This window comes from Haemophilus parainfluenzae, assembly GCF_003252795.1.
Classification (GTDB): domain Bacteria; phylum Pseudomonadota; class Gammaproteobacteria; order Enterobacterales; family Pasteurellaceae; genus Haemophilus_D; species Haemophilus_D parainfluenzae_K.
In genome coordinates this window covers 1-99,837 of sequence record NZ_QEPQ01000006.1, presented here as the reverse complement: position 1 = coordinate 99,837, position 99,837 = coordinate 1, and the positions used below count along the sequence as shown (strand labels likewise).

General features: G+C 39.5%; 88 protein-coding genes, 2 tRNA genes, 2 rRNA genes and 3 pseudogenes. 60 read left to right on the top strand and 35 right to left on the bottom strand.

The annotated features are described in order from the left end of the window. The first annotated feature begins 8 nt into the window (after positions 1 to 8). The 5 genes from rrf (DPV81_RS09235) (at position 9) to mazG (ending at position 1,361) form a co-directional block, all read left to right on the top strand. Positions 9 to 124: ribosomal RNA gene (rrf, locus tag DPV81_RS09235) — 5S ribosomal RNA — on the top strand. Positions 125 to 174: 50 nt separating this feature from the next. Next, positions 175 to 290 (top strand): 5S ribosomal RNA (rrf, locus tag DPV81_RS09230). Between the two features lie 14 nt (positions 291 to 304). Next, positions 305 to 381 (top strand) — tRNA-Asp (locus tag DPV81_RS09225). Positions 382 to 396: 15 nt separating this feature from the next. Continuing rightward, a tRNA-Trp gene (locus DPV81_RS09220) sits at positions 397 to 472 on the top strand. Positions 473 to 572: 100 nt separating this feature from the next. Then, positions 573 to 1,361, top strand: coding sequence for a nucleoside triphosphate pyrophosphohydrolase (gene mazG, locus DPV81_RS09215; protein WP_070775990.1), 789 nt, complete (start codon positions 573 to 575; stop codon positions 1,359 to 1,361). 35 nt (positions 1,362 to 1,396) lie between these two features. Here the strand turns inward: mazG and DPV81_RS09210 are convergent, their stop codons facing one another. Further along, a complete protein-coding gene (locus DPV81_RS09210) occupies positions 1,397 to 2,191 on the bottom strand; it encodes a sulfite exporter TauE/SafE family protein (RefSeq protein ID WP_111388061.1) in 795 nt (264 codons plus the stop codon). Between the two features lie 213 nt (positions 2,192 to 2,404). On the opposite strand from DPV81_RS09210, the gene DPV81_RS09205 reads away from it, so the two are divergent. The 8 genes from DPV81_RS09205 (at position 2,405) to DPV81_RS09170 (ending at position 11,092) form a co-directional block, all read left to right on the top strand. Continuing rightward, positions 2,405 to 4,117, top strand: a complete 1,713-nt coding sequence (locus DPV81_RS09205) for a solute:sodium symporter family transporter (protein ID WP_111388059.1) — start codon at positions 2,405 to 2,407, stop codon at positions 4,115 to 4,117. A gap of 49 nt (positions 4,118 to 4,166) precedes the next feature. Beyond that, complete coding sequence (locus DPV81_RS09200; RefSeq protein ID WP_005697443.1) at positions 4,167 to 5,612, top strand: sulfatase family protein; 1,446 nt, start codon at positions 4,167 to 4,169, stop codon at positions 5,610 to 5,612. A gap of 38 nt (positions 5,613 to 5,650) precedes the next feature. Next, the gene (locus tag DPV81_RS09195) at positions 5,651 to 6,238 is read left to right on the top strand and encodes a Crp/Fnr family transcriptional regulator (protein ID WP_111388052.1); all 588 of its coding nucleotides are present in this window, start codon (positions 5,651 to 5,653) and stop codon (positions 6,236 to 6,238) included. Positions 6,239 to 6,259: 21 nt separating this feature from the next. Then, the gene (locus DPV81_RS09190; protein ID WP_111388050.1) at positions 6,260 to 7,405 is read left to right on the top strand and encodes an anaerobic sulfatase maturase; all 1,146 of its coding nucleotides are present in this window, start codon (positions 6,260 to 6,262) and stop codon (positions 7,403 to 7,405) included. Between the two features lie 38 nt (positions 7,406 to 7,443). After that, entirely contained in the window at positions 7,444 to 7,773 is a 330-nt protein-coding gene (locus tag DPV81_RS09185; RefSeq protein ID WP_111388048.1) for a DMT family transporter, read from the top strand. A 132-nt stretch (positions 7,774 to 7,905) separates the two neighbouring features. Beyond that, on the top strand, positions 7,906 to 9,570 hold the full coding sequence (locus DPV81_RS09180) for a bifunctional metallophosphatase/5'-nucleotidase (RefSeq protein WP_111388047.1): 1,665 nt from the start codon (positions 7,906 to 7,908) through the stop codon (positions 9,568 to 9,570). A 163-nt stretch (positions 9,571 to 9,733) separates the two neighbouring features. After that, on the top strand, positions 9,734 to 10,405 hold the full coding sequence (gene rpe, locus DPV81_RS09175; RefSeq protein ID WP_049357791.1) for a ribulose-phosphate 3-epimerase: 672 nt from the start codon (positions 9,734 to 9,736) through the stop codon (positions 10,403 to 10,405). A 12-nt stretch (positions 10,406 to 10,417) separates the two neighbouring features. Continuing rightward, entirely contained in the window at positions 10,418 to 11,092 is a 675-nt protein-coding gene (locus DPV81_RS09170) for a phosphoglycolate phosphatase (RefSeq protein WP_032822351.1), read from the top strand. Positions 11,093 to 11,138: 46 nt separating this feature from the next. On the opposite strand, the gene DPV81_RS09165 is transcribed toward DPV81_RS09170, so the two are convergent. Further along, positions 11,139 to 11,936: a class I SAM-dependent methyltransferase gene (locus DPV81_RS09165; protein ID WP_111388045.1), complete on the bottom strand. Its 798-nt coding sequence runs from the start codon at positions 11,934 to 11,936 to the stop codon at positions 11,139 to 11,141. Between the two features lie 175 nt (positions 11,937 to 12,111). On the opposite strand from DPV81_RS09165, the gene purL reads away from it, so the two are divergent. The 3 genes from purL (at position 12,112) to DPV81_RS09150 (ending at position 17,887) form a co-directional block, all read left to right on the top strand. Continuing rightward, positions 12,112 to 16,005, top strand: coding sequence for a phosphoribosylformylglycinamidine synthase (purL, locus tag DPV81_RS09160; protein WP_165818978.1), 3,894 nt, complete (start codon positions 12,112 to 12,114; stop codon positions 16,003 to 16,005). 203 nt (positions 16,006 to 16,208) lie between these two features. After that, complete coding sequence (locus tag DPV81_RS09155; protein WP_111388041.1) at positions 16,209 to 16,838, top strand: YkgB family protein; 630 nt, start codon at positions 16,209 to 16,211, stop codon at positions 16,836 to 16,838. A 194-nt stretch (positions 16,839 to 17,032) separates the two neighbouring features. Continuing rightward, positions 17,033 to 17,887 carry a hypothetical protein gene (locus DPV81_RS09150; RefSeq protein WP_111388039.1) on the top strand — a complete coding sequence of 285 codons (855 nt, stop codon included), beginning with the start codon at positions 17,033 to 17,035 and terminating at the stop codon, positions 17,885 to 17,887. A 134-nt stretch (positions 17,888 to 18,021) separates the two neighbouring features. Here the strand turns inward: DPV81_RS09150 and glpQ are convergent, their stop codons facing one another. From glpQ to glpT, 3 genes are all read right to left on the bottom strand, one after another. Beyond that, on the bottom strand, positions 18,022 to 19,107 hold the full coding sequence (gene glpQ / locus DPV81_RS09145) for a glycerophosphodiester phosphodiesterase (protein ID WP_111388037.1): 1,086 nt from the start codon (positions 19,105 to 19,107) through the stop codon (positions 18,022 to 18,024). A 17-nt stretch (positions 19,108 to 19,124) separates the two neighbouring features. Next, positions 19,125 to 20,036 (bottom strand): hypothetical protein, encoded by a 912-nt coding sequence (locus DPV81_RS09140; RefSeq protein WP_111388035.1) that lies wholly within the window; start codon positions 20,034 to 20,036, stop codon positions 19,125 to 19,127. Between the two features lie 94 nt (positions 20,037 to 20,130). Beyond that, entirely contained in the window at positions 20,131 to 21,570 is a 1,440-nt protein-coding gene (glpT, locus tag DPV81_RS09135; protein WP_111388033.1) for a glycerol-3-phosphate transporter, read from the bottom strand. 291 nt (positions 21,571 to 21,861) lie between these two features. Here glpT and glpA point away from each other — a divergent pair, with 291 nt between their 5' ends. The 4 genes and pseudogenes from glpA to DPV81_RS09115 form a co-directional block, all read left to right on the top strand. Further along, positions 21,862 to 23,553, top strand: a complete 1,692-nt coding sequence (glpA, locus tag DPV81_RS09130; protein WP_111388031.1) for an anaerobic glycerol-3-phosphate dehydrogenase subunit A — start codon at positions 21,862 to 21,864, stop codon at positions 23,551 to 23,553. After that, entirely contained in the window at positions 23,543 to 24,832 is a 1,290-nt protein-coding gene (gene glpB, locus DPV81_RS09125; RefSeq protein WP_111388029.1) for a glycerol-3-phosphate dehydrogenase subunit GlpB, read from the top strand. Before glpA ends, glpB begins: the two co-directional genes overlap by 11 nt. A 9-nt stretch (positions 24,833 to 24,841) precedes the next feature. Continuing rightward, positions 24,842 to 26,119 (top strand): anaerobic glycerol-3-phosphate dehydrogenase subunit GlpC, encoded by a 1,278-nt coding sequence (glpC, locus tag DPV81_RS09120; protein ID WP_111388027.1) that lies wholly within the window; start codon positions 24,842 to 24,844, stop codon positions 26,117 to 26,119. A gap of 104 nt (positions 26,120 to 26,223) precedes the next feature. Further along, positions 26,224 to 26,361: pseudogene (locus DPV81_RS09115) on the top strand (transporter); the annotation flags it as partial. Positions 26,362 to 26,424: 63 nt separating this feature from the next. On the opposite strand, the gene asnA reads toward DPV81_RS09115, so the two are convergent. Further along, positions 26,425 to 27,417 (bottom strand): aspartate--ammonia ligase, encoded by a 993-nt coding sequence (gene asnA / locus DPV81_RS09110; RefSeq protein WP_049365717.1) that lies wholly within the window; start codon positions 27,415 to 27,417, stop codon positions 26,425 to 26,427. Between the two features lie 157 nt (positions 27,418 to 27,574). On the opposite strand from asnA, the gene asnC reads away from it, so the two are divergent. Continuing rightward, on the top strand, positions 27,575 to 28,027 hold the full coding sequence (gene asnC / locus DPV81_RS09105) for a transcriptional regulator AsnC (RefSeq protein WP_005697406.1): 453 nt from the start codon (positions 27,575 to 27,577) through the stop codon (positions 28,025 to 28,027). Between the two features lie 52 nt (positions 28,028 to 28,079). Here asnC and DPV81_RS09100 read toward each other — a convergent pair whose 3' ends face one another. Next, the gene (locus DPV81_RS09100) at positions 28,080 to 29,375 is read right to left on the bottom strand and encodes an NAD(P)/FAD-dependent oxidoreductase (protein ID WP_111388025.1); all 1,296 of its coding nucleotides are present in this window, start codon (positions 29,373 to 29,375) and stop codon (positions 28,080 to 28,082) included. A gap of 158 nt (positions 29,376 to 29,533) precedes the next feature. Between DPV81_RS09100 and DPV81_RS09095 the strand changes: the two genes are divergently transcribed. Beyond that, on the top strand, positions 29,534 to 30,589 hold the full coding sequence (locus tag DPV81_RS09095; protein WP_111388023.1) for an extracellular solute-binding protein: 1,056 nt from the start codon (positions 29,534 to 29,536) through the stop codon (positions 30,587 to 30,589). A 61-nt stretch (positions 30,590 to 30,650) separates the two neighbouring features. After that, positions 30,651 to 31,064 (top strand): PACE efflux transporter, encoded by a 414-nt coding sequence (locus tag DPV81_RS09090; RefSeq protein ID WP_111315976.1) that lies wholly within the window; start codon positions 30,651 to 30,653, stop codon positions 31,062 to 31,064. Between the two features lie 102 nt (positions 31,065 to 31,166). Here the strand turns inward: DPV81_RS09090 and purB are convergent, their stop codons facing one another. After that, complete coding sequence (gene purB / locus DPV81_RS09085; protein ID WP_111388021.1) at positions 31,167 to 32,534, bottom strand: adenylosuccinate lyase; 1,368 nt, start codon at positions 32,532 to 32,534, stop codon at positions 31,167 to 31,169. A 16-nt stretch (positions 32,535 to 32,550) separates the two neighbouring features. After that, complete coding sequence (gene hflD, locus DPV81_RS09080; RefSeq protein ID WP_111388064.1) at positions 32,551 to 33,174, bottom strand: high frequency lysogenization protein HflD; 624 nt, start codon at positions 33,172 to 33,174, stop codon at positions 32,551 to 32,553. Between the two features lie 140 nt (positions 33,175 to 33,314). On the opposite strand from hflD, the gene trpS reads away from it, so the two are divergent. The 5 genes from trpS to deoD all read left to right on the top strand — a co-directional run bounded on the left by trpS (position 33,315) and on the right by deoD (position 37,685). Further along, positions 33,315 to 34,319 (top strand): tryptophan--tRNA ligase, encoded by a 1,005-nt coding sequence (gene trpS / locus DPV81_RS09075; protein ID WP_111388019.1) that lies wholly within the window; start codon positions 33,315 to 33,317, stop codon positions 34,317 to 34,319. Between the two features lie 55 nt (positions 34,320 to 34,374). After that, positions 34,375 to 34,665, top strand: coding sequence for a YfcZ/YiiS family protein (locus DPV81_RS09070; protein WP_005697358.1), 291 nt, complete (start codon positions 34,375 to 34,377; stop codon positions 34,663 to 34,665). 32 nt (positions 34,666 to 34,697) lie between these two features. After that, positions 34,698 to 35,486, top strand: a complete 789-nt coding sequence (locus DPV81_RS09065; RefSeq protein ID WP_111388017.1) for a 4Fe-4S cluster-binding domain-containing protein — start codon at positions 34,698 to 34,700, stop codon at positions 35,484 to 35,486. A gap of 106 nt (positions 35,487 to 35,592) precedes the next feature. Next, positions 35,593 to 36,840, top strand: coding sequence for a NupC/NupG family nucleoside CNT transporter (locus DPV81_RS09060; RefSeq protein ID WP_111388015.1), 1,248 nt, complete (start codon positions 35,593 to 35,595; stop codon positions 36,838 to 36,840). Positions 36,841 to 36,968: 128 nt separating this feature from the next. Next, complete coding sequence (deoD, locus tag DPV81_RS09055; protein ID WP_070776012.1) at positions 36,969 to 37,685, top strand: purine-nucleoside phosphorylase; 717 nt, start codon at positions 36,969 to 36,971, stop codon at positions 37,683 to 37,685. 64 nt (positions 37,686 to 37,749) lie between these two features. Here the strand turns inward: deoD and greB are convergent, their stop codons facing one another. Next, entirely contained in the window at positions 37,750 to 38,226 is a 477-nt protein-coding gene (gene greB / locus DPV81_RS09050) for a transcription elongation factor GreB (protein ID WP_005697419.1), read from the bottom strand. Between the two features lie 106 nt (positions 38,227 to 38,332). Here greB and DPV81_RS09045 point away from each other — a divergent pair, with 106 nt between their 5' ends. The 8 genes from DPV81_RS09045 to DPV81_RS09010 all read left to right on the top strand — a co-directional run bounded on the left by DPV81_RS09045 (position 38,333) and on the right by DPV81_RS09010 (position 45,258). Continuing rightward, complete coding sequence (locus DPV81_RS09045; protein ID WP_111388013.1) at positions 38,333 to 40,645, top strand: Tex family protein; 2,313 nt, start codon at positions 38,333 to 38,335, stop codon at positions 40,643 to 40,645. Between the two features lie 102 nt (positions 40,646 to 40,747). Beyond that, positions 40,748 to 41,131 carry a hypothetical protein gene (locus tag DPV81_RS09040; RefSeq protein ID WP_111388011.1) on the top strand — a complete coding sequence of 128 codons (384 nt, stop codon included), beginning with the start codon at positions 40,748 to 40,750 and terminating at the stop codon, positions 41,129 to 41,131. A gap of 141 nt (positions 41,132 to 41,272) precedes the next feature. Next, a complete protein-coding gene (locus tag DPV81_RS09035; RefSeq protein WP_111388009.1) occupies positions 41,273 to 41,833 on the top strand; it encodes an HNH endonuclease family protein in 561 nt (186 codons plus the stop codon). A 5-nt stretch (positions 41,834 to 41,838) separates the two neighbouring features. Continuing rightward, positions 41,839 to 42,690: a hypothetical protein gene (locus DPV81_RS09030; protein ID WP_243583402.1), complete on the top strand. Its 852-nt coding sequence runs from the start codon at positions 41,839 to 41,841 to the stop codon at positions 42,688 to 42,690. Positions 42,691 to 42,918: 228 nt separating this feature from the next. Continuing rightward, entirely contained in the window at positions 42,919 to 43,863 is a 945-nt protein-coding gene (locus DPV81_RS09025; RefSeq protein WP_111388007.1) for an Imm49 family immunity protein, read from the top strand. After that, complete coding sequence (locus DPV81_RS09440) at positions 43,781 to 44,287, top strand: hypothetical protein (RefSeq protein WP_207930111.1); 507 nt, start codon at positions 43,781 to 43,783, stop codon at positions 44,285 to 44,287. The genes DPV81_RS09025 and DPV81_RS09440 overlap by 83 nt, the downstream gene beginning before the upstream one ends. A gap of 170 nt (positions 44,288 to 44,457) precedes the next feature. Beyond that, entirely contained in the window at positions 44,458 to 44,988 is a 531-nt protein-coding gene (locus DPV81_RS09015) for an ankyrin repeat domain-containing protein (RefSeq protein WP_111388005.1), read from the top strand. A gap of 21 nt (positions 44,989 to 45,009) precedes the next feature. Beyond that, the gene (locus DPV81_RS09010) at positions 45,010 to 45,258 is read left to right on the top strand and encodes a DUF7683 domain-containing protein (protein ID WP_111388003.1); all 249 of its coding nucleotides are present in this window, start codon (positions 45,010 to 45,012) and stop codon (positions 45,256 to 45,258) included. Positions 45,259 to 45,335: 77 nt separating this feature from the next. Here DPV81_RS09010 and glpK read toward each other — a convergent pair whose 3' ends face one another. Then, positions 45,336 to 46,847 carry a glycerol kinase GlpK gene (gene glpK, locus DPV81_RS09005; RefSeq protein ID WP_005694750.1) on the bottom strand — a complete coding sequence of 504 codons (1,512 nt, stop codon included), beginning with the start codon at positions 46,845 to 46,847 and terminating at the stop codon, positions 45,336 to 45,338. Between the two features lie 372 nt (positions 46,848 to 47,219). Between glpK and DPV81_RS09000 the strand changes: the two genes are divergently transcribed. Continuing rightward, entirely contained in the window at positions 47,220 to 47,963 is a 744-nt protein-coding gene (locus DPV81_RS09000) for an MIP/aquaporin family protein (protein ID WP_005697447.1), read from the top strand. A gap of 72 nt (positions 47,964 to 48,035) precedes the next feature. Here the strand turns inward: DPV81_RS09000 and DPV81_RS08995 are convergent, their stop codons facing one another. The 5 genes from DPV81_RS08995 to cysZ form a co-directional block, all read right to left on the bottom strand. Then, the gene (locus DPV81_RS08995; protein ID WP_111388001.1) at positions 48,036 to 48,806 is read right to left on the bottom strand and encodes an amino acid ABC transporter ATP-binding protein; all 771 of its coding nucleotides are present in this window, start codon (positions 48,804 to 48,806) and stop codon (positions 48,036 to 48,038) included. A 9-nt stretch (positions 48,807 to 48,815) separates the two neighbouring features. Then, a complete protein-coding gene (locus DPV81_RS08990; protein WP_111387999.1) occupies positions 48,816 to 49,532 on the bottom strand; it encodes an amino acid ABC transporter permease in 717 nt (238 codons plus the stop codon). Continuing rightward, positions 49,516 to 50,289, bottom strand: a complete 774-nt coding sequence (locus DPV81_RS08985; RefSeq protein WP_054420342.1) for an amino acid ABC transporter substrate-binding protein — start codon at positions 50,287 to 50,289, stop codon at positions 49,516 to 49,518. The genes DPV81_RS08990 and DPV81_RS08985 overlap by 17 nt, the downstream gene beginning before the upstream one ends. A 182-nt stretch (positions 50,290 to 50,471) precedes the next feature. After that, positions 50,472 to 51,422 carry a cysteine synthase A gene (gene cysK / locus DPV81_RS08980; RefSeq protein ID WP_005694743.1) on the bottom strand — a complete coding sequence of 317 codons (951 nt, stop codon included), beginning with the start codon at positions 51,420 to 51,422 and terminating at the stop codon, positions 50,472 to 50,474. 100 nt (positions 51,423 to 51,522) lie between these two features. After that, positions 51,523 to 52,368: a sulfate transporter CysZ gene (cysZ, locus tag DPV81_RS08975; RefSeq protein WP_111387997.1), complete on the bottom strand. Its 846-nt coding sequence runs from the start codon at positions 52,366 to 52,368 to the stop codon at positions 51,523 to 51,525. A 170-nt stretch (positions 52,369 to 52,538) separates the two neighbouring features. On the opposite strand from cysZ, the gene zipA reads away from it, so the two are divergent. Together zipA and ligA are read left to right on the top strand one after the other, a co-directional pair. Further along, positions 52,539 to 53,579, top strand: a complete 1,041-nt coding sequence (gene zipA / locus DPV81_RS08970) for a cell division protein ZipA (RefSeq protein ID WP_111387995.1) — start codon at positions 52,539 to 52,541, stop codon at positions 53,577 to 53,579. A gap of 83 nt (positions 53,580 to 53,662) precedes the next feature. Next, positions 53,663 to 55,666 carry an NAD-dependent DNA ligase LigA gene (ligA, locus tag DPV81_RS08965; RefSeq protein ID WP_207930112.1) on the top strand — a complete coding sequence of 668 codons (2,004 nt, stop codon included), beginning with the start codon at positions 53,663 to 53,665 and terminating at the stop codon, positions 55,664 to 55,666. A 101-nt stretch (positions 55,667 to 55,767) separates the two neighbouring features. On the opposite strand, the gene DPV81_RS08960 is transcribed toward ligA, so the two are convergent. The 6 genes from DPV81_RS08960 to tsaD form a co-directional block, all read right to left on the bottom strand. Then, positions 55,768 to 56,331: a hypothetical protein gene (locus DPV81_RS08960; protein WP_111387993.1), complete on the bottom strand. Its 564-nt coding sequence runs from the start codon at positions 56,329 to 56,331 to the stop codon at positions 55,768 to 55,770. Between the two features lie 57 nt (positions 56,332 to 56,388). Then, complete coding sequence (locus tag DPV81_RS08955; RefSeq protein ID WP_005694737.1) at positions 56,389 to 56,775, bottom strand: YgiW/YdeI family stress tolerance OB fold protein; 387 nt, start codon at positions 56,773 to 56,775, stop codon at positions 56,389 to 56,391. A gap of 277 nt (positions 56,776 to 57,052) precedes the next feature. After that, positions 57,053 to 58,273, bottom strand: coding sequence for an aromatic amino acid transport family protein (locus tag DPV81_RS08950; RefSeq protein WP_111387991.1), 1,221 nt, complete (start codon positions 58,271 to 58,273; stop codon positions 57,053 to 57,055). A 35-nt stretch (positions 58,274 to 58,308) separates the two neighbouring features. Next, positions 58,309 to 58,890 carry a thymidine kinase gene (locus DPV81_RS08945; RefSeq protein ID WP_111387989.1) on the bottom strand — a complete coding sequence of 194 codons (582 nt, stop codon included), beginning with the start codon at positions 58,888 to 58,890 and terminating at the stop codon, positions 58,309 to 58,311. After that, the gene (locus tag DPV81_RS08940) at positions 58,890 to 59,126 is read right to left on the bottom strand and encodes a hypothetical protein (RefSeq protein WP_005694734.1); all 237 of its coding nucleotides are present in this window, start codon (positions 59,124 to 59,126) and stop codon (positions 58,890 to 58,892) included. Before DPV81_RS08940 ends, DPV81_RS08945 begins: the two co-directional genes overlap by 1 nt. Before the next feature lie 9 nt (positions 59,127 to 59,135). Beyond that, positions 59,136 to 60,164, bottom strand: a complete 1,029-nt coding sequence (gene tsaD, locus DPV81_RS08935) for a tRNA (adenosine(37)-N6)-threonylcarbamoyltransferase complex transferase subunit TsaD (RefSeq protein ID WP_111387987.1) — start codon at positions 60,162 to 60,164, stop codon at positions 59,136 to 59,138. 218 nt (positions 60,165 to 60,382) lie between these two features. On the opposite strand from tsaD, the gene rpsU reads away from it, so the two are divergent. The 4 genes from rpsU to psiE all read left to right on the top strand — a co-directional run bounded on the left by rpsU (position 60,383) and on the right by psiE (position 65,026). Beyond that, positions 60,383 to 60,598, top strand: a complete 216-nt coding sequence (rpsU, locus tag DPV81_RS08930; protein WP_005694732.1) for a 30S ribosomal protein S21 — start codon at positions 60,383 to 60,385, stop codon at positions 60,596 to 60,598. Between the two features lie 137 nt (positions 60,599 to 60,735). Then, positions 60,736 to 62,520, top strand: a complete 1,785-nt coding sequence (gene dnaG / locus DPV81_RS08925; RefSeq protein WP_111387985.1) for a DNA primase — start codon at positions 60,736 to 60,738, stop codon at positions 62,518 to 62,520. Between the two features lie 69 nt (positions 62,521 to 62,589). After that, positions 62,590 to 64,479, top strand: coding sequence for an RNA polymerase sigma factor RpoD (gene rpoD, locus DPV81_RS08920; protein WP_111387983.1), 1,890 nt, complete (start codon positions 62,590 to 62,592; stop codon positions 64,477 to 64,479). Positions 64,480 to 64,609: 130 nt separating this feature from the next. Then, entirely contained in the window at positions 64,610 to 65,026 is a 417-nt protein-coding gene (gene psiE, locus DPV81_RS08915; protein WP_111387981.1) for a phosphate-starvation-inducible protein PsiE, read from the top strand. A 35-nt stretch (positions 65,027 to 65,061) separates the two neighbouring features. On the opposite strand, the gene DPV81_RS08910 is transcribed toward psiE, so the two are convergent. From DPV81_RS08910 to DPV81_RS08905, 3 genes and pseudogenes are all read right to left on the bottom strand, one after another. Next, the gene (locus tag DPV81_RS08910) at positions 65,062 to 65,907 is read right to left on the bottom strand and encodes a 23S rRNA (adenine(2030)-N(6))-methyltransferase RlmJ (RefSeq protein ID WP_111387979.1); all 846 of its coding nucleotides are present in this window, start codon (positions 65,905 to 65,907) and stop codon (positions 65,062 to 65,064) included. A 66-nt stretch (positions 65,908 to 65,973) separates the two neighbouring features. Beyond that, positions 65,974 to 66,666: pseudogene (locus DPV81_RS09560) on the bottom strand (penicillin-binding protein 1A); the annotation flags it as partial. A 75-nt stretch (positions 66,667 to 66,741) separates the two neighbouring features. After that, a pseudogene (locus DPV81_RS08905) lies at positions 66,742 to 68,592 on the bottom strand (penicillin-binding protein 1A); the annotation flags it as partial. Between the two features lie 99 nt (positions 68,593 to 68,691). Between DPV81_RS08905 and DPV81_RS08900 the strand changes: the two are divergent. The 7 genes from DPV81_RS08900 to nfuA all read left to right on the top strand — a co-directional run bounded on the left by DPV81_RS08900 (position 68,692) and on the right by nfuA (position 73,754). Continuing rightward, on the top strand, positions 68,692 to 69,540 hold the full coding sequence (locus tag DPV81_RS08900) for a competence protein ComA (protein ID WP_111387975.1): 849 nt from the start codon (positions 68,692 to 68,694) through the stop codon (positions 69,538 to 69,540). Then, positions 69,524 to 70,039, top strand: a complete 516-nt coding sequence (locus DPV81_RS08895; protein ID WP_232088003.1) for a PilN domain-containing protein — start codon at positions 69,524 to 69,526, stop codon at positions 70,037 to 70,039. The genes DPV81_RS08900 and DPV81_RS08895 overlap by 17 nt, the downstream gene beginning before the upstream one ends. Next, entirely contained in the window at positions 70,036 to 70,578 is a 543-nt protein-coding gene (locus tag DPV81_RS08890; protein WP_111387971.1) for a competence protein ComC, read from the top strand. The genes DPV81_RS08895 and DPV81_RS08890 overlap by 4 nt, the downstream gene beginning before the upstream one ends. Further along, complete coding sequence (locus DPV81_RS08885) at positions 70,578 to 70,961, top strand: pilus assembly protein PilP (protein WP_111387969.1); 384 nt, start codon at positions 70,578 to 70,580, stop codon at positions 70,959 to 70,961. The genes DPV81_RS08890 and DPV81_RS08885 overlap by 1 nt, the downstream gene beginning before the upstream one ends. A gap of 1 nt (position 70,962) precedes the next feature. Continuing rightward, the gene (gene pilQ, locus DPV81_RS08880) at positions 70,963 to 72,345 is read left to right on the top strand and encodes a type IV pilus secretin PilQ (protein WP_111387967.1); all 1,383 of its coding nucleotides are present in this window, start codon (positions 70,963 to 70,965) and stop codon (positions 72,343 to 72,345) included. Between the two features lie 19 nt (positions 72,346 to 72,364). Beyond that, entirely contained in the window at positions 72,365 to 73,054 is a 690-nt protein-coding gene (locus tag DPV81_RS08875) for a ComF family protein (protein WP_111387965.1), read from the top strand. 115 nt (positions 73,055 to 73,169) lie between these two features. Next, positions 73,170 to 73,754: a Fe-S biogenesis protein NfuA gene (nfuA, locus tag DPV81_RS08870; protein ID WP_005694707.1), complete on the top strand. Its 585-nt coding sequence runs from the start codon at positions 73,170 to 73,172 to the stop codon at positions 73,752 to 73,754. 43 nt (positions 73,755 to 73,797) lie between these two features. Here the strand turns inward: nfuA and DPV81_RS08865 are convergent, their stop codons facing one another. Next, a complete protein-coding gene (locus DPV81_RS08865; protein ID WP_111387963.1) occupies positions 73,798 to 75,327 on the bottom strand; it encodes a YifB family Mg chelatase-like AAA ATPase in 1,530 nt (509 codons plus the stop codon). A 129-nt stretch (positions 75,328 to 75,456) separates the two neighbouring features. Continuing rightward, entirely contained in the window at positions 75,457 to 76,071 is a 615-nt protein-coding gene (yihA, locus tag DPV81_RS08860) for a ribosome biogenesis GTP-binding protein YihA/YsxC (protein ID WP_111387961.1), read from the bottom strand. Positions 76,072 to 76,173: 102 nt separating this feature from the next. Here yihA and DPV81_RS08855 point away from each other — a divergent pair, with 102 nt between their 5' ends. Continuing rightward, positions 76,174 to 77,043: a VirK/YbjX family protein gene (locus tag DPV81_RS08855; RefSeq protein WP_111387959.1), complete on the top strand. Its 870-nt coding sequence runs from the start codon at positions 76,174 to 76,176 to the stop codon at positions 77,041 to 77,043. A gap of 39 nt (positions 77,044 to 77,082) precedes the next feature. On the opposite strand, the gene oppF is transcribed toward DPV81_RS08855, so the two are convergent. The 5 genes from oppF to DPV81_RS08830 all read right to left on the bottom strand — a co-directional run bounded on the left by oppF (position 77,083) and on the right by DPV81_RS08830 (position 82,630). After that, positions 77,083 to 78,081: a murein tripeptide/oligopeptide ABC transporter ATP binding protein OppF gene (oppF, locus tag DPV81_RS08850; protein ID WP_005700062.1), complete on the bottom strand. Its 999-nt coding sequence runs from the start codon at positions 78,079 to 78,081 to the stop codon at positions 77,083 to 77,085. Then, positions 78,078 to 79,049: an ABC transporter ATP-binding protein gene (locus tag DPV81_RS08845; protein WP_070868468.1), complete on the bottom strand. Its 972-nt coding sequence runs from the start codon at positions 79,047 to 79,049 to the stop codon at positions 78,078 to 78,080. Before DPV81_RS08845 ends, oppF begins: the two co-directional genes overlap by 4 nt. 9 nt (positions 79,050 to 79,058) lie before the next feature. Continuing rightward, the gene (gene oppC / locus DPV81_RS08840; RefSeq protein WP_005700072.1) at positions 79,059 to 79,994 is read right to left on the bottom strand and encodes an oligopeptide ABC transporter permease OppC; all 936 of its coding nucleotides are present in this window, start codon (positions 79,992 to 79,994) and stop codon (positions 79,059 to 79,061) included. 9 nt (positions 79,995 to 80,003) lie between these two features. Then, positions 80,004 to 80,924 carry an oligopeptide ABC transporter permease OppB gene (gene oppB / locus DPV81_RS08835; RefSeq protein ID WP_005700169.1) on the bottom strand — a complete coding sequence of 307 codons (921 nt, stop codon included), beginning with the start codon at positions 80,922 to 80,924 and terminating at the stop codon, positions 80,004 to 80,006. 80 nt (positions 80,925 to 81,004) lie between these two features. After that, a complete protein-coding gene (locus DPV81_RS08830; RefSeq protein ID WP_111387957.1) occupies positions 81,005 to 82,630 on the bottom strand; it encodes an ABC transporter substrate-binding protein in 1,626 nt (541 codons plus the stop codon). Between the two features lie 291 nt (positions 82,631 to 82,921). On the opposite strand from DPV81_RS08830, the gene tal reads away from it, so the two are divergent. The 8 genes from tal to rpoC all read left to right on the top strand — a co-directional run bounded on the left by tal (position 82,922) and on the right by rpoC (position 96,041). Next, entirely contained in the window at positions 82,922 to 83,875 is a 954-nt protein-coding gene (gene tal / locus DPV81_RS08825) for a transaldolase (RefSeq protein WP_111387955.1), read from the top strand. Between the two features lie 197 nt (positions 83,876 to 84,072). Then, positions 84,073 to 84,696 carry a YagU family protein gene (locus DPV81_RS08820; RefSeq protein ID WP_005700166.1) on the top strand — a complete coding sequence of 208 codons (624 nt, stop codon included), beginning with the start codon at positions 84,073 to 84,075 and terminating at the stop codon, positions 84,694 to 84,696. 199 nt (positions 84,697 to 84,895) lie between these two features. Further along, positions 84,896 to 85,642, top strand: a complete 747-nt coding sequence (locus tag DPV81_RS08815) for an MlaA family lipoprotein (RefSeq protein ID WP_111387953.1) — start codon at positions 84,896 to 84,898, stop codon at positions 85,640 to 85,642. Between the two features lie 80 nt (positions 85,643 to 85,722). Further along, on the top strand, positions 85,723 to 86,112 hold the full coding sequence (locus DPV81_RS08810) for a RidA family protein (RefSeq protein WP_005694694.1): 390 nt from the start codon (positions 85,723 to 85,725) through the stop codon (positions 86,110 to 86,112). A 312-nt stretch (positions 86,113 to 86,424) separates the two neighbouring features. Continuing rightward, positions 86,425 to 86,916 (top strand): 50S ribosomal protein L10, encoded by a 492-nt coding sequence (rplJ, locus tag DPV81_RS08805; protein ID WP_005694693.1) that lies wholly within the window; start codon positions 86,425 to 86,427, stop codon positions 86,914 to 86,916. Positions 86,917 to 86,970: 54 nt separating this feature from the next. Continuing rightward, positions 86,971 to 87,342: a 50S ribosomal protein L7/L12 gene (gene rplL / locus DPV81_RS08800; RefSeq protein ID WP_005697375.1), complete on the top strand. Its 372-nt coding sequence runs from the start codon at positions 86,971 to 86,973 to the stop codon at positions 87,340 to 87,342. 296 nt (positions 87,343 to 87,638) lie between these two features. Further along, positions 87,639 to 91,667, top strand: a complete 4,029-nt coding sequence (rpoB, locus tag DPV81_RS08795; RefSeq protein ID WP_111387951.1) for a DNA-directed RNA polymerase subunit beta — start codon at positions 87,639 to 87,641, stop codon at positions 91,665 to 91,667. A 123-nt stretch (positions 91,668 to 91,790) separates the two neighbouring features. Next, the gene (rpoC, locus tag DPV81_RS08790) at positions 91,791 to 96,041 is read left to right on the top strand and encodes a DNA-directed RNA polymerase subunit beta' (protein WP_111387949.1); all 4,251 of its coding nucleotides are present in this window, start codon (positions 91,791 to 91,793) and stop codon (positions 96,039 to 96,041) included. Positions 96,042 to 96,228: 187 nt separating this feature from the next. Here rpoC and DPV81_RS08785 read toward each other — a convergent pair whose 3' ends face one another. From DPV81_RS08785 to metN, 3 genes are read right to left on the bottom strand one after another with little or no spacing between them, the layout of a single operon-like run. After that, the gene (locus tag DPV81_RS08785; RefSeq protein WP_005694684.1) at positions 96,229 to 97,059 is read right to left on the bottom strand and encodes a MetQ/NlpA family lipoprotein; all 831 of its coding nucleotides are present in this window, start codon (positions 97,057 to 97,059) and stop codon (positions 96,229 to 96,231) included. Positions 97,060 to 97,098: 39 nt separating this feature from the next. Beyond that, positions 97,099 to 97,791 carry a methionine ABC transporter permease gene (locus DPV81_RS08780; protein WP_049373857.1) on the bottom strand — a complete coding sequence of 231 codons (693 nt, stop codon included), beginning with the start codon at positions 97,789 to 97,791 and terminating at the stop codon, positions 97,099 to 97,101. Beyond that, complete coding sequence (metN, locus tag DPV81_RS08775; protein WP_005697436.1) at positions 97,781 to 98,818, bottom strand: methionine ABC transporter ATP-binding protein MetN; 1,038 nt, start codon at positions 98,816 to 98,818, stop codon at positions 97,781 to 97,783. Before metN ends, DPV81_RS08780 begins: the two co-directional genes overlap by 11 nt. 174 nt (positions 98,819 to 98,992) lie before the next feature. On the opposite strand from metN, the gene gmhB reads away from it, so the two are divergent. After that, the gene (gene gmhB, locus DPV81_RS08770) at positions 98,993 to 99,547 is read left to right on the top strand and encodes a D-glycero-beta-D-manno-heptose 1,7-bisphosphate 7-phosphatase (protein ID WP_005697434.1); all 555 of its coding nucleotides are present in this window, start codon (positions 98,993 to 98,995) and stop codon (positions 99,545 to 99,547) included. Positions 99,548 to 99,837 lie beyond the last annotated feature (290 nt).

Genomic DNA, 99,837 nt, shown 5'->3' with positions numbered 1-99,837 from the left:
GGAATAATCCTGGCGGCGATAGAGCGGTGGTCCCACCTGACCCCATACCGAACTCAGAAGTGAAACGCCGATGCGCCGATGGTAGTGTGGGGCTTCCCCATGTGAGAGTAGGACACCGCCAGGTACTTTTTATTTTGTTAGTTTATTTTAAGAGTAAATTAACAAAATAAAAATTTTGGCAGCAACAGTGCAATGGTCCCACCTGAATCCATATCGAACTCAGAAGTGAAACATTGTTACGCCGATGGTAGTGTGGGGCTTCCCCATGTGAGAGTAGGTCACTGCCAATCATACCTCATTTAGCGGAGTGGTAGTTCAGCTGGTTAGAATACCTGCCTGTCACGCAGGGGGTCGCGGGTTCGAGTCCCGTCCATTCCGCCAATTCTTAATACCAATAGGGGCGTAGTTCAATTGGTAGAGCACCGGTCTCCAAAACCGGGTGTTGGGAGTTCGAGCCTCTCCGCCCCTGCCATCCATTTCATATCAAATTATCTTTAATTTTTTTAAGAATATTGTCTATTTTACCATTCGTTTTATACTAATCGTACTTTTAGTATTTCAGAGATATTCTTATGCATTACTCCATTCAAGATTTTATTCAATTAATTGCACAATTACGTAACCCTAATGGCGGTTGTCCTTGGGATCTTAAACAAAATTATGACTCCATGATTCCTTGTTTAACCGAAGAAACTTATGAAGTCATTGATGCCATCCAAAAGAAAGATATTGCGAATTTAAGAGAAGAGCTTGGTGATCTTTTATTACAGGTAGTATTCTTCAGTCAGCTTGCTTCAGAGGATGGTTATTTCACATTTGATGATGTCCTTAATGATGTTTCTGAAAAGATTGTACGTCGCCATCCTCATGTATTTGGTGATGCAACAGCTGGAAATGAAGAAGAGGCGTTAGCCCGTTGGAACAGCATTAAAGCACAAGAAAAATCAGCTCAAAAACAACAGTCTATTTTAGATAATGTTCCGAATGCTTTTCCTGCATTGTTAAGAGCTCAGAAAATGCAAAAACAGTGTTCAAAGATTGGATTTGATTGGAATGAACTTGAGCCTGTATTTGCTAAAGTTGAAGAAGAATTGAAGGAGGTGCGAGATGAAGTCAATCAAACACCTTGCAATCAACAAAGAATAGAAGAGGAAATTGGGGATTTATTTTTTGCGACAGTCAATTTGTCTCGTCATCTTAAATGTAACGCAGAAGAGGCTTTACGTAAGGCGAATAATAAATTTGAACAACGTTTTCGCAAAGTCGAAGGAAAGGTATTAGAGCGAGGCGTATTACTTAAAGATCTTTCTTTAATCGAAATGGATATTCTGTGGGATGAAGTGAAAAAAGAAGAAAAATAACCGAAATGGCAGAGGAGGTTTTCCTCTGCCATTTTTTATTTTATGGAATGGATAAGTAACATATAAGCGCTGATTACTAATAAAATAATACCTAATAGTTTTTTGACTAAGTGCGGTGATAATTTACCTCGGATTTTCATTGAGAAAAATCCGGTTACAAAAGCACTTAGCACAACAATAATCACAATCGAAAAATTGACATAACCAATTTGCCAACCAAAGTGATAAGTCGAGCTTTTTGAAAGATAGCCATAAAGGCTACCTAACCCTCCAATAAACATCATCGCATTGGTATAAGGGGCAATTTGATGGGCTTTAACGGATTTTAATTGTCCAATTAAAGGCGCCATAATTGAGCCACCTCCAATGCCGGTCATGCCAGCAATAAATCCGCCTATAGTTGAAAGACCGATTCCTTTAATCGTGTCATCCGCTGTAGATTGCTGAATTATTGCAGTTTCTTTACTAAAAATAGTACGAATTGCTAATAGGGAAAGTGTGATAACAAACACACTGATGATGGCAATATCAGGTACATAAAAACTGGATTCGAATCCTAGCTGCACACCAATAATCATTCCCACAGACCAAATGAGCATCGCTTTGTAATTAATCGATACTTTTTGTTTGTAAAAATAAATTAAGTTAATAAAGGATGACCCCATGACAATCGTCAATGATGTTGCAGCAATCATTTGTAAAGGGAATTGTGGGAATAAGGTGTAGAGAATAGGTACCATCAATACGCCGCCACCAATGCCAAAAATAGCGGACATTATATTTGTCATCACACCACATAAAATTAAAATAAAAATTAACTGTAAACTCATTTCAAACTCCTTTTTTGTGGGAGTACGGCATTATTATTCTTTTGGATAAATAAATAATTTATGATCTTGCTCATAATTATCTATAAAAACAGACTTTATTTTAATTTTGTGATCCTTCTCACACAATCAGTATGACAATTATCATATGCTCTTTATACACCTAGCAGTAGTCTATAAATGGATATTAATAATGGCTTCTACAAGGAGGAGCGTATGCTATTAACGGTTTCGAGTTTCCTCATCGTAACAGTTTTGGTAGCCTATATTTCATGGCTACGGACGAAAAACGATGATTTAACCACCTCGAAAGGTTATTTCTTAGCGGGACGAGGATTAAGCGGTATTGTGATTGGTTGCTCAATGGTTTTAACTTCACTTTCTACTGAGCAATTGATTGGCGTGAATGCCGTTTCTTATCAAAACAACTTTTCTATTATTGCGTGGACTGTGCCAACGGTGATTCCGCTTTGTTTCTTGGCGCTTTATATGTTGCCGAAATATTTGCGTAACGGTTATACCACCATTCCTGAATTCTTTGAAAATCGCTTTGACCGTCAAACTCGTTTGATTATGTCAGGGTTATTCTTGGTCTTCTATCTTTTAATTGTTATTCCGACCGCACTTTATACTGGGGCAATTGCCTTTAACAAAATCTTCAATCTAGAAACAATCTTTGGATTAAGCTACGCTCAAGCAATTGTCTATACCGTAATTGCTATCGGTGTAGTGGGAGCGATTTATGCAATTTTTGGTGGCTTAAAAGCGGTGGCAGTTTCCGATACTATCAATGCCGTAATCTTAGTGATTGGTGCATTGCTTGTGCCTGTATTTGCATTGCTTTATTTAGGTAATGGTAGCATTTCTGAAGGCTTGAATATTATCACCACCACTCACGTTGAAAAATGGAACGCTATTGGTAGTTCAACCGACTCTACCCCTTGGCCAACAATCTTTACCGGTATTATGGTCGTTCACTTCTTCTATTGGACAACAAACCAAGCAATCGTACAACGTTGTTTAGGGGCGAAGGATTTAGCATCAGGTCAAAAAGGGATTTTAATTGCAGCGCTTTTCCTACTCACATTACCGATTATTCTTAATTTACCGGGTTTATTGAGTTTCCATATTTTAGGTGAAGGCTTAAATCCAATTGATACCTCTTATCCATTATTAGTCAATAAAGTGATGCCGACTGCATTACAAGGGTTCTTTATTGCCGCACTTTTCGGTGCAATTTTAAGTACCTTTAACTCATTCTTAAACTCTGCAGCGACCATTTATTGTAAAGACTTATTACCATCTATCAGTAAAAAACAACGTACTGATCAAGAGTTGATCGTCTATGCGAAAAAAGTCTCAACCATTATGGCGATTGTGACCATGATTATTGGCCCACTTTTGATGTTCGGTACAGATGGTATTTTCTTAATCACTAAACGCTTTGCCGGTTTTGTGAATATTCCAATCGTGGCGTTATTTGCTGTGGGTTTATTTAATAAAACTGTTTCTGGCTTGGCTGCACGTATTGCTTTACTTGTACACGTAGTACTTTATTTCAGTATTGTTTGGGTGTTCAATGTGAAAATCAATTTCGTGTATGTCATGGGCGGATTATTCGTATTTGATGTTGTTTTCATGTTGATTCTAGGTCAATTCTTAAAACGTGAACCTTATGTGGAAAATACCATTAATAAAGGCGATGTAGACTTAACCAATTGGAAATATATTAAAGTAACATCTGTTTCATTAATCCTTGGTTTAATTGCGCTTTATGCATTCCTATCACCAATTGGTATTGCTTCACCAGATGGCAATCCAATGTTAGTGTTGGAAGTGTATGCGGTATTACAACTCATCGTATTGATTGTCTTTAGACCAAAAAATGAAAAAACAGAGCATCAATTACATCTTTCTAACCAACATTAAGCAGTCGGGCGTACATCACGTACGCCCTTAAAATAGATAAGGATTGTGTATGAACATTATCTATATTTTACTCGACCAAGTGCGTAAAGATATGTTGGGGGCTTATGGTCATCAGATCGTTAAAACCCCGAATATTGACCGTCTAGCTAAAGATGGCGTACGTTTTAATAATGCTTTTACGCCCGCTTCCGTTTGTGGGCCCGCTCGGACTTCGCTCTTTACCGGTTTAATGCCATCTACACATGGCATCATTCGTAATGGTGAAAAAGGCGGTACCGGTGAAGTGAGCGAAGCCGCCCCCAATATCGGTAAACTAGACGGTTATAACACCTATGTTGTGGGGAAATGGCACGTGGGTACAAAATCTGTGCCGGAAGATTATGGCATTAAAGGGCATAACTTTGATGGCTATGGTTATCCGGGCAGTGGTGTGTATAAAAATTTAGTGTTCAACCAACCGCCGACACATTCCAATCGTTATAAAGAATGGTTAGATGAAAAAGGCTATGAAATTCCGGAAGTGAGTCGTGCTTATTTCGGGGATAACCCACATTTACGCGTGCAAGAGCTGTGCGGTTTGCTTTCCGGCACAAAAGAACAAACCATCCCGTATTTCATTATTGATGAAGCGAAAAGCTATATTAGTGAATCACTTGCTGAAAACAAACCGTTCTTCACATGGATTAATTTCTGGGGACCGCATACGCCTTGTATCGTGCCAGAACCGTATTATTCCATGTATCGCAAAGAAGATGTGGTGCTAGATGAAAGCTTCTTCAAGCCACTAGAAGGCAAACCAGGACACTATCGTACCATCTCTAAAATGTGGGGCATGTGGGAAGCGAGTGAAGATCATTGGAAAGAAGTGATCACAAAATTCTGGGGTTATATCACCTTGATTGATGATGCAATTGGTGAGCTATTTACCTTCTTAGAAAACAACGGTATTTATGACCGCACTTTTATTGTGGCAACCGCTGATCATGGTGATGCGATGGGCGCTCATCGAATGATTGAGAAAGGGGAGTTCATGTTCGATACCACCTACAACATTCCGATGATTATCAAAGACCCAAATTCAAATCGTGTTAATCAACAAGATGATAACCTTGTCTATCTTCATGATTTAACCTCGACAGTTTACGATCTCGCGAATCAACCTATTCCTCAAGCCTTTGAAGGGGAAAGTATTTTGCCGATCGTTCGTCAACATCAAGATAATCAACGTAAAGGGATATTGGCACAGTTAGCAGGGCATTTCGTTTACTTTGAACAACGCATGTGGCACCGTAAAGACTATAAATTAGTGTTTAATGCTTCGGACATTTGTGAGCTTTATGATGTGAAAAATGATCCGGCTGAAATGCATAATTTGTTCTACAAGCCAGAATATGAGGCGGTCAAAAAAGAGATGCTGGAAGAAATGCGTCAAGAAATGAAACGCTTAAATGATCCATTAGAAAACTGGGTATATCGGATTATAAACGAAGTGTAAAACCAATAAAAAATTGACCGCACTTTTAAGGGATGATTATGGAAAATTGCTCAATCAAGCCTACTGAATTGTCACATTGTCAGTTTACTGAGCTGCATCACTTACCGAAAGGATCCTTCTTGTATCAACAAGGTGAGTCAGCACATGAATTTTATTATGTGCAAGCAGGCTTGGTTGGCTTATTTCATACCCTTGAAAATGGCAAGGAAAGCTTAGTGCGATTATATTCCAAGGGTGATTATTTTGGTTTTCGAACTTTGTTTTCGATGGCGGATAAACATTATCATTGCAATGCAAAAGTCTTAATTGATGCGGAGATTACTCGCATCAAACCTAATGTAGTGAGTGAATTTTTCATGCATAATACGGTGATGAGCCAATGTTTATTACAGATTTTGGCAGATGAATTACGCGAAGCAGAGGAACGTTTGGCAAAAAGTGCCTATTTGCGTACTTTAGATCGCGTGATGGATAGTTTGTATTTTCTCAAACAACATTTTCCTGATTATAATTGGACATATCGCGAAATTGCAGAATATGCCGGCTGTGAAACTGAAACCGCGATTCGTATTGCAAAAGAACTCAAACAAAATGGCGCATTAGACCGAATATCAGGTCATAAATAATGTTGTAACAAAGGATGGTTGATGTCTGTTTTTCCACCACAAGCTCATTTTCACTTAATGGCGAAACCAAGCAGTTTTCACTGTAACATTCAGTGTGAATATTGCTTTTATTTGGAAAAATCAGAACAGTTGGGGCAACATGCGCCTTTTATGTCGAAAGACACCTTAAAACATTATGTCAAAAACTATATCCAATCTCATGCCGGTAATGTGGTTGAATTTGCTTGGCAAGGGGGGGAGCCCACTCTCTTGGGCTTAGATTTTTATAGACAAGCCGTTGAATATCAGCAGGAATTTGCCCAAGGCAAACAGATCACAAACGCCTTTCAAACCAATGGCATTGCTCTTAATCAGCAATGGGCCGCATTTTTCAAACAACATCATTTTCTCATTGGGCTTTCTATTGACGGTTTAAGCGCTGTGCATAACCGTTATCGTATTTCGGGTAATGGTAATCCCACTTTTGAAAAAGTCGTGAAAGCGTTAAATCTGCTACAAGAATATGGCGTGGAATTTAACACCTTAACCGTCATTAACGATCAAAACTGGCAAAAAGGAAGAGAAACCTATTTAGCACTCAAACAGATTGGTTCAACTTATATGCAGTTTATTCCTATCGTTGAACGTCATGCCCAAACACAATCAGTAGCCTATTTCTCAGTACCATCAGAAGGCTACGGGCAATTTCTCGTGGATGTCTTTCATGAATGGTATGCTCATGATGTGGGAAAAATTTATGTGTCGCAGTTTGATAATTTGCTAGGACAATGGCTCGGTTATCCTTCTACAACTTGTGTTCATCAACCCACTTGCGGTCAATCTCTTGTGGCGGAAGCCAATGGTGATGTATATGCTTGCGACCATTTTGTGTACCCCGAATATAAGGTCGGCAATTTAACTCAGCAACCTTTAACGGAGATTGTGCTTTCCAGCAGGCAGCAACAATTTGGTTTAGAAAAATCACAAAAATTGACTGCACTTTGTCGGCGTTGCGAGTTTCGTAAACTCTGTTATGGCGGCTGCACGAAACATCGTTTTATTTCTCTCGAAAATGAACCTAATCCACATAATTATTTATGTGCCTCTTACCGTTATTTCTTTGAGCAAACGGCACCTTATATGCAAGCCATGGCTCGTCAAATTCGGTTACATCCATCCGCTGCTTAAGGTAGAATGGTGTCTTTCTATTTTACTTTTTAATTGATATGAATCCTTGGATATTACTTGCTATCTCTATTTGCCTTGAAATCGTGGCAACGAATTTATTAAAAGTCAGTGATGGCTTTACCAAACTTTTACCCACCGTTGGCTCATTAACGCTATACGCTATTTCGTTTTATTTTGTCTCCATTGTTTTCCGAACACTTTCCGTGGGCTTGGTTTACGCCATTTGGTCGGGCGTTGGCATTGTTTTGACGGCCATTGTGGCGTATTTCGCTTTTGGTCAGAAAATTGATACCGCCGGGCTGATTGGTATGGCGTTGATTATCTGTGGCGTTTTAGTGATTAACTTGTTTTCTCAAACAGGGCATTAATCCTCCAAATGAAATGTGATCAAACTCACAAATTTTATTTTTCTTCAAAATAAAATTATGTAAGCAATCGATTCACCGCTATAATTCTCCGGCATTTTTAACCGCACTTTGTGCAACTTTAAAGGAAATTCTATGAAAAAATTACTTTGCTCATTATTTGCGCTTTCTGCTGTTAGCACAGCAATGGCACAAGAAGTGAATATTAAATTATTAGGAACCTCCGATGTTCACGGTCGTATCGTACCTTGGAGCTATGGTGCAGATGTAGAGGACAAATCAGGTTCTTATGCACAAATTGCAACTTATGTGAAAGATGTGCGTAAAAATAATAAAAACGTAGTGTTAGTGGAAGTTGGTGATGCGATCCAAGATAACCAAATCGATGTGTTCGCAAAAGATAAAAAATATTACAAAGATCACCCAATTCCAAAAGTATTAAACGAAATGAATTATGATATTTTCGTATTGGGTAACCACGAGTTTAACTTTGGGATGAAAGCATTAGATGAAATCCTAAAAGATATCAAAGCGAAAAAATTAACCGCAAACTTCTATCATAAGAAAAATGACAAACGTTATATCGATGCGACAACCATCATCGAAAAAGATGGCGTGAAGTTAGGGATTATTGGTTTAAGTACCCCAATGTCAGCAAAATTTGAAGAAGACACGGGCAACTTAAAAGACATGAAATTTACTTCTCCGACAGAAGAAGCACGTACACAAGTTGAGAAATTAAAAGCAAAAGGCGTGGATGCGATTATTGCGGTGACCCACATGGGTATCGATAATGAAAACAATATTCCTGATACTGGTATGCGTGATGTCATCAATGCAGTAGATGGTATTGATGTGGTTATTGCAGGCCACATGCACAAAGATGTACCAAGTGAAACCATTAAAAACACACTCATCACTGAACCACACCGTTACGGTACCGTGGTATCTGAAGTGGATTTAACTTTTGATATCAACGATAAAAAAGAAGTGAAATTAGTGAAGAAAGAATCTAAAACGGTTCCAGTTAAAGCACTTGAAGCAGACAAGAAAATTGTGGAAATCTACAAACCTTATCACGAGAAATTACGTGAATTAAACAACGTAGTAATCGGTCAAACAGCGAATGAAATGGTACCTCAAGAGACTAAACACGGTGTATCTGCTGCATTCTCAAAAGATACTGGTTTATCTTCATTTATTAATGATGTTGAACAACATTACAGTGGTGCAGATGTAGTCACTTTCTCTTTCGACCATCAAAAAGCACGTATGGATAAAGGCGATATCAAGAAAAAAGACATCATCTTTAACTATCGTTATGCAGGTGGCGATGTCACCGTTTATGAAATGACCGGTAAACAATTGAAAGAATATATGGAATGGTCTGCGAACTACTTCGATACCATCCAACCGGGCGATACCGAATACCGTTACAATGCGGAACGTAAAAAATCAAAATATGTGACTTACGACATTTTCGGTGGCGTAAATTACAAAATTGACTTACGTAATCCAAAAGGTAGCAAAATCGTTGATTTAACCCTTGCTGACGGCAAACCGGTCACTGATGATATGAAATTAAAAGTGGGTATGAACTCATATCGTTTCGCTCAATTAAACGGTAAAGGTGGTATTTGGGAAGGACAACAAATTCCGGTACTTTGGGAATCTAAAGTAGCAATGGGCCGCGAAAAAGGTACTATCCAAAATATGATGATCGATTACATTACCAACGTGAAGAAAGGCAAAATCGATGGTCAATCTCACAACCGTTGGGAAATCATTGGATTAAACTAATCGGTCTTTTAAAAATACGATAAAAACCAACCGCACTTTGAGGTAATTGAATCAAGTGCGGTTATTTTTTTCTTTGTTTTCAGCTAAAACTTGTAAATAATCAAGGTAAAACTAAGCCTAACGTAGTAAACTACAAGGAGTTTTATCCTTTAGGAGATGACAAATGAAACCTTATTTAATCGCCCCTTCTATCCTTTCTGCAGATCTTGCTCGTCTTGGTGATGATGTGCAAAACGTGTTGAATGCTGGTGCGGATGTGATTCATTTTGATGTAATGGATAATCACTATGTGCCGAATTTAACCTTCGGCCCAGCTGTGTGTAAAGCTTTGCGTGATTATGGCATTAAAGCCCCCATTGACGTGCATTTAATGGTGAAACCGGTTGATCGAATTATTCCTGATTTTGCCAAAGCGGGTGCGGATTACATTACGTTTCATCCTGAAGCCAGTGAACATATTGATCGCTCGTTACAGCTCATTCGTGATCATGGCTGTAAAGCGGGTTTAGTGTTTAATCCTGCCACACCATTAAGTTATTTGGATTATGTATTAGATAAGGTGGATGTAATTTTGTTAATGTCCGTGAATCCAGGATTTGGTGGACAATCCTTTTTACCTTCCACATTGAAAAAATTACAACAGGCACGTCGTCTGATTGATGAAAGCGGTTTAGATATTCGTTTAGAAGTTGATGGTGGAGTAAAAGTGGATAATATTGCAGAAATCGCCGCCGCCGGTGCAGATATGTTTGTGGCAGGCTCAGCGATTTTTGGTAAACCAGATTATAAACAAATCATTGATCAAATGCGTACGCAATTAGCGTCAGTAAAATAAAAGGTAGTAGTAATGAAGACTCAATTTAAAGTTATCGGTTTTGATTTAGATGGTACGCTCGTGAATAGCTTGCCGGATTTGGCGTTATCCGTGAATTCTGCATTGGCTGATTTTGGTTTTGCACCTGCATCAGAAGCACAGGTTTTAACTTGGATCGGTAATGGCGCACCTGTATTAATTGCGCGAGCTTTAAAATGGACTGAAGAGCAAACAGGTAAAACATTCTCTGAGGCTGAAATCGAGCAAGTGAAAGAGCGTTTTAATGTGCATTATGCTGAAAATCTTTGCAATGTGAGTCGTTTATATCCAAATGTAAAAGAAACATTGGAAACCTTAAAGGCTCGTGGTTATACCTTGGCCGTGGTAACAAATAAACCCACTCGTCACGTTCAGCCAGTATTGGCAGCATTTGGTATCGATCATTTATTCAGTGAAATGCTTGGTGGACAATCATTACCCGCGATTAAACCACATCCAGGTCCATTGTATTATTTATGCGGTAAATTTGGTGTAGAGCCTCGTCAAGTGTTGTTTGTAGGTGACTCTCGAAATGATATTCTCGCTGCGCATTCAGCTGGCTGCCCGGTTGTGGGATTAACTTACGGATACAACTATAATATCCCAATTGCTGAATCAAATCCTGATTGGGTGTTTGACGACTTTGCGAAGTTATTAGAGATTCTTTAATCTATCTTAAAGTGTAAAGTGCGGTTAAAAATGACCGCACTTTTTCTTAAACCTCCCACCAAATCAACGCCCATTTACGTTGTCCGTGTTTGATCGGTTCATTGTTTATTTGTTTTTGCTGATAGAATTGCGCTAAATTTTGTTTTTCTTTTTCGGTGAGAGCACCGAGAGAAAATTCCACGGAATTTAATAAATCCTCAAAGGTTTCACCTTGGAAATGACCGGATTCGGTTTCAATAAAACGCACATTCGCGTGAATACCTTTTTGGTAAAGGCGATTAACTAAATAAATATAAGTCGGAAAGCCCACGTCATCACGGCCAATGGCTTCAAATACGCCTTCATCGAGAAAATGGCGTTGGGTCACTGAGGTTAAAAAAACGCGTTTTTTAGCCTTGATTTGCAGCTTTTCAATCATATCATCCAAATCATCCACAAGCGTCGAGCGAGAGGCGAGTATTACATCGGCTTGAGGCACATCATCCCAGTTATCCGACCATGATTTATGCAGAAGGGTAATATTATTCAGTTGATGATTTTCTTTGTATTGTTGCACCATATCCAACATCCCTTGGCTGTAATCGAGAGCATACACAGCTTGGCATTGTTGGGCTAAAGGAATCACAAACGTGCCGGGGCCACAACCAATATCTAGCACCGTTTCATTGGGTTGTACATTCATGGCTTTAAGCAACGTCTCGTTATAACGGCTTGGTTTACCCACTAAATTCTCAGCCATTTTAGGGGCTTTTTTATCCCACTTTGTTGGTGGAAGATTATAGTGATTACAGGATTTTAGATGTTGTTGATAGAGATCGTTGAAATTGATGTCGTTGATGATCATAGTGACGCCCCAAAGTGCGGTTAGTTTTCAGATTGTTTTGAATTGCTTGCTGATTATATGCTTTCTCCTACTTAAAATCATTTGAAAATGATTGACGCAAACGTTTTCGTTTTGGCGTATTTTCCTTTATAATAGCTCGCGATTTTCATCTCAAACACAACTCAAAGGTACCCGTATGTTTCAAACTTTTCGTGGCTCACCCGCCCTTTCTGAATTCCGTATTCAAGGTTTAATGCAAAAATTCCAACAAAATCAATTACCGGTAAAATCGGTTTATGCGGAATATTTGCATTTTGTGGAATTAAATCGACCGCTTGTTAGCGAGCAGGAAGCAAAATTAAAAGCGTTGTTACATTACGGCCCAACTTTGGCAGAGCATGATGCCAAAGGCGAAACCTTTATCGTGATTCCTCGCGTTGGCACGATTTCTTCTTGGTCTTCTAAAGCGACGGATATTGCACATAACTGCGGTTTAAATGAAGTAGAGCGTATTGAGCGTGGTTTGGCGTATTATTTTGAGTTAAGCCAACCGCTTGATGAAAAAACAACAGAAAAATTGACCGCACTTTTACACGACCGAATGATGGAAACCGTGGTGCGCAATCCGCAAGATGCGGAGATCTTATTCCGCCATCAAGATCCGAAACCGTTCAAAACCGTGGATATTTTAAAAGGCGGACGCGAAGCCTTAGTCACTGCCAACGTAGAATTAGGCTTGGCACTGGCAGAGGATGAAATTGATTATTTGGTGGAAAATTTCACCCAATTAGGGCGAAATCCGCACGATATTGAACTCTATATGTTCGCGCAAGCCAACTCTGAGCACTGTCGTCATAAAATCTTTAATGCCGATTGGATTATCGATGGCAAAAAACAGGATAAATCCCTGTTTAAGATGATTAAAAATACCTTTGAGAAAACCCCTGATTTCGTGCTTTCAGCTTATAAAGATAATGCTGCAGTAATGGAAGGTTCAAAAGTCGGCCGTTTCTTTGCCGACCAAGATGGACAATATCGCTATCACAATGAAGATGCGCATATCTTAATGAAAGTGGAAACCCACAACCACCCAACCGCAATTTCGCCATTCCCAGGTGCTGCAACAGGTTCAGGCGGTGAGATTCGTGATGAAGGTGCAACGGGTCGAGGTGCCAAACCAAAAGCAGGTTTAACCGGTTTCTCCGTATCTAACCTTGTCATTCCAAACTTTGAACAACCTTGGGAAAATCCACTTTCTAAACCAAACCGTATTGCTTCAGCCTTAGATATTATGATTGAAGGCCCATTAGGTGGCGCAGCATTTAACAACGAATTTGGTCGTCCTGCGTTATTAGGTTATTTCCGTACCTATGAAGAGAAAGTCAACAGCTTCAACGGTGAAGAAGTGCGTGGTTATCACAAACCGATTATGTTAGCCGGCGGTATCGGTAATATTCGTGGCGAACACGTTCAAAAAGGTGAAATTCCAGTCGGTGCAAAATTGATCGTATTAGGTGGCCCAGCGATGAACATCGGTTTAGGCGGTGGTGCTGCTTCTTCGATGGACAGCGGTAAATCAAAAGAAGATTTAGATTTTGCTTCCGTTCAACGTGAAAACCCAGAAATGGAACGCCGTTGCCAAGAGGTGATTGACCGTTGCTGGCAATTAGGCGAAGAAAACCCAATTCTCTTTATTCACGATGTAGGCGCAGGTGGTTTATCAAACGCGATGCCTGAATTGGTGCACGATGGCGAACGTGGTGGTAAGTTTGATTTGCGTTCCATCCTTTGCGATGAAAAAGGGATGTCACCATTGGAAATTTGGTGTAATGAATCGCAAGAGCGTTATGTCTTAGCGGTTGCACCAGAAAAACTCGAATTATTTACCGCACTTTGTGAACGCGAGCGTGCGCCGTTTGCGGTCATTGGCGAGGCAACGGAAGAGAAACATTTAACCTTGCACGATAGTCATTTCGACAATAACCCAATTGATTTGCCAATGAATGTGTTATTAGGCAAAACCCCGAAAATGACGCGCGAGGTTTCGTCAAAAACTGTCGAAAATCGACCGCTTGCAACGGAAAATATTCAATTAAAAGAAGCCTTCCATCGCGTATTACGTTTACCGGTGGTGGCTGAAAAAACGTTCTTAATCACCATTGGTGACCGTTCGGTAACCGGTATGGTGGCACGCGATCAAATGGTCGGCCCATGGCAAATTCCGGTGTCTGATGTGGCTGTCACAACCGCTTCATTAGATAGCTATCACGGAGAAGCCATGGCAATGGGCGAGCGTGCACCAGTGGCATTATTAGACTTCGGGGCTTCTGCACGTTTAGCGGTGGCTGAGTCTATCACCAATATTGCAGGCACCAACATTGGCGATATTAAACGCATCAAACTTTCTGCAAACTGGATGTCTGCAGCAGGTCATGGGGGGGAAGACGCTGGCTTATATGAAGCAGTGAAAGCAGTGGGTGAAGAACTTTGCCCTGCGTTAGGTATTACCATTCCAGTGGGTAAAGACTCCATGTCGATGAAAACCACCTGGGAAGAAAATGGCGAGAAAAAATCAGTAACCGCTCCGCTTTCTTTAGTGATTTCATCTTTTGCGCGCGTGGAAGATGTCCGCAAAACCGTGACACCTCAATTACGCACAGACAAAGGCGCAAGCCGTTTATTGTTGATTGATTTAGGCGAAAGAAAAAATCGCTTAGGTGCGACCGCACTTGCGCAAGTGTATAAACAATTAGGTGACAAACCTGCCGATGTGGTAAATGTCGCCACATTGAAAAACTTCTTCGATGCAATGCAAGCATTAGTGGCAGAGCGTAAATTATTGGCTTACCACGACCGTTCAGATGGTGGTTTAATTACCACACTTGCAGAAATGGCATTTGCGGGTAACTGTGGCGTGGATGTGGATATTTCTGCATTAGGCGACAATGATTTAGCCGTGTTATTCAATGAAGAATTGGGCGCAGTGATTCAAGTCTCTGAAAACGAATTAAGCGCAGTGCGTGAGGTATTAAAAGCCCATGACTTGCTTGGCTTAACTTATGAATTAGGTTCTGTCACCACAGAAGATCGTTTTGAAATCACGCGCGGTAGCAAAAAACTATTAAGCGAAAAACGCTCTGAATTACGCGGTATTTGGGCAGAACTCACTCACCAAATGCAACGCTTACGCGATAACCCAGAATGTGCTGACCAAGAATTTGAAGCGAAAAAAGCAACAGATAATAAAGGTTTATCTGCTCACTTAACCTATGATGTGAATGAAGATATTGCTGCGCCTTACATCAGCAAAGGCGTGAAACCAAAAGTAGCCGTATTGCGTGAACAAGGCGTAAACAGCCACGTTGAAATGGCAGCGGCTTTTGACCGTGCAGGCTTTGCAGCGATTGATGTTCACATGAGTGATTTAATGGCAGGTCGTTACAACTTAAACGACTTTAATGCGATGGTGGCCTGTGGTGGCTTCTCTTACGGTGACGTATTAGGTGCAGCTGGTGGCTGGGCGAAATCCATTTTATTTAACCCACAATTACGCGATCAATTCAGCCAATTCTTCGCCAATGAAAACACCCTTTCATTAGGTGTATGTAACGGCTGTCAACTTATCTCCACCCTCGCGGAAATCATCCCAGGTGCAGAAAACTGGCCACGTTTCGTGCGTAATAAATCAGAACGTTTTGAAGCGCGTGCTGCGATGGTGAAAATCAACGACACCAACTCATTGTGGTTTAAAGGCATGGCAGGTTCACATATGCCGATTGCGGTTTCTCATGGTGAAGGTCGTGTAGAATTCAAAACACCTGAGAATTTGACCGCACTTCAAGCGCAAAACTTGATTGTGGCGCAGTATATCGACAGCCATTTAAACGTGACTGAAACCTATCCGGCTAACCCGAACGGTTCGGCATTAGGTATTACCGCAATTTCTAACGTGGACGGTCGTATTGCCGCGATGATGCCACACCCAGAACGTGTATTCCGTGCCGTGAGCAACTCATGGTATCCAGAAGATTGGTCTGAAGATGGCGCATGGATGAGAATTTTTAGAAATGCGAGAGTGAATTTCAAATAATGTGAAATCGATCACGGAAAATTAATTAAAAATAAGAGATACTAAGAAATTGGTATCTCTTTTTTTATTGCATAAATCTGATCAATAAAAAAATACCAACAATATTAGTGAGTAATATTGTTAATGATTTATATAAATATTTTATATAAAAATTCTTGGGCATTATGCCTGTAATATCAATTGAACTATATGAGGAGTTCTACATGAGTGCATTAGTTACATTGCTAGCTAATATTGTTGCGCCATTGCAACGTCAATTTATTAACTTTATCCGCATTGCGATTTGTGTTGTGATGGTTTGGATTGGAGGTTTAAAAGTTTGCCAATATGAGGCAGATGGTATTGCACACTTTGTGTCAAATAGTCCTTTCTTAAGTTTCCTTTACAAAAACGGTGCAAATGAAGTGACAAATGATAAGGGTGTTTTAGTAAAAGAATATACCTTATATAAAAACCCTGAAGGCAAAATGGTCGCAAAAAATATCGAATGGCATAAAGCTAACGGCACCTATACGGCTTCTTATATTATTGGCGCAATCATTGTGACAATTGGTATTTTAGTATTAGCGGGGATTTGGTCTCCAACATTAGGTTTATTCGGAGGCTTACTCACCTTTGGTATGTCGATAGTCACGCTGTCGTTCCTGATATTTACGCCAGAAACCTGGGTGCCAAATTTAGGTGGGGACTTCCCAACACCTAATTATGGCTTCCCATATCTCTCAGGTGCTGGCCGACTTGTGATTAAAGATATTATTATGATGGCAGGTGGCTTAGTTGCTGCAGCAGAATGTGCGAAACGCTATTTAAATAATAAAAATCAATTTGCTTAATTGTTGTGTTGTAAAAGGCTTGCTGAGATAAATAGCAAGCCTTTTTACTTAGACATAAAAAGAGATGGGTAAATAATGTTCATGTGTCAATCTTGATGACACGATATCAAGAACCTGCACACCGCACATTTAGAAAAATTAATGGTACCTAACCAATTCTGGAAATAATATTAGTTTATTAAGGTGATTACATCATGAAAAAAAGCATTACAGCTAAAATATATAAGATAACTGAATACCCAGATGCCAATGAATTGTGTGAGTTAAAGATTAACAATAGTAATATTCTCTTTTTACGTTCTGTTCTATTATCTAATAATAAGTTTTATGAAGATAAAAATGGAAATTGGTTATTAATGTTTTTTATTGGTGAAAAATATGAACAAAGTATATTTGTTGATTTTTCAAAAATAGAATTAGATTATAAGAAATATTCTATTTTATCAGTTTCAAAATTAATTATTGATGATTCTTTTTTCAATGATGCTATTGCAGAAGAAATCTCTTTAGAGATAAGAAAGTCAAAAGCCATAAAGAAAAATGATTTTATAGAGTATCCATCTCATTATGAGCATATTGATGGCAGAGGAATGGGATTCTATTCTCGAATACCAGAGCAAGAATATAATTTTAAACGGAGACTTATTCTGTTAGCGTTGGCTCATGCTTATTTGGGGGCTATTGAAAATATAAGCAATAGGCTTTCTGAGAGTATTTGTTGTCAGGATGATGTTGATAAGTTAAGACAGCTATATATAGAGGCTACAAAGTTTAAGGCGGTATTTTTATTCCATCAGCCAGTTGTTATGAAAAATATTAGTTTGATTGAAACATGGAAGTACTTGGATAATATTTTTGACATAAATCAAAACTCAGATGAGTTGTTGGAGCAGTTATCTAGTGTGCATTACATCTTGAATTTGGATGAGGATAAAAAGCGGAAAGAAATAGAGAAATTAGCACATGAAAAACAAGAGAAATGGAATATGAGGTTTACAATATTTGCTATATTAATTAGTTTGTTGGATTTAATAGAATTGTTTAAGTAAAATTTAGCTAATTGTAATTATGATATCTACTTTATAAAATTATTGGAAAGTGATCTATTTAACTTTATAAATGAAAAAGCGGTCAAAAATCATAACAAATTTTGACCGCTCTTTTTATTTACTTTACTTACGTATTATTTTTGTTTTTTCAAAAACTCAACGCCAGTATCTGGGAAGTCGGTGAATACACCGGTTGCACCAGATTTATTCAATAATGCATCGTACATTTGATTTACGTCAATGAAGAATTCAGGTAAAGCATCTTTACGCACGGTGTATGGGTGTAATTCCACTTTGTATTGTGCGAGTTCTTTCACTAATGGAGTGTACACGATGTTGCCTGGTTTAGATTTTTCTTTATCCACTAACATGTACCAGCCTGGACCAACACCATCAGCATATTTCACGACTTCCGCCATTGCCCCCGGTTTGAACATCCAATCGTAATCGTAGTTCACCCATTTGCCTTTCGCATCTTTTTCTTCAGTTTCATGCCAGTCGGTGTATGCCACTAATTGAACAAGTTTTAAATCCATGCCCATTTTTGGTAGCAATTCGTTTTTGATACGTTTTAACTCATTGAAGTCAAAGGTTTGTAAGTAAACCATGTCAGATTTCTTATCGTAACCGTATTTTTTCAACACTTTAAGGGTTTCAACTGCAATGTCTTTGCCATTTTGGTGGTGGAACCAAGGCGCTTTGATTTCAGGATAGATACCCACTTTTTTACCGGTAGATTTTTCTAAACCTTGGATAAATTCTAACTCATCTTCAAAAGTATGGATTTTGAAGTGTGATTTCCAAAGTGGGAAACGGCCCGGATATACTGCAACTTGTTTACCGTCTTTAGTTTCAAAGTTTTCAGTCATATTTAAACTTTGAATTTCTTTTAAGGTGAAGTCGATGACATAGTAACGACCATCTTTACGATGACGATTTGGGAATTTTTTCGCCACGTCAGTTAAACCATCTAAGAAGTGGTCATGGATAACCACTAAACGGCCGTCTTTTGTCATCGCTAAGTCTTGTTCTAAGTAGTCTGCATGTTGTGCAAATGCAAGCGCTTTAGACTCAAGTGTATGCTCTGGTAAGTAACCACTTGCACCACGGTGAGCAATGATAATTTTGTCTGATTTCATAGTGTCCACAGAAGAGTGAGCGCTACATCCTGCAAGTACGCCTGCAGCTAATAAAGAAAGCGCTAAAGTTTTGAGTTTCATGGTGTGTTCTCCTTGATTTACTTATTACATCTTGGTTTCATGTCGTAAAAATAGATTTCACTAATTTCACGGTCATATCCTGGATAAAATCCTTTTGGCATCCCTAACACAATTTGTTTGCCTCGGTTTGCATGGACAAGTAGTTGTTTCGTTTTCGGATTCACATTCAAGCCTTCGACTTCGCCGACATCTCGAATGTCATTCAATGTTTTTTCTAAAACAACGCGAGCTTCATTATTTTTATCTGAAATTTCTACACGATAAATATGATCGGGTTCCTTTTCATCTGCCGTACCATCATCAGATGTGACATAGAGATCACCGTTATAGGCATAAACACCTTGAATCCATTGTGGAACAGGTTGTAAATGCACTTTACGTTTATATTTACCGGTTGAAAGATCATATTCATATAAATAACGGCCGCTTTCTTCACCTACCCAAGATGCCATCCAAACGGAATTATGAACGGTATCTACGGTGATGCCAGAAACTTCGACTTGACCTGACTCAGGATTAAAATCAACTGATCTTTTTAATGCGAGGGTTTCGGGATCGTGAATCGCAATTTGAATATTTTTACCTACGCCGGCATCAAACCATTCGGAGGAAACATAAAGTTCATTGTTGTAGATATCAATGTCGCCAATGTGATTGGCTTCCTTTTGGTAGCCGACAAAAGGATCTTTATTTTCTTTAATTAGTTTTCCATCCATATCGTATTTGGCGAGCGTTTTACTGCCCGATACATATAAATATTTGCCATCAGTGGTAATACCTTGACGTCCATTGACTTCTAACACTTTGTCTAATTTATACGTATAAGCGGGGAGTGCTGAACGATAGGGCGCTTCACAAGTTTGATTTGCTAATGCTGCATTTGCCATAACTGCCGCGCCTAACATAATGGTTAATTTATTCAATTTCATCACATTATCTCCTTTTAAAGTGCGGTTAAAAATTCAGTTGTTTTTTGTAATAAAAAAGGCGGCAAGCCTTCGCCTGTCGCCTTTAATTTATAGATTATTTACCGTAGGTATCGCCTAATTTCGCTTTGTGTTTACCTTCTTCAACCATTACGATGAAGAGTAATAACACCGCTAAGACACCACCACCGATCATGACGTAGAAACCGCCGTCCCAACCGTAGTGTTGTGCTGCCCAACCGATAACAGCTGAAGCTGACACTGTACCACCTAAGTAACCGAATAAACCGGTGAAACCTGCTGCTGTACCTGCTGCTTTTTTCGGTGCAAGCTCAAGAGCGTGTAAGCCGATTAACATTACAGGACCGTAGATTAAGAAACCGATTAAGGTCATTAATACGAAGTCAGTTAATTGATATGGGTTTTCATACCAAGCAGAGTAGTTTGCAAGCTCTGCTTCAGGTGTAGCTGGGTTCATCCAGTATGCTACAACTGCTGCTGTAGTTAAGATCATGAAGATGAAACCGGTTAAACCACGTTTACCTTTGAAGACTTTATCTGATACCCAACCACATAATAATGTACCTGGAACTGCTGCTAATTCATAGATTGTGTAAGCCCATGCGGTACCTTTGATGTTGAAGTGTTTTACTTCACTTAAGTAAACCGGAGACCATTTCAATACGCCGTAGCGGATTAAGTATACGAATACGTTAGCAATCGCGATGTACCATAACAATTTGTTTTTCAATACATAAGTGACGAAGATTTCTTTTGTGCTTAAATCGTTTTCGTAAGTTTTTTCGTTATAGTCATCTGGGTAGTCATTACGCCATTTTTCGATTGATGGTAAACCACAAGATTGTGGAGTATCACGCATCACGAAGTAAACTGGAATTGCACAGAGCATTGCCGCAATACCCGGATAGTAGAGGGATTGTTGCCAAATATCTTTTGCTTGTGCTTCGATACCATGGGTGCTGAAGAATACGGCACTTGCTAATAGCACCATTGCACCCGGCATCATACCACCGATGTTGTGCGCGGTATTCCAGATAGATACGATAGTACCGCGTTCTGATTTAGACCACCAGTGTACCATTGTACGACCACATGGAGGCCAACCCATACCTTGGAACCAACCATTTAAGAAGATCATTACCCACATGATGGCAATGCCTGAAGTTGCCCATGGGAATAAACCCATCATGGTCATACAAAGACCAGAAAGCAATAAACCAAATGGTAAGAATACACGAGGGTTCGAACGGTCAGACATACCTGCCATTACGAACTTAGATAAACCATAGGCAAGACCGGCAGCTGAGCCGATAACACCTAATTCCGCTTTTGAGTACAAGCCGGCTTGAATTAAACCAGGTTGTGCCAAGTCAAAGTTTGCACGTACAAAATAGTAAGCGGCATAACCAAAGAAGATTCCTGCAAACACTTGCCAACGTAAGCGTTTATACGTGGAATCAATTTTCTCCGCTGGAAGTTCCGCAATATGCGGAGCGGGTTTAAATGGTCCAAACATAATTTCTCTCCAAAATCATTTTAATTATGAGTCCACCCCCATGATGGGGATAGCGTGCATGATAAAATAAAAATAGAAATTAAAAAGAGAAATAATTCAAAAATGTGATGCATTTCACAAAATATTTTTTAACAAATGAGCGAATTCGAAAATTGTGTGATCTATCTCACAAAACGGCTTTCTTTTTCGCTCAGAATGTTGTGAATTTAACCGCTCTCCCATACAATAGCCATGGAATTTGTAACAGTTTTTACGTTTCTTTTTATTAATATTTTGGCTTTGGGGGTAACAATGGGATTATCGCCTAATATGTATCGTGATGTGGGAGATTTTTCCCCTATCTCGACGGATGTGATTATCATTGGTGGCGGTGCGACTGGTGCGGGGATTGCTCGTGACTGTGCATTGCGTGGAATTAACTGTATTTTATTAGAGCGTCGTGATATTGCGACAGGCGCAACAGGCCGTAACCATGGTTTGTTACATAGTGGTGCGCGCTATGCCGTAAACGATCAAGAATCAGCAGAAGAATGTATTAAAGAAAATAAAATTCTGCGCAATATTGCTCGTCACTGTGTGGATGAAACAGAAGGTTTATTTATCACCTTACCTGAAGATTCTCTTGATTATCAAAAAACCTTCATCGAAAGTTGTACCAAATCCGGTATTGAAGCTGTCGCCATTGATCCTAAACTTGCCCAAATTATGGAGCCATCAGTAAACCCAGATTTAGTGGGTGCCGTTGTTGTGCCAGATGGTTCAATCGACCCTTTCCGTTTAACGGCTTCTAACGTGATGGATGCCACCGAAAATGGCGCGAAAATGTTCACTTATTGCGAAGTGAAAAGCTTAATTCGCGAAGGTGGTAAAGTAATCGGTGTGGATGTTTACGATCACAAAAATCGCGTAAATCGTAAATTCTTTGCACCATTAGTCGTCAATGCAGGGGGTATTTGGGGACAAGGCATCGCAGAATATGCGGATCTCAAAATCAAAATGTTCCCAGCAAAAGGTGCATTGCTTGTTATGGGGCACCGTATCAACAAAATGGTGATTAACCGTTGCCGTAAACCTGCGGATGCGGATATTCTTGTGCCAGGGGATACCATTTGTGTTATCGGTACAACGTCTAGCCGTATTCCTTACGATCAAATCGATAACATGGAAGTCACCCCAGAAGAAGTGGATATCTTATTCCGTGAAGGGGAAAAACTTGCACCAAGCTTGCGTCATACTCGCGTATTACGTGCTTATGCCGGTGTGCGTCCGTTAGTTGCGTCTGATGACGATCCATCAGGTCGTAACGTAAGTCGCGGTATCGTGTTGCTTGACCACACAGAGCGTGATGGCTTAGACGGCTTTATCACGATCACTGGCGGTAAATTAATGACTTATCGCTTAATGGCTGAATGGGCAACGGATCTGGTTTGTAAAAAACTCAACAAAACAGCACGTTGTACGACTGCTGAGCGTCCATTGCCGGGTTCAACCGAAAGCCGTGCAGAAACCAATCAGAAAGTGATTTCACTTCCCAGTACAATTCGTTATTCAGCCGTGTATCGTCATGGTTCTCGCGCCACTCGTTTATTAGATAAAGAACGTCTCGATCGTTCAATGGTGTGCGAATGTGAAGCCGTGACAGCGGGTGAAGTGCGTTATGCCGTTGATGAATTAAATGTGAATAACTTAGTGGATTTACGCCGTCGTACTCGTGTGGGTATGGGGACTTGCCAAGCTGAGCTTTGCGCATGTCGCGCGGCGGGCTTAATGAACCGTTTTGAAGTGGCAACACCTCGCCAATCTACCACACAATTAACCGCTTTCATGGAAGAGCGTTGGCGCGGTATTGAGCCTATTGCATGGGGTGAAGCGATTCGTGAAGCAGAATTTACTTCATGGATGTATGGCAGTGTGTTGGGTCTAAATGATGTTCAACCGCTTGAAACTGACAAACAGCAAGGGACGGATAACAATGAATTTTGATATAGTGATTATTGGTGGCGGCCTTGCAGGTTTAACTTGCGGCATCGCCCTACAAGAACAAGGCAAACGTTGTGTCATTATCAATAACGGCCAAGCGGCGATTGATTTTGCATCCGGCTCATTAGATTTACTAAGCCGTTTACCAAACGGTGCGTTTGTTAAAAATATTCCTGAAAATTTGACCGCACTTGCAGCTCAATTACCACAACACCCTTATAGCATCATGGGGGCTGAACGTGTATTAGCGAAAGCGCAAGATTTCGAGAAATTAGCGGAATCGTTAAATTTAGATTTAATTGGTTCAACCGCAGAAAATCATCTTCGTGTAACGGGTTTAGGTAGCTTACGCGGTGCATGGCTTTCACCAAATAGTGTGCCAACCGTGCAAGGCGAAGCCCCATTCCCTTATAAAAAAATTGCGGTTTTAGGCATTGAAGGCTATCACGATTTCCAACCAGAATTATTGGCAGATAACCTCACGCTCAATCCACAATTTGCACATTGTGAAGTGAAAACCGGCTTTTTAAATATCCCTGAATTAGATCAGTTACGCGCAAACTCTCGTGAGTTCCGTAGTGTGAACATTGCACAAGTTTTAGAATATAAACTGAAATTTGATGATCTTGTGTCTGAAATGAAAGAAGCAGCCAAAGGCACAGAAGCAATTTTCTTACCAGCTTGTTTCGGTTTAGAAAATCAAGAGTTTATGGAGTCACTTCGTAAAGCAACTGGCTTGCCATTATTTGAATTGCCAACTTTACCACCGTCTTTATTAGGTATGCGTCAACGTATTCAATTACGCCATCGTTTTGAGAAATTAGGCGGACTCATGATGAATGGTGATAGCGCATTAAAAGCACATTTTCATGACAACAAAGTTCGTGCTATTCAAACGCGTTTGCACGAAGAGGAAGAAATCACGGCTGAGCATTTTGTCTTAGCTTCCGGCAGTTTCTTCAGTAAAGGTTTAGTCTCTGAATTCGATAAAATCTACGAGCCCGTATTCCATTCTGACATCATCGGTGTGAAAGGTTTTAACGATACTGATCGCTTTACTTGGACTGATCATCGTTTCTCAAATCCACAACCGTACCAATCTGCGGGCGTGGCGATTAATGCGCAATGCCAAGTACAAAAGAGCGGTCAATTTTTAACGAATTTATATGCGGTGGGTAATGTGATTGGTGGTTTCAATGCGTTAGAGCTTGGTTGTGGCTCTGGCGTAGCAGTGGTAACAGCGCTTGCTGTTGCTGATGAAATTCTTCACAACACACATTAAGGAGGCGTTATGAACATTCAACAATTAATTGATAATGCAAAACAATCCCTTAATGCACCACAGCATCATCATGCTTTTGATGAAAGCTTTGAGAGCTGCATTAAATGTACAGCGTGTACAGCAGTGTGTCCGGTTTCGCGTCAGAATCCAAGCTATCCTGGTCCAAAACAATCAGGTCCAGATGGTGAGCGTTTACGCTTAAAATCAGCCGAGCTTTATGATGAAGCATTGAAATACTGTACTAACTGTAAACGTTGTGAAATTGCCTGTCCGTCTGATGTAAAAATTGGTGACATTATTGTTCGTGCAAGAAATAAATACCTTGCTCAACAACACAAACCGGCTGTGCAAAAATTACGTGATGCGATTTTAAGTAACACCGATATTATGGGTTCACTTAATACACCGCTTGCGCCGATTGTGAATACGATTACAGGCTTGAAAGCAACAAAATTTGTGTTGGAAAAAGCGTTAAAAATCAGTCGTCATCGTACGTTACCAAAATATTCTTTTGGTACGTTCCGCAGCTGGTATATGAAAAAAATGTTGGAATGCCAACAAAAATTCGAACGCAAAGTGGCGTATTATCACGGTTGTTATGTGAACTACAATAATCCACAGTTGGGTAAAGAATTTATCCAAGTGTTTAATGCCATGGATATTGGCGTGGTATTATTGGAAAAAGAAAAATGTTGTGGCTTGCCATTGAGCGTGAACCAATTCCCAGAACGCGCGAAAAAAATTGCGCAATTTAACACCGATTATATCGGCAAAATGGTGGATGAAAATGGCTTGGATGTGATCAGCGAAGCATCAAGTTGTGCCTTAAATTTACGTGATGAATATCATCATATTTTAGGTATCGACAATGCGAAAGTTCGTCCGCATATTCACATGGTGACACCATTCTTATATCAACTCTTTAAAGAAGGTAAAACCTTACCGCTTAAACCATTGAAATTGCGTGTGGCTTATCACACCGCATGTCACGTGGATAAAGCAGGTTGGGCACCATACACCTTGGAAGTGTTAAAACAAATTCCAGGTTTAGAAGTGGTGATGCTCCCATCACAATGTTGTGGTATTGCAGGAACATACGGTTTCAAAGAAGAAAACTACGAGGTTTCCCAATCTATCGGTAAAAACTTATTCGATAACATCAATGCAGGTGGATTTGATTACGTGATTTCTGAATGCCAAACTTGTAAATGGCAGATCGATATGTCATCTAACGTGACTTGTATCCATCCATTGACATTATTGTGTATGTCGATGAATCAAGCTTAGTGAAAAGAGCGGAAACTGATAAAAAAGTGACCGCTCTTTTTGTTATTTAATCCAATATGGAGAACTAATTATGCAAAAAATCTTCAAGGTTTCCTTGTCTTGTGATTGAAACGGTCGCCGCATTAGATAAACCGTTAGATCAGCTACAAAAAATTACAGAGAAAGATTTGCTGGGTATTTATCGTGACAGCTTAAAAACCATGGGATTGCCAATGTTTAACAGTGGGCCATTGCAAGATTAATTAATCTTTCCCAAAAAAAAAGTGCGGTGAAATTTCACCGCACTTTTTTATTTTCTCTTTTGATTAAAGAATATGTTGATATTGTTCTAACATTTCTTTTGGCCATACGCTTGATTGCACTTCACCAATGTGTTTTTTGTGAAGTAAAAGCATTGCCATACGAGATTGACCGATACCGCCACCGATAGTGAGAGGTAATTTACCGTTTAATAAATCTTGGTGCCAATCCATTTTTAAGCGATCTTCATCACCGGTTAAACCAACTTGTAAACGTAACGCGGATTCATCCACACGAATACCCATTGAAGAAAGCTCAAATGCTTTACCTAACTCAGCGTTCCACACCAAAATATCACCGTTTAAGCCTTTGTAGCCGTTTTCAGATTCTGTTGTCCAGTCATCGTAGTCTGGGGCACGGCCATCATGTGGTTTACCGTCTGACAATTTGCCACCGATACCAATTAAGAACACGGCGCCATATTCTTTACAAATGGCGTTTTCACGCTCTTTGCTTGAAAGATCTGGGTAGCGTTTCACTAAATCTTCACTGTGAACGAAGGTGATTTCTTTCGGTAAGCTTGATGGAATGTCAAAGCGAGCTTCTACCGCTAATTCAGTTAAACGGATTGCACGATAGATAGAACGTACCGTTTCTTTTAAATAAGCAAAGTTACGACGACCTTCAGGAATGACTTTTTCCCAGTCCCATTGGTCCACATAAACAGAGTGAGTTTGATCCAATGAATCTTCATCTGGACGTAATGCTTTCATATGAACAAATAAGCCCTCACCTTCTTTAAAGTGGAAACGAGCGAGAGTATGGCGTTTCCATTTTGCCAATGAGTGAACCACTTCATAAACCGCATTTGGGATACATTTCACGTTTACTTGAACAGCTTTCTCAATGCCTGATAAGTTATCTTGCATACCGTTACCAACTTCACTAAGGATTGGACCTTGTACTTCGATAATGCCAAGTTGTTCAATCAAGTTTTGAGTAAAGGTGTTCTTCACAAAGCTGATTTCTTGTTGTTGTAAAATAAACGTCTTTTTCATATTTATCCTTCATTTTTATAATAACTGTTAAGATTTGTTATGCATTATTCAATAAAGTGACAAATTATTTCAAGTAATTTCTTTACATTGTTTTAAATGTTGAATATTATCAAAAATAAAGAAGATATTTTGAAAAAGATCTAATAAGGAGTGTTTTATGAACAATATCGATACACTTGATCGCCAAATTCTCCGTGTACTGACTAAAGATGCTCGTACACCTTATGCTGAAATGGCGAAAAATTTTGGCGTGAGCCCGGGTACAATTCATGTTCGCGTAGAGAAAATGCGTCAGTCTGGTTTGATTGAAGGCACAAAAGCGATTATTGATGAGCGTAAACTGGGTTATGATGTATGCTGCTTTATTGGCATTATTTTGAAAAGCGCAAAAGATTACGAAAAAGTGATTAAAAAGCTCGACACCTTTGATGAAGTGGTGGAAGCCTATTACACCACGGGTAACTATTCGATTTTTATTAAAGTAATGACACACACCATTGCTGAATTACATTCCGTGCTGGCGACTAAGATCCAGTTAATTGATGAAATTCAATCAACGGAAACCTTGATTTCCATGCAAAATCCTATTTTACGAGACATTAAACCTTAAATGTCATCGAAACAATAAAGGCGTGTTTGATACACGCCTTTGCTTTTTTTGATTAACGATAACGATCGAGGAATTTGTAATAGAGTACGCCGATCTTGGTGGCTAAGTTTTTGAGGGATTTTCCACCGTAAAACGAAGGCACTTTCAATCCTTCAAAAATTCTCAAACGTTCGTCATTACCTAAAATTGCTTCTGCAATAATGCGTCCAGCAAGTCCAGTGAGAGCGACACCATGACCAGAATAGCCTTGAGCAAAATAAATGTGCGGTGAGATACGCCCGAAATATGGGGTAGCGTTCATTGTCATATCAATCGGTCCTGCCCAACCATAATCAATTTTGACATTTTCTAATTGTGGGAAGACATGCAGCATATTGCGACGCATAATCTGTACCATATCTTTTTCAGAGCTTGAATCGCTACCAAATAACAAACGGTTATCCGCACTCAAACGATAGTAATCGAGCAAAATATTGTTATCACAAACCGACATGCCATTATTGATTACGGAATCAGCCGTGGCTTGATCTAAGGGCTCGGTTGCAATAATAAAGCTTTCTACTGGCAAAATTTTACGATTAATACCGCGATGAATGGATTTTGGTAGAGCATCGATATAAGCGTTGGTGGCTAAAATAACATCTTGAGAAATGACCGCACTTTTATCGGTTTTGACTTCAATGCTGCCTGATTTTTCCACTAAATCCACAACGGGCGATTGTTCGTAAATCTGTACGCTTAAATCCAAGCAGGCTTTTGCTAAACCTAAGCAATAATTTAATGGGTGTAGGTGGCCAGAATTGCTATCGTATAACCCGCCTACATAAATATCACTGCCTAGATGTTGTTTCAGTTTGGCTTTATCCCAAAGTTGCATTTTGTCATAGCCAAAAGTTGCGTGGCTGGCTTTTTCCATTTCAATGAGATCGTCCATACGACGTTCATTTAACGCCAATGTAGCATAGCCTTTTTTCCAATCACATTGAATGCCATATTTCGCAATGCGTTCATCAATAATATCAATGGCTTCTAGTGACATATCCCAAAGTTTTTTCGCTTTATCAAAGCCTACTTGAGCAATATATTCATCAATGCCTTCTTCAAAACCGTTGATGGCTTGACCGCCACTTCTACCAGATGCACCAAATCCGACTCGCGCGCCTTCTAGAACAATCACTTTTTTGCCTTTTTCTGCTAATTCAAGGGCAGCAGATAAGCCAAAGAAACCCGCACCGATGACACAAACATCCGCTTCTTCTTGCTGAGAGAGAGGCGGCAGTTCAAAGGTTTGATTCCGACTATCGAGATAATAAGATTTGACGTGTTCTTGATGAGCAAATTCGAGCATAGTTGATGACTGATTAACATAAAATAGAGATGAGAGAAATCTTACCCTGATGGGAAAATATGTCAAACCTTTTGCAAAAAAGGTGCTATACTCCCCAAGTTTATATAGGTAAACGATTACTTAAGGTTTATTTTGATTGTCCTGAGGAGGTCAATAAATTGAAAAAAAATGCTGTTCAATACATTAAATCACTTTGTCTTTCTGCTGTTGCATTTGTCGCAACCTCTGCAGCATTCGCTGCTGAAAAACTTTATGTTTACAACTGGACTGACTATGTGCCATCTAATTTGGTTGCGGAATTTACCAAAGAAACCGGCATTGAAGTGATTTATTCGACATTTGAAAGTAATGAAGAAATGTATGCTAAATTGAAGCTGACCTCTAGTACAGGTAGTGGCTATGATTTAGTTTTCCCATCAAGCTATTACGTCAATAAAATGGCGAAAGAAAATATGTTACAAGAGCTTGATCACAGCAAATTAAGTAATTTTAAACAAATTCCAGCAAATTTATTAAACAAGGAATTTGACCCAAATAACAAATATTCTCTGCCTTACGTTTATGGCTTAACCGGCATCGGCGTGAATGCGGATGATATTGATCCAAGCAAAATCACAAGCTGGGCTGATTTCTGGAATCCAGAATATAAAGGTAAAGTATTATTAACCAGTGATGCGCGAGAAGTGTTCCACATTGCATTACTTTTAGATGGAAAATCACCGAATACTAAGAATGAAGAAGACATTAAAGCGGCTTATGAGCGCTTAGTGAAATTGTTACCAAATGTGGTGACCTTTAACTCTGACTCGCCAGAAGTGCCGTTTGTTCAAGGTGAAGCTTCTATCGGTATGTTATGGAATGGTTCGGCTTATTTAGCACACAAAGAAAATCCAAGTATCCAATTTGTGTATCCAAAAGAAGGCGCGATTTTCTGGATGGATAACTACGCGATTCCAAAAGGTGCGAAAAATACAGAGGGCGCTTATAAATTTATCGACTTCTTACTTCGTCCTGAAAATGCGAAATTAGTGGTTGAAAAAATGGGCTTCTCTATGCCAAATGAAGGCGTGAAAGCGTTACTTTCACCTGAAATGGCGAATAACCCAACCTTGTTCCCATCTGCTGAAAACATTGAAAAAGGCATTATGCAAGGCGATGTGGGTGAAGCAGTGGATATTTACGAAAAATATTGGAATAAATTAAAAACCAATTAATCAAATATTGATGAAAAGTGCGGTGAATTTGACCGCACTTTTTCTTTGTAAAGGATGACAAATGAGTTTTCTTGAGCGATTTTTTCACGCAATCTTGTTTGAAACCACGGTTGTGTTGCTTTCCGTTTTCGCTTTGTATTTCTTTACAGAAGAAAGTGTGTCTATTCTCTTTGGTTCCATGGTGCTGGTTTCCTTAACAGCTATGCTCTGGAATCTTATCTTTAATTATTTCCTTGATAAAGTGTTTACGGGGCCAAGAGAAAAGCGAGGTGTCATATTTCGTACTTTACATGCCATTTCATTTGAGGGCGGTCTGCTTATTTTCACCGTGCCGATCATTGCTTATTTTTTAAAAGTGGATTGGATAACGGCTTTTATGATGGATTTCAGCTTAACCGTGATGGTGACCGTTTATACCTTTATTTTTAATTGGGTGTATGATCACGCGCGATTGCTGTTTATTAAGCGTGAATGATGCAATAGCTAAGAGAAGAAATAAAAAAAGTGCGGTCAAAATCTAAAATGTTTTTGACCGCACTTTGATTTTTTAGGGCATGAAAAGCTGCCCTTTTCTTTATTAAAGTTTTTCTACTAACTCAATGGCTGCACCAATATAGGTTGCAGGAGTGAGTTGTTGTAAACGTGCTTTTTCATCGGCTGGGATATCCAGTTTTTCGATGAATTCACGCATTGCTTTTTCATCAACACGTTTACCGCGGGTGAGTTCTTTTAATTTTTCGTATGGTTTTTCAATGCCATAGCGACGCATCACCGTTTGAATTGGCTCTGCTAAAACTTCCCAGTTTTGGTTGAGTTCATCACGGAGATGTTGTTCGTTCACTTCTAATTTGCTAATACCTTTACGGGTTGAGGCATACGCAATTAAGCAATAACCTAAACCCACACCTAGGTTACGTAATACAGTGGAGTCGGTTAAGTCACGCTGCCAGCGAGAAATCGGTAATTTTTGAGCAAGGTGAGTCATCACCGCATTGGCTAAACCTAAGTTACCTTCTGAGTTTTCGAAGTCGATAGGATTCACTTTATGTGGCATGGTAGATGAACCAATTTCACCCGCGATAGTGCGTTGTTTAAAGTGATTTAACGCAATGTAGCCCCATAAGTCACGATCGAAGTCGATGATGATGGTATTAAAACGTACCACGGCATCAAAGTATTCAGCAATGTAATCGTGAGGTTCAATTTGCGTGGTGTATGGGTTCCAATCTAAACCTAATGAGGTGACAAATTCTTCACTGAATTTATGCCAGTTAATATTTGGATAAGCCGATAAATGCGCATTGTAGTTACCCACAGCACCGTTGATTTTACCCAAGATTTCATTTTGTTGGAGTTGTTTGAATTGGCGTTTTAAACGGTAAACCACGTTCGCCATTTCTTTACCCACAGTACTTGGTGAGGCAGGTTGGCCGTGTGTACGAGAAAGTAATGGGATAGTTTTGTATTCGTTTGCTAGACGGGTGATTTCATCAATCAGTTTTTGCCATTCCGGTAAGATTACTTCTTCACGCGCCGTTTTTAACATTAAGGCATGAGAAAGGTTGTTAATATCTTCCGAGGTACAAGCAAAGTGGATAAATTCAGAGACTTTGGCTAATTCTGGTAAAGCTTCACTTTTTTCTTTTAAGAAATACTCAACTGCTTTTACATCGTGATTCGTGGTGCGCTCAATTTCTTTGATACGTTCAGCATCTTGAAGACTGAATTCTTCCACAATTTTATTAAGGTAATCGTTTGCTTCTTTAGACAAAGAAGAAACTTCTTGGATTTCAGCGGTCGCCGCCAATTTTTGTAACCAACGTACTTCCACGGTGACACGGAATTTGAGTAAGCCAAATTCACTGAAAATACCACGCAATGCAGAGGCTTTATCTTGATAACGACCGTCAATCGGGGAAAGAGCGGTTAATGCGGAAAGTTGCATAAGAGTTCTCCAAGGATTAATTTAAAGTTAAGTAGAGTTGTCGTGCCGCTTGCACTAATTTTTTACGATGAAATAACAGTTGCCATTTGCTGCCGCCGACTTGACGCCACAAAACGGCAGAACGAATGCCGGCAAGTAAACACGCACGAATTTTGTCTTGCACACTTTGTTGCTGTAAATGATATGCCGAACCAATAATGTGGATGCGTTTGCCTAAAGGGCTAATCGTATCGACATAAATGTTTGCCATGATAGAAAATATCTCATCATCAAATTGATTGTTATGATAAGCAAGTTGTTCCGGTAAACGGGCAATACGGCGGCCAAGTTCTTGTTTGATTTCAGGTTGTTTGTTTAATTTGCTCTCTAACGCTAACAAGCTACCCCAATAATTTAATAAATTTTTGTCATTTAATTGGGTGAGTTGCTCGATAAGCGTGTTTAATCCCACTTTAAGATGTTGAACATCACCGCCAAATACGGCTAATGTATCTTCAGGTTGAGTGATGAGAAGAGAATGAATGGTTGTTTGGAATGCATCTTGGTTATCAACTTCGCCTTTTTGTGCTAATTGACTGATTAATAAGACTGATTGACAAACACCGGCAAGTGCTAGAGCCATATCATTATAATTTTTCATTGGGATTATAAATTGTGAGCTGCAGAAATTTTTGGCGTAATATAGCATTTTTACACATTGTTTTGAACTCAATCATTAAAAAACGCCCTATCTTTTGTTATCATAGCGCCAATTCAGTTTACAGAATAAAAGGATAACCAATGACAAAACCAATTGTATTCAGTGGCGTGCAGCCTTCCGGCGAATTAACTATCGGGAATTATTTAGGTGCACTTCGCAACTGGGTGAAAATGCAAGAAGATTATGAGTGTATTTTCTGTGTAGTGGATTTACATGCCATCACTGTACGTCAAGATCCTGTAGCACTTCGCAAGGCAACTCTTGATGTGCTCGCCCTTTACTTGGCTTGTGGCATTGATCCGAATAAAAGCACAATCTTCGTGCAATCTCATGTACCAGAACATACTCAACTAAGCTGGGTATTAAACTGCTACACCTATTTTGGTGAAATGAGCCGTATGACTCAATTTAAAGATAAATCAGCACGTTATGCCGAAAATATTAACGTGGGTTTATTTGATTATCCGGTTTTAATGGCAGCAGATATCTTACTTTACCAAGCGAAAAGCGTGCCGGTAGGGGATGACCAAAAACAACATTTAGAAATTACCCGTGATATTGCCGCTCGTTTTAATGCGCTTTATGGTGATATTTTCACTATTCCTGAAATCTTCTTAGGCAAAGTAGGTGCGCGTATTATGTCTTTGCAAGATCCTGATAAAAAAATGTCTAAATCTGATGATAACCGTAATAACGTGGTAACCTTGCTTGAAGATCCAAAATCAGTGGCGAAAAAAATCAAACGCGCGGTAACAGACTCTGATGAACCACCTGTTGTACGTTATGACGTGAAAAACAAAGCGGGTGTGTCTAACTTATTAGATATCCTTTCTGCAGTGACGGATAAATCTGTGGCAGACCTTGAAAAAGAATTTGAAGGCAAAATGTACGGACACTTAAAAACAGCCGTAGCTGACAAAGTGTCAAATTTACTTGCGGGTTTACAAGAACGTTTCTATCAATATCGTAACGATGAAGCACTTTTAGACGAGATTTTACGTCAAGGTGCAGAAAAAGCCCGTGCAAGAGCGAAAGAAACCCTTGCCAAAGTGTACGAAGCCGTCGGCTTTGTTGCTGCAAAATAATTTTAAACTTAATAAGCCGTGTTATATCACGGCTTTTTTAGATAAGGAGAAAAAGATGGCCATTCAAACTGAAAAACCAATTGAATGTGTAGGCTGTAATACTTTCGATATGAAATCATTGTTTGATAACAGTGATTGTAGTTTGCCTATCGAACAGTTTTACGCGACTCGTCAAGATGCAGAAGGCGCATTGGAATACTTCACATTAAAAGCTCGTGATGTAGAAAGTGAACCTTGCCAAATTCAATCTGAAATTCAACAGGTTGAAGAAGGGTATGTACTTAAAGCGGTTTTCACATTCTGCTGCCAAGCAGAATTAGTGATTTTCCAAATGAAGCTTGTGTAAGTGATAACTTACTCTAGAAAATAGCGTTTTTTGTGACCGCACTTTCTGATATTTATGTTCCCCTGCATCGTATTATTCCTTTTTCTAATGTAGAAGGGCAGGGGAATCGTACCAGTATTTTCTTACAAGGTTGTAAGTTAAACTGCCTTTATTGCCATAATCCAGAAACCATTCCTCGTTATGCTGAAGGTGCTCATCAAGTCAGCCTGCAGTATTTGTATGAGCAAGTAATGAATGCAGTACCTTTCATTCGTGGCGTAACAGTTTCTGGCGGGGAACCCACCATTCATCATAAAAAGCTTGTTCCATTGTTTCAAAAACTACGTGAGGAAGGGCTAACTTGCTATTTGGATAGCAGTGGTTTCTTTGAATTTGAGGCAATTCGTCCTTTAATTGAGGTTACAGACAAATTTCTCTTTGATTTGAAAGGAGAAGGACTTGGCTTACAACGTTTGTGCTTTGATAGACAAAATCGCCAAGGCATTGTCCCGAAAAACATCATCCCCACTCATCAACATATCAAGCAAGAAAACTTAGATCGTAATTTAAAGAACTTGGCGCAATTATTGCCATTAAATAAAGTGGAAGAAGTGCGGTTAGTTTATGTAGCAAATTTTTTTGATGCAGAAAAGTTAGTGGAGAAAGTCGTATCTTTATTGAAAGATTATCCGGATGTGTTGTTCAAAATTATTCGAATGCACACAAAAGGTGCACGAGACGCCGAAGGGCTAACCCCTTATGTCCCAACTGTTGAACAGACCCAAGCACTTGAAAACTATGCGAAATCTTGTGGTCTGACCAAAATTGTGACCATTTTATAAGCAAACATGACAAAAAGGAGTAAAAATATTCCGACTTTTTACCGAAAAACAAGTAGAATAGGACAATTTTATTCACTTACTTATCTAACCAACCTAGGGGAAAAAAATGGGTATTTTAGGTAGCGTTTTAGGCATTGTCGTATTACTGGTCATTGCCGTATTATTTTCAAATAATCGTAAGGCGATTAATTTACGTACTGTATTAGGGGCTTTGGTGATCCAAATCGGATTTGCGGCCCTTATTTTGTATGTGCCGTATGGCCGTGATGCATTACAAGCGACAGCAAATGGAGTGTCAAATGTTATTGCGTATGGTAACGAAGGGATTAATTTCGTCTTTGGTGGATTAGCAGATCCTTCAAATGTCGGCTTTATCTTTGCAGTGAAAGTGTTACCAATCATCGTCTTTTTCTCCGGTTTAATTTCTGTGCTTTATTACTTAGGTATCATGCAAGCCGTCATCAAAGTGATCGGTGGTGCATTACAAGCGGCATTAGGCACATCAAAAGCAGAATCAATGTCTGCTGCAGCGAACATCTTCGTTGGTCAAACAGAAGCACCGTTAGTGGTTCGTCCTTACATTAAAAATATGACCCAATCTGAATTGTTCGCTATTATGGCGGGTGGTACTGCTTCTATCGCGGGCTCAGTAATGGCGGGTTATGCAGGAATGGGGGTGCCGTTGACTTACTTAATCGCAGCCTCTTTCATGGCTGCACCAGCAGGTTTATTATTTGCGAAAATTTTATTCCCACAAACTGAACAATTTAACGATAAACAACCTGAAACGGATGATAACGAAAAACCAACCAACGTGCTTGAAGCAATGGCAGGTGGTGCGAGTGCAGGTATGCAATTAGCGTTAAACGTCGGTGCGATGTTAATCGCATTCGTGGGTTTAATCGCTTTAGTTAACGGTATTTTAGGTGGTGTAGGCGGCTGGTTCGGTTACGGTGATTTAACGTTACAATCAATCTTTGGTTGGATCTTCAAACCATTAGCTTACTTAATCGGTGTATCTTGGGATGAATCTGCAATTGCGGGTCAAATGATTGGTATGAAATTAGCGGTGAACGAATTCGTAGGTTACTTAGAGTTCGCGAAATATTTACAACCGGATGCTGCAGTTGTATTAAGTGAAAAAACCAAAGCCATCATTACTTTCGCATTATGTGGTTTCGCTAACTTCAGCTCTATCGCGATCTTAATCGGTGGTATCGGTGGTATGGCACCAAATCGTCGTGGTGATGTAGCTCGCTTAGGGTTAAAAGCAGTTGTCGCAGGTACATTAGCTAACTTAATGAGTGCGACTATCGCAGGTTTATTTATCGAGTTAAGCGGCGTAGCAATGTAATTAAAATGTGGTGAATTTTGACCGCACTTTATCTCTCAACACCACGAATCGTTCGTGGTGTTGTATTTTAAAGCAGGCGAAAACGTTTGCTTAAATGATTTTTTATTTATCAACAAGAGGAAAAAACAATGACTCCACATATTAATGCTCCTGAAGGCGCATTTGCAGATGTTGTATTAATGCCAGGCGATCCGCTTCGTGCAAAATATATTGCTGAAACATTCTTAGAAGATGCGAAAGAAGTGACTAACGTTCGCAATATGTTGGGTTATACCGGTACTTATAAAGGTCGTCGTATCTCTGTTATGGGGCACGGTATGGGTATCCCATCTTGCTCAATTTATGCGAAAGAATTAATTACTGAATACGGTGTGAAGAAAATCATCCGTGTTGGTTCTTGTGGTGCTGTACGTATGGATGTTAAAGTACGTGATGTCATCATCGGTCTTGGTGCATGTACTGATTCAAAAGTAAACCGTATCCGTTTTAAAGATAACGATTTTGCTGCAATTGCTGATTTTGATATGACACAAGCAGCGGTTCAAGCAGCGAAAGAAAAAGGTAAGCAAGTTCGCGTAGGGAATCTCTTCTCTGCAGACTTATTCTATACGCCAGATTTCGAAATGTTTGATGTGATGGAAAAATACGGCATCTTAGGCGTAGAAATGGAAGCGGCTGGTATCTATGGCGTAGCAGCAGAATATGGTGCAAAAGCACTTTGTATCTGTACCGTTTCAGACCATATTCGTACACACGAACAAACTACTGCAGAAGAACGTCAATTAACCTTCAATGATATGATTGAAATTGCGTTAGAATCCGTATTAATTGGCGATAAAGCATAATTTACCCGATTGATAGAATAAAAAGAGTGGTCAATTCTGACCGCTCTTTTGTTTTTTATGCTTGCTATTTTTCATACCAAATTCGATTCACATAAAGCACCACTTTTCCAGAGGGTGTTTCCACATGGATTTCATCGTCAACGCCTTTCCCGATTAAAGCACGTGCGACGGGAGAATCAATGGAGATCCAGTTTTTAGCGGGATCGAATTCATCGCAGCCGACAAGGCGATATTGCTTCACTTCACCCTCTTCATCTTCTAGCTCAACCCAAGCACCAAAAAACACTTTACCTTCTTGTTTCGGATGGTAATCCACGATTTGTAGCACTTCTAATCGTTTGGAAAGAAAACGCACGCGGCGATCAATTTCACGTAAGCGACGTTTGCCATAAATATATTCTGCGTTTTCACTGCGGTCACCAAGCGCGGCAGCATCTGAAACGGCTTGAGTAACTTTGGGGCGTTCTTCTTTCCACAAAAATTTAAGTTCTTGGTCAAGCGCAAGCCAGCCTTGACGGGTAATGTAATTTGATTTTGCCATAATAAAAATAAAAGAAATTTTTTTGAATTATATTTGAGCCAGTTGTCTAAAACCAGTATTCTATTCCCGTTTTTATCGAATCCTTTAATAACAAAGAAGTATGACAATGTTAAATCAACAAATTAGCCAAATTATTGCGGCAGAATTAACCGTTCAACCCCAACAAATCCTCGCCGCCATTCAATTATTAGATGATGGCAACACCATTCCATTTATCGCCCGTTATCGTAAAGAGGCCACTGGTGGCTTGGATGACACTCAACTTCGTCATTTTGAAACCCGTTTAATTTATTTACGTGAATTAGAAGATCGTCGCCAAACCATTTTGAAATCTATTGAAGAGCAAGGAAAATTGACCGATGAATTGCGTGACAAAATCCATGCGACACAAAGCAAAACTGAATTAGAAGATTTGTATTTACCATACAAACCAAAACGTCGCACCAAAGGACAAATTGCGATTGAAGCCGGCCTTGAGCCATTGGCTGATTTACTTTGGAATGAGCCAAAAAATGATCCTGAAACGGCAGCCGCTGAATTTGTAAATGCGGATAAAGGCGTAACAGATACTAAAGTCGCAATTGATGGCGCACGCTATATTTTAATGGAGCGTTTTGCTGAAGATGCGGGTTTATTAGCGAAAGTCCGTGATTATTTAGCAAAAAATGCCGTTATCGTATCTAAAGTGATCGAAGGCAAAGAAACGGAAGGCGCAAAATTCCAAGATTATTTTGACCACCAAGAATTGTTGAAAAATGTGCCTTCTCACCGTGCATTGGCCATGTTCCGCGGACGTAATGAGGGCATTTTACAATTAAGCTTAAATGCTGATCCTGATGCGGAAGAGGGAAGTCGCCAAAGTTATTGTGAAGAGATTATTCGTGATTATTTAGATGTCCGTTTCACGGGTCAGCCTGCGGATAAATGGCGTGAGCAAGTGATTGCGTGGACATGGAAAATCAAAGTTTCATTGCATTTAGAAACGGAATTAATGGCTAGTTTACGTGAAAAAGCGGAAGAAGAAGCCATTGATGTTTTCGCCCGAAATTTGACCGCACTTTTAATGGCAGCACCGGCTGGGGCTAAAAGTACCATGGGCTTGGACCCGGGCTTACGTACGGGGGTTAAAGTCGCGGTGGTGGATAACACAGGTAAATTATTAGATACCACTACCATTTATCCACACACGGGGCGTGAAGCTGAAGCGCAAGTGGCGATTTTCAGTTTAATCCGCAAACATAACGTAGAGTTAATTGCCATTGGTAATGGTACCGCTTCTCGTGAAACCGAACGTTTTGCGAAAGAAGTGATTAAAGAAATTAAAGAAAATAAACCACAAACTGTCGTGGTGAGCGAAGCGGGTGCATCAGTGTATTCTGCTTCTGAATTTGCCGCAAATGAATTCCCGAATTTAGATGTATCTTTACGTGGTGCGGTGTCTATTGCTCGTCGTTTACAAGATCCATTGGCGGAGCTAGTAAAAATCGAACCAAAAGCCATTGGTGTAGGGCAATATCAGCACGATGTAAACCAAACCCAACTTGCTCGTAAACTCGATGCGGTGGTGGAAGACTGTGTAAACGCGGTAGGCGTAGATTTAAATACCGCATCCGCACCATTGCTTGCTCGCGTGGCTGGAATGACAAAAACCTTAGCGCAAAACATTGTGGAATACCGTGATGAAAATGGCCGTTTTGAAAGCCGCAGCGAATTGAAAAAAGTGCCACGTTTAGGGCCAAAAGCCTTTGAGCAATGTGCGGGCTTTATGCGTATTGCAGAAGGTAAAAATCCACTTGATGCTTCAGGTGTTCACCCAGAAGCTTACCCTGTGGTGGAAAAAATCTTGCAAGCCACCGCGCAATCTATTCAAGATTTAATGGGTAATGCCGGTGTGGTACGTCAGCTTGATGCAAAACAATTTATTGATGAGCAATTTGGTTTACCGACCGTCCAAGATATTTTCAAAGAGTTGGAAAAGCCAGGGCGCGATCCGCGTGGTGAATTTAAAACTGCCGTATTCGCAGAAGGTGTGGAAGAAATCACCGATTTAAAACCAGGTATGATTTTAGAAGGTACTGTCACCAATGTGACTAACTTCGGTGCATTTGTGGATATTGGTGTTCACCAAGATGGTTTAGTACATATTTCATCATTAAGCGATAAATTCGTAGAAGATCCACATCAAGTGGTGAAAACTGGCGATATCGTGAAAGTGAAAGTGTTGGAAGTGGATGTTCCACGTAAACGTATTGCATTGACGATGCGATTAGATGAAAGTGCGGTCAAAAATGACGGCAAATCTGACCGCACTTTAAGTGCCAAACCAAGAAGCAATGCGCCTCGCCAAGATCGTCATCCAAGAGGAAATAGTGCGATGGGCAATGCCTTTGCCGATGCGTTGAAAAATTGGAAAAAATAATTTCGTCATTTAGATGAACATTGTGGCCAAATAGGCGTACAATAAAGGGGATCTGGTCAATCATTCAATCCCCTTTTTTATTTCAACGAAAGGAATATTCTTATGGAAAAAGGTATTCTTGGGCCGCATGAAGGCAAGGAGCTGGAATTAATGTTAAGGGGCGAAAAGCAAGTGGCATTATTCAATCAGGAGCTTGGTATTCCTGACGCCTTTCTCCCTTATCTTGAGCAAGGAATGCTTCATTCAAAAACAGTGCAACGTCATGTTAATGATGTTTGCTTAACCGATTTTATTGTCTATTTACCTCAATCTCTTGCACTTGCTGAACAAATGGAAGTGTTACTTCCCGCAAGCACTGTGAATGGTTTTGATCCAAAAGTGGAACGTGAAATCGGCCAAATTCTTGGCTACCCAGAAAAAGACATCGAATACTACATTCAGCATTTTCAAGATAATTTAGAGAAGTATCGGCAGCAGTATAGTTGATTGATAAAATAAAAGTGCGGTCAAAAACATAAGAAATTTTGACCGCACTTTTGTATTTTCAGCGCTGCTTATCTTTAAGCTAGTTTTATAATTTCACATCCAATTTTGCATAAGCTCGTTCTACTTTTTGATAGAAATGGCTTGCCATCTTTACAAGTGGTATCGCAACAGGCTACTGGAAAACTAGAAACAGTTTATAACATCGCCGTAGAAGAATTTAGCACTTACCATGTAGGGGAATTTGGTGTTTGGGTTCACAATGCAAATTGTTGTGATTTTGTGAATGTAAAATATGGTGATATTGAGGCTAAATTTAAGCAAGGCGGTTGGGTTAATCCAAAAAATGATCGAGTGATGTATATCGATCCTTTTGATGGTAAATTTAAAGATTTTCCAGATGGAGCAAGAGCTTCGGTGGATCATATTTTGCCACAAAGCGCATTTAATAAAATTGATGGTTTTGATAAATTACCAAAACATGTTCAAAATGAATTAATTAATCACCCTATGAATTTACAGCCTTTACCAAAGGAACTAAATTCATCTAAAGGTGCTAAAATTGAAACAGGAACGGAAGGTTGGCAGAGATATGTTAAGGAAAACAAAGATATATCACCAACATATAGAGCGTATTTAGAAAACACTCAAAGAAATATGGTGGCTTTAGTTGAGGAACAGATTAAAAAGAGAGGTCTTAAGTGAAATTTATGACTAAATCTGATTTATATAAAGAGTTTGACGAAGTCTATTTCAACTTATCAGAGCTATGCTTTGATAAAATAAACTTATTTTATCGAAAATTTGATGATTTTGACCCAATGAAATTTGATGGTTTAAATTTAGTAAATAAAGTTGAACCAGAAAATTATCTTATTGAACGATTTAAAGTTATACAGCCTGAGTCATATTCTCATTTATACGATGGAAGATTTTTTTATGCTATTAAAAGAAGCCAGATTCCAGTAATGAATGATATAACTGAATTTGGCGTAATAATTAATGATATTGTTTATTACATAAGTTATGACCCATTTTCATTCTCTAAGGGAGAATATAAGCTACATCATAAAAGTATTCCTTATGAATTGCTTAACTCTTGGTTATTTTTTAGTGATAAATGGATTGTATCAGAGGGTATAACTTCAAATATATATAAAAGTAATTTACCTTCATTATTATTAATGCCTATTCATTCAATTATAGAAGGTTTTGAAGATAGTCATGGCGTTGCACTTCCTGAATATACAACATTTCTTGAGCAGAAATTTAATCATGCTTTTAGACAAAGCTATGACGATGATAAATTCAATGATAAAAAATATTTTGAATTAAGATGTTTGCTTGATACCCGCTCTAATGATGATTGGAGTAAAACAGGATATCAATTATTTGTGTCTTCACATAATGATGAACGTAATGTTTATGTGATACCTAGAGCAGATGTGATGGGTATTAAAAAGTTGACGAATCCAGCAGAGGCAATAGATCATTATGCTGCTCATTTATTCTCACGTGCTGAGGGTGAGTTTGATTTTATGAAATATGCAGAAGATTTCTAATTAATACAATAAATTAAAGTGCGGTCAATTTTTACTAAGTTTTAAAAATTTACTGCACTTTTTTATTGCTTAGTGAATACTTTAAAAGCCACGAGTATTATTGTGAAATTAGGTTGTTTATCGGGCTAAGACTATAAAACTATTATAGCAAGTGTAGATAAATCAAATGGTAAAGTTGTGTTATTACCAGTTAGAGTTCCTAATAAGAAGTAGTCATACGAGGTCAATATGGAAAAATATCAAGTGTTTTTAGGCAGCGATATTGCAAAGACTTACAGTGATGCTAAAAAATTTACCTGGGAACGGGTTAATTCGTTTTCAGAGAATTCTTATCTCGTATTATTTCAAAGAATAAAATTAATTGATGAGTTTCGTGGAGATGTGTTTTTTTCAATTGGTTTATTAGATGACTATCACCGCGCATTAGCCTCTAAGCATTTATTAGAAAATGATATTTCAGGATTTAAAGAAAATGCTTCTATTGCGGGTTTCTTAGGTATTTTGTCTGAATATGATTTTCAATGGGCGTACAACGGAATTAATACAAATTTCTTTTTTATGAGTTTGCTTTCAGATAATCAAAAGTTGATTGATTATTTAATTAAACATCGTGATGAAATTGTGGATATTTCAGTTCCCTATAAACGAACTGATACCAGACCTTTTTTTAATGCGAACACTTTATTGGCGTTAAGTGGCGATTGGCAATTATTAAAAGAGCGCGCACTCACGTTCTTAAATGATGAGAAAAAAGCCCGTAGTGATTTAAAGCGCATTCCCGATCATGAATTTTATGTGGCACTAGCAGATAAAAATATAAAAGGAATGCAAGAGGCTTTAGATAAATTACTCGAACTTAAGCTTGCTAAACGAGCAGCAAAAGATACACTTTTACATTTTGATTTTTACTTGCAACCGCAAGTTTTAATGTATGCCAAAATCGCAGCAATCCACGGTTTTGATTTGGATATTGATAGTCCTATAGCGCCAAAAGAATTGATTGATATAAATCCATTAGCAGAATATAAAATTCCTTATGATTTTATGAAATCATTTGATTTTGATGCGCCCCATCAAGTTTGGGTAAATTATGTCAAACAAAGAATGGAAGAAGCGAAGCAAAAGAAAGTTGAAAATAAAAAAGGATTTTGGGCTTCGCTGTTTGGTAGATAAATCTACAGGAGAAATAGTTATATTTGATGAAACATACCCGAGTTTAGGAATATATCATGGGCATGTTAGAAAATGGGATGATTTAAATCTAATGGAAAAAAAGGTAAATAGTATGAAATATATGGATCCTAAATATTGTTCTTTTACACTTGATACGGTGGCGAATTGTTGCAATCTTATTTTAAATATTGTGCTATATTCAGTAGATAGAGATATCGCAGAAAAAATAGTTTTAGATAACCTTGATTCATCAATAGATGAATTAAAATATACATCAATAATATCAGTAGGACATATAGTTAGAATTGATAAAAGAATTTCCCTTGATATTATCAATAAACTAGAGTTATTAAAAAATAGTGGTCAGTTTTTAGGCGCGATAAGTGATGTTTTTGACGATATAAATTTATTTTGTGATAAGTAAAGGCGAAATGTAGCTTAATGGAGATGTTTGTAGTGATACACTAATCTCGCAGTGGTTTAGATTGGAAAATCGTTCGGTGAATCGAAGTCATAGAAATGAAATGCTTGGTAAAGGTGATATCTTAGATATAAAACAAGATATGAGAAATTTTATAAATAGAGGAAAATAAGATGAATTTTTCTAAATTTAATGACTTGGATTTGGAAGAAAAAATTGTAGAGAGTAATTTTAATAATGATCTTCAACTATTAAGAAAAATATTTTTAGAAAACAAATTGGCAGATATAAAAAAAATTACTAGTTTAGATAAATGGAACTATCTACATAGAATACTTTGCTATTCGGAACCTAAAGCAGAATTAATACAATTCTATATTGATAATGGCGTTGATGTTAATGCTCAAAATATACACGGAATGACTCCTTTGCATTATGCATTACGAAGTAAAAATGCTGAGGCGGCGATAGCGTTGCTCAAAGCAGGAGCAAATCCTAATTTACCGAACCAAGATGGTTTAATCCCTTTGTCTATGATTGGATATATCCCAGAGAGATTGGATGTTTTAGAGCTTATGCTTCAAAAAGGGGCAAATGTGCATTATTTAGTAAATGAGGATGAAACTATTCTTGAAAGTTATAAACCTACAGAGAATGAGCCTCAATTAAAACCAATTTATGAATTAATGAAAAAGTATTCGTAGTGTTAAATATTTAGATATGATATGAGTCTAAAAGTTAGAAGATATATTGAAGTATATAGTAATGAAACAGATGAGTTGCTTTATTCTTATAAAATAACAATTCCTGATCATCTAGTTATTGAGATAGTTTCTCCTGATGAGGATGATGAATTGGCACTTTTTTCATATATCCTGACTCAGGAAAAAGTTATTGCTCTAGGCGGTAAACATATTATAGATGAATATCATAACAAAGATGTTGGATATTATGTTGCCTGTTATCAAGCATAGGATATATAGATACTAAATAAAAGTGCGGTCAAAAACACAAGCGATTTTGACCGCACTTTACTATTGGCGAGGAAGGATTATTCCGCGTCTTCTTTTGCCCATTCTAATGAGCGTTTAACGGCTTTTTTCCAGCCTTTATAACGACGTTCACGTTTTTCTTCGTCATTATCAGGTGTGAAGGTACGTTCTACACGCGCTTTGTCGTGAAGCTCGTCTAAATCTTTCCAGAAACCAACCGCAAGACCAGCAAGATAAGCTGCACCAAGTGCGGTTACTTCTTTCACTACTGGACGCTCAACATTCACATCTAAAATATCCGCTTGGAATTGCATTAAGAAGTTGTTGTTGGTTGCGCCACCATCGACACGTAAATATTGTAAGCGTTGACCTGAGTCAGATTGCATTGCTTCTAACACATCACGGGTTTGGTAAGCAATAGATTCAAGGGTTGCACGTACAATATGGTTACGGTTAGAACCACGAGAAAGACCAAAAATTGCACCGCGTGCATACGGATCCCAATATGGTGCGCCTAAACCAGTGAAGGCCGGAACAACGTACACGCCATTGCTATCTGGGACTTTTTGTGCGAAGTATTCGGAGTCGTGGCTATCATGTACGATTTTGAGTTCATCACGTAACCATTGGATTGAAGCACCTGCGATAAATACCGAACCTTCAAGCGCGTATTCGGGTTCACCTTTGGCGTTACACGCGATGGTGGTTAATAGGCCATTTTTAGAGGTAATGGCTTTATCACCGGTGTGAAGCAACATAAAGCAGCCTGTACCATAGGTATTTTTCGCTTGACCTGCGCGTGTGCATAGATGGCCGTAAAGTGCTGCTTGTTGGTCACCCGCGATACCTGCAACTGGAATACGTACACCGCCTTTACCCCCGATGTTGGTTTGGCCATACACTTCGGAAGAATTGCGTACTTCAGGCAGCATAGAGCGTGGAATATTTAATAATTCCAACATTTTGTCATCCCATTTTTTCGTATGGATGTTAAATAACATGGTACGGGATGCGTTGGTGTAATCCGTTACGTGAACACGGCCTTGGGTTAATTTCCACACAAGCCAGGTATCCACGGTACCAAATAGAAGCTCGCCGCGTTCAGCTTTTTCACGAGCACCTTCTACATTGTCTAAAATCCATTTCACTTTTGTACCAGAGAAGTATGGATCTACCACTAACCCCGTGGTGTTGCGGATATATTCTTCGTGACCATCCGCTTTAAGTTTGTCTGTAATATCTGCGGTACGACGACATTGCCACACAATTGCATTATAAACCGGTGTGCCAGTTGCTTTTTCCCACACAATGGTGGTTTCACGTTGGTTGGTAATACCAATTGCCGCAATTTCATCTGAGGTAATGCCTGCTTTTGCAACCACTTCGTTTAATGTTGAACTTTGTGTTGCCCAAATTTCCATTGGATTATGTTCCACCCAGCCTGCGCGTGGATAAATTTGTGTAAATTCACGTTGGGCGATTTCGACAACATTCGCATTGTGATCTAATAATACTGCACGGGAGCTTGTGGTACCTTGGTCCAAAGCGATGATGTATTTTTTGTCTGTCATGGTTCTATTCCTTAGAGCGCTTGGCACTCTCATTAAATGAATGAAGAAATTTTGAGCTTAAACGAACAAATTGCGAACCTAACTTAATTGAATTCGAATCTAATTGGAACAAGCAATGTTGGGTTTTGTGATTAGCATCACAGATTTTTCTCTGAAGATATGCAATCGATTGCGTTAACGTACAAAATAATGTGATCCTTCTCTCATTTCTAGAAAATAGATCGGTTTTATCTATTGAATTAATTGGTTAAAACTAGATAATGAAGTCACTCACTTTGAGTATCTCAATATTTGATCAAACAACGAAACGAATTGCAAAACAAGATTTCTTTAATGAAATCATTAAGTTAATCATTATTTGGAGATTCTCTTATGAATGCCTATTTTGCAGAATTTTTTGGCACAGCACTTTTAATCCTGTTAGGTAACGGTGTGGTGGCCAACGTATGTTTAAATAAAACGAAAGGGCAAAGTTCTGGTTGGATTGTGATTACTACCGCGTGGGCATTTGCAGTGTATGTGGCCGTCGTTGTGACGGGGCCTTATAGTGGGGCTCACTTAAATCCTGCAGTAACACTTGGCGTGGCAATGAAAGGTGCGTTTGCTTGGGAACTGGTACCAGGCTACATCGCGGCACAAGTAGTGGGCGGCATGGTAGGTGCGTTGTTGGTTTACATTATGTATAAAGATCACTTTGCAGCCACCGAAGAAGAGGGCTTAAAACGCGCTTGTTTCTGTACCGAACCTGCGATTCGTAACTATCCAATCAACTTAGTAAACGAAATTGTTGGTACTTTCGTGCTTGTTTTCGTGATTTTCTATCTTGCGGGGGCAAATATCACTTTACCTGGCACAGCAGAAAGCACACCAATTGGTTTAGGTTCTATCGGGGCATTACCAGTAGCGATTCTCGTTTGGGCAATTGGTTTGAGCTTAGGTGGCACAACCGGTTATGCGATTAATCCAGCTCGAGATCTTGGTCCGCGTTTAACCTTAGGTCTTTTCCTGGGGGGGACATTAAAAACTAAAGCTGACTGGGGATACAGTTGGGTGCCGGTTGTAGGTCCATTTATCGGGGCAGCTTTAGCAGCGGTATTCTATAATGCCATTATGTAATTTATTCAAATAGAAAGAGCGGTCAAAATTCATGATGTTTTTTGACCGCTCTTTTTATATTTAGAAGTTTGATTAAATACAATAATCTTCGAATTCCATTGGCATTTTAGCTTGCAATAAGAATTGTTTGGTGCGCTCTTGCTGTGGATGACTGAAGAATTCAGCCGCAGTATTTTGTTCAACGACCTGACCATTTTCCATTAGAATCACGCGATCTGCCACATCTTTGGCAAAATTCAATTCATGGGTGACAATAATCATTGTCCAACCTTCTTGCGCGAGCATTTTGAGCGCTTGTAACACTTCACCGACGAGTTCAGGGTCAAGTGCGGAAGTAGGCTCATCTAACAAGATAATATCGGGTTTAACTGCTAAAGCTCGGGCGATCCCGACACGTTGCTGTTGACCACCAGACAGTTGAGAGGGATATAAATCCGCTTTTGCTTTTAAACCAACTTTTTCCAATAAAGCCAATGCTTTTTCACGTGCAGTCTCTTTCGGTTGTTTTTGCACAACCACCATGCCCTCCATCACATTTTCGAGTGCAGTGCGATGGGGAAATAGATTGTATTGTTGGAACACCATTGAGGAACGTCGACGCAATTTTAGTTCATCGGATTTGCTGATCTTTTTGCTGAAATCAATAGTTAAGCTTCCATCAGTAAATGCTAATACCCCTTTTTCCGGGCGTTCGAGTAAATTTAAACAGCGTAAAAAAGTTGTCTTGCCTGAACCTGATGGACCCAGAATGGCAACCACTTCACCTTTATTAATTTCAAAATCAATGCCTTTTAATACATGGTGGCCATTAAAACTTTTCTGAATATTCGTGACTTTTAACATAAACAGTCCTTATAAATGGCGAGAAAGGCGTTTTTCTAAACGAGTTTGCCCTATTGACAGTACAAAACAGAATACCCAATAAATGAGAGCCGCTTCACTATAAATTAAAATAAATTCGTAGTTTTCAGCTGTGATGTTTTGCGCCACACGGAATAACTCTGCGATCCAAACAAGTGATGCCAGAGACGTATCTTTCACTGTGCTAATGAAGGTATTTGATAGCGAAGGGACGGAAATACGTAAAGCTTGCGGCATAATGGTACGCACGAAAGCTTGTGTGTAATTCATGCCTATCGCATAAGAGGCTTCCCATTGACCTTTAGGAATCGCAAGAATGGAGGCCCTCACCGTTTCTGCTGCATAAGCACCAATGTTAATGGAGAACGCAATAATTGCGGTTGGGAAAGGCTCAAGTTTGATGCCAACTTCAGGTAAACCGTAGAAGATAATGAATATCTGCACCAACATTGGCGTGCCGCGAATAATTGAAATATAGATGCGACAAATGCCCTGTAGAATTTTGGTCATTAAATTGGGATGTGGCAACGTGCAAATCACAGCCACGATAACTGCAATGAATAAACCGCAAAAGAAGGAAATGACCGCAAGGGGAATCGTATATAAAATCGCCCCTTCCATCATAGGCCAAAACGAGCTGATTACATAATCAGCTCGTTCTGTGGTCATAAATGGAAGGCTTGCTAACCAATTATTGAGTAATGTCATCGCCAAACCATTTGATTGAAATTTGTTTTAAAGTTCCGTCTTTGCGTAGTTCTTCAAGTGCTTGGTTTACTTTCGCAATAAGCGGTTCTTCACCTTTCAAGAAAGCAAAACCGGTCGGGATTTTTTTATCACTTTCTACGGCAATTTTTAAGCCTGCATTAGGTTGTTTTTTGAAGTAATCTAATACTGCTAATTTATCGTTTACTGTGGCATCAACACGACCTTGTTTTACTGCTTCAAGGTTTTGCGCTAAGCTATCAACGGTCACAATAATTGCACCATTATCACGAGCATCTTTGCTCCAGTTACTGGTTGCAGATTGTGCAGATTTTTTACCTTTTAAATCAGGGAATGATTTAATGCTATCGTTATCGGCTTTCGTCACGATTACGCCAGCAGAGTAGTTATAAGGTGCACTGTAATCATATTTTTTTAAACGTTCTGGGCTTGGATTGGTTTGGTTCGCAATAACATCAAAGCGTTTTGCATTTAAACCTGCATACATGCCATCCCAAGCGGTTTCTTTAAATTCAACTTTCCAACCTAATTTTTGCGCAACTTTTTCGATAATTTCCACATCGAAACCTGTTAACTTGCCATCTTTATCGTGGAAAGTAAATGGTGCGTAAGTACCCTCAGTACCAACTAATAAGGTTTTAGTTTGTTCAACGCGATCAGCAATTTCACCGGCGTTAGCAAAAGTAGAAAGGGCTAATCCTGCCGCTAAAAGTGCGGTGCTAAAAAATGATTTTTTCATAAGTATTCCTTTTTTAGATAAATAACGAAAGTGAAATGAATTATAAGAAGCGAAAAAGAAAAGAAAAGTATTATTTATTTATGAATTATTTCCTTTAGTTATATCAAATAAAATTTGTTTAATTAATAAACAAAAAAGGTCTGTAAAAACAGACCTTAGATAAAATGAATTCAATCAATCGATTAAGCTTCAATACCTTCGAATAACGCTGTACTTAAATAACGTTCTGATGCAGAAGGTAGGATTGCAACGATTAATTTATCTTGGAATTCTGGTAGTTTTGCTAAGCGGTCAGCCGCTGCCACTGCAGCACCTGAAGAAATACCCGCAAGAATCCCTTCTTCAGCCATTAAGCGACGGGCGGTCGCAATTGCTGTATCGCTATCTACAGTTTCCACGCGATCAATTAATGATAAATCCAAGTTTTTCGGAATGAAGCCCGCACCGATACCTTGAATTTTGTGTGGACCTGGTTTCACTTCTTGACCAGCAAGGGTTTGGCTAATAACAGGTGATTCTGTTGGTTCAACCGCTACAGAGGTAATTTTTTTACCGTGATCTAATTTAATCGCACGAGAAATACCAGTAATTGTACCACCGGTACCCACACCAGCAACCACAACATCAACTTTACCTTCAGTATCTTTCCAGATTTCTTCACCGGTAGTTTGACGATGAATGTCCGGGTTAGCTGGGTTTTCAAATTGTTTTAGCATCACATAATGATTTGGATTAGACGCCACGATTTCTTCTGCTTTAGCGATCGCACCTTTCATCCCTTTTGAGCCTTCAGTAAGCACAAGATTTACGCCTAAACCACGTAATAAACGTTTACGTTCAAGACTCATGGTTTCAGGCATGGTTAAGGTGATTTTGTAACCGCGCGCTGCCGCTACATAAGCTAAAGCAATACCGGTGTTACCGCTGGTTGCATCTACAATTTCTTTACCCGCTGTTAAAATGCCGTCTTTTTCTGCTTGCCAAATCATATTGGCACCAATACGGCATTTCACGCTAAAGCTTGGGTTGCGACCTTCAATTTTTACGACAACGTTACCATTGTGTCCGAAGTGTTTTAAACGAACTAATGGAGTATTACCGATTGAGTATGAGTTATCTGCATAAATTGTCATTTTACTGTCCTTTTATATTTTGGAATGAGTTGATGCAGTAGTTATAACACCGGTTTTTATATAAAAAAAATAGTTAATAGCTATATTTTATAACTAAATGCTATTTATTCACGATGTTATTTCCTGAAGGCTTAATTTCTGTACTCGTAGAACGTGTCACAATTTGTGTTGAACTTGAAGTGCGGTCAAAATTCATATCAAATTTTAATTGTGAGCGATAATTTTCGACCCACATCACGGTTGCACCACAGACCGCCACAGGAATAATCACTAAATTCACGATCGGCAATGCGGTACAAAGGGTAATTAATGCCCCGAATGTCAGGCTTTGAGAACGTCTTTCGCCTAACGCATTTTTCATAATGCCAAAGGAAATCTTGTGGTTATCAAACGGATAGTCACAATATTGAATTGCCATCATCCAACAGGTAAATAAGAATGTCAGCACAGGAATAATGGTTTGTCCGATAACCGGGATAAAACTCAATAAGAACAAGCCTACAAATTTCGGTAAGCTGTACCATAGTTTTTGCCATTCACGATTTAGCATACGTGGCACATCTTTCATAATTTCGGCAAAACCATCATCATTAACGGCTTCACCAGTCAGCATTTTTTCGACTTTTTCTGCCAACAATCCATTAAACGGTGCGGCAATAAAGCCTGAAAGTGTCGTAAAGGCAAAATAGAAAAATAAGAGAATTGAGCCTATAGACAGCACGAGCAAAATCACACTTAAAAAGCTTAACCAATCTGGAATAAAGCTCATCACCCAGTCGATCATCGTGGAGATTTGTGAAACGAATAGCCAGAATAAGCCTGTAAGTAGAACGACGTTAAGTAAAATTGGCATAATCACAAAACGGCGTAGGCCTTTTTGCGTAATAAAATGCCAACCCATTACGAAATGATTGAAAGCAGATTTTATTTCATTTTGATCGATCATCATTGTTCCTTTAAATTGAAAAGTAAAAAATATAAAATGTCACAGAAAGACAATATTTTTTGAGAAAAATTCCATCTCATCCCTTTTAATCTCTTGTTTGCTTTCCTATTTTTTCACCTGTGGAAATGTGATAGGATTAGCAAAAATCATTGCGTTAAGGAGCAACAAGAATGGACTTAAATACCATTTTGATTATTTTAGGGGTAATTGCTTTAATTGCCTTAGTGGTACACGGATTATGGTCAAATCGCCGTGAGAAATCAAAATATTTTAAAAGCGCGAATACATTTAACCGCACTTCTAAAAACGGTGAGGTCAATCCTTTTTCGCAAGCCGCTGATCCTAATGCGGATATTCGTTTAACACATCGCGCTCAAGCAGCACAGCCTGTACAACAAAGTGTTCAACCTAAAGTGGCACCACAGGCAGCAAGCCAACAGCAATTTAATTTTGATGAGCAGCGTGCTCAAGTGGATGCGCGTCAAATAGAAAAAAGCGTCGATGATATTAAAATCTCCTTACCAAATCAGCCAGTTTATGAGATGAACACGGCGCAACCTGCTCCTACGCCAGCTCCACAATCTGAACCTGTGGTTTATCCTGAAACGAATGTACAACCGAAACCACGTGTGGCAGAAATGACAATCGAAGAGTTAGAAGCACAAAGCAATGATTTTGATGGTGTGAATTCTTCTTCGCCTGAATTGCGTGAGCAGTTAGCCGAGATGTCATTAAATCCAACTCAAGAACCTACTCATGAGAACGTACATTTTAACTATCACGAGCCAGTAGAAGTGGAAAAACCAAAACAAACCACGGGATTTGTTCAACTTTATGTCATTTCAAATCAAAATCGTGAATTCTATGGTCCGCAGTTATCTCAGTCTTTAGAAAATCTCGGTTTCATTTTTGGCGAGCGTCAAATGTATCATCGCCACTTTGATTTAAGTGTGGCAAGCCCAGTGTTATTTAGTGTGGCAAACATTGAACAACCCGGTACGTTTGATTATTACAATATGGCCGAGTTTTCAACTATGGGTGTAGTACTCTTTATGCAGCTACCATCACCAGGTAATAATTTGGCGAACTTACGTATGATGATTCGTGCAGCGAAAACCATTGCAGAAGATTTAGGTGGCGTAGTATTGACTGATCAGCAAGAGATTTTTGATGATGTAGCTGAGCAGGATTATTTATCTCGCATCGCATAAAACGCACGAAAAAAATAACCGCACTTTGGGCGAGCCGATGGTTCGCCCATTTTAATTCAATGAGTAAATCGTTAGAGAACATTATGAGCCTTCAGCAACAAATTGATACATTACGTCAGGATCTTCGTCGTTATGAATATGAATATCACGTGTTGGATAATCCAACCATTCCTGATGCGGAATATGACCGTTTATTTCATCATCTTAAAGCCTTAGAAGCCGCCCATCCGGAACTCATTACGGCAGATTCACCTACTCAACGAGTGGGCGCCAAACCGCTTTCTGGCTTTGCACAAATTCGTCATGAAATTCCAATGTTATCTTTGGATAATGCTTTCTCAGACGAGGAATTTTATGCATTCGTAAAACGTATTGAAGATCGTCTTATTCGTTTGCCTGACCCGCTTACTTTCTGCTGTGAGCCTAAGTTAGATGGTTTAGCGGTGAGTATTTTGTATGTGAATGGCGTACTGACTCAAGCCGCGACCCGTGGTGATGGGACAACGGGGGAAGATATTACTGCCAATATCCGCACGATTCGAAATATTCCCTTGCAGCTTTTAATGGACAATCCGCCTGCACGTTTAGAAGTGCGTGGCGAAGTGTTTATGCCACATGAAGGCTTTGAGCGTTTAAATCAGCACGCTTTAGAGAAAGGCGAGAAAACCTTTGCTAACCCACGTAATGCAGCAGCGGGATCGTTGCGCCAGCTTGATCCTAAAATTACGAGTAAACGTCCATTGGTGTTGAATGCTTATGGTATTGGTATTGCTGAAGGGATAGATTTGCCGAATACGCATTATGATCGTTTGCAATGGTTGAAGTCTATTGGGATTCCGGTAAACCCAGAAATCCGTTTATGTAACGGCACAGATGAAGTGTTGGATTTTTATCATGATATTCAAAATAAACGCAGTTCTCTTGGCTATGATATAGATGGTACCGTACTGAAAATCAATGATATTGCGTTACAAGAGAAATTAGGTTTTATTTCTAAAGCGCCACGTTGGGCGATTGCTTATAAATTCCCTGCACAAGAAGAATTAACTCGCTTGAATGATGTGGAATTCCAAGTGGGCAGAACAGGGGCAATTACCCCAGTGGCTAAATTAGAACCGGTATTTGTGGCAGGTGTCACGGTGAGTAATGCCACATTACATAACGGTGATGAAATTGAACGCTTGGACATTGCTATTGGCGATACGGTAGTGATTCGCCGTGCGGGGGATGTGATTCCACAAATTATCGGCGTATTACACGACCGTCGCCCAGCAGATGCGAGACCGATTGTTTTTCCAGAAACTTGTCCAGTATGTGATTCGGCCATTGTTCGTATTGAAGGCGAAGCCGTAGCACGTTGTACGGGCGGTTTGTTCTGTGCAGCACAGCGTAAAGAAGCGCTTAAACATTTCGTTTCTCGCAAGGCCATGGATATTGATGGCGTAGGGGGTAAATTAATCGAACAGTTGGTGGAGCGTGAATTAGTTCATACACCCGCCGATTTATTTAAGTTAGATTTAACCACGCTAACCCGTTTGGAAAGAATGGGTACAAAATCTGCTGAAAATGCCTTAGCGAGCCTTGAAAAAGCAAAAAATACGACGTTAGCACGTTTTATTTTCGCCTTAGGGATTCGTGAAGTGGGTGAAGCAACGGCATTGAATTTAGCAAATCATTTCAAAACCTTAGAAGCTTTGCAAAATGCAGATTTAGAAGCCTTACAGCAAGTGCCTGATGTGGGCGAAGTAGTGGCAAATCGTATTTTGGCGTTTTGGCACGAACCACATAATGTGGCGGTAGTGAATGATTTAATCGCTCAAGGCGTACATTGGGAAACCGTGGAAACCAAAGAGATCACAGAAAACCGCTTTAAAGGCAAAACGGTTGTGTTAACCGGAACCTTAACTCAAATGGGCCGTAATGAAGCTAAAGCGCTATTACAAGACATGGGCGCGAAAGTGAGCGGCTCGGTTTCAGCAAAAACAGATTTTGTGATTGCCGGTGATGCGGCGGGTTCTAAGCTCACAAAAGCACAAGAATTAGGTGTTACCGTTCTAACGGAAGAAGAATTTTTGGCTCAGATTTAACCGTCTCAATCGAAAAAAAACTAAAAAAATGACCGCACTTCATCTCATCTCAAGATTAAGTGCGGTTTAACTTTTCTTCTTAATAAACGATAGCGGACATTTTAAGCTCTTAATTTACTGGCTCCGCGTTCCAGTTGTTTTGCCAAGCATTCTTTTGAAGCAATAATCTGTTTACCAAAACGTTTATATAAACGTTGTTTTAATTTTGCCAACCCTTTCACTTTAGCACTTTTTTCTGTCCCAAATAACTGCTTAATATGGAGTGTCACCTGACCAATCTCTTGTAAGGCTATACCTGTTTTGGCTTTTAATTCGTTTAATTGGAACGTGATTTTTTCCTGTACATGCTGTTCCAATCGTTGCGTTAATTCTGTCGTATCGGCGGTTTCATTTTGACACAACTGTTCAAATTCGGCGATTTCTGTACTGAAATCTAGCTGTAACCCTTGTTCCAGTTCAATTAATACTGCCGTGCCGTATTCCAATTGTGATGTTAATTGCTGTTGGCTTTGAACTAATTGATTTTGAATGGCTTCACTTTGCTCAATACATTCATTTAATGACTGTTTCATTTCTGTTTGTTGCTGCATGGCAGAGGCTTTTATTGAATCAATTCGTTGTTGAATTTGCTGCATAAGATCTGACATTGTTTGTACGTTTTCCATTTTCTTCTCCTTTGGGATTTTTAACCGCACTTAAGAAAAGTGCGGTCATTTTGTTACTTATTTTTTGATGATTTGTTTCACATCCACTTCTGTTTTATTCCATTCTTTATCGACTTTACCGATAATTTGAATGTTATCTTGAGGTGCTATCGTTTCACCATTCCATGCTTTTTTGCTGACTTCAATTTGAATTTCTTTTCCACTTGCGTCTTTAAATAAGAAATCCTTTTTACCAATTTGTTTTACAATTTGTCCGTCTAAACGAACTGGAGTGTCATCATTGGCATTTAATGCATCATCAACGGTTTTTACAATAACACTTTCATCGACAAAACCTTGTTGGGTGTTGTGCTTGTGACCATCATTAAATCCTTGTGCTATTGCGGTGTTATATACGGCAACAGAAGATAATGCGATAGCTGCAACAGTAAGTAATTTTTTCATAGTTTGTTCTCCTAAATAAGATAATCATAAAGTAAGTTGAAAGCTTTGCTTTCAGATGTATTAAATCATTCAAATCTTAATCTTTTCTTAAGTGATTAACATTTTTCAGATTTATTTATCGATTGGATTGTTTGCCTTTCGATGAGTGTATTTAAACAAGAGAATCTTAAGGAAAGATTAAGAGAGGTAAAAAAAATGAAAATTTTTTTGAAAATAAAAAAATAGGGCGTTTAAGCCCTACTTTTATGAGAAAAATGCCCTGGAAATCTACCGCACTTTAGCCTGCTACTGCAGGTAAATAACCTGCTTGAATTAAGAATGGTACGATCATAATGATTACGCCAATTACTAAGGCTATCACTAAGGTTACGTTTCCACCGATTACACGATAAGGCAGATTTGGATTCGCTTGACGTGTTTTCCATGCGAGACCGATAGGTAAAATTAAGCAATAGAATGCACAGAGTAAACCCGCATAGCTTAATGCGGCAATAAAACCTTCAGGATAATACAAGGCGAATGCAAGTGGTGGAGTAAATGCTGCAACAGTCAGTGTTAAACGGTTGTGTGGCAATTTGTAACGTTTAAATAAATCGCCTAAACCTTCAAATACTCCTAGCATCACACCTAGGAAAGAAGTAATTAATGCAAGTGCAGAGAACACACGCACGATTTCACCCATAATGTGGGAGTTCGTGATTTGACGTGTTGCATTGACTAAGCCGTTAAGGGTTGGATCCGCTTGCAACACTTGCACAAATTCATTTTGACTTAATACACCGTGAGTTGCTAATTGCCATACTAAATAAGCCACAAGTGGAATGGCTGTACCGATTAAAATGGCTTTACGGAATTGAGTGACACTGCCATCTAAATAGCTATTTACGCTACCCATAATGATGTGGAAGCCAAAAGAGGTAAAGAAGATAGGTGCCGCAGAAATCACGAAAGCATAATCTAAAGGCAAGGCCATCAGGTTATCGACAGACACTTTTGGTAACATCATAAATAACACGAAAGCAAAGGCGATTAATTTGCCGATAAACAGAATACGAGTGGCGCCATCAACGCCTTTTGTACCCATAACCACAAAGGCACCGAGTACGACAGTAAATAAAATGATTGAAAGTTCGGAGGAAAGACTTTCAAAGCCAAAAGCCGTTGGTAAGCCAGATAATAATGAACCGCCCCCGGTGATGTAGGCCGCTGAAAGGGCATAAAGTAAAATGAGCAAACTAAAGGTGGCTAAGACTCGCCCAGTGATACCAAAGTATTTTTCAGCGAGAGTCGCCACGCCATCATTTAATCGATCGGCTGTTTGGTAGACTTCAACAAAAAGTAAACCGCTGTAAACCAAAAGTGCCCATAAGCCGACTAGTAATAAAACCGTATAACCAAAACCAATTCCGGCAGAGGTTAATGGCATCGCGAGCATCCCGGCTCCGATGGTCGTGCCGGCAATGATTAAGGCACTGCCGAATGTTTTGTTCTTTAGCATAAAATTGTCCTCCGAGTATAAATTGAAAAATGAGGTTAAAGCTGACCGCACTTTTCTTTGTAATGATAGCGACAAACCGAAAGATAGGAGTCGTTTCCACCGATTTGGATTTGTTCCCCTTCCTTAATGACTTCACCTTGTTCATTTAAACGTAAAACGAAATTAGCTTTACGCCCACAATAACAGATTGTTTTTAATTCTTCTAGTTGATCTGCCCAAGCAAGTAAATACTTACTACCTTCAAATAGCTCTGCTTGGAAGTCGGTACGCAAGCCATAGCAAAGCACTGGAATTTTCAGTTTATCCACAACATCACTTAATTGATACACTTGTTGTTTCGTTAAAAACTGGGCTTCATCAACTAAAACACAATGAATTTTTTCTTGTTGTAAACGTTGACTCACTTCAGTAAAGAGGTCCGTTGTCGATGTAAATAAATTCGCCTCTTCGTGAATACCAATACGTGATGTGACTTTGCCTGCGCCAAAGCGGTCATCAATCGCAGCCGTATAAACCATGGTGTTCATATTGCGTTCACGATAGTTATAGGAAGACTGTAACAATGTGGTTGATTTACCTGCATTCATCGTAGAGTAGTAAAAATAGAGTTTTGCCATTATTTAATCACCCATTTCCAGAAATGATAGGCAATGAATCCTGCAACAGGTGGACAGGCTGCTAGCATAAAGGTCCCGTAAGTGGCACCGCCTCCCACCATTTTTCCTGCTTCAGCAAGAGCGTCAACAATATCACTGCTTGGCGTGGTAAAAATCCATGCACCAATAATCGCGAGCACCAAAAAACAAGCGATACCGGCTGCACGCATGGCTCTTACTTTAATCATATTTTCCATATTTTTTCCTTAAATTGCAGGGAGCTCGGCCATTGCCCAACGAGGTTTGACATCAATGGCGAGATCGCAGTGCTGACCTTGTTTTAAACGTAAAAAGCCCGTATAGGCAATCATGGCGCCGTTATCGGTACAAAATTGAGGTTGCGGATAAAATACTTCACCACCAAGATTTTTCATCATAGTGCCAAGGGTTTCACGTAATTTTTTGTTTGCACTTACGCCGCCAGCAATGACTAAACGCTTATAACCGGTTTCTTTTAAGGCACGTTTGCATTTAATTGCAAGTGTATCCACGACAGAATCTTGGAAGGCAAAGGCAATATCAGCTTTGGTTTGTTCAGTTAATTCACCTTCTTGTTTGAACGCCTGATTAATGGTGTTTGCTGCTGAGGTTTTTAAACCAGAAAAGCTAAAATCAAGGCCAGGTCGATCCGTCATTGGTCGAGGGAACACAAAGCGATCTTTTGATCCTTTTTCGGCTAAACGTGAAAGTGCTGCACCGCCAGGGTAATCTAACCCTAATAATTTCGCGGTTTTATCAAAGGCTTCGCCTGCCGCATCATCAATGGATTCGCCAATGACTTCATATTTACCTACGCCATCAACACGCACTAATTGTGTGTGTCCACCTGAAACTAAGAGGGCAATGAATGGAAAGTGCGGTCGGTTTTCATCAAGCATTGGAGCAAGTAGATGACCCTCCATGTGATGTACGCCAATAGCGGGCACATTCCAAGCATAAGCTAGTGAACGCGCGATCGTTGCGCCCACTAATAATGCACCCACTAAACCAGGACCGCTTGTATAGGCGATACCATCAATTTGATCAGCGGTTAAATTGGCTTCTTCTAATGCGGCTTTAATTAATGGCGCCGTTTTACGAATGTGATCGCGGGAAGCTAGCTCTGGTACCACACCGCCGTAATCCGCATGCAAGGCAATTTGCGTGTAGAGCTGATTAGCAATTAAGCCTTTGTCTTCATCATAAATCGCGACACCTGTTTCATCACAGGAGGTTTCGATTCCTAAAATACGCATTTTATTCTCATTTTATTAAAAAAATTGGCAAAGATTTTACCTTGTTTAGCCCGCTTAAACCAGTTCAAACGCCAAATTTTCAGCAAATAGGCGATCTTTCCTTTGCTTTTGCAGGGAAGATCGATTAGAATTGCGTCCTTTATTGAATTTGCCGTTCATTCGGCAGTAATAAAAATTTAAAATTGCAATTAAATTAAACTCATTGAGGTGATTGGCTTATGCCTGTAATTAAAGTACGTGAAAACGAATCATTCGACGTAGCTTTACGTCGTTTCAAACGCTCTTGCGAAAAAGCTGGTATTTTAGCAGAAGTTCGCGCTCGTGAATTCTATGAAAAACCAACTACAATCCGTAAACGTGAAAAAGCAACACTTGCTAAACGTCACGCTAAACGTAATGCTCGCGAAAACGCGCGCAATACCCGTTTATACTAATTTGTAGTATTTTCTAACTCGAGTTAAGACAAACCGTGAAACCTTTTGGGTATCACGGTTTTGTTGCTTTAAACTCATCGAAAAAAAGTCACGCAAAATCAACCGCACTTTCGCATCGTATTCAAGGAGGCAAGGCAATGAAAGGCTCAATTCCACGCCAGTTTATTGATGATCTGCTCACAAAATCGAATATTGTCGATGTGATTAATGCACGCGTGAAACTTAAAAAAGCGGGACGAGATTATCAAGCTTGCTGTCCGTTTCATCACGAAAAAACACCCTCCTTCACAGTAAGTGAAAAAAAACAATTCTATTATTGCTTTGGTTGTGGCGCGAAAGGCAATGCGATTTCATTTTTAATGGATTATGACAAATTAGAATTTGTTGAAGCAGTTGAAGAACTTGCTGCTTCGGCTGGGCTTGAAGTGCCTTATGAAAAACGCCCAAACCAATTCGGCAATAAACCGGATGTGAGCTATCATACAAAACGTAATTTATACGATTTGATGCAAGAGATTGCGTCGTTTTATCAAGTGCAACTCCCGCTAAATATTCCTGCTCAAAGCTATCTTCAGCAACGTGGTTTATCGCCAGAAATTATTGCTCGTTTTCAAATTGGTTATGTACCCAATGCAATGGATACGGTGTTGCGTCAATTCGGCAAAAATCGAGAAGAACAGAAAAAGTTGCTTGATTTAGGTATGCTTTCTCGAAACGATCGTGGCAATGTGTACGATAAATTCCGTAATCGTATTATGTTTCCGATTCGGGATAAACGTGGTCGAACAGTTGCCTTTGGTGGACGTGTTTTAACGGATGAAAAACCCAAGTATTTGAACTCCCCCGAAACCATTACATACCATAAAGGTAATGAACTTTATGGCTTGTATGAAGCCTTACAAATCAATGATGAGCCAGAAAAATTACTGGTGGTTGAAGGTTACATGGATGTGGTGGCATTAGCACAATTTGGTGTCAATTATGCTGTGGCTTCCCTTGGTACATCGACGACCTCGGAACAAATTCAATTATTGTTCCGTTCAACAGAGCAAGTTATTTGTTGCTACGATGGAGATAGAGCAGGGCGTGATGCCGCTTGGCGAGCCCTTGAAAACGCCTTACCTTATCTGGAAGACGGACGACAAATTAAGTTTATTTTCCTGCCAGATGGAGAAGATCCGGATACTTATATTCGTCAATACGGTAAAGAAAAGTTTGAAGAATATATTGATCAAGCTCAGTCTCTCACAGAATTCTTATTCGCGCATTTAAGTCCACAAGTAGATTTTTCGACGCAAGAAGGACGAGGCAAATTAGTGGCACTCGCGGCGCCTTTAATTCGTCAAATCCCTGGTGATATGCTGCGTCTTTCATTGCGGAATATGTTGGCGCAAAAGCTTGGGATCTTTGATCAATCACAGCTTGAAAGCTTAATACCAAATCAAATAGATAAGGCTGAACCCAAACCTAAAACGCCACAAAAAACCATTAAGAAAACACCAATGCGCGTGGTGATTTCGCTGTTATTACAGAATTCACAATTAGTGAATCGTATTTCTGATGTGGGTTTACAAGCCTTAAAGCATGAGGCGGGTTACGAATTACTCGAAAAATTGACCGCACTTTGTCGTGAACGAGAAGGCATTACAACAGGGCAAATCTTAGAATATTTTCGTGATACAGAATTCAGCAAGCCCCTTGAAATATTAGCTTCTTGGGATCATCTATTAGATGACTTAGAAATCATTAATGCATTCTCTCAAAACTATCGTCGATTGAATATTCAGGCGATTGAACGAGATATTGAAATGCTGATTGCAAAAGAAAGGGCGGAAGGATTAACTGATCAAGAGCGAGCAATTTTAGTGAATTTGCTCAAGGGAAAAGAAGAGCAGAAAAAACAGTTAGTTAATCCGTCATAACAATGGTAAAATCTCCTGTTCAAAACAAGGGCTTTTATCTTCCAAAAATAACGCAAAACGGGAATAAAAATGGAACAAAATCAACAATCTACCGCAGAGCAATATTCAGAACAAATTGAACAGCTTATGGAATTGGGTCGTACGCAAGGTTATTTAACCTATGCGGAGATTAATGACTTACTTCCGGAAGATGTGATCGATCCGGAATATTACGATAAGTTGTTGCAGACTTTACAGCATGATGCGGGCATTCCGGTTCTTGATGAAGTACCGGAAAGTGACGAAATGATGTTGAATGACACGATTCCGGATGAAGATGCAGTGGAAGAAGCAACACAGATTTTGTCAAATGTGGAATCTGAAATCGGCCGTACAACCGATCCTGTGCGTATGTATATGCGTGAAATGGGTACCGTTGATCTTCTAACCCGTGAAGATGAAATCAGCATTGCAAAACGTATTGAGGAAGGGATTGATGAAGTCCAAACAGCAATTGCGGCATACCCAGAAGCGTTAACTGAATTATTAGATAATTATGACCAAGTTGAAGCAGGCAATTATCGTTTGGCTGATTTAATCACAGGCTTTGTGGATCCCAATGTTCCTGAAGAGGAAACTGCAAACATTGATGAAAATTTTGCTGATGAAGATGAAAGTGCCGAATCTGCTGCAGACGTTGATGATGAGAACGATGAGGAAGATGAAAGCGATAACAGCTCAAGTTCTGATGACAGCGATTCAGATAACAGCATCGATCCTGAAGTAGCGCGTGAAAGATTTGTAGCATTAAGAGAGCAACATACTAAAACATTGGCAACCATTGCAAAACATGGTCGTAGTGGTAAACGTGCAAAAGATCAAATTGCTCAACTCGCCGATATTTTTAAACAATTTCGTTTAGTGCCAAAACAATTTGATGTACTTGTTTTATCAATGAAGAATATGATGAAACGTGTACGTGCAGAAGAGCGTCAACTACAAAAAGTATTAGTTGATATTGCAGGTATGCCAAAAGATGAATTTGAGGCGCTTATTATTGCGAATGGCAGCAGTGATGCATGGGTAGCAAAAGCATTAAAATCAACGAAAGCTTGGGCAAAACGTTTACCAAAATATGAAGAGCGTATCCGTTTATCTTTAGATAACTTAGCGAATATTGAACAGCATACTAATCTCACCATTCAACAAATGCGTGAAATTTGCGATGCGGTATCTCGTGGTGAGCAAAAAGCTCGTCGTGCGAAAAAAGAAATGGTTGAAGCTAACTTACGTTTGGTCATTTCTATTGCGAAAAAATATACCAACCGTGGTTTACAATTCTTGGATTTAATTCAAGAAGGGAATATTGGTTTGATGAAAGCGGTAGATAAATTTGAATACCGTCGTGGTTATAAATTCTCAACCTATGCAACTTGGTGGATTCGTCAGGCAATCACGCGTTCAATTGCAGACCAAGCACGTACAATTCGTATTCCGGTTCATATGATTGAAACGATTAACAAATTAAATCGTATTTCTCGTCAAATGTTACAAGAAATGGGACGTGAAGCGACGCCGGAAGAGCTTGCTGAGCGTATGGGAATGCCAGAAGATAAAATTCGTAAAGTGCTTAAAATTGCGAAAGAGCCAATTTCAATGGAAACGCCAATCGGTGATGACGATGATTCACATTTAGGTGACTTCATCGAGGATTCAACTCTTGAATTGCCATTAGATTCTGCCACTGCACAAAGCTTGAAAGTGGCAACTCATGAAGTGCTAGAAGGGTTAACCCCTCGTGAAGCGAAAGTATTACGTATGCGTTTTGGTATTGATATGAATACCGACCACACGCTTGAAGAAGTGGGTAAACAATTTGATGTAACCCGTGAGCGTATTCGTCAGATTGAAGCGAAAGCATTGCGTAAATTACGTCATCCAAGTCGTTCTGAAACCTTAAGAAGTTTCTTAGATGAGTAATTATTCATTCATGTAAAAAATAAAGGGCAGAAATATCTGCCCTTTTTATTTGATTACATTTTACTATTTACCAAAAAAAAACATTCCCTTAAAATACGCGCTTTCATCATTTAAAAAAACAAGGAACTTTATGGAAGAATCTCAAGAACTCGAAAAACTGCCCCGCGTAGTGACTGGTATATTAAAAGTGATATTAAGTTTTTCACTTATTGCTTTGGCTTTAGTGTTGATTATTGCTTTAGCTAAAATCACCTATACCTTAGCAATTATGGTGTTCAATACATCAAGCGTAGTGCCTTATGATGTTGCTGAACAAGCCGTGATGTTTTTCTTATATTTCGGTTTTATTGGCCTAATCGTGCAATATTTTAAAAGCGGTTATCACTTTCCTTTGCGTTATTTTATTTACGCGGGGATTACCGCCATGTTGCGTCTGATTATTGTGAATCATGAGAGCTCAGTTGATACTATCTTATTCGCAGGCGCGATTTTAATTATGGTTATTGCACTTTGTTTAGTGTTGTATTCCAATAAAATTAAAATTTAAAAGTGCGGTCATTTTGACCGCGGTTTTGGAATGGATTATTCCGGTACAATCCATTCCACTGTCCAACTTCCCGTGCCTTCAGGGACGAGCGTTTGGGTTAAATAAGGCAAAATAGACTTCATTTGTTGCTCTAATTGCCAAGGTGGATTAATCACAATCATTCCACTTGCGGTCATACCACGTTGATCGCTATCAGGGCGAACAGCCAATTCAATTTTCAAAATTTTACGAATTCCCGTTGCCTCTAATCCTTTAAAAATGCGTTTTGTTTGTTGGCGTAGAACCACTGGATACCAAATCGCATAAGTGCCTGTCGCAAAGCGTTTATAACCTTCTTCGATCGCTTTCACCACCAAATCATAATCCTCTTTTAATTCATAAGGCGGATCAATAAGCACTAAACCGCGACGTTCTTTTGGTGGAAGTGTCGCTTTGAGTTGTTGGAAACCATTTTCTGATTTTGTCGTGATATTCTTAAACTCTTTAAAGTTATTGCGTAATAATGGAAAATCGCTAGGGTGTAATTCTGTCAGTAATGCACGATCTTGAGGACGTAATAGTTGTGCGGCAATCATTGGAGATCCTGCGTAATAACGTAATTCTTTACCACCATAATTGAGCTTTTTAATGAGATCTACGTAGCGAGCAACCTCTTCGGGTAAATCTGTTCTTTCCCAAAGTCTCCCTATTCCCTCTTTGTATTCTCCGGTTTTTTCTGATTCGTTAGAACTTAAGCGATAACGACCAACACCAGAGTGTGTGTCGAGATAGTAGAAGCCTTTTTCTTTAAGCGAAAGATTTTCCAATATCAACATTAATACAATATGCTTTAACACATCAGCATGGTTGCCAGCGTGGAAACTGTGGCGATAACTTAACATGGTTTGTCCTTTTGACGTAAAAAAGTGCGGTCAAAATTAACCGCACTTTTAGTATTTAAATCAGGGTTAGAATAATTCTTCTGGTTGTGTTGCAGGAATTGCGTCTTTGGTTTTACCTGTTCCACCATTTAGGCGTTGTTGTAACTCTGGTGGGACATAATAACCGCGCTCTTTCATTTCCGCAATGTAAGTACGTTTAGGTTCGGTACCAACGATAAAGTATTCTTTACGTCCACCACCTTCAGAAAGTAAACCAGAGTTACTATCAATGGTTTTTTCCATGATGTTTGGTGGAAGCTCAAGTTGACGTTCAGGTACATCAGAAAGTGCAGCTTTCATATAAGCGACCCACGCCGGCATTGCGGTTTTTGCCCCCGCTTCGCCTTTACCTAATACGCGTTTGTTATCATCGAAACCAACATAGGTTGTTGTCACTAAGTTTGCACCAAACCCTGCGTACCAAGCCACTTTCGCACTATTAGTGGTACCGGTTTTACCACCGATATCACTACGTTTAATGCTTTGAGCAATACGCCAGCTGGTACCTTTCCAACTAAGCCCTTGCTCACCATAAATCGCCGTATTTAATGCACTACGAATTAAGAAGGCTAACTCACCGCTAATCACACGAGGTGCGTATTCTTGTTTTGCTGCACCGTCTTTCGCATCCGCCATTAAATCAACAGAACCGTCATTTAATGCGGATGTTTGAAGTTCTGGCAAGTCAGGTACATTCTCAGGTTGCTGATCGCCCTCACCTTCATCTGTATCGGTGTTACTATTACCTTTAGCGGATTTTAGGTTATCAGGGTTAGCCACTTCTGCGACATCTTTAAAGCCATCAATTTTATCTTTGGTTTCACCATAAATCACAGGAATGTCATTACAGGTAATACAAGCAATTTTCGGGTTCGCAATAAATAAATCTTTACCGGTATTATCTTGAATTTTTTCGATAAGATAAGGATCAATTAAGAAACCACCGTTATCAAATACCGCGTAAGCACGCGCCATTTCCAATGGCGTGAAGGATGCAGCACCTAATGCAAGCGCTTCACTGGCAAAATATTGGTCACGTTTGAATCCAAAACGTTGTAAGAAGTCCGCAGTAAAGCCAACACCTGCAGTTTGTAGTGCACGGATGGCAATCATGTTTTTAGATTGACCTAAACCTACACGTAAACGCATCGGACCGTCATAACGATCAGGTGAGTTTTTCGGTTGCCACAAAGGTTGTCCTGGTTTTTGGATAGAGATAGGACTGTCTTGCAATACGCTTGAAAGCGTTAAACCTTTTTCTAACGCAGCGGCATAGATAAATGGTTTAATTGAAGAACCGACTTGCACTAAAGATTGGGTTGCACGGTTAAATTTACTTTGTTCGTAACTAAAGCCACCCACCATGGCTTCAATTGCACCATTATCCGAGTTTAATGAAACTAATGCAGAGTTAGCTGCAGGAATTTGACCTAAAATCCATTCACCGTTATCACGTTTACGAATCCAAATCTGTTCGCCCACTTTAACGGGTGATTTACCTGCCCAACGCATTGCGTTTGAAGACAGCGTCATCGTTTCATTGTTAGCTAAAAGTAATTCCGCACCATTTTTACCCAATGCAGTTACCGCTGCAGGAATGAACGGTTCTGAATCAGGTAATTTTTTCAAGAAAGCGACAATACGCTCATTATCCCATGGGGCTTCACCTTTTTTCCAAAGCGGTGCACCGCCACGCCAGCCATGACGCATATCATAATCAATCAGGTTATTACGAACTGCTTTTTGTGCTTCCGCTTGATCTTTTGAAAGTACAGTCGTGAAGACTTTATAACCTTTGGTATAAGCATCTTCTTCACCAAAACGTTTTACCATTTCTTGACGAACCATTTCAGTCACATAGTCTGCACGGAACTCAAATTTAGCACCGTGATAGCTTGCGACGATTGGCTCTTTAATCGCTGCATCATATTCTGCTTTGGTGATTTTATTCTCATCAAGCATTCGACTTAAAACCACATTTCGACGTTCTTCCGCACGTTTTGGAGAATAGAGTGGATTCATGGTAGAAGGCGCTTTTGGTAAGCCCGCAATGACGGCCATTTCAGAAAGCGTTAATTCATCTAAGTTTTTACCAAAGTAGGTTTGTGCGGCAGCCGCGACGCCATAAGAACGATACCCTAAGAAAATTTTATTTAAATAGAGTTCTAAAATTTCTTGTTTGCTTAAGGCATTTTCAATTTCAATGGCCAATACCGCTTCGCGAGCTTTACGAATAATGGTTTTTTCTGGCGTTAAGAAGAAGTTACGCGCAAGCTGTTGCGTAATAGTACTTGCCCCTTGAGATGCTCCACCATTGTTGACGGCAACAAAAATCGCACGAGCAATACCAACAGGATCTAAGCCATGATGTTCATAAAAACGGCTATCTTCTGTTGCTAAGAAGGCATCTTGCAGGCGCTGAGGCACATTTTCTAATTTCACTGGAATACGGCGTTGTTCACCGACTTCACCGATTAATTTGCCATCAGCCGTATAGATTTGCATTGGTTGTTGCAACTCAACGGTTTTTAGGCTCTCAACCGATGGTAAGGAGGATTTTAAGTGAAAATACAGTACACCACCGGCGACTAACCCCAGTATACATATCGTAAATAGGGTACTTAATATTAATTTTGCGATCCGCATCGTAAAATTCTCTCTGGTTTAATGAATATTCAAAAAATCAAAATTATGATCTTGGCTGCTAAGTATAAAAGATTAATCCCTTAAAGAATAGGAAAGAATATGGGAATTGCTCATAGAAAGCAGCGAAAACAACAAATTGGTGTGAGTAAACAACAAGATAACCTCTATTTTGTTTGGCTAGATGAATTCCACAAAGTTCAATCTATTTGCTTGAATGGACAACAAAAGGACATTTTTTCCCAGTTATTGCCTTATTTACCACAAAAAACTAACCAATGTTGTTTTATCGGCGCCATTTCACCCCATTTAACTTGGTCTAAAACGCTTATTTTACCGCAAACACTCAATGCTCAGGAGTGTGAACAACAATGCCGTTTCATTTTGCAAAAAGAATTACCGATTCCTTTGGATGAATTATGGTTTGATTATTTGACCACGCCATTAAAACAAGGTTTTCGTTTAGATATCACGGCGATTCGACAAGAAAGTGCCAATGCAGAATTAGCAAAATATTTGCCGCTAAAATTGACCGCACTTGATTTACTGAATCACAGTATTTTACGCGCATTTTATGTCATTTTAGGGCAAGAGCCGACGAACGCCTTGTTTTTATATCAAGATCAACAAGGTTGTCTCGCCGTTTGTGAACGCTTACAACAACGACAAGTCTTGCAATCTCAACGTGATTTATCTGAGCTTTATCAACAATTTATTCAGCGTTTTCCTGAAACAATTGAACAGATTTATGTGTATCAAACGCCCGATATATTAGATTCACTCCCAATCGAATTACTGCCTCAGGATTGGCAGCGTATCGAAACAGATCTTCCTTTCATCGCTTTAGGTAATGCGCTGTGGCAAACCGATTTAAAGCTAGTAGATTTATCCTCAAAAACCCCCGTACTTTTGCCTCTAATTAATTGGGAGAGTGATGATGTTAAGCCTTAATTTATTGCCTTGGCGCGTAGAACAACATCAAAAGGCTTTTCGGCGCTTTATGTGGCAAGGTTTAATTTGGCTAGCTTGCTCAGTTTTGATTGTTGTTGGATTGAACCAACTCAATGAACAACAAGGGCAAGCCCTAAGCCAGACAAAAGAAAAACTCACACAAATTACCAATCAAGTCCATCAGAAACGCATTCAAGTTCAGCAACTACAGAGTAACCTGAAAGAAATGAATGAGCTGACAGAGATGGATACAGAATATGTGTATCGGATGCTTAACTTATTAACTGAGTTACCATTACAACAAGGTGAGTTAGATGTATTTACGCTCAATGCTAAGCAAGTTGTCCTTTCAGGCATGACGGAAAATCAACAAGAATTTGAAGCAATACATCAATTTCTTAAACGCCATTTTACCGAGGTTAATTTAACCAAGTTTCAACCAGTGCAACAACAGTTACTCTTTCAGTTTGATATTCATTTATCGGAGCCTGTGCAATGAGGAACTTTATCAATGAGATCGCTCAAAAAAGTGCACAAGGTTGGTTGGGAAAATGGTTTCGATTACCTCAAATGGTCCATGCTATCTTTTGGTTGAGCGCACTAGGTGCGGTCATCTTTTTACCTGTTTTTCGTTACATTGAAAATAGCGATGAACTGCATCGACTTGATGCAGAATTGAGTTTGCAACAACAAGAATGGGAGAAACAGGAAAAGATTTTACGAACCTTAAGACAAAAGTCAGACAGCCGACAACTTTCTCCAGAATTGGCTAATTCTGTGTTGCCGATCAATCAGCATGTTCAGGCATTGTTAAATGGGCGACTTCGAGCGTTGGATTTGCGTTGGGATTTTTCTCAACATACTTTGTTGCATTTGTCGTTACAAGGCTATTTTGTCGATTTACAGCAATTTTTGACCGCACTTTTAAACGATGTTCCTACACTTTCTTTAACGCAATTAAATATTGAGAAATTAGATGAAGAGGAAAATGCCTCTATTACATGCGAGTTAATTTTCCAACTGAATAAGGACAAGTAATGAAAAAGCTCTTTTTAATCTTGATAGCGTTTTTTTCTGTATCAGTATTTTCGAAAGATCCTTTTGATCGTAAACAAAGAGAACAAACCGAATATCCAAAAGAGGGGCTCACCCTACCGCCGGTGTCGGCTTGCGTGTATTCGGAGCCGAGACTGGCGGAGGAACGCCTATTGGCTCAGCTACATATTGTGGGCGTTGTACAATATGGTAAACAGGCAGAAGTATTATTTAATGATGATGGGCATATTCTGTCTGCTCAAGTAGGGCAGAGAATTGGAAAGGAAGGCTATTTAATTGAAAAAGTGACTAAAAATAGCGTGACGTTTCAAGCTTATAAAGCGGGGCAATGTGAACAAACAACCTCAATCATGATGAGATTCTAAAATGCTAAACCAGAAAATAAAAACAAAGTGCGGTCAGTTTTTAATGTGTTTTTTGATCCTATGGACAACTTACTCAGCGGCAGAAAATCGCGTCTTTTCACTTCGGTTAAAACAGGCGCCAATGGTAGCAACTCTCCAGCAACTTGCTCTTGAGCAAAATGCTAATTTAATGATTGATGATGAGCTAGAAGGAAAACTTTCATTGCAATTAGATAACGTAGATTTTGATCGCTTATTACGTTCCGTGGCAAAAATCAAAGGGTTCTCTTTTTATCAAGAAAATAATATTTATTATCTGGGTAAGCCTTCTCAACATGAACAATATGCAGAGAAAATGACAGAACCTATGGCGATTAGCGGAGAAAGTTTGCCTAGCGAAACACCACTGGTGAGTACAACGGTTAAACTTCATTTTGCCAAGGCCTCTGATGTGATGAAATCTTTAACAACTGGTAGTGGTTCTTTGCTTTCACCTAGCGGCACGATTACCTTTGATGACCGAAGCAATGTATTACTGATTCAGGATGATGCACGTTCTGTCAAAAATATCAAAAAGTTAATCGCAGAGTTGGATAAACCCATTGAGCAAATCGTGATTGAAGCACGTATTGTGACGATTACTGATGAAAGCCTAAAAGAATTAGGTGTGCGTTGGGGCATTTTTAATCCTACTGAGGCAGCCCATCGAGTGAGTGGCAGTTTAGATGCGAATGGATTTAGTAATATCAGTAATAATTTAAATGTGAATTTTGCGACAACCGTCACGCCAGCTGGCTCATTAGCTCTTCAAGTAGCTAAAATTAATGGTCGATTATTAGACCTAGAATTGACCGCACTTGAACGTGAAAATAACGTAGAAATTATTGCAAGCCCTCGCTTACTCACAACCAATAAGAAAAGCGCAAGCATTAAACAAGGGACAGAAATTCCTTATGTGGTGACGAATGGGAAAAATGACACCCAATCAGTGGAATTTAGAGAGGCGGTGTTGGGATTAGAAGTGACACCGCATATTTCGAAGAATAATAATATTTTATTGGATTTATTAGTGAGTCAAAATTCCCCGGGAAATCGCGTGGCTTACGGGCAAAATGAAGTGGTGTCCATTGATAAACAAGAAATTAACACGCAAGTTTTTGCCAAAGATGGGGAAACAATTGTATTGGGTGGTGTATTCCACGATACGATCACGAAAGGTGTCGATAAAGTACCATTATTGGGCGATATTCCTGGTATTAAGCGCTTATTTAGTAAGGAAAGTGAACGACATCAAAAGCGAGAACTCGTCATTTTTGTGACCCCTCATATTTTGAAACAAGGTGAAAGAATGGAGATGGCTAAGAAAGAAAAGCATTTTAAGCAAGTTGAAAAAGTGAAAAAATAAAGTGCGGTCAATTTCTCTTATGTTTTCCCATTTTTTTCAGTTTAGTTGTGTGCATTGCAAGCGATCTATTCATCTAGGTCGAAATGGATTGTGTAGTCGATGTCAGAAGCAGATTAAAACTTTCCCTTATTGTGGGCGATGTGGTTCACCCTTGCAGCATTATGCAATGGGCTGTGGACATTGTTTGAAAAATGAACCTGCTTGGGATCGCATTGTGATCATTGGGCATTACCTCGAACCGCTTTCTTCACTTATTCATCGTTTTAAATTCCAAAAACAGTTTTGGTTAGATCGGAGTTTATCTCATTTACTTTATCTTGCGGTTCGAGAGGCGAGACGAACGCATGGGCTCTCTCTGCCACAGGCGATTATTCCAGTACCGTTATATCATTTTCGACAATGGCAACGGGGCTACAACCAAGCTGATTTATTAGCTAATTGGTTAAGTCGCTGGTGTGATGTGCCTAACTGTCATCATGTGGTGAAACGGATTAAACATACCCATACTCAGCGAGGTTTAACGGCGAAAGATCGACGACATAATCTTAAAAATGCTTTTGCAGTGAATACCAAAAAGCCTTTTCCTTATGAACGCGTTGCTTTGGTGGATGATGTGATTACAACAGGTTCAACGTTGGCAGAGATAACCAAACAACTTCGAAAATTAGGTGTAAAAGAAATTCAAGTATGGGGCTTAGCTCGAGCTTAAATTCTGGTAAAGATAGGATTTACCTATATCTATAAAAATAGGAATAAATGTAGAAAAAATTGCCGTATAGGAGTATCATTCCCGATATATTGCATCAAGTATTAGGACTTTATTTATGGAACAAATTTTTATTTCAGATGCTGCACAAGCACATTTTCGGAAACTTTTAGATACACAAGAAGAAGGTACAAATATTCGTATTTTTGTCGTGAATCCTGGTACTCCTGGGGCAGAATGTGGCGTGTCTTATTGCCCGCCAAACTCAGTTGAAGCGACTGATACCGAAATGAAATACGATACTTTTTCAGCGTTTGTAGATGAAATCAGTTTGCCGTTTTTAGAAGACGCGGAAATTGATTATGTAACCGAAGAGCTTGGCGCTCAACTGACTTTAAAAGCACCTAACGCTAAAATGCGTAAAGTTGCAGATGATGCGCCTTTAATTGAGCGCGTAGAGTACGTGATCCAAACACAAATTAACCCACAATTAGCCAGCCATGGCGGTAAAATCACATTAATTGAAATTACCGATGACGGTTATGCGGTTCTACAATTCGGTGGTGGCTGTAACGGTTGTTCAATGGTTGATGTCACCTTAAAAGACGGGGTAGAGAAACAGTTAGTTTCGCTCTTCCCAAATGAATTAAAAGGTGCACGAGACGTAACAGAACACCAACGTGGTGAACATTCTTATTATTAAGAATCGAATACGAAAAAGGGCGAATCATTCGCTCTTTTATTTTTTAAGCAGCAGATAATTTCTGTAACAACCGATCCATCGCTCGATATCCTAGCGCTTCTGCTAAATGAGGTTGTTGTATCTCTTTTTCGCCATTCAAATCGGCAATTGTACGTGAGACTTTTAAAATCCGATGATAGGCTCTCACCGAAAGTCCTAGCTTATTCAGTGCATTCTCAAGGAATAATGCATCTTTATCTTGTAATTTACAGTCTCGTTCAATTTCTTTGCTTGAAAGATACGCATTGATTTTACCGGCTCGAGCAAGTTGAATTTCTCTCACTTTTAACACTTTTTCTCGTACTTGTTGGCTGGTTTCGCCTCTATCCCCCGTATTCTGTAAGCTACCTTGTGGCAGAAGAGGGACTTCAATAGATAAATCAAAACGATCTAAAAATGGCCCTGAAAGGCGATTTAAATAACGCATTACTTGTTGTGGTGAGGTGCGGTTATGTGTTCCGGTATAATGTCCGGTTGGACTTGGATTCATTGCCGCAACGAGTTGAAAGCGAGCGGGGAACTGTATTTTTGCATTGGCACGTGAAATAATAATTTCTCCACTTTCTAATGGCTGGCGAAGTGCATCAAGCACTTTACGCTCAAACTCAGGCAATTCATCAAGAAAAAGTACGCCGTTATGTGCGAGCGATATTTCGCCTGGTTTGGGAATGGTTCCTCCACCCACTAAGGCTGGTAATGAGGCACTATGATGTGGTGCTCGGAATGGTCGTTGTTTCCAGTTATGAAAATTTAATTCATTTTGTACTAAGCTCGTAATTGAAGCCGTTTCAATCGCTTCTAAATCGGTCATTTCAGGGAGCAATGCTGTGAGACGACTTGCCAACATGGTTTTACCCGTCCCCGGTGGCCCTAAAAAGAGTAGGTTGTGTTGGCCTGCAGCAGCTATTGTTAGGGCTCGTTTAGCATGTTGCTGACCAATAATATCGGTCAAATCCAAGTGATTTTTAGTTGAAAATCCGATCGCACTTTCTTGTGCAAGTAATGAAGCTAAAGGTAATTTTTCTTGATTATTTAAGAATTGCACGACTTCTAGCAGATTTTTAGCGAAATAAGTCTCTTGCTCTGAGACAAGCGATGCTTCATTGGCATTTTGATAAGCGATAATGGGGGCACGTTTGGCTTTTTGTGCCGCTAAAATGGCAGGAATGACACCGTGTACGCCACGTAATTCCCCCGTCAAGGCGAGCTCGCCAACGAATTCAAATTGTTTTAAACGGCTACCGTCTAATTGATCTGATGCAGCCAAGATACCTATCGCAATGGGTAAATCAAATCGTCCCCCTTCTTTGGGTAAATCAGCCGGTGCAAGATTTACGGTGATGCGTTTGGCAGGATATTTGAACTGCGCATTCATTAATGCACTTCTGACACGATCTTGCGCTTCTTTTACGGTTTTTTCGGGGAGGCCTACTAAGGTAAATCCAGGCTTTCCGTTACTTAAGTGTACCTCAATAGTAACAAGAGGGGCTTGTACGCCCATTGAGGCTCGGCTGTAAACAATAGCAAGAGACATTCAGATTCCTTAAAGTGCGGTCGAAAATAATCAGATTTTCGCACTATAAAAAAAGCACAGAATGAAATCATACATCCTATGCTTTTTTTGCGATCTTGATCGCAGAAATTACTTTTTCTTTATCAAAAATTACGAAAAAAGTGGTGCAAACCAACTATCTAGTTTGGCCGCTAATTTATCAATGCCAATTTTATTTTGTGCAGAAAAGGCTTCGACTTGAATATCACCTTGGAAGGGTAAAATCGCTTCACGTACCATTTTGACTTGTTTGCTACGTGCACTTTGGCTGAGTTTATCCGCTTTAGTTAAAAGTAACATAACGGGTAAATCAGCAGAAACTGCCCATTCGATCATTTGTTGATCGAGATCTTTCAATGGGTGACGAATATCCATTAAAACCACAAGTCCGCCTAAACATTCGCGTTTTTGCAAATATTCCCCGAGGGATTTTTGCCATTCAATTTTCATTTTCTCAGGAACGGCAGCATAGCCATAGCCAGGTAAATCCACTAGTTTACAATTCGGCTCCACCTCAAAAAGATTGATGAGCTGTGTTCGACCTGGTGTTTTAGAGGTTCGAGCTAAGCTTTTTTGATTGGTTAATGCATTAAGTGCGGTTGATTTTCCGGCATTTGAGCGTCCAGCAAAAGCAATTTCAATTCCTGTATCTTCTGGAATGGAGCGAATATTGGGAGCACTCGTAAGAAAATGTGCTTTATGATAATTCAGTTTAATTTCAGACATAATGGTTCCTTTCATCAATTGACCCTAGCATATCACAAATAGAAAAATTGCTGAAATTATGAGAGAATGCACACTTTAAATCTTTTAATTATACCAATACCTATGGAATCTCAAGAAAATCAATATCACTGGCCAAAAGCGGAAGCCGTTTATCCCGATAGACCAGGGCGTTCTTATGCGCTTAAGCGCCTACGTTATCGTCTTCGTTCTTTTTTACATCGAGGATCAATTGCTCATTTTGAGCAATTTATTAATCAGCATCCTTTTCTTGTCACATTATTAAATGAGCATGCAGATTATAGCTATCCATTAGTTTATCGTTTTTTAGATAAACGTTTTAATAGCAAACAACGTTTCGAAGCTATTTGTGACAATCTACTTTTTTTACCTGAAAAATTGACCGCCCTTTCAGAACCCATTTATAAAACGCCATTAAGTTTTGGTGAAGTGATTCCTGATTTTGAAATGACATTGTCGATGACCACGCACCAACCGATGGAAGGCTATTGGGTATTGGAATTATGGCATAAACCACGTAATGAATTAGTGTATTTGCTTACTTTTGCCAAACTTGGTGAGGCATTACTTATTTCTGTGGTGCAGGGACCCAATTTTGAAGGTTCTAAAGAGATGGTGAAGCAACTCACAAAAACGTGTCATGGTTTACGCCCTGCTTATTTGATGGTGGAAACAATGAAAGCATTGACGAAAGCATTAGGTTTCAAAACATTATTAGGTATTCCACAAAAATATCAAAATAAATCGCGTTTTATTCAAAGTTCACATTATGTTGTAGATTATGATGCGATTTTTGCTGAATCAGGTGGACAGTTGAAAGACTATTGGGAATTACCTTTAGAGATCGATAGAAATCTTGATGAGGTACCGAGTAAGAAACGTTCTATGTATCGCAAACGCTATGCGATGCTAGATGATTTAGCTAAAGTAATCGAAGATAAGTTAGGACTGTAAAAGTAAAAAGTGCGGTGAATATTGACCGCACTTTTTGTTTTATAAGACTTTCAAACAAGCCACAAAATGGCTGTTGTTTTGGCTGGTGAAAGGTGGTTTTTGTTTCGCGCAATTTTCATCAGCTTTTAGGCAGCGGGTACGGAACACGCAACCAGACGGCGGATTAATTGGCGAAGGCAACTCGCCTTCAAGCAATTCAATGGATTTATTGCGTTCCAATTTCGGATCGGGAATCGGAACAGCAGACATTAAGGCTTTGGTATAAGGATGTTTAGTGTTGTTATACACTTCCTCATCGCTGCCTAATTCCATGGCATTGCCTAAATACATCACCAATACGCGGTCAGAAATATGTTTTACCACCGCTAAATCATGGGCGATGAAAATTAGGGAAAGCCCCATTTCTTTTTGCAGGGATTTCAATAAATTTACCACTTGAGCCTGAATCGACACATCTAACGCAGAAACGGGCTCATCACAAATGATCATTTTAGGCTCAATGATTAACGCACGAGCGATACCGATACGCTGACATTGACCACCAGAAAATTCATGAGGATAGCGGTTAATCAAGTTTGGTAAAAGCCCGACTTTTAACATCATCGCTTGTACTTTTTCTTTCACTTCAGCGGCACTTAAGTGCGGTTGGTAGATCTTTAATGGTTCGGCAATGATTTCGCCAATGTTCATTCGCGGGTTGAGAGAAGCGAGTGGATCTTGGAAAATCATTTGGATATCTTTGCGAGTATCTTTCCATTGTTTAGCTGATTGTTTTCGTAAATTTTTACCAAGCCACAAGATCTCTCCTTCACTCGCTTCGACTAAGCCGATGATGGCACGTGCAAGCGTGGATTTACCACAACCCGATTCACCTACTACACCTAGGGTTTCACCTTCATAAAGCTTAAAGGATACATCCTTTACCGCTTTTAAGGTTTGCGGTTTGGCGAAGAAAAGGGATTTATCATTTTTAATTTTAAAACTAACGCCTAAGTGATTGACTTCAAGGAGTAATTCTTTGTTATTTGAAACTGTCATAGAGTAAATTTCTCCACGGGTAACCAACAATTGCGTAATTGACCTTCATTAAATGCGGTCAGTTTTGGCGCAGTTTGGCATTGTTCTGTTGCAAATTGGCAACGGGGCGAGAATGGGCAACCTTTTGGCAAATGTAATAAATTCGGCGGATTGCCTGGAATGGTGACCAAGTGTTCTTCATTGCCATCTAAGCGAGGAATCGCATCCATTAAGCCAATAGAATAAGGATGAGTTGGATGATAGAAAATTTGCTCTGCTGTGCCGTATTCCATGGTTCGTCCGGCATACATTACCATCACTTGATCGCAGATACCTGCCACGACACCAAGATCATGGGTAATCATAATAATCGCAGTATTAAACTCACGTTTTAACTCATTTAACAAAGTCATGATTTGCGCTTGAACGGTTACATCCAAAGCGGTTGTTGGTTCATCGGCAATAAGTAGTTTTGGACGACATAATAAGGCCATCGCAATCATCACCCGTTGACGCATACCACCTGAAAACTCGTGTGGATACATGCCCATGCGTTTTTTAGCTTCCGGCATTTTGACCGCATCCAACATTTTCACGGATTCAGCAAAGGCAGTTTGTTTATCATAACCTTTGTGCAATTGCAGGACTTCCATGAGTTGTTCACCGATTTTCATGTAAGGGTTGAGAGAGGTCATCGGGTCTTGGAAAATCATGGAAATTTGCTCGGCTCGGATTTTATTCAATTCAGCCTTCGGTAAATTAACCAATTCTTTACCTTCAAAGATGGCGGAACCTTCCACTGTACCATTGGCCGCCAATAAGCCCATTAAAGCAAAGGCAGTTTGTGATTTGCCTGAACCACTTTCACCCACGATGCCGAGCGTGCTTCCCGCATTAAGCGTGAAGTTTAAATCATTCACCGCAGTGACGGTACCATCGGGTGTTTTGAAGCGAACGTAGAGATTTTTTACATCTAATAAAGGATTCATGATTCGCTCCTATCTATCTTTCGGATCGAGTGCATCACGCAACCCGTCACCGATAAAGTTAAAACAAAATAGGGTAAGGCAAAGGAAAAATGCTGGGAAAATTAATAACCAAGGCGACACTTCCATTTGCGCTGCACCATCACTTAATAGCGCGCCCCAACTACTCATTGGCTCTTGTGTTCCTAAGCCTAAGAAACTTAAGAATGATTCGAATAGAATGAGTCCTGGTACTTCAAGTGAAGCATAAACGGCTACTAAGCCCAATACATTTGGAATAATGTGTTTGAAAATGATTTGGCGACGTGGCACGCCACAAACGATGGCGGCCTCGACGAATTCTTTATTTTTCAAACTAAGGGTTTGACCACGTACGATACGAGCAAGACCAAGCCAAGCAATCGCCCCGATAGCGATAAAAATTAAGAAAATGTTTTGGCCAAAAAGGGTTACTAATAAAATGACGAAGAACATAAATGGAAATGAGCTAAGAATTTCCAAAAAGCGCATCATCAACATATCCGTTTTACCGCCTACATAGCCAGAAATCGCACCATAAATTGTGCCGATAGTGACGGAAATAAAAGCCCCTGCGATTCCGACCAATAATGAAATACGTCCACCAATAGCGGTACGTACCAGTAAGTCTCGACCAGAAGCATCCGTACCGAAGAAGTGATAACCTTCCATTGTTGGTGGGGAGCTCATCATATTCCAATCGGTATCTTCATAGGTAAAGGGGAAGAACCAAGGTGCTACGGTAATAAATACAATAATAAACGCTAAAATAATCAGACTGGCAACGGCAGCTTTGTTACGGAAAAAACGGCGTTTCGCATCTTGCCATAGGCTGCGGCCTTCCAGTTGCATTTCTTCAATACGGTCGGCCACTTGTTCCACAAAATCCGCATTTTTCTGATTAATCGGCTGAGTACGATAATCTGTCATAATTTATCCTTAATAACGAATTTTTGGATCGATGATGGCGTATAAAATATCCACAATCGCATTAAATAAAATGGTTAATGTGCCCACTAAAATAGTGAGACTCAAAACTAAAGAATAATCACGGTTTAATGCACCGTTTACAAATAATAACCCCATGCCAGGTAAACCAAATACGCTTTCGATCACCATTGAGCCGGTAATAATCCCCACAAAAGCAGGGCCTAAATAGGTAATCACAGGTAAAAGAGCCGGACGTAAAGCATGTTTTAAAATGATTCTTGAGGTTGAGAGCCCTTTGGCTTTGGCAGTACGAATAAAGTTGGAATGCAACACTTCAATCATGGAACCACGCATGATACGTGCAATCCCAGCAACATAAGCAATGGTTAAAGAGGCTACAGGTAAAATAATGTACATTGCTGAACCGCCATTCCAACCGCCTGCAGGTAACCAACCCAAATAAATGGCAAAAATCAGCACTAAGACTGGTGCGAAGACGAAGCTTGGCATAATGACGCCAAGCATTGAGAAACTCATCAAAATATAATCCCAACGGCTATTTTGATTGAGCGCGGCAAGCGTACCAGCTGTGACACCTAATACCACTGCAAAGGCGAAGGCGACCATCCCTAATTTTAAGGAAACAGGGAAGGCTGATGCGATTAAATCATTGACCGATTGATCTTTATATTTAAAAGAGGGACCAAAATCGCCTTTGGAAAGATTTTCCAAATAAAGGAAATATTGTTTATGTAATGGTTCATTTAAATGATACTTCGCTTCGATATTTGCCATGACTTCTGGTGGATAAGCACGTTCCGATGTGAACGGGCTACCAGGGGCGAGACGCATCAGAAAGAAGGAAAAAGTAATCAAAATAAACAGCGTTGGTAAGGCTTCCAACAGCCGTTTAAAAATAAATTTGAGCATAATAACTCCAACCAAAATGGGCGAAAAGTGCGGTCAAAAAACACGATAATTTTTAACCGCACTTAAATACGAGCAACGAATTAATGTTTAATAATATAAAGGTTGCGTAAGTAAATGTGATCTTGTGGATCTTTGCCTGAATAGCCTTTTACATAAGGTTTCACTAAGCGTGGATTCACATAGTTAAAGATTGGCACGATACCGAAATCTTTTGCAAGAATTTCTTCGGCTTTTGCGTAGGCTTTTGCACGTCCTTCCGCATCGGTTGCAACATAAGATTCAGCAATGGCTTTATCGTATTCTGGGTTCGCATATTTCGCGGTATTGTTACTCGAATTAGATAAGAAATAGTTGCCGAATGTTGTGGCTTGGTTGTAATCCGCATTCCATCCTGCACGTGCTGCATCGTAACGGCCTGCACGACGGCTATCAAGGTAGGTTTTCCACTCTTGGTTTTCTAATTTCACATCAATTAAACCTTTGGTGTTCGCTTTCCACATAGATGCTGCAGCAATGGCCACTTTTTTGTGGTTTTCATTGGTGTTGTAAAGAATGCTGAATTTCAACGGATTTGCTTTGCTGTAACCCGCTTCTTCTAAGAGTTTAATGGCTTCTTCATTACGTTGTGCCATTGGTTCTTTTGAATAAGCAGGTTGTTGAATGAGTTGACCTTCTTCGATGTAAGTCGGCGTAAATACATAGGTTGGTGTTTGACCTTGACCTAAAACTTTATCGGTGATCACATTACGGTCAAGGGATAAGTTCAAGGCTTTACGAACATTCACGTTATCAAAAGGTGCTTTCTTGTTGTTTAACTCATAAGAATAGGTTGCAAGCGTACGTGTCGTGAATACTTCACCAGGCAATTCTTTTTGTAATTTAGCAAACTGTTCTGGTGGTAAGGCATAGTTCGTCATATCTAAATCGCCTGCACGATAACGCGCCACATCAGTACTTGGGTTTTCAATCGCAAGGAATGTTGCACTGTTAATGACAGTCTCTTTATCGTTCCAGTAGAGTGGGTTACGTTCAAATTCGATTTTTTCATTAATAATGTGGTTCGCCAGTTTATAGGCACCATTACCCACGTAATTTTCTTTTTTCACCCATGCATCCCCAAATTTTTCGACCACTTTTTGCGGTAATGGCAATAAGGATTGGTGAGTCGTTAAACTGACTGCGTAAGGCACAGGATTGGTTGCATGAACCACAAAGGTGTAATCATCTTTTGCTTCAACACCTAATTCAGCCGGTTTTTTCTTACCATCAATGATGTCTTGTGCATTTTCTACTTGTAAATAACTTAAGTAACTTGCGTAAGGTGCGGCTGTTGCAGGATCCACTAAACGGCGCCAAGCGAACACGAAATCGTGCGCGGTAACAGGATCACCATTTGACCATTTGGCATCTTTACGTAAATGGAATGTCCACGTTTTGAAATCCGGCGTGTTTTCCCAGCTTTCAGCCACACCCGGTTGAAGTTTACCTTCGGAGTCTGAGGTAACGAGGCCTTCAAGTAATTGATAAGCAACGGTAGATTCAGGTATACCTTCAGTTTTTTGTGGGTCAAAACTTTGTGGTTCAGCCCCGTTATTGATCACGATATGTTGTTTTTCATCTAATTGCGTTCCCTCAGGTACTATAACGGCTTGCGCAGAATAGGAAAGAGCAAGAGCAATTGCAGAGAAAAGTAGTTTGTGTTGCATTTGAGCCTCCTTGTCATTAGGCGATATTTTTATAAAGAGTCCTTCTCTTATTAGCTCAAAAATTCATGTTTGTAAAGATTTGTAAGGTGATTATTTAAAGAAAAATAACGTTTTGTGATTTGTATCTAATAAATTACGAAAAAATTGCTAAAAGTGATGGTATGAGGGGTAAATCTAGAATGAATTGGTTTTCCCTATCGTAAATATTTTCCTGGACGAATTACCCTTTTAAAGCTAATTATGCTATCGTAAGGCAGTTGAATTCAAACAAATCCATTCAAGGAGAATATAATGACAACTCAGTTAGATTCACTTCGTAGTATGACCGTCGTCGTGGCTGATACGGGCGATATTGATGCAATTAAAAAATACCAACCACAAGATGCAACAACAAACCCATCTTTAATTTTAAGTGCTTCAGCATTACCACAATATGCACCATTAATTGATGAAGCGATTACTTACGCCAAAGCACAAAGTGCGGATAAAGCACAACAATTAATTGATGCTGAAGATAAATTAGCAGTAAACATCGGTTTAGAAATTTTAAAAATTGTCCCAGGACGTATTTCAACTGAAGTGGATGCACGTCTTTCTTACGATACTCAAGCAACCGTTGAAAAAGCACGTAAACTTATCGCACTTTATAATGTGGCAGGTATTTCAAATGATCGTATCTTGATCAAAATTGCTTCAACATGGCAAGGTATTCGTGCAGCTGAAATTCTTGAAAAAGAAGGCATTAACTGTAACTTAACCTTATTATTCTCCGAAGCGCAAGCACGTGCCTGTGCTGAAGCAGGCGTTTATTTAATTTCGCCATTCGTCGGTCGTATCTTAGACTGGTACAAAGCAAATACTGATAAAAAAGAATATGCGCCAGCAGAAGATCCAGGTGTCATTTCTGTAACTAAAATTTATAACTACTACAAAGAATACGGTTATAAAACCGTGGTAATGGGCGCAAGTTTCCGTAATGTCGGTGAAATTATTGAATTAGCAGGTTGTGACCGTTTAACTATTGCTCCTGCTTTACTTAAAGAATTACAAGAAAATTCAACCGCACTTGTGCGTAAACTAGACTACAAAGGTGAAGTAAAAGCAAAACCTCAACCATTAACTGAAGCAGAATTCTACTGGCAACATAACAGCGATGCGATGGCTGTTGAGAAATTAGCAGAGGGGATTCGCAAATTTGCAGTTGACCAAGAGAAATTAGAAGCAATGCTTTCAGCAAAACTTTAATTTAAAAAACATGAAAGTGCGGTTAGAAATAACCGCATTTTTTATTCTTACCATAAAATGTTCTAACTCTTAATAATTAGTTCTTGACTAACTCACCAAAGTCATTGAGAATTCAAGACAAGTTTTGCTAAAGCAAAATGGGAACCGCGACTTTTGATACAAAGTGCGGTCATTTTTTCTTTTTTCGGAGCAAATATATGTCAGGTATTTTTGAACAAACTCCTGCTAATCGTCGTCGTTATGGCGTAGCGATTTTTGTTGGTATTATTGCAGGTTTAATTTCTGCATTCGTAAAATGGGGTGCTGAGCATCCATTCCCACCGCGTAGCCCAATCGATTTCTTCGCAGCAGCATGTAAAGTAGACATCACAGGTTTAAGCCAAGATCAAATTCTTCAAGTGTGTTCACGTGCATTCTTGAACCCGCCTCACGTATTCTTACGTGATTATTTAGGTATTGACCCAACTCAAGCAGCATTCACTTTTGCAGATCATGGTTTTGACTGGATTGGTGTGACTCACATTACTTTCTCATTAGTATTTGCTATTGCTTACTGCTTAGTGGCAGAACGTTTCCCTAAAATCAAATTCTGGCAAGGTATTGGTGCAGGTTTAATCGCAGATATTTGTGTGCACTATATCACTTTCCCTGCATTAGGTTTAACACCACCTGTTGCAGAATGGCCATTATATGAACATATTTCTGAATTAGTGGGACATATTTTCTGGTTCTGGACAATTGAGATTATTCGTCGTGATTTACGTAACCGTATTACTCGCGAGCCAGATGCAGAAATTCCATTAAAAAATGCAACTGAATAATTAATCTATATTGCAAAGAATGCCACCGAAAGGTGGCATTTTGGTTTATGTCGGGAACAAAAGTCATTTTTGGAAAACTAAAAAGCACCATGATTAAACATAGCTAACAGAAAAGTCATCTCAGGGTTTCAATAAATTTTTTGTAGTTATCTTTCAAGTTGGTTAGAATAAAGACAATTTTTTGTGATAGGAAAGTGGAATGAAAAAAACACCTTTACTTGCGGTCGGCTTAATGACAACAGTTTTATTAACGGGTTGTGCAACCAAAGCAGATGGTGAACGCAATGATAAATTAGAAAGTTTTAACCGCACGATGTTTGATTTTAACTATAAAGTCATGGATCGCTATGTGTTGGAACCAGCAGCAAAAGGCTGGCGTGATTACGTGCCGACACCGGTCACAAAAGGTTTATCCAATGTGGCAAATAACTTAGATGAGCCAGTGAGTTTTGTTAACCGTTTATTAGAAGGTGAACCGAAAAAAGCCTTTGTTCACTTCAACCGTTTCTGGATTAACTCCACCTTTGGTATCGGTGGTTTATTTGATTTTGCCAGTGCAAGCAAAGACTTGCAGGTTTATGATCAACGCAGTTTTGGTGAAACATTGGGCACCTACGGTGTAGATGCGGGCACTTATATTGTATTGCCAATTTATAATGCGACAACACCTCGTCAATTAACGGGGGCAGTGGTCGATGCGGCTTATACTTATCCGTTCTGGAATTGGGTAGGTGGTCCATGGTCACTGGTGAAATATGGTGTTCAAGCCGTAGATAAACGCTCGAAAACATTGGATCAAACAGAATTGCTCAATCAAGCACAAGATCCTTATGTTACTTTCCGCGAAGCTTATTATCAGAATTTAGAATTTAAAGTAAATGATGGCAAAGTAAAAGAAAGTTCACAGAAAGAATTGTCTGATGATGTATTAAAAGAGATTGATTAAGAATACTCGTATAAGCGATAAAGTCACTTATATGTTAGGATAGCAAGCGTATTTATACGTCAATATTAAAGGAGAATATCATGACTAAAATCATTCATACAGAAAAAGCCCCAGCAGCAATCGGTCCTTATGTTCAAGCGGTAGATTTAGGTAATTTAGTTTTAACATCAGGTCAAATCCCGGTTAATCCAGCAACGGGTGAAGTACCAAAAGATATTGTAGCTCAGGCGCGTCAATCGTTAGAAAACGTGAAAGCGATTATTGAACAGGCTGGTTTGAAAGTGGGTGATATTGTGAAAACCACGGTGTTTGTGAAAGATCTTAATGATTTTGCAGCAGTAAATGCAGAGTATGAGAAATTCTTTAAAGAAAATAATCACCCTAATTTCCCTGCTCGTTCTTGCGTAGAAGTTGCTCGCTTACCAAAAGATGTTGGCTTAGAAATCGAAGCGATTGCAGTCAGAAAATAATAGGAAAGTGCGGTTAAAAGCTGCAGATTTTTTCTACAATAGACTTTACAAGAGCGAGATTAATCACTATAATCTCGCTCCTAAATTACGCTTAGCGTAAAATTTCTGGTTGGTGCTTGACCTATTCAAGCCCCGTCCAAGACCGTAGGGAATGGTTAGCAATAATCGTCTTAATAATCCTACGTAGATGGTGAACAGAATAAGAATATTTCTTGCTTCTGGGCACCGAAGTCGTCCTAGTCTGAAAGATAACTCTTTCGATGAGGTAAATTAATTCCGAGAAATCGGAGTGTATTCAGGAGCTAAAAGCCAATGGCATTAAATCTTCAAGACAAACAAGCAATTGTTGCCGAAGTAAATGAAGCAGCCAAAGGTGCACTTTCAGCAGTAATCGCGGATTCTCGCGGTGTAACTGTTGATAAAATGACTGAATTACGTAAAGCAGCTCGTGAAGCTGGTGTAACAATGCGCGTTGTTCGTAATACTTTATTACGTCGTGCGGTTGAAGGCACTGATTTCGAATGCTTACAAGATACGTTTGTAGGTCCAACACTTATCGCATTCTCTAACGAACACCCAGGTGCAGCAGCACGTTTGTTCAAAGATTTTGCTAAAGCAAACGATAAGTTTGAAATTAAAGGTGCAGCCTTTGAAGGTAAGATCCAAGATGTTGAATTCTTAGCAACATTACCAACTTACGAAGAAGCAATTGCACGTTTAATGGGCACAATGAAAGAAGCTGCGGCAGGCAAACTTGTTCGCACTTTTGCGGCATTACGCGACAAATTACAAGAAGCAGCTTAATCATTAAGCGTTTCTTACTTCATTTAACTTTATTAATTTTAGGAATTGATTGTTATGTCATTAACTAACGAACAAATCATTGAAGCGATCGCTTCTAAATCTGTAACTGAAATCGTTGAATTAATCGCAGCGATGGAAGAAAAATTCGGCGTTTCTGCAGCAGCAGTAGCAGCAGCTCCAGCAGCTGGCGGTGCAGCAGCAGCGGCAGAAGAAAAAACTGAATTCGACGTAGTTCTTGCTGAAGCTGGTGCTAACAAAGTAGCAGTTATCAAAGCAGTACGTGGTGCAACTGGTTTAGGCTTAAAAGAAGCTAAAGACTTAGTTGAATCTGCTCCAGCTAACTTAAAAGAAGGCGTTTCTAAAGAAGAAGCTGAAGCACTTAAGAAAGAATTAGAAGAAGCTGGTGCAAAAGTAGAAATCAAATAATTTTTGATTCACTTATGTCCTGTTTCTCAGGCTTAATGGCTGGTGGTTTACCATCAGCCATTTTGTGCTATCAAAAACAGCACAAAAAACAGATAGGCATTTTCCGTTTAATGGTATCTGTTTCCACTTAAATTAATCAGACGTTTTAATTTAAGTAGCCCACTACAGAAGTAAGGTTCAGAGTGCGGTATCCGAAACGGCGTCAATCTCCGATATAAATAAAAACGTCAATTAATTTGACCGCACTTTTTTTATATCAACTCGGTCTCACTAAAATTTACAGAGGAAAACCAATAATGGGTTACTCCTATACTGAGAAAAAACGAATTCGTAAAGACTTCGGCAAACGTCCGCAAGTTTTAAATGTACCTTATTTATTAACTATCCAATTAGATTCTTTTGATAAATTCATTCAAAAAGATCCTGAAGGTCAACAAGGCTTAGAAGCTGCATTCCGTTCTGTTTTTCCAATCGTAAGCAATAACGGTTATACAGAATTACAATATGTTGATTACCGTTTAGAAGAACCAGAATTTGATGTACGTGAATGTCAAATTCGTGGTTCAACTTATGCAGCAGGTTTACGCGTAAAATTACGTTTAGTTAGCTACGATAAAGAATCTTCATCACGCGCAGTCAAAGACATTAAAGAAAGCGAAGTATATATGGGTGAAATCCCATTAATGACTGACAACGGTACCTTTGTCATCAATGGTACTGAGCGTGTTATCGTTTCACAATTACACCGTAGCCCGGGCGTATTCTTTGATTCTGACAAAGGTAAAACCCACTCTTCAGGTAAAGTGCTTTATAACGCACGCATTATCCCTTACCGTGGTTCTTGGTTAGATTTCGAATTTGATCCAAAAGATAACTTATATGCGCGTATTGACCGTCGTCGTAAATTACCGGCAACCATTATTTTACGTGCGTTAGGTTACACCGTTGAAGAAATCTTAAACTTATTCTTCGACAAAGTAACTTTCGAGATCGCTGGCAATAAATTACTCATGACATTAGTGCCAGAACGTTTACGTGGTGAAACGGCGACGTTTGATATCGAAGCAAATGGCAAAGTCTATGTAGAACGCGGTCGTCGTATCACTGCTCGTCACATCAAAGCATTAGAAAAAGATAATGTGACACAAGTTGAAGTGCCAACTGAATATATCGCAGGCAAAGTAGCAGCGAAAGATTACGTTGATCTTGAATCAGGTGAAATTATTTGCCCAGCAAATGGCGAGATTTCTTTAGAAGTGTTAGCGAAATTATCGCAAGCAGGCTATAAAGTGATCGAAACATTATTCACTAATGACTTAGATTACGGTCCGTATATTTCTGAAACATTACGTGTTGATCCAACTTACGATCGTGTAAGTGCATTATATGAAATCTATCGTATGATGCGTCCAGGTGAGCCACCTACACCAGAATCTTCAGAAGCGTTATTCAATAACTTATTCTTCTCTGCAGAACGTTATGATTTATCTGCAGTAGGTCGTATGAAGTTTAATCGCTCATTAGGTATTCCTGAAGGCGAGGGTACGGGTATTTTAAGTAACGACGATATCATTCGTGTAATGAAAAAACTCATCGATATCCGTAATGGTCGTGGTGAAGTGGATGATATCGACCACTTGGGTAACCGTCGTATTCGTTCTGTGGGTGAGATGGCAGAAAACCAATTCCGTATTGGTTTAGTTCGTGTAGAAAGAGCAGTTAAAGAGCGTTTATCTTTAGGCGATTTAGATGCGATCACGCCACAAGACTTAATTAATCCAAAACCAATTTCTGCGGCAGTGAAAGAATTCTTTGGTTCTTCACAACTTTCGCAATTCATGGACCAAAACAACCCATTATCAGAAGTAACACACAAACGTCGTATTTCTGCATTAGGTCCAGGCGGTTTAACGCGTGAACGTGCTGGCTTTGAGGTGCGTGACGTACATAACACTCACTATGGTCGTTTATGTCCAATCGAAACCCCTGAAGGTCCAAACATCGGTTTGATCAACTCACTTTCTGCGTTTGCTCGTACTAACGATTATGGTTTCTTAGAAACGCCATATCGTAAAGTGGTTGATGGTCAAGTAACCGAAGAAATCGAATATTTATCTGCAATTGATGAAGCAAACTACATCATTGCACAGGCGAACTCAAACCTTGATGAGAACAATCGCTTTACAGATGCATTCGTTACTGCACGTGGTGAACGTGGTGAATCTGGTCTTTATAAACCAGAAGAAATTCACTATATGGACGTTTCAACTCAACAAGTCGTATCTGTGGCTGCAGCATTAATTCCATTCTTAGAGCATGACGATGCGAACCGTGCCTTAATGGGTGCGAACATGCAACGTCAAGCGGTTCCGACTTTACGTGCTGATAAGCCGTTAGTGGGTACAGGTATGGAAAAACCAATCGCACTAGACTCAGGTGTGGCGGTTGTAGCGAAACGTGGTGGTACAGTTCAATATGTTGATGCTTCTCGTATCGTTATCAAAGTAAATGAAGACGAAACCGTAGCAGGCGAAGCGGGTATCGATATTTATAACTTAATTAAATACACTCGTTCTAACCAAAATACGTGTATCAACCAAATTCCTTGTGTGAATTTAGGCGATCCAATTAATCGTGGTGAAGTGTTAGCAGATGGTCCTTCAACAGACTTAGGTGAATTAGCATTAGGTCAAAATATCCGTGTGGCGTTCATGCCTTGGAACGGTTATAACTTCGAAGACTCAATGTTAGTTTCCGAGCGTGTTGTACAACAAGACCGCTTCACGACAATCCATATTCAAGAATTATCTTGTGTGGCGCGTGATACTAAATTAGGTTCTGAAGAAATCACTGCGGATATTCCGAACGTAGGTGAATCTGCATTAAGCAAATTGGATGAATCTGGTATCGTTTATGTGGGTGCTGAAGTGAAAGGTGGTGACATCTTAGTCGGTAAAGTAACCCCTAAAGGCGAAACTCAATTAACACCAGAAGAAAAATTGTTACGTGCAATCTTCGGTGAAAAAGCATCTGATGTGAAAGACTCTTCATTACGTGTACCAAATAGCGTAAGCGGTACTGTAATTGACGTTCAAGTCTTCACCCGTGATGGCGTAGAAAAAGACAAACGTGCATTAGAAATTGAAGAAATGCAGTTAAAACAAGCTAAGAAAGACCTTTCTGATGAATTAGAAATCTTAGAAGCTGGCTTGTTTGCTCGTGTGCGTAATGTCCTTATCGCTGGCGGTATTGATGCGGCACAATTAGATAAAATGGATCGCACAAAATGGTTAGAACAAACCATTTCAGATGAAGAAAAACAAAACCAATTAGAACAGCTTGCTGACCAATATGAAGAATTACGTAAAGAGTTTGAACACAAACTTGAAGTAAAACGTAAGAAAATCATTAAAGGTGATGACCTAGCACCAGGCGTGTTAAAAGTGGTTAAAGTTTACCTTGCGGTGAAACGTCACATCCAACCGGGTGACAAAATGGCGGGTCGTCACGGTAACAAAGGTGTTATCTCAAAAATCAACCCTGTGGAAGATATGCCATACGATGAAAACGGTCAACCGGTTGAAATCGTATTGAACCCACTGGGTGTACCATCTCGTATGAACATCGGTCAGATCTTAGAGACCCACTTAGGCTTAGCTGCTAAAGGTATCGGTGATCAAATCAATGCGATGATCAAACAAAAACAAGATGTTGAGAAACTTCGTGGCTATATGCAAAAAGCATACGATTTAGGTCATGGCGCACAAAAAGTGGATTTAAGCACCTTTAGTGATGACGAAATCATGCGTTTAGCAGAAAACCTACGTAAAGGTTTACCGGTAGCAACACCAGTGTTTGATGGTGCTGATGAGCAAGAAATCAAAGAAATGTTGAAACTTGGTGGCTTACCAACTTCAGGTCAGATCACATTATACGATGGCCGTACAGGTGAGAAATTCGAGCGTCCAGTAACTGTAGGTTATATGTACATGCTCAAATTGAACCACTTAGTTGATGACAAAATGCATGCTCGTTCAACTGGTTCTTATAGTCTTGTTACTCAACAACCACTTGGTGGTAAAGCACAATTCGGTGGTCAACGTTTCGGTGAGATGGAGGTATGGGCACTTGAAGCATACGGTGCGGCTTATACCTTACAAGAAATGTTAACTGTGAAATCCGATGACGTGAACGGCCGTACGAAGATGTATAAAAACATCGTCGGTGGTAACCAACAAATGGATCCGGGTACACCGGAATCTTTCAACGTAATTATGAAAGAAATCCGTTCACTTGGTTTGAATATCGAGCTAGACGAAGAGTAATCGACAAACCGGTCTTCCCCTGTACGCAGGGGAAGCAAAAGGAAGAAATCGCCGAAGTGCGGTTAAAAAACAAAATATTTTTGACCGTACTTTGAAACCCTTAACTCCGACAGGAGACTATTTGTGAAAGACTTAGTTAAGTTTTTAAAAGCACAATCAAAAACCAGTGAAGATTTTGATGTGATTAAAATTGGGTTAGCTTCTCCAGACATGATCCGTTCTTGGTCATTTGGTGAAGTTAAAAAACCTGAAACAATCAACTATCGTACGTTCAAACCTGAGCGTGACGGTCTTTTCTGTGCACGTATTTTCGGGCCAGTAAAAGATTACGAATGTTTATGCGGAAAATATAAACGCTTAAAACACCGTGGTGTGATTTGTGAAAAATGTGGTGTTGAAGTAACACAAACTAAAGTGCGTCGTGAACGTATGGGCCACATTGAATTGGCTTGTCCAGTTGCACACATTTGGTTCTTAAAATCACTTCCGTCCCGTATTGGTTTATTACTTGATATGCCGTTACGTGATATTGAGCGTGTGCTTTACTTTGAAATGTACATCGTAACCGAACCGGGTATGACCGATTTGGAACGTGGACAGTTATTAACTGAAGAACAATTCCTTGATGCAGAAGACCGCTGGCAAGATGAATTCGAAGCGAAAATGGGTGCTGAAGCAATTCAAGATTTACTTAAAGGTATTGATCTTGAAGTGGAATGTGAAAAATTACGTGAAGAGTTACAAGAAACTAACTCTGAAACAAAACGTAAGAAAATCACTAAACGCTTAAAATTATTAGAAGCTTTCCAACAGTCTGGTAATAAACCAGAGTGGATGGTGATGACTGTATTACCAGTACTTCCACCAGATTTACGTCCGTTAGTACCATTAGATGGTGGTCGTTTTGCAACTTCTGACTTAAACGATCTATATCGTCGCGTGATCAACCGTAACAACCGTTTAAAACGTTTATTAGATTTAATCGCACCAGATATTATCGTGCGTAACGAAAAACGTATGTTACAAGAATCTGTTGATGCGTTATTAGATAATGGTCGTCGTGGTCGTGCGATTACGGGTTCTAACCGTCGTCCATTGAAATCACTTGCGGATATGATCAAAGGTAAACAAGGTCGTTTCCGTCAAAACTTATTAGGTAAACGTGTTGACTATTCAGGCCGTTCTGTAATCACTGTAGGTCCATACTTGCACTTACACCAATGTGGTTTACCGAAGAAAATGGCATTGGAATTATTCCGTCCGTTTATCTACGCAAAATTAGAAAGCCGTGGTTATGCAACTACAATCAAAGCGGCGAAGAAAATGGTTGAGCGTGAAGACGCGATCGTTTGGGATATCTTGGCAGAAGTTATTCGTGAGCACCCAATTCTATTGAACCGTGCACCGACACTTCACCGTTTAGGTATCCAAGCGTTTGAACCACTTCTAATCGAAGGTAAAGCAATCCAATTACACCCACTTGTTTGTGCGGCGTTCAATGCGGACTTCGATGGTGACCAAATGGCGGTTCACGTACCATTAACACTTGAAGCGCAGTTAGAAGCGCGTGCGTTAATGATGTCAACCAACAACGTACTTTCACCAGCAAACGGTGATCCTATTATCGTTCCATCACAAGACGTGGTGTTGGGTCTTTACTATATGACCCGTGAAAAAGTAAACGGTAAAGGCGAAGGCATGTTATTGCAAGATCCGCGCGAAGCTGAAAAAGCGTATCGCACAGGTGAAGCAGAGTTACATTCTCGCGTTAAAGTACGTATTACTGAATATGTGAAAAATGAAGCAGGCGAATTAGAAGAGAAAACTACATTAACCGATACCACTATCGGTCGTGCAATCTTATGGATGATCGCGCCAAAAGGTATGCCTTATTCATTGTTCAACCAAACATTAGGTAAAAAAGCAATTTCTAAACTCATCAACGAAGCGTATCGTCGTTTAGGTTTGAAAGAAGCGGTAATGTTTGCTGACCATATTATGTATACCGGTTTTGCTTATGCTGCGCGTTCAGGTTCTTCTGTGGGTATCGACGATATGGTTATCCCAGAGAAAAAATACGAAATTATTTCTGCAGCGGAAGAAGAAGTGGCAGAAATTCAAGAACAGTTCCAATCTGGTCTTGTAACAGCAGGCGAACGTTATAACAAAGTCATCGATATTTGGGCGGCGGCGAATGAGCGCGTAGCGAAAGCAATGATGGAAAACTTATCTCAGGAAGAAGTCATCAACCGTGAAGGTAACCCTGAGAAACAAGCTTCTTTCAACAGTATCTTTATGATGGCTGACTCGGGTGCGCGTGGTTCTGCAGCTCAGATTCGTCAGTTAGCAGGTATGCGTGGTTTGATGGCGCGTCCAGATGGTTCGATCATCGAAACCCCAATTACAGCGAACTTCCGTGAAGGTTTGAACGTACTTCAGTACTTTATTTCAACCCACGGTGCGCGTAAAGGTTTGGCGGATACCGCATTAAAAACAGCAAACTCTGGTTACTTAACTCGTCGTTTAGTTGACGTAGCGCAAGACTTAGTGATCGTTGAAGATGACTGTGGTACGCACGAAGGCTTAGTCATGACCCCATTAATCGAAGGTGGTGATGAGAAAGTTCCACTTCGCGAATTAGTATTAGGTCGTGTTGTGGCTGAAGATGTGTATAAACCAGGTACAGAAGAAGTCTTAATTGCACGTAACACTTTATTAGATGAAAAACTTTGTGATGTGTTAGATGCAAACTCAGTAGACAGCGTAAAAGTACGTTCTGTTGTAACTTGTGATACTGACTTCGGTGTATGTGCGAAATGTTACGGTCGTGACTTAGCGCGTGGTCATCTCATCAACCAAGGTGAAGCAGTGGGTGTTATTGCTGCTCAATCTATCGGTGAACCAGGTACACAGTTAACCATGCGTACATTCCATATCGGTGGTGCAGCTTCTGCAGCAGCGAAAGAATCTAGTGTACAAATCAAAAACGACGGTACTTTACACCTTGCTAACGCGAAATTTGTTGTTAATGACGAAGGTAAATTAGTTTTAACTTCTCGTAATACTGAATTAACCGTAACTGATGCATTTGGTCGTACGAAAGAACACTATAAAGTGCCTTACGGTACTGTATTGAACAAAGCTGACGGTCAAGAAGTGTCTGCTGGTGAAACAGTGGCAAACTGGGATCCTCATACAATGCCAGTTGTCTCTGAAGTATCTGGTTTTGTGAAATTCGTTGATATCGTGGACGGTTTAACCGTAACTCGTCAAACGGATGAATTAACCGGTCTTTCTTCTATCGTAGTACAAGACGTGGGTGAACGTGCAACAGCAGGTAAAGATTTACGTCCAACTATTAAATTAGTTGATGCAAAAGGTAACGATATCTTCTTACCTGAAACTGACGTTATTGCGCAATACTTCTTACCAGGTAAAGCAATCGTAAGTTTAGATGACGGTGCGGAAGTGAAAGTGGGTGAGCCACTTGCACGTATTCCACAAGAATCTGTGGGTACTAAAGATATTACCGGTGGTCTTCCACGCGTTGCTGATTTATTCGAAGCTCGTAAACCGAAAGAGCCTGCAATCTTGGCTGAAATTTCAGGTATCGTGTCCTTCGGTAAAGAAACCAAAGGTAAACGTCGCTTACTAATCACCCCAACTGAAGGTGAAATCTACGAAGAAATGATTCCAAAATGGCGTCAACTCAACGTATTTGAAGGTGAGATGGTAGAACGTGGTGATGTGATTTCTGATGGTGCAGAAACTCCACACGATATCTTACGTTTACGCGGTGTTCGTGCTGTAACTGAATACATCGTGAACGAAGTGCAAGAAGTTTACCGCTTACAAGGGGTAAAAATTAACGATAAGCACATCGAAGTTATCGTACGTCAAATGTTACGTAAAGCAGTTATCACCAAAGCTTATGACAGCGAATTCCTCGAAGGAGAACAAGTTGAAGTGGCTCGCGTGAAAATTGTGAACCGTAAACGTGAAGCGGAGGGTAAACCACCAGTTGAATTCGAACGTGAATTACTTGGTATTACCAAAGCGTCATTGGCGACAGAATCCTTCATTTCTGCGGCATCGTTCCAAGAAACTACTCGCGTGCTTACTGAAGCAGCGGTGGCGGGTAAACGTGATGAATTACGCGGCTTGAAAGAGAACGTAATCGTAGGTCGTTTAATCCCAGCTGGTACTGGTTTTGCGTATCACCAAGGTCGTCACAAAAAACGTATTGTAGACGATGTTGTGATTAAATTGTCTGAAGACGATGAAGCAGCAATTGCTGATGAATTTGTGATGACAGCAGATGATGCAACAACTAACTTAGCAGAAATGCTTAATATGGCAGATGATGCAGAGTAATCGCTAATTGCTAAAAAAGAAAACCCGAGTTTAGGCTCGGGTTTTTTATTATCTTAATACAGAAAGTGCGGTCAGTTTTTGATGCGTTTTTCGTTTGGAAAAGTATCGTAAAAATGACCGCACTTTCTTTTCATCAATAAAAAAGCCACCTTATCGGTGGCTTTGAAATATTTTGCTTAAGCTGAGATTACCAACCTTTTACAACACCATCTTTAAAGTGTTTTTTCGCTTCTTGGTAAACTTCTTCAGTTTGGTATGCTTTCACGAAATCTTGGATCGCTTTGCTGTCTTTGTTATCAGTACGCGCAACGATGATGTTTACGTATGGAGAATCTTTATCTTCTACGAATACGCCATTATCTTGTGCATTTAAGCCAACTTGACCTGCATAAGTGTTATTTACAACAGCAAGATCAACATCATCTAATGCACGAGCTGCAACAGAGGTATCTACTTCAGAAATTTTTAAGTTTTTCGGATTTTCAACGATATCTGCGACAGTTGAAAGAAGATCGTTAGAATTTTTAAGTTTGATTAAACCTTGTTTCTCAAGAAGGATTAATGCACGACCACGGTTTGATGGGTCATTTGGTACAACAACTTTCGCACCGTCTTTTAATTCATTTACATTTTTGATGGTTTTAGAATAGCCAGCAAGCGGGTAAACAAAGGTATTACCAACAATCACTAAGTTGTTTAAGTTTTTCGCTTTTACATCTTCATCTAAGTAAGGTTTGTGTTGCATTGCGTTAGCATCTAAATCACCTTTAGATACAGCAGTGTTTGGTAATGCGTAGTCATTGAATAAAACAAATTCAACATTTAAGTTGTATTTATCTTTTGCGACTTTTGCAGCAGTTTCTGCAACTTGGTGCTCAGGACCAGCCATTACACCAACTTTGATTGATGTTGGAGCAGGTGCAGTTGATGCTGCATCTGCTTTTTTCTCTTCTTTACAACCTGTTAATACTAATGCTGACGCGATAGCGGTGATAGCAAATAAGTTTTTTAATTTCATGTTTTTTCCTTGTTGTGAATAAAATGGTATAGAAAATAATTAACGGTGATCCACTCGTTTTGCGAGCGTGTCGCCTAATTTTTGACTGAGCATCACGATAATCACGATAACAATCGTTGCTGCCCAAGTTACCGATGGCATATTGCGATAGACACCATAGTTAATGGCAAGGCTTCCTAAACCGCCACCGCCTTGGGTTCCCGCCATGGCGGTATAGCCAATTAATGTCACGAAAGTGAGCGTAATCGCATTAATGAGCGTAGGTAGGGATTCAGGCAAATAGAATTTACGAATAATTTGCCAATTGGTTGCGCCCATAGCTTTTGCTGTTTCAGTCAAACCGGTTGGGATCTCAAAAAGTGCATTACTCGTAAGACGTGCAAAAAATGGCGTTGCGGCTGCACTTAATGAGACAATCGCTGCATTAGAACCAATACTGCCGCCAGGAAGCAACCAGCTCGTTAGCGGAATTAAAGCGAGTAATAAAATAATATAAGGAATTGAACGCCCGATATTAATAATGACGTTTAAAAACGCATTGAGTTTTTTGTTTTCTAAAATCGCCCCTTTATTGGTTAAAAAGGTTAAAAAACCCAGTGGTAAGCCTAATAAAGCGGCAATTAATGTCGATAATACTGACATATAAACCGTTTCAATGGTCGATACCGTTAATAAACTCGCAAAATTATCGGGGAATTGTTGGCTAAATGTTGCCCATAAATCATTGAACATAGCCTAGCACCTCTACTCGAACGTTATTTTCCATTAAATAAACTTTGGCTTGCGTAATCGCATCTTCATCACCTTCAACCTCCGCAATGGTAAAGCCAAATTTTACGCCACCGGCATAATCAATTTGTGAGGTTAAGATACTGAGCTCTACGCCAAATTTTTTCGATGCTTGAGAAAGTAATGGGGCATCGACGGAGCGACCAGTAAATTCAAATTTGATGATCGGATACGATTTGGCATGTTTTGGCGTATCAGATAGATTTTCTAAATATTCTTCCGGCAAGGTAATGTGGAAAGTCGAACTGATAAATTCTTGGGCCAATTCTGTTTTCGGATTAGAGAAAATTTCGCTAACTGTGCCTTGTTCAATCAGACGGCCTTTATCAATTACGGCAACTTGATCGCAGATGCGTTTAACCACTTCCATTTCATGGGTAATAAGAAGAATGGTGATACCTAAAGTGCGGTTGATTTCTTTTAATAATTTTAGAATGGATTGAGTTGTAGCCGGATCTAATGCGCTAGTCGCTTCATCACAAAGTAAGACTTTTGGATCGCTTGCAAGTGCACGCGCAATCGCTACTCGTTGTTTTTGACCACCAGAGAGATTAGCAGGATACACATTATGTTTATCACTTAATCCAACAAGCGCTAAAAGTGCGGTCGTTTTTTCTTGAATTTCTGCTTTTGATTTATTTTCTAATTCAAGTGGCAATGCCACGTTTTCAAAAACGGTTCGAGAGGTTAACAAATTAAAATGTTGGAAAATCATACCGATTTGACGGCGTGTTTTCACTAATTCTGCTTCAGAAAGTTGAGTCAGATCCACATCATCGATGAGCACAGCACCGTGAGTGGGTCTTTCTAATAAGTTTACACAACGGATAAGTGTACTTTTACCAGCACCAGAGGCGCCAATGACACCGCAAATCTGTCCCTTAGGCACATGTAATGAAACATTATCAAGTGCGGTCAGTTTTTTATCTGGAAGTGTAAAAATCTTCGTAATGTTATTTAGCTTAATCATATAAGCCCTTGTTCTCAGTTAATATTTGAATTTCATTTGTATTCTAGACGTCTAGAATGCTGTGTCAATATCTTCGGGGATCTTTTTTAGACAGATCAGTTATGACTTATTATTGCTTATATTAAGGATAAAAGGGATAATTTTGTCCTAAGAAAAAGATAAATGAGAAAATATATGAAGAAAGCTGTTTTTTTAGATCGTGATGGCACTTTAAATATCGACCATGGTTATGTTCATAAAATTGATGATTTCCAATTTATTGAAGGCAGCATTGATGCATTAAAAGCATTAAAGGAAATGGGGTATCTTTTGGTTTTAGTGACCAATCAATCAGGCATTGCTCGTGGATATTTTTCAGAAGATCAGTTTTTACAACTTACAGAATGGATGGATTGGTCATTAGCTGATCGTGGTGTGGATTTAGATGGTATTTATTATTGTCCTCATCATCCAGAAGGGAAGGGCGAATATAAAGAAGACTGTGCATGCAGAAAACCAAAATCAGGCATGTTATTAGAGGCGATTAAAGCGCTGAAAATCGATCCTGCACAATCTATTATGGTTGGCGATAAGATTGAAGATCTTAAAGCAGGCATTGGCGCAAAAGTAAAAACAAATATTTTAGTGCGAACAGGCAAACCTATTACAGAAGAGGGAGAGAACCTTGCTGATTATGTTTTGGATTCCATTGCAGATTTGCCAAGAATAGCAAAACGATTAATTAAGTAACAAAAATGATCTATTTTTTGTTCGAATAGGCGAAAAGATCTTCAACTAAGAAAAAATTTACATTTTTTTACAAAAAGATCTTGCAAAGGCATCTGAAATGCCTATAATACGCCCCACACAACGACGCGCTGTTGTGACTCTTAAGAAAACCAGTGCGTCGTTCTTTTTTGCTCTTTAACAATATATCAGACAATCTGTGTGGGCACTTGTTGATTGACTTGTTTTAAAAATATTTTTTTAATTTTGAAGTCTTAATAGGTGCTAACTAGAAATTCATATACTTTTTAAGT

Excerpts from the sequence above, each read along its gene's own strand:
- DPV81_RS09185 (WP_111388048.1), top strand. The coding sequence starts at position 7,444 with ATGAATCCTTGGATATTACTTGCTATCTCTATTTGCCTTGAAATCGTG.
- cysK (WP_005694743.1), bottom strand. The coding sequence starts at position 51,422 with ATGACAATTTATGCAGATAACTCATACTCAATCGGTAATACTCCATTA.
- glpT (WP_111388033.1), bottom strand. The coding sequence starts at position 21,570 with ATGTTTGGACCATTTAAACCCGCTCCGCATATTGCGGAACTTCCAGCG.
- DPV81_RS08985 (WP_054420342.1), bottom strand. The coding sequence starts at position 50,289 with ATGAAAAAATCATTTTTTAGCACCGCACTTTTAGCGGCAGGATTAGCC.
- DPV81_RS08990 (WP_111387999.1), bottom strand. The coding sequence starts at position 49,532 with ATGACATTACTCAATAATTGGTTAGCAAGCCTTCCATTTATGACCACA.
- glpQ (WP_111388037.1), bottom strand. The coding sequence starts at position 19,107 with ATGAAACTCAAAACTTTAGCGCTTTCTTTATTAGCTGCAGGCGTACTT.
- DPV81_RS09030 (WP_243583402.1), top strand. The coding sequence starts at position 41,839 with ATGACTAAATCTGATTTATATAAAGAGTTTGACGAAGTCTATTTCAAC.
- DPV81_RS08960 (WP_111387993.1), bottom strand. The coding sequence starts at position 56,331 with ATGGAAAACGTACAAACAATGTCAGATCTTATGCAGCAAATTCAACAA.
- DPV81_RS09150 (WP_111388039.1), top strand. The coding sequence starts at position 17,033 with ATGAAAAAAAGCATTACAGCTAAAATATATAAGATAACTGAATACCCA.
- DPV81_RS09100 (WP_111388025.1), bottom strand. The coding sequence starts at position 29,375 with ATGCTCGAATTTGCTCATCAAGAACACGTCAAATCTTATTATCTCGAT.
- dnaG (WP_111387985.1), top strand. The coding sequence starts at position 60,736 with ATGAAAGGCTCAATTCCACGCCAGTTTATTGATGATCTGCTCACAAAA.
- DPV81_RS09195 (WP_111388052.1), top strand. The coding sequence starts at position 5,651 with ATGGAAAATTGCTCAATCAAGCCTACTGAATTGTCACATTGTCAGTTT.
- mazG (WP_070775990.1), top strand. The coding sequence starts at position 573 with ATGCATTACTCCATTCAAGATTTTATTCAATTAATTGCACAATTACGT.
- greB (WP_005697419.1), bottom strand. The coding sequence starts at position 38,226 with ATGGCAAAATCAAATTACATTACCCGTCAAGGCTGGCTTGCGCTTGAC.
- DPV81_RS09040 (WP_111388011.1), top strand. The coding sequence starts at position 40,748 with ATGGAAAAAGGTATTCTTGGGCCGCATGAAGGCAAGGAGCTGGAATTA.
- ligA (WP_207930112.1), top strand. The coding sequence starts at position 53,663 with ATGAGCCTTCAGCAACAAATTGATACATTACGTCAGGATCTTCGTCGT.
- DPV81_RS09170 (WP_032822351.1), top strand. The coding sequence starts at position 10,418 with ATGAAGACTCAATTTAAAGTTATCGGTTTTGATTTAGATGGTACGCTC.
- oppF (WP_005700062.1), bottom strand. The coding sequence starts at position 78,081 with ATGACAGTTTCAAATAACAAAGAATTACTCCTTGAAGTCAATCACTTA.
- hflD (WP_111388064.1), bottom strand. The coding sequence starts at position 33,174 with ATGAAAAATTATAATGATATGGCTCTAGCACTTGCCGGTGTTTGTCAA.
- DPV81_RS09200 (WP_005697443.1), top strand. The coding sequence starts at position 4,167 with ATGAACATTATCTATATTTTACTCGACCAAGTGCGTAAAGATATGTTG.
- DPV81_RS09140 (WP_111388035.1), bottom strand. The coding sequence starts at position 20,036 with ATGAAATTGAATAAATTAACCATTATGTTAGGCGCGGCAGTTATGGCA.
- zipA (WP_111387995.1), top strand. The coding sequence starts at position 52,539 with ATGGACTTAAATACCATTTTGATTATTTTAGGGGTAATTGCTTTAATT.
- DPV81_RS08995 (WP_111388001.1), bottom strand. The coding sequence starts at position 48,806 with ATGTTAAAAGTCACGAATATTCAGAAAAGTTTTAATGGCCACCATGTA.
- DPV81_RS08855 (WP_111387959.1), top strand. The coding sequence starts at position 76,174 with ATGGAATCTCAAGAAAATCAATATCACTGGCCAAAAGCGGAAGCCGTT.
- DPV81_RS09155 (WP_111388041.1), top strand. The coding sequence starts at position 16,209 with ATGAGTGCATTAGTTACATTGCTAGCTAATATTGTTGCGCCATTGCAA.
- DPV81_RS08890 (WP_111387971.1), top strand. The coding sequence starts at position 70,036 with ATGAGGAACTTTATCAATGAGATCGCTCAAAAAAGTGCACAAGGTTGG.
- DPV81_RS08785 (WP_005694684.1), bottom strand. The coding sequence starts at position 97,059 with ATGAAATTAAAAAACTTATTTGCTATCACCGCTATCGCGTCAGCATTA.
- trpS (WP_111388019.1), top strand. The coding sequence starts at position 33,315 with ATGACAAAACCAATTGTATTCAGTGGCGTGCAGCCTTCCGGCGAATTA.
- rpoB (WP_111387951.1), top strand. The coding sequence starts at position 87,639 with ATGGGTTACTCCTATACTGAGAAAAAACGAATTCGTAAAGACTTCGGC.
- DPV81_RS09205 (WP_111388059.1), top strand. The coding sequence starts at position 2,405 with ATGCTATTAACGGTTTCGAGTTTCCTCATCGTAACAGTTTTGGTAGCC.
- DPV81_RS08910 (WP_111387979.1), bottom strand. The coding sequence starts at position 65,907 with ATGTTAAGTTATCGCCACAGTTTCCACGCTGGCAACCATGCTGATGTG.
- DPV81_RS09190 (WP_111388050.1), top strand. The coding sequence starts at position 6,260 with ATGTCTGTTTTTCCACCACAAGCTCATTTTCACTTAATGGCGAAACCA.
- DPV81_RS09010 (WP_111388003.1), top strand. The coding sequence starts at position 45,010 with ATGAGTCTAAAAGTTAGAAGATATATTGAAGTATATAGTAATGAAACA.
- gmhB (WP_005697434.1), top strand. The coding sequence starts at position 98,993 with ATGAAGAAAGCTGTTTTTTTAGATCGTGATGGCACTTTAAATATCGAC.
- DPV81_RS09015 (WP_111388005.1), top strand. The coding sequence starts at position 44,458 with ATGAATTTTTCTAAATTTAATGACTTGGATTTGGAAGAAAAAATTGTA.
- asnA (WP_049365717.1), bottom strand. The coding sequence starts at position 27,417 with ATGAAAAAGACGTTTATTTTACAACAACAAGAAATCAGCTTTGTGAAG.
- DPV81_RS09000 (WP_005697447.1), top strand. The coding sequence starts at position 47,220 with ATGAATGCCTATTTTGCAGAATTTTTTGGCACAGCACTTTTAATCCTG.
- rpe (WP_049357791.1), top strand. The coding sequence starts at position 9,734 with ATGAAACCTTATTTAATCGCCCCTTCTATCCTTTCTGCAGATCTTGCT.
- oppC (WP_005700072.1), bottom strand. The coding sequence starts at position 79,994 with ATGACAGATTATCGTACTCAGCCGATTAATCAGAAAAATGCGGATTTT.
- rplL (WP_005697375.1), top strand. The coding sequence starts at position 86,971 with ATGTCATTAACTAACGAACAAATCATTGAAGCGATCGCTTCTAAATCT.
- rpoD (WP_111387983.1), top strand. The coding sequence starts at position 62,590 with ATGGAACAAAATCAACAATCTACCGCAGAGCAATATTCAGAACAAATT.
- DPV81_RS08820 (WP_005700166.1), top strand. The coding sequence starts at position 84,073 with ATGTCAGGTATTTTTGAACAAACTCCTGCTAATCGTCGTCGTTATGGC.
- metN (WP_005697436.1), bottom strand. The coding sequence starts at position 98,818 with ATGATTAAGCTAAATAACATTACGAAGATTTTTACACTTCCAGATAAA.
- DPV81_RS08865 (WP_111387963.1), bottom strand. The coding sequence starts at position 75,327 with ATGTCTCTTGCTATTGTTTACAGCCGAGCCTCAATGGGCGTACAAGCC.
- glpA (WP_111388031.1), top strand. The coding sequence starts at position 21,862 with ATGGGATTATCGCCTAATATGTATCGTGATGTGGGAGATTTTTCCCCT.
- DPV81_RS08945 (WP_111387989.1), bottom strand. The coding sequence starts at position 58,890 with ATGGCAAAACTCTATTTTTACTACTCTACGATGAATGCAGGTAAATCA.
- DPV81_RS08895 (WP_232088003.1), top strand. The coding sequence starts at position 69,524 with ATGATGTTAAGCCTTAATTTATTGCCTTGGCGCGTAGAACAACATCAA.
- DPV81_RS09060 (WP_111388015.1), top strand. The coding sequence starts at position 35,593 with ATGGGTATTTTAGGTAGCGTTTTAGGCATTGTCGTATTACTGGTCATT.
- DPV81_RS08830 (WP_111387957.1), bottom strand. The coding sequence starts at position 82,630 with ATGCAACACAAACTACTTTTCTCTGCAATTGCTCTTGCTCTTTCCTAT.
- oppB (WP_005700169.1), bottom strand. The coding sequence starts at position 80,924 with ATGCTCAAATTTATTTTTAAACGGCTGTTGGAAGCCTTACCAACGCTG.
- glpK (WP_005694750.1), bottom strand. The coding sequence starts at position 46,847 with ATGACAGACAAAAAATACATCATCGCTTTGGACCAAGGTACCACAAGC.
- glpB (WP_111388029.1), top strand. The coding sequence starts at position 23,543 with ATGAATTTTGATATAGTGATTATTGGTGGCGGCCTTGCAGGTTTAACT.
- DPV81_RS09025 (WP_111388007.1), top strand. The coding sequence starts at position 42,919 with ATGGAAAAATATCAAGTGTTTTTAGGCAGCGATATTGCAAAGACTTAC.
- glpC (WP_111388027.1), top strand. The coding sequence starts at position 24,842 with ATGAACATTCAACAATTAATTGATAATGCAAAACAATCCCTTAATGCA.
- DPV81_RS08845 (WP_070868468.1), bottom strand. The coding sequence starts at position 79,049 with ATGAATCCTTTATTAGATGTAAAAAATCTCTACGTTCGCTTCAAAACA.
- DPV81_RS09090 (WP_111315976.1), top strand. The coding sequence starts at position 30,651 with ATGAGTTTTCTTGAGCGATTTTTTCACGCAATCTTGTTTGAAACCACG.
- asnC (WP_005697406.1), top strand. The coding sequence starts at position 27,575 with ATGAACAATATCGATACACTTGATCGCCAAATTCTCCGTGTACTGACT.
- DPV81_RS08885 (WP_111387969.1), top strand. The coding sequence starts at position 70,578 with ATGAAAAAGCTCTTTTTAATCTTGATAGCGTTTTTTTCTGTATCAGTA.
- nfuA (WP_005694707.1), top strand. The coding sequence starts at position 73,170 with ATGGAACAAATTTTTATTTCAGATGCTGCACAAGCACATTTTCGGAAA.
- DPV81_RS08950 (WP_111387991.1), bottom strand. The coding sequence starts at position 58,273 with ATGCTAAAGAACAAAACATTCGGCAGTGCCTTAATCATTGCCGGCACG.
- DPV81_RS08875 (WP_111387965.1), top strand. The coding sequence starts at position 72,365 with ATGTTTTCCCATTTTTTTCAGTTTAGTTGTGTGCATTGCAAGCGATCT.
- psiE (WP_111387981.1), top strand. The coding sequence starts at position 64,610 with ATGGAAGAATCTCAAGAACTCGAAAAACTGCCCCGCGTAGTGACTGGT.
- pilQ (WP_111387967.1), top strand. The coding sequence starts at position 70,963 with ATGCTAAACCAGAAAATAAAAACAAAGTGCGGTCAGTTTTTAATGTGT.
- rpsU (WP_005694732.1), top strand. The coding sequence starts at position 60,383 with ATGCCTGTAATTAAAGTACGTGAAAACGAATCATTCGACGTAGCTTTA.
- cysZ (WP_111387997.1), bottom strand. The coding sequence starts at position 52,368 with ATGATCGATCAAAATGAAATAAAATCTGCTTTCAATCATTTCGTAATG.
- rplJ (WP_005694693.1), top strand. The coding sequence starts at position 86,425 with ATGGCATTAAATCTTCAAGACAAACAAGCAATTGTTGCCGAAGTAAAT.
- DPV81_RS09440 (WP_207930111.1), top strand. The coding sequence starts at position 43,781 with ATGTCAAACAAAGAATGGAAGAAGCGAAGCAAAAGAAAGTTGAAAATA.
- DPV81_RS08810 (WP_005694694.1), top strand. The coding sequence starts at position 85,723 with ATGACTAAAATCATTCATACAGAAAAAGCCCCAGCAGCAATCGGTCCT.
- deoD (WP_070776012.1), top strand. The coding sequence starts at position 36,969 with ATGACTCCACATATTAATGCTCCTGAAGGCGCATTTGCAGATGTTGTA.
- tal (WP_111387955.1), top strand. The coding sequence starts at position 82,922 with ATGACAACTCAGTTAGATTCACTTCGTAGTATGACCGTCGTCGTGGCT.
- purB (WP_111388021.1), bottom strand. The coding sequence starts at position 32,534 with ATGCAACTTTCCGCATTAACCGCTCTTTCCCCGATTGACGGTCGTTAT.
- purL (WP_165818978.1), top strand. The coding sequence starts at position 12,112 with ATGTTTCAAACTTTTCGTGGCTCACCCGCCCTTTCTGAATTCCGTATT.
- DPV81_RS09045 (WP_111388013.1), top strand. The coding sequence starts at position 38,333 with ATGTTAAATCAACAAATTAGCCAAATTATTGCGGCAGAATTAACCGTT.
- DPV81_RS09165 (WP_111388045.1), bottom strand. The coding sequence starts at position 11,936 with ATGATCATCAACGACATCAATTTCAACGATCTCTATCAACAACATCTA.
- DPV81_RS08780 (WP_049373857.1), bottom strand. The coding sequence starts at position 97,791 with ATGTTCAATGATTTATGGGCAACATTTAGCCAACAATTCCCCGATAAT.
- DPV81_RS08815 (WP_111387953.1), top strand. The coding sequence starts at position 84,896 with ATGAAAAAAACACCTTTACTTGCGGTCGGCTTAATGACAACAGTTTTA.
- tsaD (WP_111387987.1), bottom strand. The coding sequence starts at position 60,164 with ATGCGTATTTTAGGAATCGAAACCTCCTGTGATGAAACAGGTGTCGCG.
- DPV81_RS09180 (WP_111388047.1), top strand. The coding sequence starts at position 7,906 with ATGAAAAAATTACTTTGCTCATTATTTGCGCTTTCTGCTGTTAGCACA.
- DPV81_RS09210 (WP_111388061.1), bottom strand. The coding sequence starts at position 2,191 with ATGAGTTTACAGTTAATTTTTATTTTAATTTTATGTGGTGTGATGACA.
- DPV81_RS08940 (WP_005694734.1), bottom strand. The coding sequence starts at position 59,126 with ATGGAAAATATGATTAAAGTAAGAGCCATGCGTGCAGCCGGTATCGCT.
- yihA (WP_111387961.1), bottom strand. The coding sequence starts at position 76,071 with ATGTCTGAAATTAAACTGAATTATCATAAAGCACATTTTCTTACGAGT.
- DPV81_RS09070 (WP_005697358.1), top strand. The coding sequence starts at position 34,375 with ATGGCCATTCAAACTGAAAAACCAATTGAATGTGTAGGCTGTAATACT.
- DPV81_RS08900 (WP_111387975.1), top strand. The coding sequence starts at position 68,692 with ATGGGAATTGCTCATAGAAAGCAGCGAAAACAACAAATTGGTGTGAGT.
- DPV81_RS08955 (WP_005694737.1), bottom strand. The coding sequence starts at position 56,775 with ATGAAAAAATTACTTACTGTTGCAGCTATCGCATTATCTTCTGTTGCC.